Origin of the sequence: Alcaligenes sp. SJTW-7 (assembly GCF_047716895.1) — a bacterium.
In the GTDB taxonomy this organism is placed as follows: Bacteria; Pseudomonadota; Gammaproteobacteria; order Burkholderiales; family Burkholderiaceae_B; genus Alcaligenes; species Alcaligenes ammonioxydans.
The window spans coordinates 1,143,193-1,258,535 of sequence record NZ_CP136682.1; the positions used below are offsets into that span (position 1 = coordinate 1,143,193).

Consider the following 115,343-nt stretch of genomic DNA (forward strand, 5'->3'; position numbering starts at 1 on the left):
AACGGGGAGAATATTAATCATGCATGCTGGTTTTTCTGTTCTCCTGCTTTTGTTCCTGCTGGGCGTGGGAGTGCCGGTGGCCTGGTCTTTTGCCGGTACGCTTTTGCTGCTGACCTGGGTGTATGACGTCAATCTGAATACGTTGATGCTGCAGGGTTTTCGCTCTTTGAACTCCTTGGTTCTTCTGGCTTTGCCTTTATTTATCATGGCGGGGTATTTGATGCAGGCCGGCGGGATCGCCCACCGGCTGGTTGGCTTTGCCGAAATGCTGGTCAAGAACCGCCGCGGGGGGATGGGGGCCAGCATGGTCCTGGCTTCCGGGGTGTTCGGAGCCATTTCGGGTACGGCTTCTGCAGCGGTTGCCTCGATCGGAACGATTCTGGTCGACCCCATGGAGCAGCGTGGTTATCCGCGCCCCTATTCAGCGGCCTTGCTGGGAATTTCTTCTTTGCTGGGGATTCTGATCCCACCATCGATCACCATGATCTTGTTTGCGGTTGTCACCCAGCAGTCCGTGGTGGCCTGTTTTGCGGCAACAATTGGTCCCGGGCTGCTCCTGATGGTGGGTTTGATCCTGTTTAATTACGTGGTCGCAGGACGTTGGTTCAAAGAGCAGCCCACGCCACCAGCCTCCGATACAGGCCGTCGCTCTGCATTGGGAAGCCTGCTTTTGGCGATTCCCGCCTTATGCATCCCCGTGCTGATTCTGGGGGGGATTTACGGGGGCGTATTCACGCCAACCGAGGCAGCGGCGGTGGCGGTTGTGCTCGTGATTGGGATTGGCTGCTTTGTGTATCGTGAGCTGACTTTGCGCAAGTTATGCGACAGCTTTGTACGCACGGCCGAGACCACAGGCACGGTCATTCTGATCTTGCTGTTCTCTTTCCTGATCGGTCGTATCCTGGTGGCGCAGGGCGTGCCACAGGACCTGACTACTTTTGTGACAGGACTGGTCGATAGTCCCATCGGCATTTTGTTGATGGTCAATGTGTTTTTGATTCTGGTGGGGATGATTATCGACGACGTGTCGCTGACCGTTGTCGTCGCTCCCTTGCTTCTGCCTTTGGTAGGCGTGGCGGACGTCAATCCGATTCAGTTTGCCGCCATCGTGGCGTGTGCTGTGATTGTGGGTTCCAACAGCCCGCCCATGGCGCCGGTGCTGTACATGTCCTGTCGCATCAGTAAGGTGACAGTCCATCGCTCTTTTGGCCCGGCCATCGCCATGATCGTATTCGTCGCCATTCCGGTTCAATTGATCACTACCTTCGTGCCCGCTGTTTCCTTGGCGTTTCCACGAATGCTGGGTCTGTTATAAGAGGAGCGCCGGTATACTTTGGCGACTAAAGCGACTCTACAAGCAGGCGATATGAGTGATAAGGAACTGATTGAACGGGTGGCCCAGGCCGGGGCCCTGACCGAGCCCAACGTGCATCTGACACGGGCGGACTGGCTGGAAGCCGCTATCCGCCTGTTCATGCAGGAAGGGGTGGAGGCCGTGCGTATCACCCGGCTGGCGCAGCTTATGGCCGTCACGCGAGGCAGTTTTTACTGGCATTTCAAGGACAGGGACGACCTGCTGGACGGGCTGGTTGGTTTTTGGGAGCAAAAGAACATGCGTTCCACCATGCTGGCGCTGGAGAACGTGGACAATTTGCAAGATGGCATGTTGTCCCTGTTCTCCACCTGGCTGGACGTGTCCCGTTTTGAGCCGGGTTTGGATATGGCCATGCGGGATTGGGCAAGGCGCTCCGAGCGGGTGCGGCAAGCCGTCGCGCGGGCGGACAAGGCCTGCATGAACGCCTTGGCCAATTTCTTCCAGCGCATGGGTGTGGAAGAGATCGAAGCCCAGACCCGAGCCCGGACCACGTATTTTTGCCAGATAGGCTATTACCTGATTGGTCTGCAGGAGGATCTGGAGGACCGGATGGTGTATTTGAACGACACCATGAAAATCCTCGGAGGCCAAGCCTTAGACCCGGCCAAGGCCGAGGCTTTTGCCGAGCGCATGTATAGCGTGCAAAAGGACAATGCCAGGAAAGAGCGGTGATACTTAGGATGCTCTGGAGCCAGTGGGGGGATGGGCGGACTCGGATGGCCGCCAGGGCAAGGAGCTATCTGATGGATATTCTTATTGATAGTCCTTGCTCGGATGATTAGGACAACACAAGCTGGCAGGGAACATCAGTTTGAAGGTAGAAAAAAACTAAAAGGGCCGAATCCTGGATGGGATTTGGCCCTTTTTTGGGTTGCGTTCTGCGAGACGTTTTATTGTCGCCTCACAAAGGCAGCGCGTATTGTGCGCTGCTTTGCTTCAAGGCTTAGAACCAGTTGATCGGGTTCCAGTAATTCACCTTGGAATCCAGCCCTTCCTTGAAGTACTTCGAGTCAGGGAAGTTTTCGTCCATCACCCGCTTGGTGGTGTCGCGCAGTTCGGTCTGACCCAACTTGTCGTAGGACAGGTACATCAAGTACAGCGCACGTTCAGCAATGGGCACGCCTTTGAAGTCGGTAATGACGGTCTGCGCACGGTTTACGGCCGCCACGTACGCCCCACGCTTGTAGTAGTACTCAGCCACGTGTACTTCGTTCTGTGCGATGGTGCTGACCAGCCAGGTCAGCCGCTTGGCTGCATCGGGCGCGTAACGGCTGTTAGGGTAGCGTTGCAGCAGATCGTTAAAGGCTTCGTAGGACTCACGCAGACCTTTGGGGTCACGCTCGCTGGGGTCCTGCTGGGTGATATTGGACAGGGCCGCACTGGGAGGCGTAAAAGAAATCAGCCCTTTCAGGTACAACATGTAATCGGTGCCAGGGTGGCTGGGGTATTGCTTCTGAAAGCGGTCAATTGCCGCCAGGGCCTTGGCAGGCTCGTCGTCCTTCCAGTTGATGTAGGCTTGGTCGATCAGCGATTGCTGTGCATAGGTGCCAAAGGGATAGCGGGACTCGACGGCTTCCAGGCGGGTACGCGCGTCTTTCCAGTTGCCGGCCGCCATCTCTTCACGGGCGTCTTTATACAAGCGCTCGGCGGTCCAGCCCGAGGTAGGGTCAACTTCTTTTTTGGTAGTGCCGCAGCCAGCAAGCAATGTGGCAGCCAGCATTAATGCGGCTACGTGGGCCAGCTTGGTACCACGAATACGTGGCAAGTTCAGGTTCATGCGAGTCACAAAAGCGTCCTTGGTGTTAGCATTGCTGCTCAATTATATGATTTGTCGCCATGCCTGACACAGATACTGAAAAAGATAGTGTTGTTTCTTCCGACGCACTGCGTTTTATCCTTCCCATCTCCGCGTCTCCCGATCGTCTGGACAAGACTTTAGCGCGTTTGCTGCCGCAGCATTCGCGCAGCCGTCTGCAGTCCTGGGTCGAGAGCGGGCATGTGCTTGTCAACGGCCAGGTGGTCAAGGTCAAGCATACGGTTTATCCCGGTGACATCGTTCAGGTCTGGGAGCAACAGGCACCCGAAGACATGGCGTTCGAGCCCGATGACGTGGACTTTGAAATTGTGGCTCAAAGCGATTCCTGGCTGGTGGTTAACAAGCCGGTAGGTCTGGTCACGCACCCGGGCGCGGGTAACTGGCGCGGCACCTTGCTCAATGGTCTGCTGTTTCGCTTTCCCGCTTTGCGTCAGGTGCCCCGTGCCGGTGTCGTACACCGGCTGGACAAAGATACGTCCGGCTTGCTGGTTGTCGCTCGCACGGAAGTTGCTCAAACCCACTTTGTCCGACAATTGCAAGAGCGTAGCATGGGACGCCAGTATCTGGCCCTGGTTCATGGCGTATTGCCGGGTCAAGGTTCGGTCGAGGAGCCCATCGGGCGTGACTTGCGCGTTCCCGTACGCATGAGTACCGGGCCCTCTGTCGCTCCCAAGCCGGCAGTAACGCATTATCAGATGCTGCGTCAGGGCTATGCCGGTGACGAGGCGGTGACCGAGGTGGCGTGTCGCTTGGAGACAGGGCGTACCCATCAGATCCGGGTCCACCTGAGTTCGATCAAGCACCCCTTGCTGGCCGATACGCTTTATGGCGGTCGGGCCGTGGCGGGCGCGCAGCGTCAAATGTTGCACGCTCATGTGCTGGAGTTTGAGGACCCCGATACCGGCGAGCGTCGTCGCTTTTCGGCCGAGCCACCGGCTGATTATCAATCTGTTGCAGAGACGATTGAATGGCACACGCACAGCTGATTCCTACGGTTGGCGGCCCCGAACAAGCGGGACTGCTTTATTTCTGTACGACTCGTGCCGGTGGTGTCAGCCAGGGCGAGCGGGAAAGCCTGAACCTGGGGCTGAATACGGGTGATGATCCGCAGCGGGTGCAGGCCAATCGTCAGCGTATGGTGGACTTTTTGGGCGTAGAGCCGATCTGGCTGGCGCAAGTTCATGGCACGGATGTGCTGGATGCCGATCAGGATCTTTTACCCGCCGAGCCTCGGCAGTTTGACGCCGCCGTCACTACCCGTAGCGACCGCACGCTGGCTATCTTGACGGCCGACTGCCTGCCCGTCGTGATCTGGGACGAGCAAGCCCGGGTCGTGGGGGTTGCTCATGCCGGTTGGCGTGGCTTGCAGGCCGGGGTGCTGGAGCGAACCTGGCAGGCGATGGTAAGGCGCTGCCCGCAAGCGGGTTCCTGGCAGGCCTGGATTGGGCCGGCCATCAGCCAGAAGCACTTTGAGGTGGGGCAGGAGGTGTTTGATGCCTATGTCCGGGCGGAACCTGAATTGGCTACTTTTTTTAATGCGGGAAAGCATCCCGGCAAATGGCAGGCAGATTTGCCCGCCATTGCGCGCCATCGCTTGGAACAATTGAGTCCGGGCGCCATGAAGGTGCATCTAAGTGGCTTGTGCACGTTCGAGGATGATGAGCGGTTTTACTCCTATCGCCGTTCGCCGCAAACGGGCCGACAAGTCACCATTGCGCGTCTGGCCCATCGCTAGCCGTTTTTTGTTCCTACGCACTATGAAAAGCAGGCTTTGGTTTCAGTTGATGGTGTGTCAGCCTAATTAATTACCCCAATTGACTGGGTTTGCGACGAACGTCATGCTCTAAGCGTATTTGCAATTCGTTTACAGGTGGCAGATGTCGAGTAACAACCGTGCTTTTCAAGGTTTTGGCAAACCGATCGATGCCGCCCGCTGTGCTGAATTGCAAGCCCATTACCTGCAGCAGTGGCAGAATTTGTGGGAACAGGCCCAGCGTGGCGACTTGCCCCCGGCGAAAGACAGACGGTTTGCCGATGCCGCTTGGCAGAACAATCCTACCGCCCTGTTCAATGCCCATGTCTGGCAACTGAGTGTTCAGGCCATGAACGATATGCTCGGTCTGATGGAGCTGGATGAGGCCCAGCACGAGCGTCTGAGCTTTTCCACCATGCAGTGGGCCGAGGCCATGTCGCCCAGCAACTACCTGATGCTCAATCCCCAGGCCCTGCAGACCATGATGGATACTGGCGGCCAGTCGGTCCTGGAGGGCATGTCCAATTTTATGGAGGACTGGCAAAAAGGACGTTTGACGCAAACGGATGAAAGCCAGTTTCAGCTTGGGGTTAACGTGGGCACCACGCCTGGTGCTGTGGTGTTTCAGAACGATATCTTTCAGTTGATCCAGTACGCGCCCACCACCGCGATGGTGCATGCCGTGCCGTTGCTGATCGTGCCACCGTGCATCAACAAATTCTATATTCTGGATTTGCAGCCTGAGAATTCCTTTGTGCGTCACGCCCTGGATCAGGGCTTGACCGTATATCTGATGTCCTGGCGAAATCCTCAGCCTACCGATGAGCCCCATATTCATGCCCTGAGCTGGCAGGATTATCTGGAGCAAGGCGTGCTCGAGGCGGTTCGTGTCAGTCAGGAGCTATCGGGGCAGGACAAGATCAATACGCTGGGTTTTTGCATCGGAGGCACCTTGCTGGCCAGCGCGTTGGCGCTGGCGCGTGCCAAAGGGCAGGAGCCAGCCGCGTCCATGACCCTGCTGACCACCATGCTGGACTTTAGCGATGTCGGCATGCTCAACGTCTTTATCGACGAGGCGCAGGTTGCCTTTCGGGAGTGGCAGTTGGGGCAGGGGGGATTGCTCAATGCCCGTGAACTGGCCAGTACCTTTTCGTTTTTGCGTCCCGCCGAACTGGTTTGGAATTATGTGAGTAGTAATTATTTGCAGGGCAAGAAGCCGCCTGCGTTTGATTTGCTGTATTGGAACTCTGATGGCACGCATCTGCCCGGTCCTTTTTTTACCTGGTATCTGCGTAACACCTACTTGGAAAACCGTCTGATTCAGGATGGGGGAGTGCCGGTCGGTCAGTATCGTGCTGACCTGAGCAGCCTGGCTTTGCCGGTTTATGTGTACGGTTCCAAAGAAGACCATATTGTGCCGTGGCAATCGGCCTATGCTTCTTTGCGGGCGTTGCCTGCTGCCCAAGCTCGTTTTGTGCTGGGAGCATCGGGCCACATCGCTGGCGTCATTAATCCCCCTGCCAAACAGCGCCGTAACTACTGGGTGCTGCAGGAAGATGAACCCCTTGCCAGCCTGCAGGCTCAGCAGTACCTGGAGCGGGCCCAGTCTGTTCCCGGCAGTTGGTGGACGGATTGGATTGCCTGGCTTGCGCCCTTGTCGGGATCGCGGCGTCGCGCCAAACGTCGCTTGGGCAATGCGCGCTATCCCGTTCTGGAAGAGGCGCCTGGCAGTTATGTAAAAGTGCGTGCCAGTTAATTCTTCCGTTTTTCAGATTTTGGGAGCAGGGCCGCTGGCCTGCTTCCTTCATCCCGATGTCAGGCTTTCTCATTGCCCGGGCTGGCGCAGGGATATGAGCTTTGTCACCCCTTTCTGGAGATGTCTATGAGCAGCAAAGTAGCGTACGTAACTGGTGGTATGGGAGGGATAGGGACAGTCATTTGTCAGCGCCTGGCCAAGGACGGTTTCACCGTGATTGCAGGCTGCGGCCCCAATCGTGATTTTCAGAAATGGTTGGGCGAACAGGCCGAATTGGGTTACGCCTTTCATGCGTCGGTGGGCAACGTGGCAGACTGGGACTCCACTGTCGAGACGTTCAAGAAAGTGTTTGCCGAGTTTGGCCGTGTGGATGTGCTGGTCAACAATGCAGGGATCACGCGCGATGGCACCTTTCGTAAAATGAGTCAGGAAGACTGGCGTGCCGTGATCGACACCAATTTGAACAGCCTGTTCAACGTGACCAAGCAAGTGATCGATGGCATGGTGGAGCGTCAATGGGGGCGTATCATCAATATCAGTTCGGTCAATGGGCAAAAAGGTCAGTTTGGCCAGACCAACTACTCGACAGCCAAAGCCGGTATTCATGGCTTTACGATGGCCTTGGCTCAAGAAGTTGCCAATAAAGGGGTGACAGTCAATACTATTTCCCCCGGATATATTGGCACCGACATGGTCCGGGCGATTCGTCCTGACGTTCTGGAGAAAATCGTCGCTACCATTCCGGTGGGGCGCTTGGGCACCCCCGATGAAATCGGGTCCATGGTTGCCTGGCTGGCGTCGGGTGATTCGGGTTTTGCCACTGGCGCGGATTTCTCCCTGAATGGCGGTCTGCACATGAGCTAAGGCTTGCAGACGTACACAGTGCATGTTTTGTTTTATTGATTAGGAAGTAAGCACCAGCATGGGATCTCCTCGACTCATCAAGAAATACCCCAATCGTCGCTTGTACGACACACAGGCCAGCGCTTACATCACCATGGTTGATGTCAAGCAGCTGGTGCTGTCCGGGGAGGAGTTCGCGGTCGTCGATGCCAAAAGCGGCGAGGACCTGACGCGCAGCATTTTGCTGCAGATCATTCTTGAGGAGGAAAGCGGGGGTATCCCCATGTTCTCCACTCCAGTGCTGATGCAGATCATCCGCTTTTATGGCAATGCCATGCAAGGGGTGATGGGCTCGTATCTGGAAAAGAATATTCAGGCATTCATGGAGATTCAGGAACGCATGACCGAGCAGTCCAAGGGGATGTATGGTGGCCAGTTTGGCCCCGAGGCTTGGGCGCAGTTCATGAGTGTGCAGGCCCCGATCATGCAAACTGTCATGAACAGCTATATTGATCAAAGCAAGAATCTGTTTGTTCAAATGCAGGACCAGATGCAAGATCAGACCCGGCAAATGTTTTCGGTCTTTCCTTTTGCGCCACCGGGCAAAGACAAGAAAGACTGATTGTTTAGTCCACCCGTGTTTTAAACGGGGTGTGTTGGCTGAGCACTTCCTCATAGCGGGCCACATGGCCCGCTTCTTCGTGCAAAAACGCATCAATTGCTTGAGCAAAGCGAGGGTCTGCGATCCAGTGAGCGGAGCAGGTCGGTGTGGGCAACAGGCCGCGCGAGAGTTTGTGTTCCCCTTGTGCGCCGCCTTCAAAAAAGCGCAGTTGCTGCGCAATGCAAAACTGAATCGCCTGGGTATAGCAGGTCTCAAAATGCAGGCCGGGTACGTAGGCAGTACAGCCCCAATAACGTCCGTACAGGGTGTCCTTGTCGCGTAGCGACAGGGCGCAGGCAATATATGCTCCCTGTTGGCGTGCCAGAATCAGTACCAGGGACTCGGGGATCTGGTCGCGCAGGCGGGCAAAGAAGTCTCGGTTCAGATAGGGATGCTGACCACGCTCCTGGTAGGTATTGGCGTAGCAGCGGTAAAAAAAATCCAGATTCCGCTCGCTGATTTCCAGGCCCTGTTTGTGCTCAAACGATAGACCTTGCTCGTAAACCTTGCGGCTGTCTTGCCGCATTTTCTTGCGCTTCTGTTGGGTTAGCGAGGCCAGAAAGTCCTCGTAGCTGGCGTAATCGCGGTTCTGCCAGTGAAACTGCACATCCTGGCGCATCATGAAGCCCGCTTGTTCCAGAGCCCACCGGTCGTCTGCGTGAGGGAACAGCACATGGACAGAGGACAGTTGATTTCTGCGCGTCAGTTCAATGAGCTGCCGTGCCAGCAAGACGCGATCTTCTGGTGTACCGGCCAGCAGACGTGGGCCGCTGACAGGCGTAAACGGAACCGAACACAAGAGCTTGGGGTAGTAGTCCAGACCATGACGTTGATAGGCCTGAGCCCAGCCCTGATCAAACACGTATTCCCCCCGGGAGTGATGCTTCAGATATAGCGGTACGGCGCCGCACAGAGTCGCACCACGATGCATCAAGAGGTAATGCGGCGACCAGCCTGTCTGAGGGGTGACGCAACCGCTTTCATGCAAACTCGTTAAAAAAGCATGGCTGACCAGCAGATGATGGCCCGACAAGGTGTCCCAGCCTGCCGCATCGAGCTGGTTCAGTTGCGTGCAAAGGGAAAATTGGAGTGATTCTGTGCTGTCCATGGCAATCGGGGCGGTGGTGAGCCTATTGTGAAACAGAGCAGGGCATACGTCCTGAGGGCTTTGTATACTAGCCAGCGTTTTATGCAAAGGGAAGGCTTGTTTGGCATCGGTGCCCAAACGGGTTCAATTAGAGACATTCATGAAGAAAATTGCCGGTGCGTTGGGCCTTGCGATCATGCTGGCGACCTCAGCTCAAGCAGGCCCGGCCTGTGAGTATCTGCGTCATTACGTGGCTTTGGAGCCGCAGTCGGGTGCCGAGCTGCAGATGCAAGATGAGCAGGGAGCTTGTCGTGTTCACAATGCCCAATGGTCAACAGGGTATTCGTCGATGCTGCTGGCCTTTGATGAGCTGGTTTTGCAAGATAAGGGATTGGCCGATTTTTCGGGGCAGCAAGATATGCCTCAAGCCATAGAAATGGCGATCAGTGGTATTTATATTTTGACGGGGCGGCTGCCGGGGCAGGACTACATTATGCGCCTGCAAGCCAAGCCGATGGATTTTTCGCTTAAATACCACTGGGACCCAGCCTCGGCCCATCTGTATCTGGAGCAGCTTCGGTTGCGCAGCCAGTCCCTGCGAGAATTTCGGGTTCAGGCGCAGTTTGGCATTGAGTCCGCAGCGGGACGCGCCTTGAGCCAGAGCGAGCTTGAGCAGGCGCAACTGAAAAGCCTGAGGCTGTATCTGGACAATCAGAATCTGATTCAATCCATGGTCATGCCAGTTGTGGTGATGAGCATGAGCATGGATGAGGACCCGCGTCCCTCTATTGATAAGGCTTTGCTGGCGGCGCGCACCGCCGTGCGACTTATGCCTGACTCAGTGGCTGATCGGGACAGCCGCCATGCCTTGCTGGCATTTATTGGGCAGTTGCCCGCTCCGCAAGGGCGATTGTCCTTGGATGTCAAGATGGACCCGCCGTGGTCCATGGTGCATCTGGAGCCAGGAGTGTCTGTTGAGGGGGTGCGGCAAATGCTTTCTGGTCTGAGACTGCACGCGAAGTTCGAGACGGGGCAGACCCCGGCTGTGTATGCCTGGCTGCGCGATCATGTGCGGTCCGGTTTGCAGTGGTTGGCACAGCGCAAGACGGCGGTAGCGCCGTAGTGGTCGCTGAACGTGCTGGTTCGTCAAGGCTTTGGGGACGGCCAGGGGGCAGGCCATACGACAAGCCATACGCTTGTCAGGTGATAGGCAGCAGATGATTGCCGGAAAATAAGGACAAAAAAAAACCGCCGCATAAGCGACGGTTTTTTAAATTTGGTTGCGGGGGCAGGATTTGAACCTACGACCTTCGGGTTATGAGCCCGACGAGCTACCATGCTGCTCCACCCCGCGTCAGAGAAGTAACTATAACATAGTTTTTGATTATGTACATAGCATGGCGTGTTTATTTCATTTTTATGCCTGAGGCGCCCTGCACGGGGAGGTGTGGATAAAAGGGTCTTTCAATTTTCTTGCGTCTTGCCGGTCGCAATGGTGTAATACATAGTGTGCTTACAGGTTCAGTCGGTCTGGCATTTCTAAAAGCTCAAACGCGCAAGCGGCTTCCTGTATAGCGACCAGCTCTTGATAGCTGGCATCTGGCTGTGATAGCAGTCGGCTCCCCTACTAGGCGGGATGTACCGGCAAAACGAATTTCTCTGTTTCTGGCTTTGTTTCAGGTGTAGGCAATCGATAAGCCTTGTGGTGCTTGCTAGGTGTAGCGCTGCAGGTGTTTGATTGTGCCGACCTGAATTGTGCCCCGATCAGTTATTGCCCCAAACGTTGTTGTGCTGTTTTCGCGGTCCTGAATGTGGATCGCCAATTCAAATCCAGTCCGATAGGGCTTGCGGACGTACTCATCATCAGCATGTGTGCTTACACAAAATTGTTTATCGCTTGTAATGCGGCCGTGTCGGGTTTGAACCGGGGGCGTGTATGGGCGCGCGCGTCTTTAGCGGTATCCGCCTGTTTGGCAGCGATGGCGGTTGGTGGGACACGGCTGGCAAGCATGACAGTTCGCCTGCGTGTTGCAACAGGGATCGCGCCTGCTGCTTTGTGCCAGCGCGCGCAGGCTGCGGTGCATCACAAGGCGGACCCAAACGGCGGGCAACAAAAAAGCCAGCACAAATTGGCTGGCTTGATTGATTCTGCTAAGCAGTTCCGGGTGATGGTTGCGGGGGCAGGATTTGAACCTACGACCTTCGGGTTATGAGCCCGACGAGCTACCATGCTGCTCCACCCCGCGCCGGAAAAAATAGATATTAACATGGAATTTTTGCTTTATGCAAGTATCGCCAGAAAGTGAGGCTTCCCAGCAGTGACCGAAAGTGAAATAATCCGAGTCCTGGAGACGGCTTTGCTGTGTGCGCAGCAGCCCATGAACAGCGCCGAGTTGCGCAAGATGTTCGTCTCCCCGCCGCTGAGCGCAGATGATCTGCGTCGTTATCTGGCCATCTTGCAATTGGATTGGAAGGAGCGTGGCCTGGAACTGGTTCAGGTTGCCTCGGGTTGGCGCTTTCAAAGTCGCCCGGCCATGCAAGTGTTTTTGTCCCGCCTGAGTCTGGAGCGCGCGCCCAAGTATTCGCGGGCCGTGCTGGAAACCTTGGCGATCATTGCTTGGCGGCAACCCGTTACCCGCGGCGATATCGAGGATATACGTGGCGTTAGCGTATCGACTCAGATTGTGCGGACGCTGGAAGATCGGGGTTGGATTGAAGTGCTGGGCTATCGTGATGCGCCCGGTCGCCCTGCATTGCTGGGCACGACCCGTCAGTTTCTGAATGATTTGGGTTTGCGCTCTTTGGATGAGTTGCCCTCGGTTGAGACCTTGGATTCTCTGGATGCATTGGCCTCCTTGCCCAATGGTCAGCCGTTGGTGTCGGCTGACCCGCCACAGGAGCAGGGGGCGGATCAAGAGCAGAGCCAGCCCCTGGGTCCTCAGCAAGAGGCGGATCTTCGGGACCAAAGTCAGGAACAAGTGGCAGGGCAGGCGCCCGCACCCGCTGGGGTGCAGCCGGCTGGCTCCCAGGCAGAGCAGGGCATAGAACAAGAAGCAGAGCAGAGCGCTGCTTTGGAAGAGGGTACGGAGCCGCTACAGGTCTGTGCTGCTCAGCTTGAGCTGGAATCCGAACCGGGTTCCGAGTCAGGCAATCAGGACAATTGGCTTGGGGTGGCCTCAGAAGCGGGGTCGCCACAAACGGAACAAGCTGAAGTGAATATGACACCGGACTCCTTGGATGAGGCCCAGGCTGCGGCTGGCCTATCGGATACACAGGTACCGGACGAAATAAAAAACTCTGGAGTAAATGATTAAAAATGACTGATTCGCACGAGACGAACACAGCCTCCACGTCGGATACCGCTGGCGCGGCCGACCCCAAGAATCCCCGCGCGAAAGGCCAGGGGCGCAAATTGCGTACTCCGTTTCGTCGCCGTCGTGGTGACGCGACCCAAGAGTCTGCTCCACGCCAGAATGACGAGGCTCAGACGAGCGCTGCCGGTGAGGTCAAGGCGCGTCCGGCCCGCCCACAAAACAATCGCCGCAAACCTGCGCCTGCTGGCCGTCGTCAGGACGCGCGCGGCGGCCCCGGCAAGCGTTCTGGCACTGCCCAGCCGGCCCGTTACTCGAACCCGGCTGATGATGCGCCAGTCGTGATTCTGGACGGTGATGATGACATCGCATTCAGTCATCTGGATAAGCAAAATCGCCTCTCGCAGCGTCTGGGCAAGTACATGGGCAGCGAGCTGGTGCAACCAAAATTGCACAAAGTGCTGGCTGAAGCCGGTATTGGCTCACGCCGCGACATGGAGGAGTTGATCGTTGCGGGACGGGTTTCGGTAAACGGCGAGCCCGCTCATATCGGGCAGCGCGTGAGTGCAGATGACAAAGTGCGTATCAACGGTCAGTTGATCAATCGTGCCAATACCAAGCGCCCTCCGCGTGTGATTCTCTATCACAAGCCAGCGGGTGAAATTGTGACGCATGATGACCCCGAAGGCCGTGCCACGGTGTTCGGTCGCCTGCCTTCGCTGAAAGTGGGTAAGTGGCTGTCGGTCGGTCGTCTGGACTTGAACACGGAAGGTTTGCTGATCTTCACCACGTCCGGTGATATTGCCAACCGCATGATGCATCCTCGCTACGGCGCCGAGCGTGAGTATGCTGTCCGGGTCTTGGGTGAGCTGAGCGAAGAGCAGATGCAGTCCATGCGTGATGGTGTTCAGCTTGAGGATGGTCTGGCCAAGTTTGGCATGATCGAGTTTCTGGGTGGCGAGGGCAGCAATCGCTGGTATCGCGTCACCATTCACGAAGGGCGCAACCGCGAGGTGCGTCGCATGTTTGAGGCCATGGGCGTGACGGTGAGTCGTTTGATTCGGACCCGTTTCGGTGACGTGAGTCTGCCCAAGAGCCTGCGTCGCGGTCGCTGGGAAGAGCTGGATGCGGACGTTGTGATGGCATTCATGTTGCGCCTGGGTCTGATGAAAGAGTTGGATGAAGATGGCTCGCATCAGCGTCGTGAGCGTCAGCCGCTGTCGCATGACAGCGCTTTGCCCCCTGGTTTCGGTACGCTGGAACACAATGGGCTGAGCGGTGCGCGGATTGGGCGTGGCGGTCGACTGGCCAGCGGGCGTGGTCGTTCTTCCAACAATGTGCGCGTTAACGAGTCCGTCAGCGGTGCGCTGTTTATCAGTGGTGGTCTGGCTAACGGCCATCCTGATGGTGGGCGTCGTGAGCAAGGCGGCCGTGAGCGTACCGGAAACGGACGGGGCGCGCCCCGCGCCACCCAAGGTGGTCGCGGTCCGCAGCGTGGCCGTACGACAGAAGGACGTTCCCTGGAAGGTCGTGCCCCGGACAATCGTTCACAAGAGGGGGCGCGCGCTCATGCTGGCCGCCGTCCGGCGCGTGGCGAGCTGCCTCGCGGTGAATCTGCTCGTGGTGATCAGGCTCGTGGCGGTCATGCCCGCGGCGCACAGGAGGGGCGGGCGCCTTCGGCTCGTCGCGGCACTTCGGAACGTGCTGCTGCCGGGCAAACAGCCAAGGTTCATGTGAAGAAAACAACAGTCGTGCGCCGTGTCAGCCGTCGTGATGATGACTGGCAACCGGCCGGCTCGGCTGCTCACGAATCCCATCTGGGGCGCGGGCGCCGGTAAAGCCGGATCTCGCGGTCCTTGAGTTTGTGGCCCGAACCCTGCGGTTTGGGCCTGTAAGGCCGTGTGAATGCACGTATTTTCCGGTTTTCTGGTAGAATATGGAACTTGGCTCAGAGACATTTGTGTCGGCTGGGTCTTTTTTGATGCTGCGCGCCAGCGAATAGGGCGGCCTTTCAAGGCAAAGGCCGCATAAATCATCCGGTTCGGTTGCGCCTGCAACCATTCCGAGTTTGACGTTGGCAATGCGCAAGACCAGGGCCCGCTTGACCCTCAAGTGAGCATGGTTACCATGGGCTGGCGTACAGCCCATTTTTTTTGGATTTTATGGCAGACATTCTAGCTTTGGCACAAGAGACCCTAGCGGGTACTGAGTACGAACTGGTGGACGTTGAGCGTGCGCCGCTTGGCTTGTTACGCATCGTCATCGATCACCCTGAAGGGGTACGTATCGAGCACTGTGAATGGGTGTCTAAACAATTATCGCGCGTTTTCGAAGTGGAAAACGTGGACTACAAACGCATGGAAGTGACCTCTCCGGGGGTGGATCGTCCCCTGTTGCGGATTGGCGATTACGTGCGTTTTGCCGGCAGTCGGGTGCAGGTGCGCCTGCACGAGGCTATCGACAATCGGAAAGTGTTTGTGGGTACGCTCCACGCTCCCGAAGGGGCGCTACCGGCTAGTGTTCCGCTGGATACCGTTTTTAGGCTGGAACTGGACGAAGCATCGGGCAAGCTGACGCAGGTCGAATTCACCTATGACCAGGTGGATCGTGCCAAATTGGATCCCGTTCTTGATTTCAAGGGTAAGAAGCGATGAGTCGCGAAATTCTATTGCTGGTCGATGCGCTGGCGCGTGAAAAATCTGTAGCGCGTGAAGTCGTGTTCACCGCGCTTGAAAGCGCTTTGGCCTCGGCCATGAAAAAGCGCTTCAAAGAAGATGTTGATATCCGAGTGGAAATCGACAGGGAAACCGGCGCCCATGAAGGGTTCCGGCGCTGGCTGGTCGTGCCCGACGAGGCTGGCCTGCAAGAGCCCGACAAGCAGGAAATGCTGTCGGATGCCCAGGAAATCGACCCCGATCTGCAAGTGGACGATTACATCGAAGAGCCGCTCGAGCCTATCGAGTTTGGTCGTATCGGTGCCCAGGCGGCCAAACAGGCCATCTTGCAAAAAATCCGTGACGCCGAGCGCGAACAGGTCCTGAACGACTTTCTGGAGCGTGGTGAAACCATTGTCTCTGGCACGGTCAAACGTATGGACAAGGGCGACGCCATTATTGAAATGGGCAAGATCGAGGCGCGTTTGCCTCGCTCGGAAATGATCCCCAAGGAAAATATCCGTGTGGGCGATCGAGTTCGAGCCTGGGTGCAGAAAGTGGATTACGCCGCGCGTGGCCAACAGGTCATCTTGTCGCGTACCGCTCCTGAATTTATCAAGGAACTGTTCGAGAACGAGGTTCCCGAGATCGAACAGGGTCTGCTGGAGATCAAAGCAGCTGCCCGTGATGCGGGTGTGCGCGCCAAGATTGCCGTGATTGCTTACGACAAGCGTATCGATCCTATCGGTACGTGTGTGGGGATGCGTGGTTCGCGGGTGACCGCCGTGCGCAATGAGCTGGGCGGCGAGCAGGTCGATATCGTGTTGTGGGCGGATGATCCGGCCGAGTTTGTGATCGGCGCTCTGGCTCCGGCACACGTCGAGTCCATTCTGGTTGACGAAGACAAGCACGCCATGGACGTGGTGGTCGATGAGGAAAACCTGCCCAAGGCCATTGGTTCGCGAGGTCAGAACGTGCGTCTGGCATCGGAGCTGACCGGCTGGCAGATCAACATCATGACACCGGAAGAAAGTCGCAACCGTCAGGACGAAGAGCGCGAGGAACTGCGTGCCACCTTCATGTCCCGTCTGGATGTGGACGAAGCTGTGGCCGATATTCTGATCGACGAAGGATTTACTGGTCTGGAAGAAATCGCTTATGTGCCGTTGCAGGAGTTGCAGGAAATCGAAGCCTTTGACGAGGAAACCGTCAACGAGCTGCGTGCCCGCGCCCGTAATGCACTGCTGAGCGAGGCCATTGCCAAGGAAGAGCTGGTACAGACCGCGGTCAAGGAGCTGGCAGGAGTCGAGGGCATGACGCCCGAGCTGATCGCTGTCCTGGCCGAAAACGAGATTACAACGCTGGATGAACTGGCGGAACTGGCAACGGACGAATTGTCCGAGATGACCGGCCTGGCGCAAGATGCGGCCAGCGAGCTGATCATGCGTGCCCGTGCCCACTGGTTTGACGACGAGGCCTGATATGTCTAGCTAGGTCCCGCGCGTTGTATTCATTAAGAATAGTTGTAGTAAAGCAAGAGAGAGTCGAATGTCGAGTAACACTGTCGCCCAGTTCGCTCAAGAACTGAAAATGCCTGCGAATGTTCTGCTGGAGCAGTTGCGTAGCGCAGGTATTGAGCTCAAATCAGTGGATGATGCCATCACTGATTCGGATAAGGCGAAGCTGCTTGAATCGTTGCGCCGCTCGCACGGCAGTCAGGAAGGCAACAAGATCACCCTGACTCGCCGTCAAACATCGGAGATCCGTCAGGATGACGGGTCGGGTCGCTCCCGCACCATTCAAGTGGAAACACGCAAAAAACGTGTGTTTGTAAAGCGTGATCCGTCCGAGCTGGTGGCAGAGGCCAATGCGGCATTGGCGCAGGAAAATGCGAAAGAGCAGGCCGCCCAGGTGGCCAGCCAGGAAAAACCGGCTGTTCAAGCGGCGCCTGCCGCTCCTGCCAGTCAGCCTGCTGCGCCTGTCGCTGCGGCCCCCGAAGCGCCTGTGAAGGAGCCCGCCGCGCCTGTCGAGTCCAAGCCAGAGCCCAAGCCTGAGCCTGAACCCGAAGTGCGCACCGCGCCTGAACCGACTCCTGTTGCTGAGCCCGCGCCTGAACCGGCTGCTCCTGTGGAGCCCGTTGCGGCTGCCCCGGAAAGTCCAACCCAACCCGAGCCCAAGCCTCAGGAACCCGCGCCTGCCGCCAAGGCAACCGCCCCGGCGGCGGCCACCCCTGTTCAGCAAAAGACTGAATCGGCTCCCTCTCCTACGGCACAAGAAAAGCCGGTGGAACCTACTAAATCTGTAAACGACGCCCGTCAAGCTAACTCTGTGAATAAAACTCAGCACCCTCAAGGGACTAAAACGCCCACATCGACTGCAAAACCACGGGATGTGGCTGCCACCAGCCCGCGCCGTGCCGCGCGTGGCCCGGTGATTCCTCCTGTTGCCGCCGATGTGGAGCAAGACCAGGATCGTGATCGCGCCCGTAAGGCCGCAGAGGCAGAAGCCGCTGCCTTGCGCGATATGTTGAATCGTCCTCGTAAAGTCTTGCGCGCACCCGAGCCGGAAGCTGACACCAAGACAGCGGCCAAGGGCGCTCAAAAGAAAGACGTTAAAGGTTCCAAGGTCGAAAAAGTCCCGGGTAAACCCGTCAAGACGGACAGCACGCCAGGCTGGACCAGCGATGCCAGCCGCAAGAAGCAGCCTTCCAAGGCGGATGTGGCGTCGGCCGGTGCCGGTGGTGGTCGCGAAGGCTGGAAAGCCAATGCCAAGGCCGGTCGAGGCAAAGGTGGCCGTGGTGGCCGCAACGCTCAGGCCGAGCGTCGCGAACCACAAGTGGCAGAATTCATTGCCCGTGAAGTGCATGTGCCTGAAACCATTTCGGTCAGCGATCTGGCTCACCGTATGGCGGTGAAAGCTGCCGAGGTGATCAAACACCTGATGAAGCTCGGTCAGATGGTCACCATCAACCAGGTGCTGGATCAGGAAACGGCCATGATTCTGGTCGAAGAGCTGGGTCACAAGGCCATTGCTGCCAAGCTGGACGATCCAGAAGCCTTCCTGGTTGATACGGACGCGCAAAACGATGCTGAACTCAAGCCCCGTGCGCCTGTCGTAACGGTGATGGGTCACGTTGACCACGGTAAGACATCGTTGCTGGACTACATCCGTCGCGCCAAGATTGCCTCGGGCGAAGCCGGTGGTATTACGCAGCACATTGGTGCCTACAACGTCAAGACAGCACGTGGTACAGCCACATTCCTGGATACTCCCGGTCACGAGGCCTTTACAGCCATGCGTGCCCGCGGTACTAAAGCCACTGACGTGGTGATTCTGGTGGTGGCCGCCGATGACGGCGTGATGCCTCAGACGCGTGAAGCGATTCACCATGCTCGCGCCGCCGGCGTGCCGCTGGTGGTGGCGATCAACAAGATCGACAAGCCCGAAGCCAACCCAGAGCGCGTCAAGCAAGAGCTGGTGGCCGAGGAAGTGGTGCCCGAAGAATACGGTGGCGATGTGCCCTTTATTCCTGTGTCGGCCAAAACCGGCCAGGGTATCGACGAATTGCTGGAAAACGTGCTGCTGCAAGCTGAAATGCTGGAGCTCAAGGCACCCGTTGACGCTCCTGCCAAGGGAACGGTTATTGAAGCGCGCCTGGACAAGGGTCGCGGTCCTGTCGCCACCATTCTGGTGCAAAGCGGCACCCTGAACCGTGGCGACAGCGTGCTGGTTGGCGCGTCTTTCGGTCGCGTACGTGCCATGCTGAATGAAACGGGCAAATCGCTGACGTCGGCTGGTCCTTCGATTCCGGTGGAAATTCAAGGTTTGACCGAAGTGCCTGCCGCTGGTGATGAACTGGTGGTGATGGCTGACGAGCGCAAAGCCCGTGAGATCGCTCTGTTCCGCCAAGGCAAGTTCCGTGATGTGAAACTGTCGCGTCAACAGGCCGCCAAGCTGGAGTCCATGTTCGACAACCTGGGCGAGGGCATGCAGACCCTGTCGCTGATCATCAAGACCGACGTACAGGGCTCGCAAGAGGCGCTGGTGCAGTCGCTGGTCAAGCTCTCTACCGACGAAGTGCGTGTGGTGGTAGTACACGCTGCCGTGGGTGGCATCTCCGAGAGCGACGTCAACCTGGCGATTGCCTCCAACGCGGTGGTGATCGGCTTTAACGTCCGTGCCGAGCAAAGCGCCAAGAAGCTGGCCGAAGCCAACGGCATTGATCTGCGTTACTACAACATCATTTACGATGCGGTCGACGAGGTCAAAGCAGCCCTGTCTGGCATGCTGGCTCCTGAGCAGCGTGAAGAAATCATCGGCATGGTTGAAATCCGCGAAGTCTACAACGTGTCACGTATTGGTAACATCGCCGGGTGTATGGTTACCGAAGGCGTGGTACGTCGTGATTCGCAGGTTCGCCTGCTGCGCAACAACGTTGTGCATTGGACCGGCTACCTGGACTCCCTGCGCCGCTTCAAGGACGATGCCAAGGAAGTGCGTTCCGGCTTCGATTGCGGTATTACGCTGCGCGGCAACAACGACATCCAAGTGGGCGACCAGCTTGAGATCTTCGAGATCAAAGAGATCGCCCGGACACTGTAATTTATGGCACGACACAAGTCCAAACCAAACCCAGGGCGCAATCTGCGCCTGGCCGACCAGATCCAGAAGGATCTGGCGGTCTTGATCCAGCGCGAGATCGACATGAGCCGCGCTGGTCTGATTACTCTGACCGGCGTGGAGCTGTCTCCGGACTACGCGCACGCCAAAGTGTTTTACTCGGTGCTGGGCGCCGAGCCTGAGGTCGCCCAGGCGGCCCTGACCGAGAAAGCCGGTTGGTTGCATTCCCTGCTGTTCAAGCTGCTGCATATCCATACCGTTCCTACTCTGCATTTTCATCACGACCGGCAGTTGGAGCGGGGCATGGAGCTCTCCAAGCTTATCGACAGCGCCAACCAGGCCGATAGCGAATTGACTGGCTCTGCGCCCAAATCGGACGAGCCGGACGAGCAGCCCTGACGCGGCTGTTGTTTCTTCACGGATTGACACACAATGGCTACGCGAAAACGCGGGCAGTTGATTGATGGTGTGCTGCTGCTGGACAAGTCCGACGGGATGTCCAGCAACCACGCTTTGCAGCGTGCCCGCCGCACTCTGGATGCCCGCAAAGCTGGCCATACTGGAACCCTGGACCCGTTTGCAACGGGCCTGCTGGTTTGCTGTTTTGGCCGGGCTACCAAAATTTCCGCCACGATGCTGGAAGCAGACAAAGCCTATGAAGCTACCTTGCAGTTTGGACAAGAAACCGACTCAGGTGACTTGACCGGCAATGTGGTGTCCCAGGCTCCGGCAGAGTTTGCCGGCGTCACCCTCGAGGCGCTGGAGGCAGTATTGCCTGCCTTTCGAGGACCCATTACGCAGGTGCCACCCATGTATTCCGCGCTCAAGCGCGATGGCAAGCCCCTGTATGAATATGCCCGTCAGGGTATAGAGCTGGAACGTGAGGCACGACATCTCGTGATTCACGATTTGCAGGTGCAAGACTTTACGCCGCTGTCGGCACGTTTGTTTGTACGTTGCAGCAAGGGAACCTATATCCGGACCCTGGCGCAAGATATCGGACGTGCTCTGGGGTGTTTTGCCCATCTGACGGCCTTGCGCCGGACAGAATTAGGACCTTTTCATATCGACGATGCCTACACCCTGGACGGGTTGCAGGCGATGGAAGACCCGATGTCGGCCTTGCTGGCCATCGAGAGCTTGCCTACCGAGATTTTGCCCAAAAAACTTCAATCAGAAGGATGAGTTATGAGACGCGCATTGCGCAATGTGGCCATTATTGCCCACGTTGACCATGGTAAGACCACCTTGGTCGATCAATTGTTGAGACAGGCAGGTACGTTCCGTGACAACGAACATATCTCCGAACGTGTCATGGACTCGGGCGATATCGAGAAAGAACGCGGCATTACGATTCTGGCCAAGAACTGTGCCGTTGAGTACGAAGGCACTCACATCAACATTATTGACACCCCCGGTCACGCTGACTTTGGCGGCGAGGTCGAGCGTGTGTTGTCCATGGTCGATGGCGTGTTGCTGTTGGTGGACGCGGTCGAGGGCCCGATGCCCCAAACCCGTTTTGTGACCCGCAAGGCGCTGGAATTGGGTTTGCGTCCAATTGTGGTGGTCAACAAGGTGGATCGTCCTGGCGCTCGTCCAGACTACGCGATCAACGCGACTTTTGATTTGTTCGACAAACTGGGCGCGACTGACGAACAACTGGACTTTCCCATCATTTACGCATCGGGCCTGTCGGGCTACGCCGGTTTGACCGAAGATGTGCGCGAAGGCGATATGCGTCCTTTGTTCGATGCAATCTTGCAGCACGTTCCTCAGCGTGAAGATGATGTCAACGCTCCTTTGCAGTTGCAAATCTGTTCCCTGGACTACAGCTCCTACGTGGGCAAGATTGGTGTCGGCCGTGTAAACCGGGGTCGTGTCCGCGCTGCTCAGGATGTCGTTGTGAAATTTGGTCCTGATGGCGAAGTCATCAAGGGCCGTATCAACCAGGTTCTGAAGTTCAAGGGTCTGGAGCGTGTCTCGGTGGACGAGGCTGAAGCAGGCGACATCGTTCTGATCAACGGTATTGAAGAGCTGGGCATTGGTTGCACCGTCACGGACCCCGCCCATCCGGAAGCCTTGCCCTTGCTGCGCATTGACGAGCCTACACTGACCATGAACTTCATGGTGAATACCTCGCCCTTGGCCGGTCGTGAAGGCAAGTTTGTGACCAGCCGTCAATTGCGTGATCGTCTGGACCGAGAGCTGAAGTCCAACGTGGCTCTGCGCGTGAATGAAACCGACGACGATACCGTGTTTGAGGTATGCGGTCGTGGCGAGTTGCACCTGACCATTCTGATCGAGAACATGCGTCGTGAAGGCTATGAAATGGCCGTGTCACGTCCTCGCGTGCTGATCCGTGAAGAGAACGGTGTCAAGATGGAGCCCTACGAGCAACTGACGGTGGACGTCGAAGACGGCCACCAAGGCGGCGTGATGGAAGAGCTGGGTCGACGTCGTGGTGACTTGCAGGATATGGTTGCCGATGGCCGTGGCCGTACCCGTCTGGAATACCGGATTCCCGCTCGTGGCCTGATTGGCTTTCAGGGCGAGTTCATGACGCTGACACGCGGTACCGGTTTGATGAGCCATACCTTTGATGAGTTCCGTCCGATGCGTGAAGGTACGGTTGGCGAGCGCCGTAATGGTGTGCTCATCAGCCAGGATGATGGGGACGCCGTAGCCTACGCTTTGTGGAAGCTGCAAGATCGTGGTCGCATGTTTGTGTCGCCGGGTGATGCGCTCTACGAGGGCATGATCATCGGTATTCACAGCCGTGACAACGATTTGGTGGTCAACCCCATCAAGGAAAAGAAGCTGACCAACGTGCGAGCTTCCGGCAAGGACGAGCATATTGATCTGGTTCCACCTATTCGCCTGACCCTGGAGTATGCGGTGGACTTCCTGGATGATGATGAGCTGGTCGAAGTGACGCCTAAGTCGATTCGTCTGCGCAAACGTTACCTTAAGGAACACGAGCGCCGTCGCAGCCAACGCGAAAGTTAATCTTTCGGGTTTAGCGATACGAGAAAACGCCTGCTTGATGCAGGCGTTTTTTTTATCCTATCGTGCTTGAGTCCAAGCCTATTTCCAAAAGTATTAAGAAGCTGGAGTGCTCATTTAGACACTCCGGCTTGATTTTTTTAAACATGAATGGCTAAGGCGTTACCCATAGGAGTGAAGCAGTACCTACAAAAGGGGTAGTTTTTTTAATGCTCGCTTAATCTCTCTTTGATACGAATTGCTTGGGTGGATTACCAGGTTGGCGTTGCCCAGTCTCATTTATGACTGTGCAGCTACTTGTTTTCACTAGGTTTGTTGAGCACAGGCGGCAACGTTTGGCTTTACCTCTTTTTTTTAGGAGAAGACTGATGGTGCAGCATATCGTGATTGTCGGTGGTGGAATTGGCGGTACGATGACCGCCAATCATCTGGTGACCAAGCTCTATCCGGAAATTCGCACGGGCAAAGTTCGTATTACCCTCTTGTCCAATTCTCCCTGGCATTATTACAAGCCCGCTTTCATGTATGTGGCGTTTGATGCTTTTTTTCGGGATGAATTGCGACGACCGCAACTCTCCCTTTTACGTCCTGAAATTGATTTTCAGCTGGAAGAAGTCAGTGGTTTTGATTTTGCGGCCAGCCGTCTGCACTGCGCCAGCGGCAAGAAAGTAGATTACGACTATCTCGTGCTGTCGACGGGTTGCGTACCGGCTCCGGAAAAAATAGAAGGTTTGAAAGAGGGAGGAGACCACTTCTATCAGCATGCCCCCGCACGCCAACTGGCTGAGCGCCTGAGCAAGCTGGAAAAAGGCCGTGTGCTGGTCACAGTAACGTTCCCTAAAACTCATAACGTCCCCCATCAGTGCGGAATTGCACCGGTGGAAACCACGTTGATGCTGGACGACTACCTGCGCCGTCGCGGGGTGCGCGACAAGGTGGAGATTGCCTACACGTACCCCACCACCTCCCAGCTTCTGCGTAACTGCCTGTTCATGCAGAACGAGGTGTGTCAGGTCTTGCCGCCCATTTTTGAAGATAGGGATATCAAACATCAACGGGGCTTCACCTTGAGCCGGGTGGACCCTGAACGCAAGATTGCCTATTCCGAGGAAGGCGGGCAGGAGCCATTTGACCTCTTGATGGCCACGCCGCCGATTACCGCTGTGGCAGCCGTGCGGGATTCAGGGATCTCGCAAGCCGCTGATGATGAAGGCTGGGTGCCTACCGATCATCAAACCCTGAAGGTGCTGGGACTGGACAATGTCTATGTGCTGGGTGACACGGTGGACCTGCCTATCAGCAAAGCCGGCGGCTCTTGCCATAATCAGTCACCCGTGGTGGTCAACAATCTGGCCTCGGAGCTGCGTTTTGGGCGTACCAGTGACGAATACGACGGACGGGTGGTGGCGGTCGCTCAAATGGGGCTGGAGGGCGGCATGCCGCTCTGGTACGACTATAAGGAGGATGTGCATCCTACCCCGCCCACCAAGTTGGGGGGGCTGTTACGCAAGGGCTTTAATCGGGGTATTTACTGGGCTGTGGCCCGTGGCTTGGTTTAAGTCAGGAGAGACAGATGAATTCGGTATCGGATAAATCCTCGAACCCCGAAGATGCGGGTGCGGCTCAGAAAAAACCAACAGCCCTGGAAAGTTTGCTGGGAGAAGACCCTGGCATCAAGGGCCTGGACGAACTGATCGGCAAGATCGAGCCATTGCTGGCCGGTGGTCGCCTGAATCGGGTAGTGGATGCGGTGTCCCTGCTGGCCGATCTGGTGGATATGACGGACGACTACATGCTTGAAAAGCTCATGAAGGGCTTTGAAGAGGGCATAGGAGCCGCCTGGTCGGTTGGAAATGCGGCACGTATGGCTTCGGACCAGGTGCGGGCTACGGAGACCACACCGACCCTGATGGGGCTTATACGCCTGGCCAAGGAGCCGGAAGTGCGTCGTGGTCTGACTTTCTTTCTGATGATGGCCGGTGTGATGGGACGCCAGATGCGTTATCAGAATCTGGATCACACGGGGGACTGATGCGATAGCTGTATCGTTAAAGAAAAATGGGCCGCTTTTGCAAGCGGCCCATTTTTTTTGCTCAGCACGTCAGCACGTCAGCACGTCAGCACCTCAGCACCTCAGCGGTCAGTGATTCAAAAACGCCATTTGGCGCTTTTCCACAATCCGGAAAATACCGACCAGAATGAAGGACACGCACAGGTAAATCAGGGCGGCGATCCCATAGGAGGTAAAAGTCTGGTACGTGGCGGCATTGGCGTCGCGCGCGATCTTGAGCAGGTCAGGAACCGTGGCGGTAAAGGCCAGCGAGGTGGCGTGCAGCATCAAGACAACCTCGTTGCTGTAGGCAGGCAGAACGCGGCGCAAGGCTTGCGGCAAAATCACCCGGCGGTATAGTGTCCAGCCCGACATGCCATAGGCACGGGCGGACTCGATCTCACCGGGCGGCATGGAGCGGATGGCCCCCGCAAAAATCTCGGTGGTGTAGCCGACAGTATTGAGGGTCAGGGCCAGAATCATGCAATTGAAGCCGCTCATGAAAAAAGCTTCCAGTGCCGGCACGGATTTGACGATGGCCAGCTTGTACATGGCGGTATAGATCAGCAGGATCTGTACGTACAGCGGCGTACCCCGGAAAAAGTAGGTGAAGGCGCCGATGGGACGCGACAGCCAGGCTTTGCCCGACACCCGGCCAATGGCCATGAAGATCGACAGGAAAAAACCGATGGTGACCGAGATCACCAACAGCCACAGCGTCATGGCCAGGCCCGAGAGCTGCCCGTTGCTTTGATAAAGGTAGGCGCGCCAGAATTCGTTCAGGACATCCATTAGAACTGCGCTCCTTTTACGCCGATGTTATAGCGTCGCTCCAGGTAGCTCAGCCCGATGTTGCTGACTGCGGTCAGGCCCAGATAGATCAGGGCGGTCAGGCCCACAAACAAGAAAGAGTTGAACGTGGCGTTGCCGGCATTCTGGGCAATCTTGACCACGTCGCTCAGGCCGATCAGCGATACCAGGGCAGTGGATTTAAGCAGAATCTGCCAGTTGTTGCCCAGTCCGGGCAGAGCGTAGCGCATCATTTGAGGGATCTGGATGCGGTGCAATATTTGCCAGGCGCTCCAGCCACAGGCTTTGCCAGCTTCCATCTGGCCTTTGGGGATGGCCATCAGGGCGCCCCGGAAGGTCTCGGCAAAATAGGCACCATAAATAAAGCCCAGAGTGACCACACCAGCGCCGAAGGGATCGATCTCGATCATGTCCCATTCCAGCCAGTCGGTCAGCTCGTTCAGCCAGATTTGCAGGCTGAAAAAGAACAACATCAAAAGCACCAGATCCGGGACACCCCGGATCAGGGTGGTGTACAAACCGCCCAGCCCTCTTAGCAGCGAGGTGCGGGACAGTTTCATCAGGGCAGCCACCAGGCCAAGCAGCAGGGAAACCAGCAGCGAGAGTACCGCCAGCTTGATGGTTTCCCAGGTGCCCGCCAGCAACTGCGGCCCATAACCGTAAAGCAGCATGGTTCAGATATCCAGGTCAGGGCGCAATGCGAATGTTGTCTTTTTGGAAGTATTTGTCGGCAAAGGCCTGCATGGTGCCATCGGCTTTCATTTCGCGCAGAACTTCATCAACGGTTTTCTTGAGTTTTTTGTTGCCTTTGCGAATGCCCATGGCAATCGGTTCGTTCAAAATAGGGCTGTCATCGACGGTACTGCCGGTCAGTTCAAAGTCGGCGCCGGCCGGTTTGCTCAAAAAGCCTTCGATGGCGTTCTGGGCTTCCTGGAAGGTGGCGTCAACGCGGCCACCGGCCAGGTCATTGAAGGCGTCGGTGTAGCTGGGGTAGGCCACAATGGTGACGCCGTTATTGGCCCAGTTCTGGCGCGCATACGTTTCCATGGTGGTCCCTTGCTGCACGCCCACACGTTTACCTTTCAGTGATTCGGCGGTGGGCTCCAGGCCGCTGCCCTTGCGGGCGGCCAGGCGAACCGGCACGATGTACATGGGTTCGCTAAAGTCGATGACCTTGGCCCGCGCTTCGGTGGCCGTCATGGTGGAGTTGGCCAGATCGAATTTGCGGGCCTGCAGTCCGGGGATCAGGCTGTCAAAGGACTGATCGATCCACACGCACTTGGCTTGCAAGCGTTTACAGATCTCGTTGCCGATATCGATGTCAAACCCCTGCAATTGGCCGCTGGGATCCAGGTATTCGAAGGGGGGGTAGCCTGCTTCAGTGGCAAAACGGATTTCGGATGGCCCGTCAGCATGGGCAACGGGCGCCAAGGCGGTGCAAAAAGCCACCATCAAAAGGCGGGCAAGGATTTTGTTCATGTGAAGGACTCCGGCAAATATCGACTAGCTTGTGGCATTCAATACAAATTCGGCCCTGCTGATGGAGGGCCGAAGAAAGACTGCAAATTTAACCCGGACGCCTTACTGGGGCAATGCGGGTTCCGCCCTAGGCAGCACGCAGCACTGGTTGATGTAGCCCATAACCTCGTCCAGATCATCGGTCAGGACCAGCAAATTCAGGTCTTTGGGGCCAATCAGGCCCAACTCCATCAATTGGTCACCAATCCATTCGATCAGGCCGGACCAAAAGGAAGTGCCGATCAGTACAATGGGTGCAGGTGGGACTTTGCCGGTTTGGACCAGCGTCATGACTTCAAACAGCTCATCCAGTGTGCCGAAACCGCCGGGCAGGGCAATGTAGGCCCAGCTATGCATGAAAAAGGTGGCTTTGCGCGAGTAGAAATACTCGAATTGCAAACTGTGCGTCTGGTAGGGATTGTTGGTCGTTTCGTGAGGCAAGCGTATATTCAGGCCAACACTTTGCCCGCCTGCTTCGTACGCGCCTTTGTTGGCGGCTTCCATCAGCCCGGGGCCGCCGCCTGCAATCAGGGTGACGCCCGCTTCGGCCAGACGACGGCCCAGCTCCTGGGCCAGTTCGTAGTAAGGATGACCGGGTTTGATGCGTGCGCTGCCAAAAACACTGACGCCAGCACCCATTTCTTTTAATGTATCGACCGCAGTTTGCAGTTCCTTCATGATGGTAGGAATCTGCTCAGAGGCCGGTAAACGGACGATTTTATTGTTAGACATGAAAAAAACCTTGTTGCTCGTTGATGGTTCCAGCTATCTGTATCGAGCGTACCATGCGATGCCCGATCTGCGAAACGCGCAAGGCCAGCCTACAGGCGCTTTGTACGGGGTCATCAATATGCTTCGTCGCCTGCTGCAGGATTATCAGGCGGACTATATGGTATGCGTGTTTGATGCCAAGGGCCGCACCTTCCGGGACGATCTGTACGATCAATACAAGGCAAACCGGCCTTCCATGCCCGATGACATGGCGGTGCAAATAGAACCGCTTCACAGAGCCGTGCGGGCCATGGGCTGGCATCTGATTTGCCAGTCCGGCGTAGAGGCTGACGACATCATCGGCACGCTGTCTCGCCTGGCCGCTGAAAACGGCATTGAGACGGTGGTCTCGACCGGGGACAAGGACCTGGCCCAGTTGGTCAATGAGCATGTCCGGCTGGTCAACACCATGAGTAACGAGAAGCTGGATGTTGACGGGGTGATCAGCAAGTATGGGGTGCGTCCCGATCAGATCGTCGACTATTTGATGTTGATTGGCGACACCTCGGATAATGTCCCCGGTGTTCCCAAAGTAGGCCCCAAGACCGCCGCCAAATGGCTGGGGGAGTACGGCAGTCTGGACGAACTGTTGCGTCACGCCGACAAAATCAAAGGTGTGGCGGGGCAGAACCTGCGCGACTTCAGTGCCAACTTTGAAATGACGCGCCAACTGGTGACCGTCAAGCTCGATTGCGAGGTACCTGGTTTTACGGGGGATTTCGAAGCTCTGGAACCGGAACCGCGTGACAAGGCCACTTTGCAGGACATTTACGAGACTTATGGTTTTCGGACCTGGCTGCGCGAGTTGACCCAGGACCCGGATCGTGTGCCTGTACAGGACAGCCGCGTCGAAGCGCAAACGCCGCAGGCGCCGACGGAGCTGGATTACCAGACCGTCACCACCAAGGAGCAATTGAGTTCCTTGTTAAGCCTGCTTGAAAAGGCGCAACTGGTGGCACTGGATACCGAAACTACTTCCCTGGACCCCTTGATGGCGCGACTGGTGGGTCTGTCGGTCTCAGTCAAGGCAGGCCAGGCTTTCTATGTTCCCGTCGCACACCGGGGTTCGCTGGACCTGGAGCAACTGGACAAAGACTATGTATTGCAGACCTTGCGGCCCTGGCTGGAGAATGCGCAGGCGGCCAAGGTCTTGCACAACGCCAAATACGATACTCACGTCCTGCTCAATGAGAAGGTCCATTTGCGCGGTATTCAGGACGACACCATGTTGCAAGCCTATGTCCTGCAGTCGCACAAGCGCGTCAGCATGGACGAGCTGGCCCTCCAATGGTTGGGGCTGAAAGGCACCTCGTATGAGGACATTTGCGGCAAGGGCGCCAAGCAGATTGGCTTTGACGAAGTCGAGATCTCAGTGGCTTCCCACTATGCCTGCGAAGATGCAGATTACACCTTGCGACTGCATCAGTGTCTGCGTCCTCAGCTCGCCCAGGAGGCAGGGCTGGAGCGCATTTATCGGCTGGAGGTGCAGGCCTCGGAAGTGCTGACCATCGTGGAGCGCAACGGCGTCAAAATCGATGTGTCCACCCTGGCGCGTCAAAGTCACGAGCTGGGGCAGAAAATGCTGGAGCTGGAGAACAAGGCCTACGAGCTGGCTGATCAGCCCTTTAATATGAATTCACCCAAGCAAGTCGGTGAGATCCTGTTTGGCAAGCTGGGTATTCCCGTCGTGCGTAAAACGGCCAGCGGCGCGCCGTCCACCGATGAGGATGTATTGACCCGTCTGGCCCAGGACTACCCCTTGCCCCAGGTGTTGCTGGAGTACCGGGGCTTGGCCAAACTCAAGTCCACGTATACCGACAAATTGCCCAAAATGGTGAATCCGGACAGCGGGCGGGTGCATACGCGTTATTCACAGGCCGCTGTTATTACAGGGCGTCTGGCCTCCTCGGATCCGAATCTGCAAAATATTCCTGTACGTACGGCAGAGGGTCGTCGTGTCCGGGCTGCGTTTGTCTCCGAGTTGGGCAAGGTGGTGTCTGCTGACTATTCCCAGATTGAGTTGCGCGTGATGGCTCATGTTTCAGGGGACGCCAATTTGCAGCAGGTGTTCGAGCAGGGCGGTGATGTACACACTGCCACGGCCGCCGAGATTTTCGGTATTCAGACCCAGGACGTCAGTTCCGATCAGCGTCGTGCCGCCAAGGCCATCAATTTTGGCTTGATTTACGGCATGGGGGAATTTGGTCTGGCCAGCAATCTGGGCATCACCCGTGATGCCGCTCGCGCTTACATCGACCGCTACTTTGCGCGTTATCCGGGTGTGGCCAGCTACATGACTCGTATCAAGGCCCAGGCTCACGAGCAGGGTTATGTGGAAACTGTGTTTGGCCGACGCTTGTGGCTGCCCGAGTTAAAGGGAGCAAAAGGGCCTCGCATGGCGGGCGCAGAGCGTGCTGCCATTAACGCGCCCATGCAAGGCACCTCGGCTGATCTGATCAAGATGGCGATGGTCGCGGTGCAACGCTGGCTGGAAGACAATAAGCTGCGTACACAAATGGTGATGCAGGTGCACGACGAACTGGTGTTTGATGTGCCCGAAGACGAGTTGGACACCTTGCGTGAGCATCTGCCGGGGCTGATGTGCAATGTGGCCAAGCTGGATATTCCACTGGTGGCGGAGGTAGGGGTGGGCGACAACTGGGAGCAGGCCCACTAAACGCGCACGCCTTAAGGCCAGGGCAGGCGGGTTGGCGCGCCTGCCTGTGCAAGGTTGAGGCCAGTAAAAAGGGCGACCTGGAAACAGGTCGCCCTTTTGTGTGCTCACGAGGCTATTTTGCGCTTGTCTGGCACCTTGTTCCTGGTCACCGAAGGACTGGAGCGTTCAGTCGTCGTTGGAGCGCACCCGATTGGGAAGCAACTCATCGTGCTTGGCCAAAATGGGATAGGCGGCGGCACTGACCAGATACGAGTTGATTGTGCGCACGTCGCGCAAGATTTCCAGATACAGGGAGCCTTGCTCGGCCGAATCCAGTTGGCCGGCTTTGATCTTGCGAATATGGCGGTCGGCGGCGGCCACTTCCAGTTCGCGGAAAAAATCTTTCTCAAAAGCCAGGAAGCGGGCGGTTTTGACGTCTTCGGCCACAAACAGCGCGGCTGCCTGACGCTGATTGCGAATCAGCCTGTCCATGACCTTGCCAATTTCCGTCTGTTCTTCCGCTTGCAATATCCAGCCCTGTTTGCGCAACTTGGCGGTATGGCTGAGCAAGCCGTTCACGCTGATGGTGGCGGCATGCGAGATATTGGTCGAGAAAGTCAGAATATCGTTAAGGCGGCGGGTATCTTTCTTGTTCAGATTCTCCTGGTCCAGGCGGGCCAGATACGTGGTAATCAAAGGCTCCAGGCGATTGACGGCATTGCTGATATAGCGTGCGTGGTTAATGCTGTGGGTGCTGTTGTTAAGCATGTTCTGGCGTGCCGTATCCAGGATTTCCTGCAGCATGTCGGACAGGCGCAGGGCTTCCCTAGCTGCATTGCCCAGGGCCACGGCAGGGACTTCCAGCGCCGACTGATCGAGGTATAAGGGCAGGCCGGGATCGTCCGGGTCTGTGCGGCGGGGCAGATAGCGACTCAGCAAGCGCGAATAGGGTTTGAGCAAAGGCAGGAACAAGGCGGCCACTGCCAGATTGAAGAAGGTATGGAAGTTGGCAACGGCGCGGGCCGGGTCATGGGTGAACCAGCTCATCAGATCGGGAATCCAGGGCAGCAGAATCATGCCTATCAGACAGCCGAACAGCCGGGTGCCCAGGTTGCCAATCGGCAGACGTTTGTTGGCGGGGTCTTTGGTGCTGCCGGCGCCTTCCAGAATCGGGTTGATGGCAGTGCCCACATTGGCACCCAGGACCAGGGCGTAGGTCAGCTGCGGGTCCATATGCTGGTGGCTGGCCAGGGAAATGATCAACACCACGATGGCAACGCTGGAGTGAGCGGCCCAGGTCAGCAGGGCGGCCAGCAACATGCCGGTCATGGGGCTGCCGGCCAGGGCTTCCAGGATGGTCTGCAGCAAGGGAGCATCCTGAATGGGCGAGAAAAGTCCCACCAGTTCATGCAAAGACAGCAACAGCAGGCCCAGGCCGATAAAGACCCGTCCCAGATCACGGCGTCGTCCCGGCTCTTGCGAGCGGAACAGCCAAACACCCAGAAGAATCAGGGCAGGGGCCAGCGCGGTCATCTTGAAGGACAGCAATTGCACGATCAGCGTCGTGCCCACATTGGCGCCCAGCATGGCGGCCAGGGCTGGCACCAGGGCGACCATCCCGGTAGCGGCAAAGCTGGTAATCATCAAGCCAGTGGCGGTACTGCTCTGAATGGCTGCGGTAATCGCGGCGCCGGCAAAGAACGCGCGTCGTGGCCGTCCCAGTGCGTGGCCCATCCAGATGCCCAGCTCGGCACCGAATGCGCGCTGAACCCCGCTTTGCACCATGTGGATACCCCACAGGAGCAAAGCGATATAACCCCCGAAATCGAGAAGTGCGAAGATTTCTTTCATGGCTAAATAATAGCCCAGCGCCTCTTACAAGCGTGAGTCCCAGATTACGGACACACCGATTCGCTTGGTAGAGGGCTGGCGCGCAGGCGGATGACGACGGGCAGGCAGGCAGAAAGCCTGCAAAAAACGCTCCGAAAGCACCTAGGCTTGCGGAGCGTTTTGTCTGGCTTGAGTGCCGGGGTGCTTACACGGACTGGGCGCTTTGCAGTGCCTGGATGCGTGCGGCAATCGGCGGGTGCGAGGCGAAGATGGCGCTGATGGAGCGACCGCCCGAAATACCTGCAGCTTCAAAGTTCTTGGGCAGCTCGCCCGGCGCCATGCCACCCAGACGGGCCAGGGCGTGAATCATGGGCTGGCGCGAACCGAGCAGTTGGGCAGAGCCGGCATCGGCGCGGTATTCCCGTTGCCGTGAGAACCAGGCCACGATGATGGAGGCCAGTACGCCAAAAATCAGCTCAAACACAAAAACCGAGGCGTAGTAACCCATGCCCACATCGCGATCATTACGCAGCAGCACGCGGTCCACAAAGTAGCCGGCCAGACGGGCCAGGAAGATCACGAAGGTGTTCACCACACCCTGGATCAAGGTCAGGGTCACCATATCGCCATTGGCGATGTGAGCGACCTCGTGGCCCAGCACGGCCATGACTTCTTCTTCGGTCATGCCGCGCAGCAAACCGGTGGACACGGCGACCAGCGCATCATTCTTGAACGCACCGGTGGCAAAGGCATTGGGTTCGCCTTCGTAAATGGCTACTTCCGGGCGGCCAATACCGGCACGGTCAGCCAACTGATGCACGGTGTCGACCAGCCAGGCCTCTTCGGCGTTGGCAGGGGCGTTCGGGTCGATGACGCGGGCGTTCACGCTTTGCTTGGCCATCCACTTGCTCATCAGCAGGGAAATGATGGCGCCGGTAAAACCGACCAGGGCCGAGAAGATCAACAGTTGCGTCAGGTCCAGACCCTGCGCGTTCAGGTAACGTCCCACACCCAAAATATTCATGGAGGCGCTGAGCACCAGCATGACGGCCAAGTTGGTTATTAAGAAAAGGACAATTCGTTTCATGAATGCGGATTCCGGTGTGACAGAAAAAAGCGTGACCGTGAGTACACGATCTGCGCGAATTTTAGCCTTGATTCCAGGCGTGAAAATAAAATAGTCAGCTTTTAGTCAGCTTTTGGACAAGATAGTTTCGTTGGCTGTCTTGCCTGCTGTTGTGTAAGTGGTCTGGATATGGGGTTGGCGGACCACTTTTACAAGGTGGGGAGTATAGTAATGGCTTTCCCTTATCACTGAATCTGGTCTGATCACATGCAGTCATTGTGGATGCTGGTAGCCTGCGCCATGTTTGCCATTATGGGGGCCTGCGTCAAAGTGTCCGCCGATGCGGGGGCCTCGATGGCACAAATCGTTTTGTTCCGGGGTGTACCGTCGGTTCTGCTATTGGTGTTCTGGGCCAAGAGTCGCGGTTTGAGGCTGGCCCCGCAAAGCTGGAAGCTGCATATCCGACGTAATGTGTCGGGGGTCAGCTCCATGTGGCTGGGCTTTCTGGCCCTGGCCAATCTGCCTTTATCCACGGCGGTTAGCCTTAACTACACTGCTCCCCTGTTTATTGCCTGCTGGATGCTCGCCTGGGGCGGTACCCAGCGCGATCCTGTGCGTCTGATCGCGGTGCTGCTGGGTTTCATGGGGGTGATCGGCGTACTGCGCCCCAGTATTACTCCCGACCAGTGGTGGGCGGCCATGCTGGGCCTGTGTGCCGGCGCGCTAAGCGCCGTCGCCATGATGCAGGTGCGGGCTTTGGGGCGTTCTGGCGAACCCGAATGGCGCACGGTGCTTCTGTTTTCCTGTTTTGTCGTCTGTTCCAGCCTGCTTGGCCTGCTGTGGGAAGGTTGGCGGGAGCTGAGCTGGCGCGCCTGGCTGGCTTTGCTGGGCGTGGGCCTGTCGGGCTTGTTCGGGCAGTTGACCATGACACGGGCATTCGGGCTGGGCTCGGCCTTGTTGACCGCGGCCCTGCAATACACCACCATTATTTTTGCTGCCCTGATTGGCATAGCGTTCTGGGGCGATGTGCCCGACTGGCTGGCATGGGCGGGCATGGGATTGATTATTGGGTCTGGCCTGTTGTCGGCCTGGCGTACCTACAGCGAGGATCGTATCTTGCGAGGTCAGGCCGCGGCGCAGGAGCAGGCTTCTGTCAAGGAGGCATGAGGTGTTTGAATTTCTGGTTAGCGCCGAGCAGGTCCAGGCCGAGCTGAACAATCCGCTGTGGTTGATTCTGGACGTACGCCATGATCTGGCCGATCATCAGGCCGGGCGGCGCGCTTATGAGCAAGGACATATTCCCGGGGCAGTTTTTCTGGATCATGAATTGGATCTGGCCGCGCCCAAGACGGGTTTCAATGGCCGCCATCCTTTGCCCAGCCGTCAGGAGCTGGTCCAGCTTTTGCAGGGAAAAGGGTTGAGCGATGACACGCAGGTGGTGGTGTATGACGCCCAGGGGGCGCTGTTTGCCAGCCATATGTGGTGGATGCTGCGCTGGTTGGGGCACTCCCGGGTCGCTATTTTGAACGGCGGCTGGCAAGCCTGGCAACAGGTGGGGGGAGCCGAGCAGCAAGGGGCCGCCACGCCGGTTCAGTCCACTGGCACGGTAAGCCTGCCTGAGCACGCTGCCATGCCTACGGTCAGCACTCAGGAAGTGCTCAAAAACCTGACGACGCCTGTTTTCACGGTACTGGATGCGCGCGCTGCGGAGCGTTATCGGGGAGATGTGGAGCCGATGGACCCCGTGGCCGGCCATATCCCCGACGCCTTGAATCGTTCCCATCTGAATAATCTGGATGAACAGGGGCGTTTCAAGCCGGCAGCGCAGTTACGTCAGGAGTTTCAGGATTTGCTGGGTGCCACTCCTGCCCATCAGGTCGTACATCAGTGTGGTTCAGGTATTACCGCTTGTCACAATCTTTTTGCGATGGAGTTGGCAGGCCTGACGGGTTCCGGTCTTTATCCGGGCTCCTGGAGTGAATGGGTGAGTGATGCGAGCCGCCCCGTAGCGCGCAGTTAGGCTTGCCCTGCCACCCTGGCAGAATTGAAAAGGCCGCCCACGGGCGGCCTTTTTACCGCCGGGCCTCCTCAAGGTAAAAGAGTCCCCGTGGGGAGCTGCAAGCCGCTGGTGCAGTATGGAGTATGTTTTACTGCCAGGTCGCCCCACGGTAAAAGTTTCCCCTTTGGGGGCCGCAAGCCGCAGATGCAGCGTGGAGGCACGTTTTACCGCCGGGTCGCCCCAAGGTAAAAGTTTCCCCTCTGGTGGCCGCAAGCCGCAGATGCAGCGTGGAGGCATGTTTTACCGCCGGACCTCTCCAAGGTAAAAGAGTCCCCTTGGGGAGTTGCAAGCCGCAGGCGCGGCGTGGGGGGCATGTTTTTACCGCCGGGCCGCCCCAAGGTAAAAAGCGCCCCCCTTGGGGGGGCAGCAAGCCGCAGGCGCAGCGTGGGGGGCATTTTTCTTTTTTGTACCGGCTCTCTATCCGGATTGTAGACTTCCCTCCCGCGCCAGCTCCCGTACAATGCCACTTCCAATTGGGTGTCGGCTTGTCCGGACCGCCCTCATTGATCAGGAATAATTATGGTTAAATCTCGCGATGATAATCAAAGCGCCCAGGCGCCAGCCCAGCAGGATTTCGAGTCCGCTCTGGCGCAACTGGAGGCGCTGGTCGCTCGTATGGAAAGTGGGGCGTTGCCACTGGAGCAAGCCTTGCAGGCGTACGAGCAGGGCGTGGAGTTAGCCCAATTGTGTCAACGCAAGCTGGACCTTGCCCAAGAACAGGTCAGCGTATTGCAAGGCAATCTGTTGCGTCCCCTGTCCGGGGATGAGGCCGTTGGAGATAGTTAAGATGAGTTCTACCAGTTTTTCTGATTGGCTTCAGGCTCGGGTTGAGCAAACTGAACATGTACTGGATCAGTCCTTGCCCCCAGTCAGTCAGGAGCCTGCTCGTTTGCACGAGGCCATGCGTTATTCCGTGCTCGGGGGGGGCAAGCGTGTGCGTGCCGCCCTGGTGTATGCTGCCGGTGAGGCTGCCTTGCAAGGCAAGCCGATGGCCGCTGCGCAACAAAAAGCTCTGGAGTTGGCGGCTGCAGCCGTGGAGCTGATTCACGCCTACTCTTTGGTACACGATGATTTGCCTTGCATGGACGATGACAAGCTGCGTCGCGGCCGTCCGACCACGCATGTGCAGTTTGACGAAGCCTGCGCCATGCTGGCTGGCGATGCTTTGCAGCCCTTGGCCTTCGAGCTGTTGGCGCAAATGCCAATTGCGCCCGCTCTCATCGTGCAGGCGATCACCCAGTTGGCTCAGGCTGCGGGCAGTGCCGGTATGGCGGGCGGTCAGGCCATTGACTGCGATAGTGTGGGTATTGCCCTGGATCGCGATCAACTGCAGGAAATGCACAGCATGAAGACCGGTGCCATGCTGCAGGCCAGTGTATTGCTGGGCGGTATTGTGGCAGGCGCCTCGTCTACCGTGCGCAATGGCCTGGAGGAATATGCCCAGGCTGTGGGTCTGGCTTTTCAGGTTGTGGACGACATTTTGGATGTCACCGCGGATACGGAGACCTTGGGCAAGACGGCGGGCAAGGATGCCGCTGATAACAAGCCCACCTATGTGTCCATTCTGGGTATGGAAGGATCGCGAGAGTTGCTGGGGGCGCTCAATGAGCAGGCCCAACTGGCGTTGCGACCTTTGGGGCCTGCCGCGACACGCCTGACGCAACTGGCCGATTACATCGTGGGCCGCGATCATTAGACCGTTGCCGGTCTGTGTGACTTTGGCACAGGCCGCGAAGCGTTTTACAATAGCCGATTGGCGATTGTTCTTGGACAGTCGTTTCACTTATTTGCCCGGATAGACGTCTTTTAGTATGACAACCGTTTCCCTAGAGCAGATCCACTCTCCCGCCGACTTGCGCCAGCTTGATCAACGCGATCTTCCCGAGCTGGCCCGTCAGTTGCGCGAGTTTGTTCTGCAGTCTGTATCCAAAACCGGTGGGCACTTGTCGTCCAATCTGGGCACGGTTGAATTGACCACGGCCTTGCACTATGTGTTTGAGACGCCGCACGACCGTATCGTGTGGGATGTGGGTCATCAGTCCTATCCGCACAAGATTCTGACTGGCCGGCGCGAACAAATGGCCGGCTTGCGTCAGCAAGATGGTATTTCGGGCTTTCCCAAGCGCTCCGAGTCCGAATACGACGATTTTGGCACCGCGCATTCCTCCACCTCCATCTCGGCGGTGCTGGGTATGGCCGTGGCCTCGCGCAATGCCGGTATCGAACGTCAGCATATCGCCGTGATCGGCGATGGAGCCATGACGGCCGGTATGGCCTTCGAGGCCCTGAACAATGCAGGCGTGACTCCCGATGTGAATGTGCTGGTGATCCTGAACGACAACGACATGTCGATCTCGCCACCCGTGGGTGCCCTGAATCACTATTTGGCGCGCCTGATGTCGGGCCGTTTCTATGCCGCTGCCAAGAATGTAGGTCGTGCTGTTTTGCAGCATGTACCGCCCGTACTGGATCTGGCGCGCAAGTTTGAAGGCCATGCCAAGGGGATTCTGACGCCCGCTACCTTATTTGAAGAGCTGGGTTTCAATTATGTCGGTCCGATCGACGGCCATGATCTGGATGCCTTGGTCTCTACCCTGAGCAATCTGCGCGATCTGGGCGGCTTGCAGTTTTTGCACGTCGTCACCCGCAAAGGGCAGGGCTACAAGCTGGCAGAGGCTGACCCTGTGCTCTATCACGGCCCTGGCAAATTTGATCCCTCCGTGGGTTTGGTCAAACCTGCCACCAAGCCGCGTCCGACCTTTACCCAGATTTTTGGTCAGTGGCTGTGTGACATGGCCAGACACGACCAACGCTTGTACGGTATCACCCCCGCCATGCGTGAGGGCAGTGGGATGGTGGAGTTCGAGCAGCAGTTTCCACGCCGGTATTTCGATGTGGGCATTGCCGAGCAGCACGCTGTCACCTTTGCGGCCGGCTTGGCCTGTGAGGGGCAAAAACCCGTTGTGGCTATTTATTCGACCTTTCTGCAGCGTGGCTACGATCAGTTGATTCACGATGTGGCCTTGCAGAATCTGGACGTGACCTTTGCGTTGGATCGTGCCGGAATCGTGGGGGCCGACGGGGCGACCCACGCGGGCAATTACGACATCGCTTTTTTGCGTTGCATTCCGAACATGGTCGTTGCCACGCCGTCGGATGAAAATGAAACTCGCTTGCTGTTGACCTGTTGCTACCAGCATCCCGGGCCCAGCTCGGTGCGTTATCCGCGGGGTGCCGGCATTGGGGCGCCGGTCAGTCAGGAACTCAACACCGTGCCGCTGGGCAAGGCGAATTTGCGTCGTCAGGGCAAAAATCTGGCGATTCTGGCTTTTGGCCCAGTGTTGCACGAAGCCCTGAAAGCGGCCGAGGCACTGGATGCCACCGTGGTGGATATGCGTTTTGTCAAACCCATGGACGAGGCCCTGCTGCAAGAGCTGGCGCAAAGCCATCAGGCTTTTGTCACAGTGGAAGAGGGTTGTCTGATGGGTGGCGCAGGCAGTGCCGTGCTGGAATTTATCAGCCGTGAAGCGCTGGTCATGCCCGTTTTGCAGCTGGCTTACCCCGACGAGTTCATCGATCACGGCGACCAAAAGAAAATTGCTCAGGATTTGGGTCTGGATGCGGTTGGCATTGAACGCTCCATTCGTGCGCGTTTCTCAAGTCTGTTCGAGGAATGAGGCAATTTCTGCACAGTTTAGGGTTTAAATACCCCAATATGCGCGTTCTTGTTAAGGTTATCGAAGCTCGCTTGCGATAAGCGTAAGATAATCATCAATTATTCTTTTTATTTACAGTGGCGGCTCTGCCGTCGCTGAAGCTGATGGATATGAATACAGTGTCGGAATCGCCCTTGGCCATGCCAGATGTGCAAAGCAGCATGGATACACGCCGTGTTGCAATTCAGCGCGTGGGTGTGCGCGGGGTGCGGCATCCGATGATGCTGGATCTGCAGGGGCAGGCTGTGCCCACCGTGGCGCAATGGGAGTTGACGGTGGCTTTGCCGCCGGAAGAAAAAGGCACCCATATGTCGCGCTTTGTGGCCTTGCTGGAAGAGTATCGCCGTCAAGCCCTGACCCCAGCCGGTTTTGTACAGATGGCCCAGGCCATGCTGCCTTTGCTGAACGCCGGTCGTGGCGATATGACAGCGACTTTTCCCGTATTTCTTGAAAAAGTCGCGCCTGTCTCGGGAGTGGCCAGCCTGATGGATTACACCGTCAGCTGGACGGCACGTGTTGGCGTGGATGACCAGCCCGAGTTCGAGCTGTCCGTGCTGGTTCCCGTGACCAGTCTGTGCCCCTGCTCGAAAGCAATTTCCGAATACGGTGCGCATAATCAGCGCTCGCATGTGACCGTGCAAGCCGTTTTTTCCCATCCGGACGCTCTGGATCTGCCCGCCTTGATCCGGTCGGTGGAGGAGCAGGCTTCGTGTCAGCTTTGGGGCCTGTTAAAGCGCACTGATGAAAAATACGTGACCGAGTACGCCTACGACAATCCCAAATTTGTCGAAGATCTGGTTCGGGATGTGGCTGTCAGCGTGCGCAGTCTGCCCGGAGTGTTGCGTTATAGCATCGAAGCCGAGAATTTCGAGTCGATTCATAATCACTCTGCCTACGCAAGCGTGCAGGGCTAAGGCTTTTGGCTTGTCAGCCAGGCTTTTTTGGTGCTAGTATCTATGGTTTCTTGCTCGACCCGGATTGAATGGGCGGGCTGTCGCGCTTGGTGCCTGACTGTTTTAGCAGCGGGTAGTAGGCGATATCCACAAGGAGTTGTTCCATGCGTCACTACGAAGTAGTGTTCATTGTGCATCCCGATCAAAGCGAGCAAGTGCCCGCCATGATCGAGCGCTATTCGGCGATTGTTACTTCCGAAGGCGGTGCTATTCATCGTCTGGAAGACTGGGGCCGCCGTCAACTGGCTTACCCCATCCAGAAACTGGTCAAGGCTCACTACGTGTGCCTGAACATCGAATGCGGTCAGTCCACCTTGGACGAGCTGGAGCATTCCTTCCGCTACAACGACGCCATCTTGCGTTACCTCGTCGCTGGCACGAAGAAAGCCCCTGAAGGCGCTTCGGTCATGATGAAGTCCGTCGAACGCGAAGAAGCACGTAAAGCAAGCACCGAAGCCAGCGCTCCTGCAGCGGCTGACGCTGAAGCTCAAGCTGAAGAGTAATAGCTCCGACTGCGTGAACCAGTTCTCTCTTGCCGGCCAGCTTATCGACATCAAGCCTTTGCGTTATACGCCGGCTGGTGTCCCTGCTCTGGAATTGGTCCTGGAACACGAATCTTCCGTAATGGAAGCCGGTCACTCCCGGCAAATCGCATTGACGATGCAGGTAGTGGCATTAGGCAATAACGCCTTGGGTCTGGCAGACACTCCTTTGGGAGCCCATTTGCAGCTACAAGGTTTTATAGCCCCGGCCCGTAAAGGTTCGACGCGTCTGGTGCTGCATGTACAGCAGTATCAGCGTCACTTTCCGGGACAAGGCTCTGTTACGGTCTGACTGGTCTGGCTCGATCGTCGCGAAGTGTTCAACACCTCGCTTCACACTGAATTCTCCCGGGTATAGCCCGGTTACTAACGAGGCACAAAATGGCTTTCCGTAGAGGCAAAGACAAAAAACGCAAATTTGCACAACAGAACCCACTGTTCAAGCGCCGCAAATTCTGCCGCTTCACCGTCGCTGGCGTTGAAGAAATTGATTACAAAGATCTGGACACCCTGCGTGATTTCATCCAGGAAAATGGCAAGATCATCCCTGCACGTTTGACGGGCACCAAAGCTCACTACCAGCGTCAGCTGGACACCGCCGTCAAGCGCGCTCGTTTCCTGGCTCTGTTGCCGTACACCGACAACCACAAATAATCCAGAGGAACCTTAGTCATGCAAGTTATTTTGCTCGAAAAAGTCGCCAACCTGGGTAATCTGGGTGATGTCGTGCGCGTACGTGATGGTTACGCCCGTAACTTCCTGCTGCCACGTAAAGTTGCTCGCCGTGCAACGGCTGCTGCTTTGCAAGAGTTCGAAGCACGTCGTGCCGAACTGGAAAAGCTGCAGGCTGAAAAGCTGGCCGCTGCTCAGGCTCAGAACGAAAAGCTGAACGGTCAGACGTTCACGCTGGTTCAGAAAGCCGGTGTGGATGGTCGTCTGTTTGGTTCCGTGACCACCATGGACATCGCCAATGCACTGAAAGCAGCAGGCTTTGAAGATCTGGTCAAGACCCAGGTTCGTTTGATCGACGGTCACCTGAAAGCTGTGGGCGAGTACCCTGTCCAGGTTGCTCTGCACCCTGACGTGATCGCTGAAATCAACGTTGTGGTTCAAGGCGACGTCGCCTAAGACTAGTGCGTTGACGCATGGTACATTCTTCTTTGGAGTGTATCTGCCAAGCTAGAAAAAGCCGGTGCAAGCCGGCTTTTTTGTTTTCTCTCCAGCCTGCCCGGGCAATGCGATCGCGCCCGAGCCTGTTTGTACTGCCGCATCCGGTCCTGTTGGCTCAATGTCTTATTGAGTCTGACTGTTCTGACCCCAGATACACCTCCTGCTTAAGACCGCGCAACGCATTTTGCGGGCTGCGGCGTCGATTTTTTTCCTTGATTTGAAGGTATATGCATGGAAAGCAAGTCAGCCAAATCCGATTCAACGCTGGATTACCTTCGGGTCCCGCCTCATTCAATCGAGGCGGAGCAGTCGGTGCTCGGTGGCTTGTTGCTCGATAATGCCGCGTTTGACCGGGTGGCCGACATTGTCACCGACGAGGATTTTTATCGTTTTGATCATAAGCTGATCTGGCAACACATTACCCGTTTGATCGGACTGGCCCGGCCTGCCGACGTCGTCACCGTATTTGAGTCTCTGTCCGTGGCGGGCAAGCAGGAGGAGGTGGGGGGGCTGGCCTATTTGAATGCCCTGGCGCATAACACGCCTTCGGCGGCCAACATTCGTCGGTATGCCGAGATCGTGCGTGAACGCTCCACGCTGCGCAAGCTGGTGACCGTGGCCGACGAGATATCCTCTGCTGCCTTCAATCCACAAGGTAAAGAAGCCCGTCAGATTTTGGATGAGGCCGAAACGCGGGTGTTTCAGATCGCCCAGGAAGGAGCGCGTGGTTCGCAGGGTTTTCTGGAAATTCAGCCCTTGCTCAGTCAGGTGGTGGAGCGCATTGACGAGCTGTACCACCGTGAGGGCGACTCGGAAGTGACGGGCGTGCCGACGGGTTTTGTCGACCTGGACAAGATGACCTCCGGTTTGCAGCCAGGGGACCTGGTGATTGTGGCCGGACGTCCGTCCATGGGTAAAACCTCCTTTTCCATGAACATTGGCGAGCATGTGGCGATTGCTCAGGGCCTGCCCGTCGCCGTGTTCTCCATGGAAATGGGCGCGGTGCAGTTGGCCATGCGTATGGTGGGTTCGGTAGGGTTGCTGGACCAGCACCGCATGCGTACCGGCAAGTTGACGGCAGATGACTGGCCGCGCCTGACGCATGCTGTTCAGCAAGTGCAGGAAGCCCAGATCTATATTGATGAAACCCCCGGCTTGTCGTCCATGGAGGTGCGGGCACGCGCACGGCGGCTGGCTCGTCAGTGTGGGCAGCTCGGCCTGATTATTATCGACTACCTGCAACTGATGTCCTCTAGTGGTGGTGAGAACCGGGCGACGGAAATTTCCGAGATCAGTCGTTCCTTGAAGGGTCTGGCTAAAGAGCTTAACTGTCCCTTGATTGCTTTGTCGCAGTTGAACCGCAGTCTGGAGCAACGTCCTAACAAACGCCCGGTGATGAGTGACTTGCGAGAATCAGGCGCTATTGAGCAGGATGCTGACTTGATCTTGTTTATTTACCGTGACGAGGTCTACAACCCAGACTCGCCCGATAAAGGCACGGCTGAAATCATTATCGGTAAGCAGCGTAACGGCCCGATTGGTTCGGTGCGCCTGACCTTTGCGGGAGCCAGTACGCGCTTTCTGGATTACATGCCTACATGACGACGGGCGCCGCAGTGTGCAATGGGCTGCCCAGGTAGCGCTTTGTAGCGGATACGGAAGGAAAACAATAGGAGGGGCCTGTGCACATTGCCGGGCCCCTCTTTTTTATCGTCTTGCCCGCCTGATTCCCGGCTCAGTCAATCGTTCCCAAGGGCCCTCGTCTTTTTAGTCTCCGCGGCCGGCCGCCAGTCGCTTGGCCAACCACGCACAGACCAGAAGCTGCCACTGGTGAAACAGCATGATGGGCAAGATGACAGGCCCCACCATGACGCTGGGGAAAATCACGTTGGCAATCGGGATGCCGCTGCTCAGGCTTTTATTGGAACCGCACATCAGCAAGCTGACTCGGTCTTCAAAGGAAAAACCCAGCCAGCGTCCCAGATTCCAGGCCAGCACCTGCGCCAAGGTCAACAGAATGGCGTTGGACAGCACAATCAGTCCCAAGGCACTGAGCGGCGTAGAGGTCCAGAGTCCGCCTACTACAGCGCCTGAAAAAGCCGTATACACCACCAGCAGAATTGAGCCCTGATCCACGACTTTGAGCAGTTGCTGGCGTTTCATGACCCAGGCTCCGATCAAGGGGCGCAGCAGATGCCCGAAGACAAAGGGGAAAAACAGTTGCAGCATGATTTTTCCCACCGCCTCCAGGGATACCGTTGCCTGGGCACTGGTCGCTCCGGCCAACATGATGCCGACCAGCAGGGGAGTGATGAATACGCCAAGCAGCGTAGAGGCAGAGGCGCTGCAAATCGACACCGGCACATTCCCCCTAGCCATGGCGGTCAGAGCCACTGCAGATTGCACGGTGCTGGGCAGGCAAGCCAGAAACAGAATCCCCAAGTACAGATTGTCGGTTAGCCAGGGGCGCAGCACGGCTGCCACGCCACTGCCCAGAACCGGGAAGAGCAAAAAGGTAACGGACAGAATCAGCAGGTGCAAACGCCAGTGGGACAGGCCGCCCCAGATAGCCTCGCGTGACAGGCGGGCGCCATGCAGAAAGAACAACAGTGCAATGGCAATCTGCGTGATGTGTTGAAACAGTGGCACGCCCCAGCCTTGGGCGGGCAGCAGACTGGCCAGTGCAACGGTAGCAAACAGTTTCAGCAAGAACGGGTCAATCGGTAAACGCTTGATCATGCCTGGTAAGCGCTCATGGAAAGGGCCATACGGTAGGCATAGCGCAGTGATGAGGCATCGGCCTTGCCTTGTCCGGCGATGTCGTACGCGGTTCCATGGTCCACGCTGGTGCGGATAAAGGGCAGGCCCACCGTCACGTTCACCCCTTCGTCCAGGCCCAGCAGCTTGATGGGAATCAGTCCCTGATCATGATATTGGGCCACCACAATATCGAACTCCCCCTGACGGGCACGCATGAAAATCGTGTCACCGGGCCAGGGGCCGCTGGCTTGTATGCCTTCGGCACCGGCTTGTTCAATAGCCGGGGTGATCTGTTCTATGTCTTCCAGGCCGAACTTTCCGCCTTCACCGGCGTGGGGGTTCAAACCGGCCACCGCCACGCGTGGCTTGGCGATCCCCGCTTGGGTGCAGGCCAGTTGTGCCAATCGTATGGTTTGCAGCACGCGCTCTTTCGTAATCAGGGAAGGGACGCGTGCCAGCGGTTCGTGAATGGTGACCAGAATGGAGCGCAAGTGCTCGTTGGCCAGCATCATGGCGTAGTGCTCTGTGTGACTGCGTTCGGCCAGAATTTCAGTATGCCCAGGGGCATCAATACCGCCTTTTTGCATGGCCAGCTTGTTGAGTGGTGCGGTAACAATAGCGCGTATCAGTCCGGCCTGGGCATCATCAATAGCGTGACACAAATACTCATACGCGCCGCGTCCGGCTTGGGCGCTGACCTGCCCATAAGGGAGATCAGCGGGCAGAGCCTGCCAACGGTTGAGAACGGCAATGACGCCAGCAGGAGGGCAAATCGCTTGCGTCATTTCCTGGACACGCCAGTGCGGGTCAGCGCCGATCACGGACAAGGCGCGGCGCAGGGCACCAGCATCGCCATAGACGACTGCCGGGTGGGGCAGACCCTCAACAATCAGACGGGCGATGATTTCCGGGCCTATGCCGGCAGCATCGCCCATGGTGATCCCAATGGGTTGTTCGGTTCGGTTCATGATAATGGCTATAAAAAAACTTCTGCGCTACGCCTTTGGCTGGTTCCCCTGCGGGGAGCATTTTGCCGGGGGCTGGACTGACGGTAAAAACACTTCACGCCGCGCCTATGGCTTGCTGCCCCGAGGGAGCTGTTTACCTTAGGGCAGCCTGGCTAAAAAAAAACCGGGTTCATGACCCGGTTTGAGTGAGCAGGGATGCCGTTTAGAGCGCGTCGCTGGCGTAATCGGCCAAGCGGGAGCGTTCCCCACGCTGCAGGGTGATGTGACCGGCATGTGGCCAGCCTTTAAATCGGTCTACCACATAGGTCAGCCCTGAACTGCCCTCGGTCAGATAGGGTGTGTCGATCTGGGCAATATTGCCCAGACAGACGATTTTAGTGCCTGGGCCAGCGCGCGTCACCAGTGTTTTCATCTGTTTGGGCGTGAGGTTCTGTGCCTCGTCGATGATCAGAAACTTGTTCATGAACGTGCGGCCGCGCATAAAGCTCAGGGATTTGACCTTGATCTTGGAACGTACCAGCTCCATGGTGGAGTTGCGCGGCGCCTCCGAGCCTTGTGGGTTGCTCAGGTTACTGGACGATTTGCCGGTACCCAGATGCAGTACCTCCAGGTTGTCTTCCAGAGCGCCCATCCAGGGCTGCATTTTCTCTTCTTCAGTGCCGGGCAGAAAGCCGATGTCGTCTCCCACCGGCACGGTGGCACGGGTGATGATGATCTCGTTGTAGCGCTTGGTCTCCAGCGTCTGGGTGAGCGCGCTGGCCAGTGCCAGCAGCGTTTTACCCGTACCGGCATGGCCCAGCAGCGAGACGAAATCAAAATCGGGGTTCATCAACAGGTTCAGGGCAAAATTCTGCTCGCGGTTGCGAGCCGTAATGCCCCAGACATTGTTCTTGCCATGGCTGTAGTCGCGCAAGGTGGCCAGCACCGCGGTGTTGCCGGCGGTCTCGCGTACCTGGGCGTACAGGGGATCGTCGCCTTCGGTAAACACGAACTGGTTGACCATGAACTGGCTGCATAGCGGCCCGCTGATGCGGTAGAAGGTGGTGCCACCTTGTTGCCAGGATTCCATGTTCTTGCCGTGCTTGGTCCAGAAATTGTCCGGCAAAGGCATGACACCGTCATAGAGCAGGTCGGAGTCATCCAGCACGTGGTCGTGGCGGTAGTCCTCGGCCAGCAGGCCCAGGGCCTTGGCCTTCAGGCGCATATTGATGTCTTTGGACACCAGAACCACTTCGCGCTTGGGCATGCTTTTGGTCAGGGCGTTGACCACGGCCAAAATGGCGTTGTCCGCCTTGCCCAGCGGTAGCTGGATGGGCAGGCTGGTATCGAGCGCGCTGGTCTGGAAGGTGACGGCGCCACGCGCTTCGGTATTGCCGATGCCATCCAGATTGATGGGCTTGTCCAGGCCATGATCGCCTACCAAGCCTTCCAAGGAACGGCTGACCTGACGCGCATTGCGAGCCACTTCGGACAGGCCTTTTTTCTGGTGATCCAGCTCTTCGAGCACCATCATGGGCAGGAAGATGTCGTGTTCCTCAAACTTGAACAGCGAATTGGAGTCGTGTAGCAAGACGTTGGTATCGAGCACAAACAGTTTGCGCTGAGTGGGAGCCAGACGGGTGCGCTTGCTGGCCGTCCCGGCTGCAGGCCTGGGGGCCTGAGCCGGATTGGCTGCCGCACTTTTGGCGGGAGCGGTCTTGGCGGCGGTGGCAGGCGCGGGCACTGCTGTCGGGGCTGCGGGCGCTGTTTCTGCGGGCGCAGGTTTTTTGGCGCGGGGCGTGGCAGCTGCCTTGTTGCTGGCAGCGGCAGGACGGGCAGGGGGCGTGTCGGGTTCGTCTGGTTGTACGGGTGGATCGGCAAGGATGACACTGTCATCTTTTTCGCTAAGCAGGGTTCCCAGCTTGGTGGGCAACGTTGGTAGCGGCATATAACACGTACTCCTGGTTGTGTGTCGGCCCGCGGGCCGACACGGTAAGGTTTCAGGCGGTTTGCTGGACAGCCTGTAATACAGCCTGGACGTGGCCTGGCACTTTGATGCCACGCCATTCCTGAATCAAGACCCCGTGGGCGTCGATCAAGAAGGTGCTGCGCTCAATGCCACGTACCTGTTTACCGTACATGTTTTTCATTTTCATGACCCCAAACAGTTCGCACAAGCGCTCCTCGGTGTCGGCCAGCAAGGGGAAGGTCAGACCTTGCTTGTCGATAAAGCGCTCATGTGAACCTAGCGAGTCGCGCGAAACACCAATGATCTGCGCGCCTGCGGCCTCAAATTCGGCCTGGGCATCACGGAAATTCTGGGATTCGGTGGTGCAGCCCGGGGTGTTGTCTTTAGGGTAAAAGTACAACACTGTCATTTTTCCTTTAAGATCAGCCGCGCTGAACTCGCCCTGCGTGGAGGGCACGGAAAAGTCGGGAATGGGGGCACCTATTTTTACGGCTGTCATGCTTTTTCCTGTATGAGTAAGGCGGCAACGACTTTGCGGCCTTCGGACATGAGGATATTGTAGGTTCTGGCAGCGGCCTGGGTATCCATGATTTCCACCCCTATGCCCCACTGCAGCATTTCCTGGGTGACGGCAGGGTGCAAAAAATGCTGACGCTGTCCGGTCCCAATCAAAATCAGTTCCGGCGCATTGTCCGGGCGTGCGGGCGGGGCGTCATCCAGAAAGGCCATGGGGTCTTGCTTGAGCGATTCCAGTCCCGCAATTTGTCGCAGCAAGGCAGCAGTCAGCTCGGAAGCGCTTTGAATAGCCAGGGTCTGCACCGGTCCTTCAGGGCTAAAGAAGATGGAATGATCGTGGTTTTGAAAGTTGATCGCCACGTAGTCCTCACCGTAGGCGGTGATGGCATTTAGGGCGGGGTTATGTTCGCGTTGCAGTTGCACGATGAGTCTCTCCGGTTTTCAGCTATCGATGATAGCGCAAAGCGTCAGCGACGATGCGGCAGCTGATCTGTTTGCAGTGATTCTCAGTCAGTCAATCATGGATTAAACTCTTTGATTTACTTCGCGCCTTCTGGTTGGGGTCTTCGCTTTTCTCTCATCAAGGAATGTCATGATTCGCTTTCCGCGCATCGAGCGTTTGCCGCCTTACGTGTTTAACATTACAGGCGAGCTGAAAATGGCTGCCCGCCGTCGTGGCGAGGACATCATTGATATGTCCATGGGAAACCCGGACGGTGCGACACCAGCGCATATTGTGGAAAAGCTGGTCGAGGCCGCTACCCGTCCGGACACACATGGCTATTCTGTCTCAAAAGGTATCCCGCGTTTGCGTCGAGCCGTGACCAATTGGTACGAGCGCCGCTACAATGTGCTTCTGGACCCGGATCGCGAGGCGATTGTTACCATCGGCTCCAAGGAAGGTCTGGCCCATTTGATGCTGGCGACCCTGGATAAAGGCGACACCGTACTGGTGCCCAACCCCAGCTACCCCATTCATATTTATGGTGCCGTCATTGCCGGTGCCAATATCCGTTCGGTACCGATGGTTCCCGGAGTGGACTTTTTTGATGAGATCGAAAAAGCCGTTCGCGAGTCCATTCCCAAACCCAAAATGATGATTCTGGGTTTCCCCAGCAATCCGACGGCCCAGTGCGTGGACCTGTCCTTTTTTGAGCGTATTGTGGCGCTGGCTCGTGAGCACGGTATTTTGGTGGTACACGATCTGGCCTATGCCGACATTACCTTTGACGGCTACGTGGCCCCCTCCATCATGCAGGTGGAAGGCGCGCGTGAGGTAGCCGTCGAGTTTTTTACCATGAGCAAAAGCTACAATATGGCCGGTTGGCGTATTGGTTTCATGGTGGGTAACGAGTCCCTGGTCAATGCGCTGGCACGGATCAAGAGCTATCACGACTACGGCACCTTCACACCGATTCAGGTGGCTGCCATTGCGGCGCTGGAAGGGCCACAAGATTGTGTCAAGGAGGTGGTGGAGCAATACCGCCGCCGTCGCGACGTACTGGCCAAGGGCCTGCATGAGGCAGGCTGGATGGTCGATGTTCCCAAGGCATCAATGTATATCTGGGCCAAGATTCCCGAGTTCTACAAGGACATCGGTTCGCTGGAGTTTGCCAAGCGCTTACTGAGCGATGCCAAAGTAGCCGTATCCCCCGGCATCGGCTTTGGTGAGTATGGCGACAACTATGTGCGCTTTGCGCTGATCGAAAACGAGCAACGTACCCGTCAGGCGGTACGCGGCATCAAAGAAATGTTCCGTAAGGACGGATTTGTTCAATGAGTCCTATCAAAGTAGGTTTGCTGGGTTTGGGTGTGGTTGGCAGCGGCACCTGGAACGTATTGAAACGCAACGCAGATGAAATCGCTCGCCGCGCCGGTCGCCGTATCGAGGTGGTCGCCATTGCTGTGCGGGACCTGGAAAAGGCACGCGCGCTGGTGGGGGACGAAGTCACCCTGACCACGGACGGCATGGACGTGGTGCGCAACCCCGAGATCGACATTGTGGTCGAGCTGGTGGGGGGCGACACCGTGGCACGCGAATGGGTGATGGAAGCGATTGCCCAGGGCAAGCACGTGGTTACCGCCAACAAGGCGCTGCTGGCCAAGCATGGCAACAAGATTTTTGCTGCTGCTCACGAGCGCAGTGTCATGGTGGCGTTTGAAGCCGCTGTGGCCGGTGGTATTCCGATCATCAAGGCGATTCGCGAAGGCCTGACGGCCAACCGTATTCAGTGGCTGGCCGGCATTATCAACGGCACCACTAACTACATCCTGTCCGAAATGCGCAATCGTGGCGTCAGCTTTGCTGAAGCCCTGGCCGATGCCCAGCGTTTGGGTTACGCCGAAGCGGATCCTACTTTCGATATTGAAGGTGTGGACGCGGCGCACAAGCTGAGCCTATTGGCCTCTCTGGCCTTCGGTATTCCGGTGCAGTTCAGCAAGGCCCACGTGGAAGGTATTACCAGCCTGGCACTGGAAGACCTGCAACACGCACAACGCCTGGGCTACAACATCAAGCTGCTGGGTATTACCCGCGCTCGTGAAGAAGGCATTGAGCTGCGCGTCCACCCCACACTGGTTCCGCTGCAAAGCATGCTGGCCAATGTGCAAGGTGCCATGAATGCGGTGCTGGTGCACGGCGACGCCGTGGGCCAGACCGTGTACTACGGCGCCGGTGCCGGCGCCTTGCCCACGGCCTCGGCCGTGGTGGCCGACCTGGTGGACGTCACCCGTCTGCAAACGGCAGAACCCGAGCACCGTGTCCCTTATCTGGCCTTCCAGCATAACGCCATGTCCGATACGCCCATCCTGCCTATGGATGAAGTGGTGTCCTCGTACTACCTGCGTTTGCGTGTGGACGACCGTCCAGGTGTGCTGGCGGATGTGGCCCGTATTCTGGCTCAAGCCTCGATCTCGATTGGTTCCATGTTCCAGGAACCGGCCGGCGAGCAGGCCGACATCATTTTCCTGACGCACGAAGCGCGTGAAGGTGCCATCAATGGCGCAATCAGCCAGATTCAGAATCTGCCCTTTGTGCAGTCTGCCGTGACCCGTTTGCGCGTGGAGAACCTGTAATGAATTACATATCCACGCGTGGCGGCATGAAGGCCCAACCATTTTCGGACATCTTGCTGGAAGGTCTGGCTCCCGATGGTGGTCTGGCCATGCCGGAAAGCTACCCTCAGGTCAGCGCCCAGATGCTGGAATCCTGGCGCGCGCTGAGTTATCCCGAACTGGCCGCCAAGGTGTTGGGGCTGTTTGTCACGGACATTCCCGCTGACGAACTGGCTACCTTGACTGCCCGCGCTTACGCACCCGGTGTGTTCGACAGCGAGCAGGTGGTGCCTGTCAAGGAGCTGGAGCCCGGTTTTGCTTTGCTGGGTTTGTCCCAAGGTCCGACCCTGGCTTTTAAAGACATGGCCATGCAGTTCCTGGGCCAGGTTTTTGAATACGTACTCACAAAGCGCAGCAGCACGTTGAACATTCTGGGCGCCACATCCGGTGATACGGGTTCGGCGGCTGAATATGCCTTGCGCGGCAAGCGTGGCGTCAGCGTGTTCATGCTCTCGCCTTACGGTCGCATGAGTGCGTTCCAGCGCGCCCAGATGTACTCCCTGCAGGATGAAAACATCCACAATCTGTCGGTGAAGGGGGTGTTCGATGATTGCCAGGACATCGTCAAGGCCCTGGCAGGCGACCTGGAGTTCAAGTCCCAATGGCATTTGGGTGCCGTGAACTCCATTAACTGGGCGCGTATTTCTGCTCAGGTGGTGTACTACTTCTGGGGCTGGCTGCGCAGCACCACAGCGGCCGGTCAGAAAGTTTCTTTTGCTGTTCCTTCGGGCAACTTTGGCAATATTCTGTCGGGTCACATTGCCCGCCAGATGGGTCTGCCGATCGCCAAGCTGGTTCTGGCCACCAACGAAAACAATGTGCTGGAAGAGTTCTTCCGCACCGGTATTTATCGTCCCCGTGGTTCCGAGCAGACATACGCCACGTCCAGCCCGTCCATGGACATCTCCCGCGCTTCCAACTTCGAACGCTTTGTGTTTGATCTGCTGGGCCGCGATGGCAGCAAGGTCAAGGCATTGTGGGAACAATTGGCCAAAGAAGGCCAGTTCGATCTGAGCGAGCATCTGCCACGCTTCCAGGAAGAGTTCGGCTTTGTGGCTGGTGCCAGCTCGCACCAGGACCGGTTGAACACGATCGCCCAGGTGAACGAGCAGTATCAGACGCTGATCGATCCGCACACGGCCGATGGCGTCAAAGTGGCCCAGGCCTACCGTGAAGATGGCATTCCCATGCTGGTATTGGAAACCGCCTTGCCCGCTAAGTTCTCCGAGACCATTGAAGAGGCCATTGGTCAGCCCGCTCCCGTGCCAGCGCACCTGGCCGGTCTGGCTGATTTGCCACAGAAAGTGGTGGTGATGGATGCGGACGTGGCCCAAGTGCGTCGCTATATCGAGGCACATGCCCCGCGCTGATACTCGTCACTGCGCTTGTGATGAGCAGGCGCCGGTCTAAGACTGGTTTAAAACCCCGATTTTGCTGTTCCCGCTGCTCTGATCCTTGTTCAGTCGGCGAATCAGGAAAGCATCAATCGGGGTTTTTTGCCTCTTGTCTGTGCCTGGCGTTCAGACAGACAAGGCGAGCTTTGCGAGGCGCGCTGAACCTTTGCTATCTTCTCTTCATCAAAAGAACACGATATGCAGGCATGATGACGATGGCCTGTGATATCGGCAGATAGGCGGTTCGTCTATTGAACATAGAAGAAAGGATAGAAAAATCATGAGTAAAACGACTCACGTGAAATTACGTCCCCTCGAGCGCGAGGACTTGCGCTTTGTGCACCTGCTGGACAATAACGCCAGCGTGATGCGTTACTGGTTTGAAGAGCCTTACGAAACCTACGGGGAGCTGGCAGCGCTGTACGATGAGCACATTCATGATCAGCGTGAACGTCGTTTTGTGGTGGAGTGGGAGGGGCAGCCCTCCGGTGTGGTGGAACTGGTGGAAATTGATTATGTGCACCGCCGGGCAGAGTTCCAGATCATTATTGCGCCCGAGTTTCAGGGCAAGGGCATTGCCTCACGGGCAACCAAACTGGCTATCGAGTACGGATTTGGGGTGTTGAATCTGTACAAGATCGTGCTGATTGTGGATAAGGAAAACCACAAAGCGATTCACATCTATCAGAAGTTTGGCTTTCAGGTGGAAGGCGAACTCAAACACGAGTTTTTCATCAACGGCCAATATCGGGATGTGGTGCGTATGCGTTTGTTCCAGGCCGATTTTCTGGCCGCTCACAAACCGGCGCAGACTTTGCTGACACCGTCGGCGCAATAGTGTCTTGCCCCAATGGCCCCTGTTTGAAGAGCGTCTTACGCGGGGTCTTGGTTGATGGCTGGGTTTCTTGGCATGACTTCGTGTGACTACCTGGATGCGTAGGGTGCATGTGCCAGTTTATGCAGGGTCGTTTTCAAAGAGCGGATGCCGTCATGCTCAGAGCAGCAGGAAAGACAGGGGTTCGGCACCCTCGTTTCGGCTGTGCTCTGCTTGAATCCAGGACTTACAGATGCGCCGCTGTCAGACCGCTGCGTACCGCGCCTTCCAGCACACCGGGATAGCCGGTATCAGTCCAGTCGCCTGCCAAACGAATGGCAGTCCAAGGTGTCGTCACGGAAGGTCGACGCAAGCCGGGCACGGCCGCAAAAGTGGCCCGTTTTTCGATAATCAGCTCGCTGGCCCGCACCGCAGGCATGGTTTTCAGGTGCCGGGTTTGGCTGCGTACCTGGGCGATAATCGTGGCAATCGCTTGCTCCCGGTCCAGCGCCTGCAGGCGTACCGCATCGCTGATGACAATCCCCACCAGCGTTTCGCCGCTACCCGGTTTCAAGGCGCTGTGATCAAACAGCCATTGCCCGCCGCTGCCACTGCTATCGTCCAGCATCAACATGGAGTGGGGCAGATTCCAGGGCTGTTCCAGTTCCAGATAGAGGGTGGCGATAGGGATATAGCTGAACGCCTCCAGATCTGCCAGCAATTGTTCGCTGGCCGGGCTGCCAGGTAGGTTGTGGAGTAAACGTGCTGCCTGAACCGGCGGGCAAGCCACAATGGCGGCATCAAAGTGCAGCCCATCAATCTGAACTCCGGCTGCGTTCAGTTCCAGTCGCTGCACCCGGTGTCCCAATTGAAGTTGAATGTCGCGCAGCGCTGGCTCACACCAAAGCTGGCTTAAGTCGGTTAGCGGGATCAGGGTTTGGCTGGCTTGACGGGGACCGCCCAGGCTGTCGCGCAGGACATGGGCAAAGAGTTGGGCGCAGGCCTGCTCAATGGGCGTATTCATGGCGGCCACACACAGCGGTTGCCAGAATAGACGAATGACATGGCTGTCTTGCTGGTGTTGCTCCAGCAACTGCAATACCGTCAGGCCTTCAGGAGTGCGCCAGTGCTGTTTCATCAGCCAACGGCAAAAACGGGCCAGCTTGATTTTTTGTGACCAGCTCAAGCCTTGAGCACCCAGCAGGCCCGTCAATAGATGCAAGGGGGCGGGCAGGGGACGGTTGCGCAGACGAAAGTGGCCGTCAGCAGCAAGGACATCCAGATCCCGGCGTTGCAAACGGGCAGATTCATCCAGGCCCACTTCCCTCATCAAGCCCAGTGTGACGGAGTAGGCCCCCAGCAGGATGTGCTGGCCATTGTCGGTGTCGCGCCCCAGATTGGGGCTGTGGATGCGGCGTGCGCGTCCGCCTATGTGACGTGAGGCCTCAAAGACACTGACCTGATGGCCCTGCGTCTTTAAGCGCCAGGCAGCGGCACAGCCTGCCCAGCCCGCCCCGATCACCGCGACTTTCATCGGCCCAGTTTGCGTTGCAGGCTACGCCCGCCCGACACCCAGGTTTTCCAGGCCAGCCAGAACTTGCGGATGGGGGTCAGGGAGATGCGTTGTTCCAGTACATGCCAGCGTTCGTCAACAATTTCGAGCAGCAAGGCATGGTAGATGGCGGCCATCAACAGGCCTGGGCGTTGTGCCCGGCGATCTGCATCGGGCAGGGCGCGCATGGCCTGGCGGTACAAGTCCTGGGCGCGTTCAGTTTGAAAGGCCATCAAGGCCTCGAAGCGTTCCGAGTGCTGCTGATCCAGAATTTCATGGGGGGCTACGCCAAACCTATCCAGATCGTCCTGAGGCAGGTAGATACGACCACGTCGAGCATCATCGCCCACGTCACGGATGATGTTGGTCAGTTGAAAAGCCAGTCCCAGTTTTTGTGCGTAATCGCTGGTCTGTTCCTGGGTCTGACCGAAAATACGTGCCGACAGCAGGCCGACCACACCGGCCGCGTGCCAGCAGTAGCGCTCCAGCTCGTTCCAGCTTTGGTAGCGTACCTGATCCAGGTCCATTTCCATCCCGTCGATCACGGCCAGCAACTCGTCCTGTGGCAGCTCAAAGGCGTGGATATGCGGAGCCAGAGCCTGCATGACCGGATGCTGGGTGCGGCCTTCATACAGGTCGGCGACCTGCGTGCGCCACCATACCAGCTTCATGCGGGCAACCGACTCCTCGTGAACCTCGTCCACTACATCGTCGACTTCGCGACAAAAGGCATACAGGGCCGTGATGGCGCGTCGACGTTCGGGCGGCAGAAACAAAAAGGCGTAGTAAAAACTGGAGCCGCTTTGGGCCGCCTTGTTTTGACAATACTCGTCTGGGCTCATGGACGTTCAGGGTCGGTAAGAGGTACGGCTCAAGCCGCGGGTGATCAGGCGCAGCCAGTCAAGGCGGGACAGGGTGGGGCGGTGACTGAAGACATCAAACTCTACCGCTTCCAGTCGTTCCAGAATGCGCAGTCCGCCCAGGACCATCATTTTCAATTCCAGGCTGATTCGTCCGGACAGATGTGCGGACAAGATCAGGCCCGCTTGCAGGCGCTGACGGGCATCGGTGACCAGCAACTGCATCATGTCCTGCCAGCGTGCATCGGCCTGGGGTTGCCGCAGCAGTTGAGTGCGAGCCTGGATGTAGTCGTCATCCAGATCATGCTGCGCCAGTAGATCCTGCGGAATATAGACACGGTTTTTGTGCCAGTCCACCGCCACGTCCTGCCAGAAGTTGACCAGTTGCAAGCCTGTACAGGTGGAGTCGGCCATCTCGACCCATTCTGGCTGGTGGGCCTGATACAAATGCAGCATCAGCCGACCGACCGGGTTGGCCGAGCGCGTACAGTAATCCAGTACCTGCGCCATATCGCTGTAGCGATGCGTGGTGACGTCCTGGCGGAAGGCGGACAACAGATCCAGAAAGGGCTTGAGCGGCAATTGAAAATTGCGGATGCTGGCCGCCAATGGGACAAAAATCTCGCTGTGGGGCGAATCGGGTAGAACGGGCTGATGGTACTGCAGTTGCTCGATACTGGCTTCAAACTGCGCAAGCAGCTCCAGACGTTGGGCAGCGCTTAAGTCGCCTTCATCGGCAATGTCGTCGGCGCTGCGGGCAAAACGATAAATATCGGTGACGGGTCGGCGCAGGCGACGCGGCAGCAGCACAGAGGCGACAGGGAAGTTTTCATAGTGCTCGATAGACATAGTCCGCCAGTATACGGCTTTCGTTTCCACTAGGGCTGGTTTAGACTTTCGTATTGCTTCGGGGAGAACCATGCCACGTCCAATCTCGGCCACCATTCATATTGCGTCACTGCGTCACAATCTCGATATGGTTATTCAGAGCCTGAATAATGCCACGGCTCCATCTGGTGTAAAACGGCCCCATATCTGGGCCGTCATGAAGGCCAATGCTTACGGCCATGACATCGAAAATGCCGTGCGGGCATTCAGTGCCGCCGAAGGTATGGCGATGCTGGACCTGAAAGAAGCCATACGCTGTCGGGCTGCCGGCTGGACCGGTCCCATCATGTTGCTGGAAGGTTTTTTCCAGCCTGAAGATCTGGATGTGCTGGCTGAGTTTGGCCTGACCACCGTGATTCATTGCCACGAGCAACTCAAGATGCTGGAGCAGTGGAAAGGCGGAGCGGCCCTGAACGCCATGGTCAAGCTCAACAGTGGCATGAACCGCCTGGGTTTCAGTGTGGATGATTACCCTGCTGCCTTTGAGCGCGCCCAACGGCTGCAAAAAGCGGGCAAGTTGGGTGCGGTGGGGCGCATGACGCACTTTGCGCGCGCGGACGACAATATTGATGCCACGTTGGAGCAGATTCGCTGCTTTAACCGGATTACCGATGGTTTGCCAGGCCCGGTCAGTGTTTGCAATTCGGCCGCTACCCTCAGCCCCGATCTGGGGGTTTACATGCCCTCTGGCCCGGATCATTGGGTGCGCCCCGGAATCTGTCTGTATGGCAGCTCGCCGTTTGCATCAATCAGCGCTGAAGATTTCGGTTTGCAGCCGGGCATGACCTTGGCTGCTGAAATCATCAGCGTGCGCGGCGTCAAGCAAGGAGAGGGTATCGGCTACGGCCATACCTATGTGGCAGAGCAGGCGATGCGAATTGGCGTGGTGGCCTGTGGTTACGCCGATGGTTATCCGCGTCATGCAGGAACCGGTACTCCGGTCACCGTCAACGGTGTCCGTACCCGTTTGCTCGGTCGTGTCTCCATGGATATGCTGGCCGTAGACCTCACCCCGGTGCCCGCCGCCGGTGTAGGCAGTCAGGTGGTGTTGTTCGGTCAGGGCGGGCCCAGTGTGGACGAGGTTGCAGCGGCTGCCGGAACCCTGGGCTACGAATTGATTTGTGCGGTGGCGCCCCGCGTGCCGCGCGTCGTCCAGAATTAACACCAACAAGGCATAGCCATGAAAAATAAATGCGTACTCGTTACCGGCGCTACCAAAGGAATCGGTTGGGCCATCAGCCAAAGACTGGCTGATGCCGGCGCTCATGTGGTGGGACTGGCCCGCCACACGGAAAATATTGATTTCCCCGGCTATTTGTATTCCTGCGATTTGAGCAATGCAGGAGAAACCGAGGAAATGCTGCGCGTCATCCGCGAAAAATACCCGGTGGATGCGGTAGTGAACAATGTAGGAATGGTCGCGCCTGAGCCTATTGGTCAGGTGGATCTGGGCAATCTCTATCAGGTGTTTGACCTGAATGTGCGCGTGGCGGTGCAGGTGGCCCAGGCTTTCATCCCGTCGATGAAGGCGCGCAAGGAAGGCCGTATCGTCAATATCTGCAGTCGTGTCGTGCACGGCGGTTTCGACCGTACCAGCTATGCCGCCGCCAAAAGTGCCTTGCTGGGATGTACCCGCACCTGGGCGCTGGAACTGGCTCCTTATGGCATTACCGTCAACGCGGTGTCTCCTGGTCCGATCGAAACCGAATTGTTCCGTGCCAACCATCCTGTCGGCAGTGAAGCCGAGCAACGCAGTCTGTCCTCCATTCCTTTGGGGCGTTTTGGACAGGCCGCGGAAGTGGCCGCGGCTGTCACCTTCCTGCTCAGCGATGAAGCGGCCTATATCACCGGCCAAAATCTGGGCGTGGATGGCGGCGGCAGCCTGGCCGGACGTTAAGGAATTATTATGGCCACCAGTACTCGTGCGGCCCGCAAGGCCAAAGTGGTATTTGTTTGCACAGAGTGCGGGGCAGATACACCCAAGTGGGCGGGAAAATGCCCTGCCTGTGGAGCCTGGAACAGTCTGCAGGAAACCGTGGAGAGTCCGGCCGCCGCCAGCGCCCACCGTTTTGCCTCTTTGGCAGGCTCCAGTCCGGTTCAAAGTCTTTCCGATGTGCAGGCGCGAGAGCTCCCGCGGGTGCCAACCGGCATTGGCGAGTTTGATCGCGTTCTGGGCGGCGGGCTGGTGGAAGGGGGCGTGATTCTGATCGGGGGTGATCCCGGTGTGGGCAAGTCCACGTTATTGTTGCAGGCCATGGCCGCTTTGGCCCAGCAAACCAAGGTTCTGTACGTCACTGGTGAGGAGTCCGCCGAGCAAGTTGCCTTGCGTGCCCGTCGTTTGGGCGTGCCAACGGAAGGGGTAGACCTGCTGGCCGAAATTCGCTTGGAATCCATCAGTCAGGCCTTGCAGTCTCATCAACCCAGCGTGGTGGTGATCGATTCGATCCAGACCCTGTATTCGGATCAGCTCAGCGCCGCTCCCGGCTCGGTCTCGCAGGTGCGAGAATGTGCGGCTCAACTGACGCGTCTGGCCAAGCAAAGCGGCACCTCCATGATTTTCATCGGTCACGTCACCAAGGACGGGACCTTGGCCGGTCCCCGTGTGCTGGAGCACATTGTGGACACGGTACTGTATTTCGAAGGCGATACCCATTCGTCTTTCCGCATGGTGCGCGCGTTCAAGAACCGCTTTGGGGCGGTCAATGAATTAGGCGTGTTTGCCATGACGGAAAAAGGCCTGAAGGGAGTCAGTAATCCCTCGGCCCTGTTTTTGTCGCAGCATTCCCAAACCGTGGCCGGTTCCTGCGTCATGGCCACTCAGGAAGGCACACGGCCCTTGCTGGTCGAGATTCAGGCCTTGGTGGATTCGGCGCATGTGCCAAACCCGCGTCGCCTGTCGGTGGGGCTGGAAAGCTCGCGTCTGGCCATGTTGCTGGCGGTGATGCATCGCCATGCAGGCGTGGTTACTTACGATCAGGACGTGTTCGTCAATGCCGTAGGGGGTGTCAAGATTACCGAGCCGGCGGCTGACTTGGCCGTACTTCTGGCCATATTGTCCTCGCTGAATAATCGTCCCTTGCCGCGTGGCCTGGTGGTGTTCGGGGAAATCGGCCTGGCCGGCGAAATCCGTCCTGCTCCTCGCGGCCAGGAGCGTTTGCGTGAAGCGGCCAAGCTCGGGTTCAGCATTGCCCTGATTCCCAAGAGCAATGCGCCGCGTCAGCCGGTTGAAGGCCTTGAAATCTGGGCGGTAGATCGGGTCGAGGACGCTGTCGATCGACTGCGCAACCTGTAATAGCCATGATAAGCCTTGAATTGATCCTGGCCTGCTTGCTGGGAGGCGCGCTTATTGGCTACACGGGTGGTGTTCTGGGCATTGGGGGCGGTTTGCTGGCTATCCCCTTGCTTGGCCTGGTGTTGGGCATGGACCAGCAAACAGCTCAAGGTACGGCGCTGATTATGGTGGTGCCCGCCGTGCTCATGACCGTGCGTCAGTACCATCGTCACAATCATATCGATTTTCGACGGGCCGCCTTGGGGGCCATGTCTTCCATGCTCTTTACCTGGCTGGGCGCACGTCTGGCGCTGGGCATGGATGCCATCTTGCTGCGCCGTATCTACTCGTTATTTGTGATGGCGATCGCCTTGTATTATTTTGATCAGAGTTTGGGCTTTTCGCGGCGGCGCCGTCGCACTGGGACACCGCGGCCAGACCCGCAATCTTTTGGTCAAGCCTGGTATGTTGCCGTTGGCATGATGGCCGGTTTGGCGGGGGGAGTATTCGGGGTGGGGGGCGCAGTCCTGGTGGTGCCGTTTCTGACCAGTCGCATGGGCTACAGCCAGACCGGCGCACAAGGGTTGGCGCTGTCCATGATTATTCCGGGCACCCTGGTTGCATTGGCAACCTACGCATTTCATGGTCAGGCCGCCTGGCAGGTCGGTATTCCCCTGGCGGTGGGCAGTTTGATGCTGGTACCTTTCGGTGTACGGCTGGCCCACCGGCTGCCCGAGAACCGCCTGAAGTTTATTTTTGCCTGCATGTTGGTACTGATCATGGCCTTGTTGCTGGTCCGAGCCTGAGGAGCCGTTGTGAGCGCCCAATCCGAAATTGTCTATTCTTTGCCGGGGGGCGGTGCCCTGCTGGCACCGGAGCTGGCCAAGCAGCTGGATCTGGAACCCCAGGCCTTGCAGCGCTGGTTCGAGGCCGCCTCCTACGGTGATCAGGCCAGCAAAGTGGGCCAGGGTGGCCGACAGGCCGCCTGGTTTGTGAACGGGCCCTTTGGCCAGGCTGTGCTGCGTCACTATCGCCGTGGTGGTCTGGTGGCCCGCTTCAATGAATCGGCCTACCTGTGGCAAGGGGCCTCGCGCACTCGCAGTTGGCGAGAATTTCAGGTGATGTCTTATTTGCACAACAAGGGTTTGGCCGTTCCCAAAGTGCTGGCCGGGGCATGGTGGCAACACGGTTTTTGCTACCGTGCGGCCTTGATAAGCCAGCGGGTGCCCGATGTGCAGCCTTTGAGTATGTGCCTGGACCGAGCCCGCCCCGAAGCGGTGGCGCACGAGATTGTCCGCATGCATCAATTCGAGGTTTGGCACGCTGACCTTAACGCCTACAATATTTTGCTGGATGCGAATGACAAAGTCTGGCTGATCGATTTTGACCGAGCACGACAGGGGCCTGTCAGCCCCGCCCAGGCGCTGGGCAATGTGCAACGTCTCAGGCGATCCTTGCTCAAAGTGTGTGGGTCGCAGGGCGACAGGTGGTGGCAGCAGATGTTTTCAGCTTACCGTCACGAAACGCAGCGTTAATTACGACTACGGGCTTTAAAAAAGCTTTATCATCTCGCCTTTTGGGTTTTTCGCTTTCGATAGGAAGGGGACTCGCGATGTCTTTTGGGATGAACACACCACAGGTGCTCGCTGGCCTGCTGGCCGCTGCCGCCATCATGCCTGTTGCACAGGCGCAGAATCAGGTTGTTAACGTTTATAACTGGGCTGAATATACAGCTCCCGACACCTTGTCCGGCTTTCAGAAAGCCACTGGGATTACCGTGCGGTATGACGTTTATGACAATAACGACACCTTGCAGGCCAAGCTGTTGACGGGTAAGTCGGGCTATGACGTCGTGGTCCCGTCCACCCATTACGCAGCCCGTCAGATCGAAGGTGGTTTGTTCCAGAAGCTGGATAAAAGTCAGATCCCCAACTGGTCTCACCTGGACCCGGACATCATGGCCCTGCTCTCGGATGTGGACCCGGGAAATGAGTATCTGATTCCCTGGGGTTACGGCACCAATGGCCTAGGCTACAACGTTACCAAGGTCAAGGAAATCATGGGCGAGCAAGTCGACCTGGGGAACTGGGACATGCTGTTCAAGCCTGAAAATGCCGAAAAACTGAAAGGCTGTGGCATTTCCATTCTGGATGAAGCCGCGCAGGTTTTTCCGGCCGTCCTGCACTACATCGGCAAAGACCCCAACAGCAGCAACGAGGCCGATTATCGTGAGGCTCTGGATCTGCTCAAACAGATTCGTCCATACGTGCGTCAGTTCAGCTCTTCGGGTTATATCGATGAGCTGGCCGCGGGCGATCTGTGCATGGTCTACGGTTTTTCCGGCGATGTCATGATCTCTGCCGACCGTGCGCGTCAGGCCAACAAACCCTACGCCATTGACTACTACATACCCAAAGGCGGGGCGCCGGTCTGGTTTGACACCATGGCCATTCCCAAGAGCGCGACCAATGTGAAAGAGGCGCATGCCTTTATCAACTACATTGAAACGCCGGAAGTACACGCCGCCATTACCAACACCATGTTTTACCCGAACGCCAATAAAGATGCGCGCGAGTTCGTGGTCAAGGAAGTGGCCGACAACCCCATGATTTACCCATCGCCCGAAGTCTCCAAGACTTTGTTCGTAATCAAACCGCAGCCATTGAAGGTGCAGCGTTTGCAAACGCGCCTGTGGGCTGAACTCAAGTCTGGACGTTAGGCATCATGCAAGATATCCGTACCGGAACCTCGCCCTGGATGGATGGCGAGGACGCTTTCGTGCGTGTGGACGAAGTCGTCAAGATTTTTGGCGACACCGTGGCTGTCCAGTCCGTGAGTCTGGACGTGGCCCGTCACGAGATTTTTGCCCTGCTGGGCAGTTCGGGCAGTGGCAAGTCGACCTTGTTGCGTATGCTGGCTGGATTCGAGGAGCCGACTTCCGGTCGGATTTATCTGGATAATGAGGACATTACCGACCTGCCGCCCTACCGGCGGCCGGTCAATATGATGTTCCAGTCCTATGCGCTGTTCCCGCATATGTCGGTCGAGGCCAATGTGGCCTTTGGCCTGAAGCAGGAAGGCGTGCCCCGCAACGAAATCCATGAGCGTGTCTTTGAGGCGCTGGATCTGGTGCAGATGGCTGGCTTTTCACGCCGCAAACCCAACCAGTTGTCAGGCGGGCAGCAACAGCGTGTCGCTCTGGCGCGTAGCCTGGTCAAGCGTCCCAAGCTGCTTTTGCTGGACGAACCCATGTCCGCCCTGGACAAGCAGATTCGTCAGAAGACGCAGATTGAACTGGTCAAAATCCTGGAACGCGTGGGCGTGACCTGCATTATGGTGACCCACGATCAGGAAGAGGCCATGACCATGGCCAGTCGTCTGGCAGTCATGTCGGATGGCCAGATCATCCAGTCGGGTACGCCGTACGATGTGTATTCCTTTCCGAACTCGCGCTTTGTGGCGGGCTTTATCGGTTCCACCAATCTGTTTACCGGTGTGGTGACGGTGGACGAGCCCGATCATGTGCATATCGAGTGCGAGGAGTTAAGCCGTCCGCTGTACGTTAGCCACGGGATCAGCGAGCCGCTGGGCATGGACGTGTACGTGTCCATCCGCCCTGAGCAGATCAAGGTCAGCCGCGAGCTGCCCTCCGAAGATACCAACTGGGGCCACGGCATCGTGACCCACGTGTCCTGGATGGGCAGCTACACCCGCTACCAGATCCGTCTGGATGCCGGCATGCTGATCGAAGCGCAAATGCCCAGTGGCACTTTGGCTCAACCCGACGCACCTGGCGTGGACGAAGAGGTCTACGTGTCTTGGTCTGATGACAGCGTAGCGGTGCTGAGCACATGAAAAATCTGTCCTGGCGCAAACTGCTGCCCACCAGTCGTACGCTGGTGGTGGCGCCCACGTTTTTGTGGATGATCCTGTTTCTGCTGGTGCCCTTTTTACTCGTGCTCAAGATCAGCTTTGCCGATCTTGATTTTGGGGTGCCGCCTTACACACCGTTGGCCCAGATTGCCGATGAAAGCATTTCCTTCGTGCTGAACCTGCGCGGGTATATTTTGCTGTTCAGCGACAATCTGTATCTGGCTACCTATTTCAGCTCCCTGAAGATGGCTGCGGTTACCACGATCTTCTGTGTGCTGATCGGCTATCCGGTGGCCTACTATATCGCCCGCTCGTCGCCGGCCGTTCGCAGCCTGCTGTTGCTGGCTGTGATTTTGCCCTTCTGGACATCCATGCTCTTGCGCGTGTATGCCTGGGTGGGCATTTTGCGTGGTGATGGTTTGCTTAATCAGGCATTGATGGGACTGGGGCTGATTGATGCTCCCTTGGAAATCTACCGTACCGATCTGGCGGTGTATATCGGTCTGATCTACGCGTATCTGCCGTTTTTTATCCTGCCCTTGTATGCCAATCTGGTCAAACTGGATATGCGCCTGCTTGAGGCGGCCTACGACTTGGGTGCCCGACCCTGGTCGGCTTTCTGGAACGTCACCTTGCCCATGTCCATGTCGGGTGTGGTGGCCGGTGCCATGCTGGTGTTTATCCCGGCGGTTGGCGAGTACGTGATTCCGGAAATGCTGGGGGGGGCCGATACCTTGATGATGGGCCGGGTCATGTGGACGGAGTTTTTCAATAATGCCGATTGGCCGATGGCTGCGGCGGTAACCTGCGTGATGGTCTTGCTGCTCATCATTCCCTTGATCCTGTTCCAGTACAGCCAGATGCGACAAATGGAAGCACAGCGGGGAGGCCGTCGATGACCAAACCCAATCCCTGGTTGCGTGCCCTGGTCCTGACATTGGGCTTTGGCTTTCTCTACATTCCGATTCTGTTCCTGATCGTCTTTTCATTTAATGATTCGGCCATCATGACCTCCTGGTCGGGTTTTTCTTTTCGCTGGTACGAGTCCCTGTTTCAGGACAGGGCTTTGCTCAGTGCTGCCAAGCTGTCTTTTCTGATTGCGGTACTGACAGCGAGCATGGCCACGATTCTGGGTACCTGGGCTGCCTATGTGCTCGCGCGCATGGGGCGTTTTAAGGGCTTTGCCCTGTACATTGGCCTTGTCAGTGCTCCGCTGGTCATTCCGGAGGTGGTGCTGGGCATATCCCTGCTGCTGATGTTTGTGGAGCTGAACGCTTTGTTTGGCTGGCCGGAGCAAAACGGTATCTTCACCATCTGGATCGGGCACGTGGTGCTGTGTACCGCGTATGCCACGGTGATTTTGCAGTCGCGTATGCGTGAGCTGGATCGCTCGCAGGAAGAGGCGGCGCTGGACTTGGGCGCCACGCCCTTGAAAGCATTTTTCCAGGTTGTTCTGCCCTCGATTGTGCCGGCCTTGATGGCCGCCTGGTTGCTGGCCTTTACCCTGTCGCTCGACGATGTGGTGATTGCCTCTTTCCTGTCTGGCCCGGGCTTTACTACCTTGCCTGTGGAGGTGTTTTCGCGCGTACGTCTGGGCCTCAAGCCCGAGATTAACGCCCTGGCAACGTTGCTGATTTTGGTCATTGGTATTTTTGTCGTGTTCGCCAATCGCCTGCAGGCACGCCGCGAGCGCCGCGCTTGATTGATAAGGAGTTCTGCCATGTTCACCATGTACGGTTTGAAAAATTGCAGTACCTGCCAAAAGGCCATCGCCTGGTTTGAGCAAAACGGCCTGTCGCTCAGTTTTGTGGATTACCGCGAGCATCCTTTGGAAGCGGCTCGTTTGCAGCAATGGGCGCACGAGCTGGGTGGCTGGCCCAAGCTGGTCAACCGGGCTTCCATGACCTGGCGCAATCTGCCTGCGCAACGCAAAGAGCCGCAGGACGATGCCCAATGGCTGGCTTTGATTGCCGAGTTTCCCGCCTTGGTACGCCGCCCCTTGCTGATTACACCTGACGGTGAGGTCAGCGTGGGTTTCAATGAAGGCAAGTTTGCCGCTCGTTTTCTTAAATAAACCATGGGGGGCCCAGCCCCCCGATTTTTATATCTGCCATGTACACACAGTCCGAACTCAAACAACAGGTGGCGCAGGCCGCAGTTGAATACGTCCTTCCTTTCCTGACGCCTGATTCCATCTTGGGTGTGGGTACCGGTTCCACGGTCGATTTGTTTATTGATGCGTTGGCGACCCACAAGCATGCCTTCAAAGCCGCAGCGTCCAGCTCGGAGCGCTCGACGGCTCGTCTGCAAAGCCTGGGTATTGCGGTGCAAGACCTCAACACCATCGAACGCATGGACTGGTATGTGGATGGTGCAGACGAAATCGATGCGGCGCTGAACATGACCAAGGGAGGCGGCGGCGCCTTGACCCGCGAAAAAATCGTGGCTTCGGTGTCGGACAAGTTCCTGTGCATCGTGGACGAGAGCAAGCTGGTGGAGCGCCTGGGCGCGTTTCCCTTGCCGGTGGAAGTCATCCCCATGGCTAAAAATGCTGTCGCCCGTCAGCTGCGTGCCTTGGGTGGCACTCCTGTCGAGCGTGCGGGCTTTGTCACCGATAACGGTGGCCTGATTCTGGACGTGTCCGGTCTGTCCATTGAGGACCCGGCAGCCTTGGAGGCACGCATCAATAATATGCCTGGGGTGGTTTGTTGCGGCCTGTTCGCGATTGCGCCTGCCAGCGTGGCCTTGATTGCCGGTCAGCAAGGGGTGCGTACGCTCTTGGCTGACGGTTTCTGAATTTTAATGTCTCTGTCATAATCGGTGCTTAATCTATGAATGGATTAAGCGCTGGCGCGAGCCATTTTGCTGTTACAGAAGGCCACTATGAACGAACATACCAATAAGCAGTTTCACTCCGATCTGGAGGCTACCCGTTCACTGTTTTTGCAGATGGGCGGCATCGTTGAATCGATGGTCCGGAGTGCGACCGAAGCCTTGCAGACAGGGGATATGTCGCTGGTCGATCAGGTTCGCGAGCGTGAGAAAGAAATCAATCGCCTCGAGGTGGAGATTGACGAGCGCATCACCAACCTGATTGCCCGCAATCAGCCAACTGCCATTGACCTGCGCATGTTGCTGTCCATCTCCAAGATGCTGACCGATATGGAACGCTGCGGGGACGAAGCCGAGCGCATCGCCAAGATGGCGCGCCGTCTGCACGAAGGCACGGCAGGCTACGAGCCCGTTGTGGAGCTGCGCCACATGAGCGCCTCGGTCGCTGGCATGATCAACGATGTCCTCGATGCCTTTGCGCGTCAGGATGCGGTGCATGCGGCACAGATTGTGCGCAGTGACAAGGAAGTGGATCGTGAGTGGAAAGGTTCGTTGCGCCACATCATTACCTACATGATCGAGGACCCGCGCACGATCTCGCACTCCATCGACCTGATCTTTATTGCCCGTGCGCTGGAGCGCATTGGCGATCACGCCAAGAACATGGCGGAACGGGTGATCTACATGGTTCGCGGCGATGATGTGCGTCACACGGGTGTGAAAAACACCGAACGTACAGCGCGTGGTGAGCCGTTGCCAGAGCCGGAATCTGAAGACAAAGTCTGATTCTGATGTGGTGGGCCTGTGTGTTTCAAGCCTTGCATGCATCCATGCAAGGCTTGATTGCTTTCAGCACGTAGGGCGGCATCTGACTGCCGTGCCAGGACGGTAGGTTAAAAGCCCAGGCGATGGCCCAATGGTGCGCAGCCTGGGTAGAACCGGGTTCGAACGAGTACCGCGTCTTGCACGGTAATGAATGAGGGGTGCTCCCACCAGGTAGGGGTCAGGGTAGGACGTGCCAGCAGGTAGCCTTGTGCCCCCTGTGCACCGGAATGGCGCACAAGGTTCAGATCCGCCTCATTCTCCACGCCCTCAATGATGACATAGGGGCTGTAGTCGGCGCAGACATTGACCAAATTGCGCAGCAAGTGCGTGGGTTGGCCGGGGCGTCGTGCTCGAAGCAAAATCGAGCGATCAATTTTCACAATATCCGCGTGGGTCTGTACCAGAAAGGCCAGGGTGCTGTTGCCTGAGCCGGTATCGTCCAGAGCAATGCGCGCCCCCAGGTTTTGCAGTTGGGCGATAAGACGCAAGGCTGTGGGTTTGTGGGCAATGGAGCCTGTCTCTGTTATCTCCAGAATAAGGCGTTGAGCGACATCCGGCCGGCTGTCCAGGTAGCTGAAGAAATCCTGCCACCATAAATCATCCTGCAAAGAGCCGGCAGACAGGTTGGCCCCCAGACACAGGGCAGGGTCGGCATTGAGCAGCCCCACCACACTTCCGAGCACGCTGCGATCCAGGCGTGAAATCAGCCCCAGCCGCTCCATGGCAGCTATTGCGTCGGGTAAGGAATAGTCCGCGCCGCGCGAGTGACGAATCAGGGCTTCCTCATAGAAGGCGGCACCCTGATGTTTTGCGTCCAGGTGATAAATGGGTTGAAAGGCCAACGCTAACAAGCCGTCTTGCAGGTCGTCCAGCATCCGGACCGCCAGGTTCATATCGTCCCGATAGGTTCTGGCCCAGACCTTGTGCCAGACAGCCAGTGTGGCGGGGTGATGGTGAGAGCTGGGGTTAGGAACCGGTGGATGGAGCAGGTCCGTATCGTACTGGCGACTGTCGTAGTGATAGGCCACTTGAGTATGCAGATAAATGCGCTTGTCGCCCTGGCTGATGGGGTCGCACTCCAGAGCAGCGCCCAGCAACTGGGCCAGGGCATTGGGGTGGGCACGTTGAAAGCGCGCCTGACTGCTCAGGCGGTGCAAGGTGATCAGAACATAGTCTCCCTGGATAAGCACCTCTCCAGCGTTCAGACCGCAGTCCAGTAGTCGCTGCTGCACCGTATCCAGCACAAAGCGATGAAACTCAGAACCATACAAGGCCTGCAGATAACTGAGATTGACCAGCCATAAACGCAAGTGGGTGGAGTAGGGGGCAATCTCGGGTAAGTCTAGGCGGCACATGAACTTCTTTTCCTGTGGGTAAAGCAGTAAGCGGCTGTGCGGTTCAGTGGCTCGGCGTTTGGCGCGTGCTTGACTGCGCAGACATGAACACGTGAGGGGCCTGTTTGGCTTGAGGGTCGGCAAACCGGTTATGGCTTGGCGTAGAAGTGGACCAAGGTAGGGGGCGGCTCTGGACAGGGTGTTCCTTAGCCCGTTATTCCTGTGTTTGTACTGCGTCCGCTACCTGGCTTGGACTCCCTGAGCGTGTATCAAGGCCAGCCGTGATTTTGTGCCTTGGGGCCCTGAGTAGCTTTTAAAAATGCTTTTTTCTTTTGATTTTTGACCAGTCTGAAACGTAATTGTGGCGGAGGGTTTCATTTATTTACGTTCCTCTCGGGGGGGAAGTGCTGGGCGGAGGCGTGCGCAAAGAGGGAGGGCGGTGAGTGGAGGGCAATAAATAACCCCCGGAGCACGATGAACATGCTCCGGGGGCGAGTGTGTGGCCTGCTGGTACGTTTAGGCCTGGGGGGCGGTAAAGCCGTCGGCTTCCACGTCCTTGTCTTCAAACAGATATTGTTCCATCTGCTCTTTCAGGTAGCTGCGGGCACGGGCGTCAGCCAGATTCAGGCGGTTTTCATTGACCAGCCGGGTTTGCACTTCCATCCAGTTGGCCCAGGCCTGTTTGGAGATCGAGCGCCAGATTTTGGTGCCCAACTCGCCCGGATAAGGGGGGAACTCCAGGCCCTCGGCTTCCTGCTTGAGCTTCACACAGTGAATCATGCGTGCCATACGTATTCCTTTTTAATCAAATGCTTGAATGCGCGTATTGTACTGAGGGCATGGAGGCCGTCAAACCGGCCTGGAGTCGCTCAGCACGCCAGCTTATAGCTTCTTGATGAAAACCATGCTGTTGCGCGAACGGTTGTAATGCGATTGCTTGCCTTTGGGCAGATCCGACACACCGCCTTGGACAAACCCCCGTTTGATAAACCAGTGAGAGGTGCGGGTAGTGAGTACAAACAGGCGCTTGAAGCCCGCTGCACGAGCCTTGGCCTCGGTGTGACGCAAGAGGATTTCGCCTTCGCCCGAGCCCTGCCATTCCGGGTGGACGATCAGGCAGGCCATCTCGGCCATGCGTTCTTCTTCGTAGGGAATCAGGGCGACACAGCCATAGATAATGCCGTCATGCTCCAGAACGGTGAAGCGTTCCACTTCACGCTCAATGACCGAACGGCCCCGAGGCACCAGGGTGCCGTCAATTTCCAGGGGTTCGATCAACTGCACAATCGCGCCCACATCGTCCAGATTGGCCGGGCGCAAATCGTCCAGCGTGTCTTCCACCACCATGGTTCCCACCCCGTCGTGGGTGAAGATCTCCAGCAAGATGCTGCCGTCTTGCTTGTAGGGCACCAGATGCGCACGGGCGATGCCGCGTTTGACGGCCTGAGAGGCATAGCGCAGGAACGTGGAGCAGTCCTGGTCAAGTTTGCCTGACGCCAGCAGGGCATCGGCATCGGCGCGGGCCAGTTCCGAATCAATATCCAGATTGTTGGAATGACCGATATGCTCGGGTGTCAGGAAAATCAGTTTTTCCGCACGCAGCGCAATAGCTGTGCTGGTAGCCAGATCTTCCATGTCCAGGGTGAAGGCCTCGCCGGTTGGAGAAAAACCTAGTGGGGAGAGTAGAATAAGCGCTCCTTGATTCAGGATGACGCGCATGGCGTCCACATCAAGTTTGCGCACCGCACCCGAATGCTTGAAATCCAGGCCGTCAATCACACCGACAGGACGTGCGGTTACAAAGTTGCCCGAAATAATGCGGATCTGGGCATGGGACATGGGGGTGTTGGGCAAACCCTGGCTGAAAGCAGCTTCAATATCCAGGCGAATTTCACCCGCAGCTTCTTTGGCACACTCCAGAGCGACGGCGCTGGTCGGTTCCGTTCCTCGTCCAAACTGGGTGGTCTCGCCTTTCAGGCGTAGTTGTTCATTGACCTGGGGGCGTGAGCCGTGCACCAGTACCAGCTTGATGCCCAGGGCCGACAGCAGCGACAAGTCCGGAATCAGGGTGTAGAGCAGTCCATCATTGATGAGCTCGCCCCCAAAGGCCACCACGAACGTCTTGCCACGAAAGTCGTGCACATAAGGCGCCACCTCTCTGAACCAGCGCACAAATTGTGCTTGGGATTCATCAGGTGTGTCGATGGCGTTGTACGAGTCGGGGATGTCTGTGTTCATTGCGGGGGATCTTTGCGTCCAAATGGTTTCAAGCCAAAATTATAATGATGTCTGTACCAGAAACTACCTTTCATGCACGAGTCCGACGAATTGACTGAAAACCCACACTCTTTACCAACAATTTCTTATCCTGATGACCTGCCCGTCAGCGCCCGTCGGGCCGAAATTGCCCAGGCAATCAAAGACCATCAGGTGGTCATTGTGTGTGGTGAAACCGGCTCGGGTAAAACCACCCAGTTACCCAAAATCTGCCTGGAGCTGGGCCGCGGCCTGCAAGGCAAGATGATTGGCCACACCCAGCCGCGTCGTCTGGCCGCCACCTCGGTGGCCAAGCGTATTGCCCAGGAGCTGCAATCCGAGATTGGTGACTGGGTAGGGTATCAGATCCGCTTTAACGACAAGACTGGACCGCGTTCTGCCATCAAATTGATGACAGATGGGATCTTGCTGGCTGAGTCCCAGCGCGATCCCTTGTTAAGCCGTTACGACACCATCATTATTGACGAGGCCCATGAACGCAGTCTGAACATCGACTTTCTGCTGGGTTTTTTAAAGCAGTTGCTGCCACGGCGTCCGGATCTGAAACTGATCATTACCTCGGCCACGATTGATGCCGAGCGCTTTGCACAGCATTTTGGTCACAAGGGCAAGAATGCGCCTGTGATCGAAGTATCAGGCCGCCTGTATCCCGTCGATATTGTGTATCGCCCGATTCTGGACCCGTCTTTAGTCGATGCCGAGGAACGTCGTTCTGCCTCCGAGGAAGAACGGGATCTGATGCAAGGCATCGTGGATGCGGTGCAGGAATGCGCCCGACACGGTACTGGCGATATTCTGGTGTTCCTGCCCGGCGAGCGCGAAATCCGTGAAGCCACCGAGGCGCTGGAAAAAGACAAACCCAGCAACACCGTGATCCTGCCCCTGTTTGCGCGTCTGTCTCAGGCCGATCAGGAGCGTATTTTCCGCCCCAAAGGCAATGCCCGCCGGGTGGTGCTGGCGACCAACGTGGCAGAAACCTCGCTGACTGTGCCCGGCATTCGCTTTGTGGTCGATAGTGGTCTGGCTCGCATCAAGCGCTACTCCTGGCGCAACAAGGTCGAGCAATTGCGTATCGAGGCGATCAGTCAGGCCTCGGCCAGTCAGCGGGCGGGGCGTTGCGGCCGTATTGGCCCCGGTATCTGTATTCGCCTCTACGACGAGCAGGATTTCAACAGTCGTCCTCCTTTTACCGATCCCGAGATTTTGCGTTCCTCGCTGGCGTCGGTAATTTTGCGCATGAAGGCCCTGCATCTGGACGATGTGGAAACCTTCCCCTTTGTAGAGCCGCCCACTGGCCGCGCGATTGCCGATGGGTATCAAATTTTGCAAGAGCTGGGCGCACTGGACGAGCAACAGCGCCTGACCAAGGTAGGCCGGTCGCTGGCCAAACTGCCCGTGGATCCGCGTGTGGCCCGCATGATTCTGGCCGGACACGAGCATCATTGTTTGACGGAAATGCTGATTGTGGCTTCGGCCATGTCCGTTCAAGATCCGCGTGATCGTCCTGTTCATGAGCGTGAAGCAGCCAACCAGGCTCACGCCCGTTTCAATGACGACAAGTCCGAGTTTCTGTCCTATGTGAAGCTGTGGAACTGGCTGGAAGAACTGTCGCAGGAACAAAGCTCGCAGCGCAAGTTTGCCAATAGCGTCAAACAGGCCTTGCTGTCGCCGCTGCGCATTCGAGAGTGGCGGGATGTCCACACCCAATTGCGCAGTCTGGTGCAGGAACAGCGCTGGGTCGCCAATCCCTCGCCGGCGACCTATGAGCAGGTGCATCTGGCCTTGTTGACCGGCTTGATCGGCAATATTGGCTACAAGAGCGAAGAAACCGGCGTCTATCAAGGCACGCGTGAATTGCGCTTTGTGATTCACCCCGGTTCCAAGCTGGTCAAAAAAGCGGGCCGCTGGATTCTGGCGGGCGAGCTGATGGAGACCACACGGCTGTTTGCTCGCTGTGTGGCCCGGATCGAGCCGCAATGGATTGAAAAAGTCGGTGCCCATTTGCTGCGCAAAACCTGGAGTGATCCGCGCTGGGAGAAGAAAGCCGGCCAGGTGGTTGCGAACGAGCGGGCGACCTTATATGGCTTATTGATTTACAGTGGCCGTCGCATTCACTTTGGCCGGATTGATCCGGTGCAGGCCCGCGAACTGTTTTTGCGCCAGGCCCTGGTACCGGGCGAAATAGATTCCAACCTGCCTTTCCTGCGCCATAACCGTCAGCAGATTCAAGCAGTGGAACGCCTGGAGCATCAATCGCGTCGTCCTGATATTTTGGTGGACGAGGAACTGATCTACGCTTTTTACGACCAGCGTATTCCCAAGGACGTGTATCAGACAGCCACGCTGGAAAAGTGGTTCAAGGGCCTGACCAAAGAACAGGCCAAGGGCCTGGAGTTAAACCGCGACGAGCTGATGCAGCATGACGCTGCCGGTATTACGACGGAAGTGTTTCCGCGTTCGGTCCAGTGGCAGGGCGTGAAAATGGCGCTCGACTACCACTTCGAGCCTGGTTCAGTGCGCGATGGAGTAACGCTCAGTGTGCCTTTGTTCGCCTTGAACCAGATCGATGCGGCCCGCTGCGAGTGGCTGGTGCCGGGCATGCTCAAGGAGAAGGTGTTGGCCTTGTTGAAGTCCTTGCCACAGCGTATCCGTCGTCACTGCGTGCCGCTGCCCGAATATGCGGCTGCTTTTCACCAACGCTGGTTCGACAAGGCATCCGATCCGGGCATGAGTTTGCTGGATGCGATATCCCAGGATATGTGGGAGCAGGTCAAGCAGCGGCCACAACGCAGTGACTTCAAGCCCGAGACGCTGGCCACCCACCTGTTCATGAACTTTCGGGTGATCGACGAGCATGGACGCATGTTGTCGGGCGGTCGGAATCTGGATCAGCTCAAAGCTGAGCACGGACGTCAGGCCCAGGCCTCGTTCCAGCAACTGGCGGCCAGTGATGAGCAGGTGGCGCAGGTGTTGGAGCATGAGCAACTGAGCAGCTGGAGTTTTGGTGAACTACCCGAGCTCATGGAAATCAAGCGCAAGGGACGCAGCTTCATCGGGTACCCGGCCTTGATCGACAAAAAGACCCATTGCGATTTGGACGTATTTGACGATCCGGCCCAGGCCCAGCGTCATCATCGCCAGGGATTGCGACGCTTGTTCCGCTTGGCCTTGCGTGAGCAGGTGCGCTTTCTGGAGAAGAACATAACAGACCTGACGCGGATCAGCATGCTCTATATCAATCTGGGTACGCAGGAGCAGTTACGTGATCAGATTATTAATGTGGCCCTGGAACAGTCCTGCATGATGGAGCCCTGGCCTAAGAATCAGGCCGAGTTTGAAGCGCGTGTGCAAGAGGGGCGCAGCCGTCTGGGGCTGGTAGCCCAGGAGGTGGCGCGTCTGGCGGGCCAGATCCTGAATGAGTGGAGTGCGGCGCAAAAAAAACTGGCGCAGATTAAAGCACATCCCGAGGCATTGAAAGACATTCAACAGCAATTGAATGTCCTGATGCCCACCTTGTTTCTGGAAAGTAATGAGTATGCCCAGTTGGCACATATGCCGCGTTATTTGAAAGCCATCCAGACGCGGGTGGACAAGCTGCGCGCCGACCCGGCCCGCGATCAGCGTCTGATGCAGGACATGGCGCCCTTGCTGATGAAGTATCAACGTGCTGTTGCCGCTCTTAAAGGGGCCTCTGACCGCGGACTGCGCGATTTTCGCTGGATGCTGGAGGAGCTGCGCGTATCGTTGTTTGCCCAGGAGCTGCGCACACCCATGCCGGTGTCGGTCAAGCGTCTGGAGAAAGCCTGGGCTGCGCTGCAGCGTTAGGCCCTTGGCGCTTCGGTGTTCCCACCAGGCCCGCCTTCGGGCTGGCGACGCCCGGGCCGCTAGCCCCTCTCTGCATCGATGAGCCTGCTTTTTAAGGCAGGCTCATCGGCTGCAGTCTTATTTCAGAGCCACCAATGTCGATCGGCTTAAGTACAATTCCATCATGAGCGAAATCACCCCTTCCTTTGTCCATTTGCGATCCCACTCGGAATTTTCCGTGGTGGACGGCATCGCCCGTATCCCCGAAATGATTAAAAAAGCGCAGGCCTATGGTCAGCCCGCGCTGGCCTTGACGGACCTGTCCAATTTGTTCGGGCAGATCAAGTTCTATACCTCGGCACGCAAAGCCGGGCTGAAAGCCATCATGGGATGTGATATCTGGCTGCAGAACGAGGAAGACCGTGAAAAACCGGCGCGCTTGCTGCTGCTGGTGCAAAACGAGGCGGGTTATTTAAGTCTGTGTGATATTTTGACTCGAGCCTGGCTGGGCAACCAGTACAAGGGGCGCGCCGAAGTGCAGCGTGCCTGGCTTAAGGAGTGCAGCGGTTTGATTGCGCTGTCCGGTGGCCGCATGGGGGATGTCGGCCAGGCCCTGGCCGATGGCAATCTGGAGTTGGCTCGTGAGTGTGCCCATCACTGGGAGTCCTTGTTCCCCGGCGCTTTTTATATCGAATTGCAGCGCAGTGGCGCGGACGGTGATGAGCTATACGTGCAGGCCGCCATGCGTCTGGCTGCGGAGCTGGACTTGCCGGTCGTGGCCACGCACCCGATTCAGTTCATTGCGCCAGAGGACTTTCGGGCTCACGAAGTGCGGGTGTGTATCGCCGAAGGCGAGCAGTTGGCCAATCCCAAGCGGGTCAAGCGTTTTACGCCGGAGCAGTACTTTCTGAGTACGGATGAAATGCAGCAGCGTTTTGCCGATGTTCCCGCTGCACTGGAGAACACGCTGGAGATTGCCAAGCGTTGCAATCTGGAACTGGAATTGGGCAAGCCTTATCTGCCCGATTTCCCAACGCCTGAGGGTATGTCGCTGGGCGACTTTCTGATTCAACAGGCCCAGCAAGGGCTGGAAAAGCGTTTGCTGCAGCTCTATCCCGATCCGGCCGAACGCGAAAAACAGCGTCCCACTTACGAGGAGCGCCTCTCTTGGGAATGCAACACCATCATTTCCATGGGTTTTCCGGGCTACTTCCTGATCGTGGCGGACTTTATCAACTGGGGCAAGCACAATGGCGTGCCCGTGGGGCCGGGTCGGGGATCGGGGGCGGGCTCCCTGGTAGCGTACAGCATGGGGATTACCGATCTGGACCCCTTGCGCTATGACTTGCTGTTCGAACGTTTCCTGAACCCTGAACGGGTCTCCATGCCTGACTTTGACGTGGACTTTTGTCAGGACAATCGCGAGCGCGTCATTGATTACGTCAAACAAAAATACGGTCGGCAGGCCGTCAGCCAGATCGCGACTTTTGGCACCTTGGGTGCGAAAGCGGTGGTGCGTGACGTGGGCCGGGTGCTGGAGCTGCCCTACAGCCTGTGCGATGGCTTGTCCAAGCTGATCCCGTTCAACCCTGCCGATCCGTGGACGCTGGAGCGGGCGCTGGCCGACGAGCCCGCCTTTCGCGAGCGTTACGAAAATGACGAGGAAGTCAAAGCGCTGATCGATCTGGCCCGTCCGCTGGAGGGGCTGACGCGCAGTGTGGGGATGCACGCCGGGGGCGTTTTGATTGCGCCGGGCAAGTTGATCGACTTTTGCCCCCTGTACGCGCAGCCAGGCCCGGACGCCAACGCCGTATCGCAATATGACAAGGACGATGTGGAGGCTGCCGGTCTGGTCAAGTTCGACTTTTTGGGCTTGCGCAACCTGACCATTCTGGATTGGGCGGTGCGCTATGTGCGCCAGTTCAACGCAGACAAGCGCGACTTTGACATCATGGCGCTGCCATTGGATGACGAGGCTTCCTACAAGCTCTTGTGCGAAGGAAATACCACGGCGGTGTTCCAGCTGGAATCGCGGGGCATGAAAGAGCTGCTGCGCAGTTTGCGGCCCTCCACCTTTGAAGACATCATCGCCATGCTGGCTTTGTATCGCCCGGGTCCACTGGAGTCGGGCATGGTGGTGGATTTCGTGAACCGTAAACACGGTCGCGCCGAGGTCGATTATTTCCACCCTGATCTGGAAAGCACCCTGAGCAGCACTTACGGGGTCATTGTTTACCAGGAACAGGTGATGCTGATCTCGCAGATCATCGGTGGCTACTCATTGGGGGGCGCCGACTTGCTGCGCCGTGCCATGGGCAAGAAAAAGCCCGAGGAGATGGCCAAGCATCGTGTGCTGTTCCAGGAAGGGGCCGTCAAAAAAGGACACGACCCGGAACTGGCGGTCAAGCTGTTTGACCTGATGGAAAAGTTTGCAGGCTACGGCTTTAACAAGAGTCACTCTGCCGCCTATGCGCTGATCGCCTATCAGACGGCGTGGCTCAAGGCCCACCATCCCGCCGAGTTTCTGGCCGCCACCTTGCTGTCCGATATGGACGATACGGACAAGGTACAGATTTTCTGGAAAGACGCCCTGGCCAATGGCGTGGAAGTGCTGCCACCCGATATCAATGCCTCCAATTACCGGTTTGAGCCGGTCAAGGATAGTTATACCGAAAAAGGCCTGCCGCCCCGCACCATGCGCTATGGTCTGGGGGCGGTTAAAGGAACCGGCCAGGCGGCAGTTGAGGCCATTGTGGAGGCTCGCAAACAAGGCGGTCCTTTTACCAGCCTGTTTGATTTCTGTCGTCGGGTGGATCGTCATCAGGTCAACAAGCGCACGATTGAGGCGCTGGTGCGGGCAGGCGCCTTTGACTCGATCGACGACAATCGGGCCGCCTTGCTGGCCAGTATTGGTGCCGCCACCGAGGCCGCGGAGCAGGCTGAACGCAGTGCCAATCAGTCCTCATTGTTTGACGACGATTCCAACGATATTGTGGAAGGCGAGGTGGCCAAAGTGGCCCCGTGGAGTCTGCAGGATCGCTTGCGTCAGGAAAAGACGGCGCTGGGCTTTTACTTCAGCGGTCACTTGTTTGATGCCTGGCGCGATGAAGTGCGCCGTTTTGCGCCCACACCACTGGCCCGTCTGGAGGCATCACGCAGTGCGCAGTGGTTTGCAGGAGTGCTCTCGGCCGTGCGTGTGCGCATGACCCGTCGTGGCAAGATGCTGTATGCCATGCTCGATGATGGCTCGGCCCAGTTGGAAGTCGCCATTTTCAATGAGCTGTTTGAAGAGCATCGTCAGCGTTTGAAAGAGGATCAGTTGGTCATCATTCAAGGCAAGGTCAGCAATGACGACTATACCGGCGGCCTGCGTATCAATGCGGATGCCATTTTTGATTTGCAACTGGCTCGCGAAGCGCGCGCCAGTTGTTTGAGCATCGGGTTGAATCATCATGCTGACGCGCAGCGTCTGCACAGTCTTCTGGCCCCGCACCGTGCTCAGGAGCAGGGCGGCGTGCCGGTTGAAGTGCAGTTACAGCGCCCCGATTATGAGTGTGTGGTTCAGTTGGGAGCCCAATGGCGCGTACGTCTGGCCGACTCCCTGCTGGAGCAACTGGAAGCATGGGACGCGACCACGGATGTGGAGATCAGCTACCGATGAAGCCGTTGCGCATTCTGCATTCGGAAGCCGCCACCAGCTTTGGCGGTCAGGAAAACTACATCCTGCATGCCATGCGCATTCTGCGAGAACGCGGGCATCAGGTAGAGGCGGCGTGTCAGCCGCATGCACAATTGACCGAACGGTTGCGTGATGAGGGCTTTGTTGTTCATACCTTGCTGATGGATGGTACGGCCAATTATCTGCGTGGCGTACGCCACTTGCGCCGCGTGTTGCGCCAGGGGCGGTTTGATGTCTTGAACAGTCACAGCCGTCGCGACACCATGTTGGCCGGCGTGGCAGCTCGTCTTGCGGGCACTCCCTTGATCGTGCGCACGCGCCATCTGGCCAAGAAGGTGGGCTCTTTGATGTCTTACACCATCGTGCCCAAGCGAGTGATTGCACCCAGCGCCTACGTGCGAGATCACCTGATCGAGCGGGGGGTGAAACCCGGGCAGGTGCAAGTGGTCTACCCCAGTGTCGACCCGGCGCGCATAGACCGTGCACCTGTGCTCGATTTGCGTGCGCAATTGGGGCTGGCCTCCGATACCTTGCTGGTGGGCTGTGTTGCCGTGTTGCGGCGCGATAAAGGGCATCATGAGTTGATTGTTGCCATGCAGACCTTGTTTGCCCGTTATCCCAAACTGCATCTGGTGCTGGTGGGAGGGGGGTCGCCGGGCTATGAGCAATTGCAAGCCCTGATTGCCAGTCTGGGCTTGCAGAGCCGTGTGCATTTGTTGGGAGCCCGTACCGACGTGCCGTCGATTCTTCCCAATCTGGATGTGTTCGCCCTGGCTACCCACATGGAAGCCTCGGGGACGGTCTTTGCGGAGGCAGGGTGTGCAGGCATTCCTGTTGTGGGAAGCCGCGTGGGCGGTGTGCCGGAAATGATGCAGGAGGGCCGTAGCGGTTTTCTGGTGGACCTGCATGATCAGCAGGCGTGGGGGGAGGCGTTGGAGCAATTGATTCAGAACCCCGGATTGCGGCAGGAGATGGGCGCCGCTGGCCGCCTGTTCTGTCGTAGTGACGAGCGTTTTACGCCAGTTGCCATGGGCGATCGGCTGGAGGGCGCTTATTATCGCTGGCTAAAGGAGCTTCAGGGATGAAAGTGGCCCATACCGTGCCCGTGATGATGTATCACCATGTCACCCCGCAAGGGGGCATGATCAATGCCAGTCCCGAGCATTTCGAGCAGCATTTGCAATGGTTGAAGAAAAACGGCTGGACCAGCCTGACAAGCGCGCAGTTTGCTGGCCATTTGCAAGGTCAGGGCGTACCACCCAAATCGGTGTTGATTACCTTTGATGATGGTTACCTGGATAACTGGGTCTACGCCTATCCCTTGCTGAAAAAGTATGGCTTTAATGCCGTGATCTTCCTGGTGACAAGCTGGATCAACGAGGGGCCTGTGCGTCCTTGTCTGGGCCAGGGCCAGGAGTTGCCTGTATGCCCGGACCATCGGGAATGCGAAGCACGGATTGCCCAAGGCCGGAGCGATGAAGTGATTTTGCGCTGGAGTGAAATTCACGCTATGCAGGCCGATGGGGTGTTTGAGTTCCATAGCCATACCCATACCCATACTCGCTGGGATCTGAGTGAGCAGCGCGATCAAAAGAATGACAAGATGCGCTGGGAGCTGGAGCAGTCCCGCAAAACTCTGATCGCCAACATGGGAATGGTCTCAGACCAGTTGTGCTGGCCTCAAGGTTATTTTGATCCGGACTATGTGCAGCTCGCCCAGCAGGCGGGCTTTCGCTATTTGTACACAACGCGAGCCTTTGGCTCCAACCAGCCCGGCAGTGATCCTTTGCATATTTATCGTTTTGCCGTGCGCGATACCACGGGCGTGTCCGTCGGGCGCAGGCTGAACGTGGCGGTCCATCCCGTGATCGGGCCGATTTTCAACAGGTGGAAAGCATGGCGCCGTCGTCAACGACAGAAGTAACAGCAGTCGCCCCCTTGGGCAGCGGGGCGCGCCTGTCCGTTATCGTGATCACCAAAAATGAACAGACACACATTCGTGCCTGTCTGGAGTCGGTCGCGTTTGCGCACGAGATCATCGTGGTGGACTCCGGCAGCACGGATGAGACGGTGGAGATTGCTCGCGCCATGGGGGCGAAGGTTACGGTCACTTCAGACTGGCCTGGGTTTGGACCGCAGAAAAACCGGGCATTGGATCAGGCTACGGGCGACTGGGTGTTGTCCATTGATGCGGATGAGCGCGTCACCCCTGAGCTGGCGCAGTTGATTCAGCAGGAAATCGCCCAGCCTCAAGGCACGGCGTACCGGATCGCACGCCTGTCCGAGTTTGCCGGGCGCTGGATGCGTCATAGTGGTTGGTGGCCGGATCGGGTCTTGCGCTTATTCAAGCGCGGTACGGCTCGTTTTAATGAGGCCAAAGTCCATGAAAGCGTACAGACTACCGCGCCCGTGCTCACTTTAGAAGGCCATTTTCTGCATTACCCCTACGCCAGTCTGGAAGTGTTTATTGACAAGATCAACCGCTATTCCTCGGATGCGGCGCGCCAGATGCAGGCCAAGGGCAAGACGACCAGCCTGCCCGCTATTGCAGGCCACGCCAGTTGGACGTTTGTGCGTCACTATGTCGTTCGGCGGGGTTTTCTGGACGGACCGCAGGGCTTTATCCTGGCCTGCATGGCCGCTTCGGGCAGTTTGTTTCGATATAGTAAGCTCTGGTATTACACCCGCCAGAAGTCTGATTAGCCCCTTATAATGCCGCCTATGATTCCGATACTTATGTACCATCAGGTCGGCGTGCCCGCGCCCAAAGGCTCGCCGTATCGTGGTTTGACCGTGCATCCCACCGACTTCCGGCGCCAGATGACCTGGCTCAAGCGCTTGGGTTACCGGGGCCTTTCCATGGCCCAGTTGATGCCGTACCTGCGCGGTGAAAAGCAGGGCAAGGTGGTGGGGATCAGCTTTGATGATGGCTATCGAAACGTCTTTCAGAACGCCATGCCGGTGCTGGACGAGTTGGGTTTTACCGCGACCAATTACATTGTTGCCCGTCATCTGGATGGCTCCAATTTCTGGGATCAGCCCAAAGGCGTACCGCATTCCGGTCTGATGTCCTTGCCCGAATTGCGGGCCTGGGTGAATGCCGGGCACGAAGCGGGTTCGCATACGCTCGATCATGTACATTTGACTGATGTCTCTTCGGAAATTGCGCATTACCAGATTGCGCAATCCAAGGCAGAGCTGCAAGAGGCGTTGCAAGTAGAGGTCAGCGCCTTTTGTTATCCCTATGGGGATCAGAATCAGGGGATTCGCGAGCAGGTGCGTCAAGCGGGCTACCTGAATGCCACCACCACCAACCGGGGGCTGGCCCGTCTCGATGATGATCTGTTTGACCTGCCACGTGTCACTGTCTCGCGTTCCACGAATATTTTGCGTTTCCTCCAAAAATGCGTGACGCGGCTGGAAGACAAGCGCCGGACGGTATCCCGCTCATGAGCTCAGGGCAAGCCCAGGATACTGACGTGGCGATTCCCGAGCGCCTGCGCATTGCGTTTGTGGTCGACCGCTTTGGCAACCGCTTCGGGGGCGCCGAGGCCTATGGCGTTGAACTGATGCGCGAGTTGGCGCAGCACCATGAAATCACTGTCTTTGCACGCGAATATGACAGCCGCTGCGACCTGAAGCTGGCCTATGTCCCTATCCGTCATTGGGCACGCTGGCCGGGCTGGATACGCGGTATTCTCTTTGCGCGCCAGACGGCCAAGGCCACTGCCCAGGGCTTTGATATTGTTCATTCGCATATGAATGGTTGGTGTGGTGATGTGGAGGTCGTTCATGTGACCCCCGTTCGTTTTAACTGGCGGGTGCGGCCTTTGCCCTGGCTGAAAAAGCTGGGCTCGTATTTCAGCCCTCGGGTCTGGGGTTATCTGGGTTTGGAAAAGCGTCGTTTGCGTCCTGGGCCGCATGCTGTTGTTGCGGTATCGGGATTGATTGCCGAGCAATTGCAGCAATCGTATGGCAATGTGCATGATTATCCGGTGATTGCTCCCGGTGTGCTTATGCCCAAAGCGGACCCTCAGGGAGTCGAGCGTGCCCGTGTTCGCGAGTCCCTGGGTTTTAACAAGGAACAGGTGGTGTGCCTGCTGGTGGCACGCAATCCGCTGCGCAAGGGCTTAAATACCGTCTTGCACGCCCTGGCGACACTACCCGATCATTACCGTCTGCTGGTTGTAGGAGGGAAACCAGGGCTGCGGGATCAAATACGACAGCAGTTGCAGGCCTTGAACATGCAGGATCGCGTGATCTTGCAGGGGGAAACGTCCAACGTCGAACCGTTTTATCGTGCTGCCGATATTTACGTACACCCCACCCTGAATGACAGCTTTGGCATGGCGCCTTTAGAGGCTATGTCTTATGGCTTGCCCGTGGTCTTGAGTCCGGCCCCCTGGTGTGGCTTTGCCCAGTATGTGCAGGGTGGCTATCATGCGCTGTTGCTCAGCCATCCCGAAGATGCCCGGGAATTGGCCCAAGGTATCGAGGCAATCAGCAAAAATCCGGTGATGGCACGCAATCTGGTCGAAAATTCTCGTGAACTGCTTGTCCAGTTCAGTTGGCCGGCCGTGGCAGCGCGGTATCAAGACCTGTATCAAAAAGTGTTGCGTCGCCGCCAAGCATAAGGCTGCCCAAGACCCGTTTTTCTCTTTTACTGATATAAAAACGCCCGAGCTGGCGTTCAGTCATTGTTCAGCTTGTGAAATAGCGAATACACTTTGTGGCCGGTAGATGCTTGACCTGAGCATTTACTTGTCATCCACAGCCGCTGATGGAGCGAGTTTTGAAGGTCCTGATCACGGATATACACCACGGTAATGGCGGCGGCCATGTCACCTATATTTTGGGGTTGTTGCGCGGACTGTCGCATCGGTGTGACTTTACGCTGGCGGCGCCGACAACGGGTCGTTTATATCGCGAAGCCTCCCAGATCCCGGGGGTCAGGGTGCTGCCGGGCTTTTACACAGCCCGAGTAGGGGCCGCTTTGTCTGAAATGTGGCGTCTGCGCCATTTTTTGCGGCGCGAGAGCTTTGATATCGTGCATTGCAACGGCAGTACCGATCATCGTCATGTCATGATCGCCAGCAAGATGCTGCCCAAGCCCCCCGTCATTATCTGGACCAAACACAATACCAATCGCGTTCATAGTCTTGGCAATCGCTTGCGAGCACGCTTTGGAACCGATCTGTGTATTGCTGTTAGCGATTATGTGGCACAACAACTGGCCCATTCGGATTATCGACGTTGCACGGTTGAGCGGATTTACCATGGTTTGGACCTGGAACACTATCGTCCGGTCAGTCGGCAGGAAAAACAGGCGGCCCGTTTGGCGCTGTTTGGTCCGGGCGTGACAGAGGACTGTCTTGTTCTGGGCTCGGTAGGGGGAACGGATCTGGAAAAGGGCTGGCTGCTACTGGTGCAGGCCGTGGCCCGTCTGGAGCCCGCGCTGAAACAGCGCGTGCGGATTCTGGTGGCTGGCGATCCGCCTGCCCCTGCGGTCTGCGAACAGGTACAGGCCTTGGGGTGTGCGCAACAAGTGGTGTTTCCCGGATTGGTCAAAGACGTTCGTTCGGTATTGGCAGCGTGTGATGTCGGTTTTGTCTTGTCGTATAAAGAGTCGGCATCTTATGCGTGCTACGAGTCGTTGGCATTGGGGCTGCCGGTGCTTATCTCCAACGCGGGCGGTTTGCCAGAGAGCATAGAGCATCAGCATGAGGGCTGGGTGGTGCCATGTGGTGACGTGGCGGCCATTGAAACTCACGTACGGGACATGTTGTGTCAGAAATACTGTCTGCATACGGTGGGTAAACGGGCCAGAGTCAGAGCAGAAAAACGGTTTGATGCACAGCGTTTTTCATTAGATACCTATCAGGCCTATCTGAAAGCGAAAACCGGCAGCTAAGCGTCCCTGGTAAAAAAAGAGACATTCTGGACTTGAGCCTGAATGTCTCTTTGTTTAAGACTTCAAGCCAGGAGCGGTCAGCGTTTCCAAGGTGCTTAACCAGATCAACGCATCCTGCCGCTTTTCCCCGCACATTTCCCGACTAGCTTGCAAGCCAGAGCAACAGGCCGGCCGCTCTGGCTGACCAAAAATTCGGCATCGCTGTTGTTCATCAAGCTGGATACAGGGCACACCAGCGGGTTTGCCGTCGGGCATACCGGGGATGGGGCTGGAGATCGAGGGGGCGATACAGCAGGCCCCGCAGTCGGAACGACAGATCATGCGGCCCATCCTCGGGACCAGTACACCAGAATTCCAACGTATTCCTTGATGATGGAACGGCTCGATTGCAAGGCCATCAGACTGGGCTTCCACAGGGAAAAGCCGGGACTGTTCGGTACCGTCAGCTGTGGAGCGGCGCCTGCCGCAATCACATTGACTCCTTGCTTGCGAAAAATGGCCATGGCTCGAGGCATGTGCAGGGCAGAGGTGACCAGCAGAACCCGTCTGGCTTGCTTTTCCTGCAGCAACTGGGCCGTGTACTCGCCGTTTTGCTGGGTGGTCAGACTATTGTTTTCCATCAGTGTGGCGGAAGCGGGAACATCCAGATTGATCAGGGTGTTAGCCATGACCTGGGCTTCACTCACCCCGCCGTCCAGGGCCGCGCCGGACAGGACGATATAGGGGGCCCGGCCCGCCTTATAGAGTTCTGCAGCCCGCTCTACCCGTGCCGAGGTTCTTTGCGCCGTCTGTGGCAAAAACCAGTTGCTGCGGTTTTGGGCTGTATGCCCTCCCAACACCACGATGGCATCGGCTTGTTCCACCTGGGCGGCAGGCTGGTAAGGATACATCTTCTCCAGATAGCCACCGGCATACAGGCTGGTGGCGGGCAAGGACCAGGCGCCTGTCCAGAGTAAGCCGGCCAAGGCCAGCGCAGCGGCAGTTTTTCGCAGACGCACGATAAACAGCAGGACCGCCACTAGCAGCAGGGCGGCAAACAAATTCAGTGGAATGACCAGGCTGGTCAGAATGCTCGATAGGCTCATGGATGTTCCCGCTTGGACTCCAGGACATGTACCACCTCGTCCAACGTCGGCCATTGACCATCCCTACCCAGGCAGATCGCCCGTGGAGACCAGGGGCCGGTATCTTCGGGGTTGGTGACGCCACAGAGGGTCAGTTGCTGGGCCTTGATGGCGGCGGCGACGTGAGACACGCCGGAGTCATTGCAAATAACCCACTGCGCCTGCTGGCAAAGTCGTGCAAACGCGCCCAGGGGCAAAGGCGGCAAACAGCGTGCGCTAGGCGCATTTTGCAGGGCGGCCTCATACTCGTTGGGCGGGGGGCACATAATGACGGTTTTGCCTTGGGCTTGCAGATGGCGGGTCAGTTGGTCGAAATAAGGCCAGACTTTGACACGGCCTTTATGCAGTCCCGTTGCCGTCGGGGCGATCAGAATATAGTCACCGGGGCGCAGGGCGGCTTGGCGCAGACTGTTGTCGCCTTCTTGCCGTTGCAGGGGGCTGAGCGTCAAGTCCAGGGTGGCTGGGGCTTGTTCAGGAACCGGGCCTAGATGCCACAGTGCCAAAGCCTGCTGAACAATATAGAACCAGGATTGCACTGCATGCAACTGCTTTTGCGGTTTATTGATCGGCCAACGTAATAAAAGGCTACGACCATCGTCCCGGTAGCCGCAGGCTGGCAGGCCGGCCAGTTTGAAACTGAGAGCGCTGCTTAGCGAGTCTGGCAGCAGCAGGCCGTACGCATTGTGATGGCCATGCTGGCGGCGATAGCGACGTATGGCTTTGGCGTCCTGATGCCAGTGGCTGGTCATGGGAATGAAACCGTGCAAGGGGTAAGCCGAAAGCAGTTCGCGGGCCCAGGGACGGGCGCACACGACAACCGGCAAACCGGTATCCAGCAGAGCCTGTAGACACGGCAGGCTCATGCATACATCGCCTAGCCAATTAGGCAATCGCAGGTAAAGGGCAGAGGGATCAGACATGAACAGGACAACGAGACAGAGCGTACAAGAGCCGGGACGCTCGATTCAGGCAATGAGCGTTAGAATAAACACAATTAGATAGTATATAGGGTGTCCTCGTTGTCCAACGCCATACAATCCAAAATCAAGCCTGCTGGGCACGATCCCGTCAAATCCGATCTCTGGAAGCGCATTTACAGCCGTTTGCTTCCGTATTGGAAGGTTGTCGTGGTCGCGCTGATCTTGGTCAGCATTTCCTCGGCCACCCAGCCGGTCCTGGCGGTCATTATGAAGCCTTTGCTGGACGGGGGCTTTACCGGCGCCAATCCCGACTATATGTGGACCATCCCCTTGTCGGTGATCGGGTTGATGTTTGTACGGGGAATCACCACCTACGGCAGCTCTTATTTGTTTGCCTGGATCGCCAACAAAATGTTGCTGACGTTACGGGCAGACATGTTCTCGCGCCTGCTGGGATTGTCCGATTCGGAGTTCAAACAAGGCGACACGGGTCGCTTGCTGAACCGTTTCACGATTGATGCGGGCACCATGACAGGGGTGGCCACAGAAGTGGTCACGGTTGTGGTGCGTGAAACCCTGACGGTCATCGCCTTGCTGGGCGTGCTGCTTTACATGTCGTGGCAACTGACCGTCATCGTGTTTCTGGTCATGCCTGCCTCGGTCTTCGTGGCCAAAATGGTGTCGCGCCGACTGCGACGCATCAACCGCGATACCGTCAACATGAATGCCGAATTGACCCGGGTCGTCAGCGAAGCCATTGATGCCCAGCGCGTCATTAAGCTGTTTGATGGTTATGAGCGTGAAAACACCCGTTTCAGGTATGTGAACGCCCGCTTGCGTCGTTTTGCCATGCGTGCAGCCTCGGCTGATGCCGCCTTGTCGCCCATTACTCAGTTGTTTGTGTCCATTGCAGTGGCCGGGGTCATTTTTGTAGCCCTGTATCAGGCCAATACCGGCACATTGACCATAGGCAGCTTTGCGGCATTCATGGCTGCTCTGGGGCAGATCTTTGACCCGATCAAGCGCCTGACCAATATCACGGGCACCATGCAACGCATGTTGGTGGCCGCAGAAAGCGTGTTCAAGCTGGTCGATCAGGAGCCAGAGCCGGACACGGGCACCCGCGAACTCAAGCAGCCTGTGTACGGCCATATTGAATTCGATGCCGTGTCGCATCGTTTCCCCAATGCCCATCGCAACACCTTGTCAGAGGTCAGCTTTGCCGTCCAGCCGGGACAGACCATTGCGCTGGTGGGGCGCTCGGGCAGTGGGAAGACGACACTGGCCAATATGGTCCCACGCTTTCTGCTTCCGACTAGCGGACAAGTTCGAATCGATGGTATTGCGTCGGAAGAGCTGACCTTGCGCAGCTTGCGTAGCCACATTTCTCTGGTCAGCCAGGATGTCGTGCTGTTTGAGGCGACGATTGGCCAGAACGTGGCGTACGGCGCCGGCGTCGATGCCGATGTTTCTGTACAGCGTATCTGGGAAGCGCTGGAAGCGGCCAATCTGCGTGAGTTCGTGGAAAGTCTGCCGCAGGGGCTCGATACGATGGTGGGCGAAAATGCCAATTCCTTGTCTGGCGGTCAGCGCCAGCGTCTGGCTATTGCTCGTGCCCTGATCAAAAATGCGCCGATCCTGATTCTGGATGAGGCCACCTCGGCGCTGGATAATGAGTCCGAACGCCAGGTTCAGATGTCGCTTGAGACCCTGATGAAGGGGCGCAGCACCTTGGTGATCGCACATCGCTTGTCCACGGTTCAAAATGCCGATCAAATTCTGGTGCTGGATGAGGGGCGGATTATTGAGCAGGGTCGTCACGATGAACTGTTGGCCCGCAACGGTGTATACGCCGGTTTTTACCAAATGCAATTTCAGTTCAACGAGTAAGCAGCCGGGGGCTGCACCATAAGGAACATCATGAAGAAAATCATTCTTGCGCTGGCTGGTTTGGCTGTGTTGGCAGGGTGCGCCAAGCAGAATGCAGAATTGCGGGAGCAGGATTTGCGTCGCTCCAGCTATTTCAAGACCGAGCGGCGCATCAATATGGATTTTGTAGCCATTCAGCGCGCCTTGTTCAAACATCAGGCAGAGTGCGGTAAAGCGGCCGTATTCAAGATGGACGAGCGTCAAGCCAGCTATGGGACCTTGCGTTACGAACTGGAGCCGGGGACGGGTTGGGAAAAAAGTATTCTGGTGGACCTGACCCTGATGCAAAAAGGCTGGGTAGATGCCAAGGTTTATAGCTACTCGGGCAACGTCAAAAAGGAAATCAATGAAATATTTACCTCTTTGCGTGCTCCCGGCGTATGTAACCCCGAGGATGCGCCTAAAGAGGTGGTGCCCGAGGATGACTTTGTGCCCGTTACGCCGCTTTAAGCATCACGGTTTTCTGGGCGTGAAGAGCACCGCGTCCGGCTCTGCTCAGACGCCACGCAGATGACAGGTAACCCCCCTGAGTCACTCTTGACCCGCCTTTTTGGCAGGTTGATCGTTTTTGCAAGGGCTTTTCTTGACAAGGGTGAACCCGTGTTTTGTCCCGGAGCCCAAGACCGAGTCCCCGCCTGCTCAAGTTCTGGCGTGTGGGGCAGGGCGAGCCAGAGCGTTGCCCACAGTGTCCGCGCTGCTCGTCCCGGGCACCGTGGATTTACAGCAAAATAATGTCGTACTGTTCCTGGGAGTAATGGGGGTCTACCTCCAAAGAAATAGGCTTGCCAATAAAGTCTCCCGCCACCGCCAGATGCTGGCTTTCTTCTTCCAGAAACAGATCCACCACTTCCTGCGATGCCAGGATGCGGAACTCTTTGGGATTGAACTGCTTGGCCTCGCGCAGCACCTCACGCAAAATTTCATAGCAGACGGTGCGAGCCGTCCGTACTGAGCCGCGCGACTGGCAGGTTGGGCAGGGCTCGCAAAGTTGATGTGCCAGAGAGTCGCGCGTGCGTTTGCGCGTCATTTCCACTAAGCCTAACTGACTAAAACCGTTAATCGTCACACGCGTGCGGTCTTTGGCCAGTGCTTTTTGCAGCTCCTGCAATACCGACTCCCGGTGAGCGGGGTCGTCCATGTCAATGAAGTCCAAAATAATGATGCCGCCAAGATTGCGCAAGCGCAGCTGGCGAGCCAGGGCAATGGCCGCTTCCAGATTGGTCTTGAAAATGGTGTCGTCAAAGTTGCGCCCGCCCACAAAGCCGCCGGTATTCACATCTACGGTTGTCAGGGCTTCGGTCTGATCGATAATCAAATAACCGCCAGATTTCAAATCCACCCGGCGCGACAAGGCGCGGTTGATTTCCTCATCGACGTGGGCCGTGTCAAACAAGGCGCGGCTGCCTTTGTGATGGCTGATGCGCTCCAGTACGGACGGCGTGTAAATCTGGGCCCATTCCTTCATTTCTTGTACAACCGTACGCGAATCCACGATGATGGATTGAGTGTTGGGGGTGACCATATCGCGCAACACACGTTGCGCCAGGCTCAGGTCTGTATATAACACCGAGGGGGCGCCTTGTTCGCGGATGCGTTGCTGAATGCGCGTCCAGAGTGTACGCAGATACTGTTGGTCGGCGCTGATTTCTTCGTCTGTGGCACATTCAGCCTGAGTGCGGACGATAAACCCCCCCTTTTCATCCTTGGGCATCAGACGGCTGACACGTTCTCGCAGCTCGATTCGGTCCGCATCCGAGCCAATGCGTTGTGATACCCCGATATGAGGGTCAAAAGGCAGATACACCAACATGCGACCTGCGATGCTGATTTGCGTGGAAACACGGGCACCTTTGGTGCCCAAGGGGTCTTTGATGACCTGTACTAAGAGTGACTGGCCTTCGAACAGGAGCTTTTCAATGGGTGTAGTCGCACTACCTTGATTGCGTTCGGTACGGTTCTGGCGCAAGTCCGCAACATGGATAAATGCCGCGCGCTCCAGGCCAATATCAATAAAGGCACTTTGCATGCCGGGCAGAACCCGCGCCACCTTTCCTAGATAGACGTTCCCTACATAGCCGCGTTGGATGCTGCGCTCGATATGAATTTCCTGGACAGCACCTTGCTCGACCAGGGCAACACGGGTTTCGAAAGGAGTTACGTTAATCAGGATGTCTTCATGCATGGTTAGTTTCGCTAAAGGAATATCTGTTCCGGGCTAGTGTAGGGCCAAGTCAGTGAGGCTGCTATGCCTTTATGACTATATAGAGTGTTTAGGGAGGATGAATGCCTCGCTTGCCTTTGTTCTGGGGACTGCTTGTGGGCGCTTGTGGTTCAAGCCGCTCTATATAGGACGCCGCTCGGGGGCCCGGGACAGGGGGGGGGGCGGACTACTTGCCGGTGCCCCGCGCCTGTCCCCTTGTCCGAGCCACCATCGGGGCGCAGTCTGAACTCGCCTAGTGATTGGTCCCCCGGACCAAGCACAAACCTTGGGCTCAAACAGCAGACTGCTTGCATCCCCGATGGTGACTACACCTGCGGTAAGTCGTCTGACTCGCCCCAACCCCTGTCCCGGGGCCCCGAGCGGCTGATAGCACTGCATAATGCTTGATCTGGGTGGCTACTCAAACACCTCCTATCTATATAGAGACACTCTTGATTTGGGGCGAGGACCTGATGATGTGTGTTCTCCGTCGCCATCTGGTTTGCCAACCAACCCACAGGACGGTCAGTTAGTTAGTTAGTTAGTTAGTTAGTTAGTTAGTTAGTTAGTTAGTTAGTTAGTTAGGTAGGTAGGTAGGTAGGTAGCCCATCGACTGGCGACTGTTTTTTGGCGCGTGTTTTTCCCTCTTATCTATATAGTGGGGTGAACAGGCAGAGGACGGAGGGAGGTTTTTGCGATTCTTGTGTGCAGAAAACAGTGCTTAGCTCGTGTTTTGCTCTATAGATCGCTGAGTCCTCCTGCCAGCAGGCAAAAACCGGAACTTAATCTAAAAATATTTTTAGGGTGATTCTTCATAGTTATCAATTAGCTACCTCGTTTTGCAGGGTTTGCTCTCTTCAAATATCCAGAAAAATGCCAAAGAAAGCTTGCAAAGCCAAATTTCATCGTGCTATAGTTCTTTTCTCGCTGCAGCACACACAGGGTTTTCCCTCAAAGCGCCGCAGAGAGCAGTTAGACAAGATTCACTGCCTTGGCCAAGAGGCCCGCAACGAAACTTGCATGACTGAGTCAGGTAACTGACACGGTGTAAAACCCGGAGCTTGACAAATCAGAAAATTCTGTGTTAAAGTTCTAGGTTCTGCTCCAGAGAACGCAACGTTAAGTTTTTAGCTGGTTGGTAACAGCGCTGAAAATTTACCCTTGTTTGTGAAGTTGAATGGTTAGCCTTACGGTTGATTGTTCGCCAGGTAGTTCGGAACGAAAGTTCTGGTTTAAGCGGGACGAGTTAGACGGTTTTAAAGCTTTCTAACTTCTTCAAAAAAACGCTTGACACACTGCCTGATCTGCTTCATAATCTCGTTTCTCTGCTGCTAACACAGCAAGGCACGAAGCGCCAAGCGCGACGAGCCAGCCGGGTTAGTCAGTGGAACGACAGGCAACTGTCACTGCTCTTTAACAATTAACAGCCGATAAGTGTGGGCGCTTGGAATGAGCGAGTCGAACCCTTCGGGGATCGCCACAAGTTTGTATCAAGTGCTCACAAACGAAAGATGAAGAATTACCTTGTGTAACTCTGAATTTTTCTTTGAGACACAATCGGTCTCGTCGCAAGACGGGACAACCACAGAGATTAAACTGAAGAGTTTGATCCTGGCTCAGATTGAACGCTAGCGGGATGCTTTACACATGCAAGTCGAACGGCAGCACGAGAGAGCTTGCTCTCTTGGTGGCGAGTGGCGGACGGGTGAGTAATATATCGGAACGTGCCCAGTAGCGGGGGATAACTACTCGAAAGAGTGGCTAATACCGCATACGCCCTACGGGGGAAAGGGGGGGATCGCAAGACCTCTCACTATTGGAGCGGCCGATATCGGATTAGCTAGTTGGTGGGGTAAAGGCTCACCAAGGCAACGATCCGTAGCTGGTTTGAGAGGACGACCAGCCACACTGGGACTGAGACACGGCCCAGACTCCTACGGGAGGCAGCAGTGGGGAATTTTGGACAATGGGGGAAACCCTGATCCAGCCATCCCGCGTGTATGATGAAGGCCTTCGGGTTGTAAAGTACTTTTGGCAGAGAAGAAAAGGCATCCCCTAATACGGGATGCTGCTGACGGTATCTGCAGAATAAGCACCGGCTAACTACGTGCCAGCAGCCGCGGTAATACGTAGGGTGCAAGCGTTAATCGGAATTACTGGGCGTAAAGCGTGTGTAGGCGGTTCGGAAAGAAAGATGTGAAATCCCAGGGCTCAACCTTGGAACTGCATTTTTAACTGCCGAGCTAGAGTATGTCAGAGGGGGGTAGAATTCCACGTGTAGCAGTGAAATGCGTAGATATGTGGAGGAATACCGATGGCGAAGGCAGCCCCCTGGGATAATACTGACGCTCAGACACGAAAGCGTGGGGAGCAAACAGGATTAGATACCCTGGTAGTCCACGCCCTAAACGATGTCAACTAGCTGTTGGGGCCGTTAGGCCTTAGTAGCGCAGCTAACGCGTGAAGTTGACCGCCTGGGGAGTACGGTCGCAAGATTAAAACTCAAAGGAATTGACGGGGACCCGCACAAGCGGTGGATGATGTGGATTAATTCGATGCAACGCGAAAAACCTTACCTACCCTTGACATGTCTGGAATGCCGAAGAGATTTGGCAGTGCTCGCAAGAGAACCGGAACACAGGTGCTGCATGGCTGTCGTCAGCTCGTGTCGTGAGATGTTGGGTTAAGTCCCGCAACGAGCGCAACCCTTGTCATTAGTTGCTACGCAAGAGCACTCTAATGAGACTGCCGGTGACAAACCGGAGGAAGGTGGGGATGACGTCAAGTCCTCATGGCCCTTATGGGTAGGGCTTCACACGTCATACAATGGTCGGGACAGAGGGTCGCCAACCCGCGAGGGGGAGCCAATCTCAGAAACCCGATCGTAGTCCGGATCGCAGTCTGCAACTCGACTGCGTGAAGTCGGAATCGCTAGTAATCGCGGATCAGAATGTCGCGGTGAATACGTTCCCGGGTCTTGTACACACCGCCCGTCACACCATGGGAGTGGGTTTCACCAGAAGTAGGTAGCCTAACCGCAAGGAGGGCGCTTACCACGGTGGGATTCATGACTGGGGTGAAGTCGTAACAAGGTAGCCGTATCGGAAGGTGCGGCTGGATCACCTCCTTTTAGAGCGAATGGCTCGCAAAGCGAAAGCGTCCACACTTATTGGCTGTTAGTTTATGTCATGACCATTGAAGGTATCGCCCACTGGTGATAGATGGGTCAGTAGCTCAGTCGGTTAGAGCACCGTCTTGATAAGGCGGGGGTCGTTGGTTCGATTCCAACTTGACCCACCAACGATTACCTCGGGGGATTAGCTCAGCTGGGAGAGCACCTGCTTTGCAAGCAGGGGGTCGTCGGTTCGATCCCGTCATCCTCCACCACCGCTTTTGTGGTTGGTTGTCGATACAGCAAGGTTCATGACAGAGTATAGGGCACAGACAAACAACGGTTTGCCTGGCGCTAGATTCAACGAAGAGTGTTCTTTTTAAAGAATACTGCTCGTTGGGTTATGCAACCCACGAATTGCTCTTTAACAATTAGGAAGAAGCACAACGAAGGTGTGTTGTCTAATAAACGCAAGACGATTAGTCGACTTGTGATGACAATACACGGGTTGTGATTGCAACAGAACAAATTATGTTCAACGAAAGTTCTCAAAAATATAGACGTTGTCTGATCTTAGGATTGGATAACAGCTAAGGATTGATGAACGGCAACAACGTATACTCATATTCCTATAACAGCACCAAGCGTTATAGGATCAAGCGAATAAGTGCATATGATGGATGCCTTGGCGATCACAGGCGATGAAGGACGCGGTAGCCTGCGAAAAGCTACGGGGAGCTGGCAAACAAGCTTTGATCCGTAGATGTCCGAATGGGGAAACCCACCGTAGCAATACGGTATCCCATGCTGAATACATAGGCATGTGGAGGCGAACCGAGTGAACTGAACCATCTCAGTAACTCGAGGAAAAGAAATCAACCGAGATTCCGGAAGTAGTGGCGAGCGAAACCGGACCAGCCTGGATGTTTTAGCGTAGTGAATAGTCGAATGGAATGGAAAGTCCAGCCGTAGCAGGTGATAGCCCTGTAGGCGAAATTCAGTACGTGGAACTAAGCATCGAACAAGTAGGGCGGGACACGTGAAATCCTGTCTGAATATGGGGGGACCATCCTCCAAGGCTAAATACTCGTGATCGACCGATAGTGAACCAGTACCGTGAGGGAAAGGCGAAAAGAACCCCGGAAGGGGAGTGAAATAGATCCTGAAATCGTATGCATACAAACAGTAGGAGCACCTTCGTGGTGTGACTGCGTACCTTTTGTATAATGGGTCAGCGACTTACATTCAGTGGCAAGCTTAACCGAATAGGGGAGGCGTAGCGAAAGCGAGTCCGAATAGGGCGATTCAGTCGCTGGGTGTAGACCCGAAACCAGGCGATCTATCCATGGCCAGGTTGAAGGCACGGTAACACGTGCTGGAGGACCGAACCCACTAATGTTGAAAAATTAGGGGATGAGCTGTGGATCGGAGTGAAAGGCTAAACAAGCCTGGAGATAGCTGGTTCTCTCCGAAAACTATTTAGGTAGTGCCTCGTATATTACTGCCGGGGGTAGAGCACTGTTATGGCTAGGGGGTCACAGCGACTTACCAACCCATGGCAAACTCCGAATACCGGCAAGTACAGTACGGGAGACAGAGCACCGGGTGCTAACGTCCGGACTCAAGAGGGAAACAACCCAGACCGCCAGCTAAGGTCCCTAACTATGGCTAAGTGGGAAACGAAGTGGGAAGGCATAGACAGTCAGGAGGTTGGCTTAGAAGCAGCCATCCTTTAAAGAAAGCGTAATAGCTCACTGATCGAGTCGTCCTGCGCGGAAGATGTAACGGGGCTAAGCCATAGACCGAAGCTGCGGATGTGTACTTTTAGTACACATGGTAGGAGAGCGTTCCGTAAGCCTGTGAAGGTGTTCCGTGAGGAATGCTGGAGGTATCGGAAGTGAGAATGCTGACATGAGTAGCGATAAAGGGGGTGAAAAGCCCCCTCGCCGTAAGTCCAAGGTTTCCTGCGCAACGTTCATCGGCGCAGGGTGAGTCGGCCCCTAAGGCGAGGCAGAGATGCGTAGCTGATGGGAAGCGGGTTAATATTCCCGCACCGTCGTAGAGTGCGATGGGGGGACGGATTGCAGAATGTTATCGGGGTGTTGGATGTCCCCGTTGGCGCATCATAGAAGGCACTTAGGCAAATCCGGGTGCGTAATTCAAGGGTGTGACTGGATAGAGCTTCGGCTCTAAACTAACTGGAAGCAGTTCCAAGAAAAGCCTCTAAGCTTCAGCTCTACGAGACCGTACCGCAAACCGACACAGGTGGACGGGATGAATATTCCAAGGCGCTTGAGAGAACTCAGGAGAAGGAACTCGGCAAATTAATACCGTAACTTCGGGAGAAGGTATGCCTCATTAGTGTGATGTGCCTGCGCACAAAGCATGAAGAGGCCGCAGTGAATCGGTGGCTGCGACTGTTTACTAAAAACACAGCACTCTGCAAACACGAAAGTGGACGTATAGGGTGTGACGCCTGCCCGGTGCCGGAAGGTTAAGTGATGGGGTGCAAGCTCTTGATCGAAGCCCCGGTAAACGGCGGCCGTAACTATAACGGTCCTAAGGTAGCGAAATTCCTTGTCGGGTAAGTTCCGACCTGCACGAATGGCGTAACGATGGCCACACTGTCTCCTCCTGAGACTCAGCGAAGTTGACATGGTTGTGATGATGCAATCTCCCCGCGGCTAGACGGAAAGACCCCATGAACCTTTACTGTAGCTTTGCATTGGATTGTGAACCGGCCTGTGTAGGATAGGTGGGAGACGTTGAAGCGTGGTCGCCAGATCGCGTGGAGTCATCCTTGAAATACCACCCTGGTCTGTTTGCGGTTCTAACCTAGGTCCCTTATCGGGATCGGGGACCGTGCATGGTGGGCAGTTTGACTGGGGCGGTCTCCTCCTAAAGTGTAACGGAGGAGTTCGAAGGTACGCTAGAGACGGTCGGAAATCGTCTTGATAGTGCAATGGCATAAGCGTGCTTGACTGTGAGACTGACAAGTCGAACAGGTACGAAAGTAGGACATAGTGATCCGGTGGTTCTGTATGGAAGGGCCATCGCTCAACGGATAAAAGGTACTCTGGGGATAACAGGCTGATACCGCCCAAGAGTTCATATCGACGGCGGTGTTTGGCACCTCGATGTCGGCTCATCTCATCCTGGGGCTGTAGCCGGTCCCAAGGGTATGGCTGTTCGCCATTTAAAGAGGTACGTGAGCTGGGTTTAAAACGTCGTGAGACAGTTTGGTCCCTATCTGCCGTGGGCGTTGGATACTTGACGGAGCCTGCTCCTAGTACGAGAGGACCGGAGTGGACGTACCACTGGTGTATCGGTTGTCATGCCAATGGCATTGCCGAGTAGCTACGTACGGAAGAGATAACCGCTGAAGGCATCTAAGCGGGAAACTCGTCTGAAGATTAGGTATCCCGGGGGCTTGACCCCCCTGTAGGGTCGTCCGAGACCAGGACGTTGATAGGCTGGGTGTGGAAGTGCAGTAATGCATGTAGCTAACCAGTACTAATTGCCCGTGTGGCTTGATCCTATAACCCTTGAGGTTGTAGTGAGTTAAGTTGTTGACCACAGAACGTAATATTGAAGTGCAGCGCAACCCGCGCTTGACACCTTCGTAACCGCTGCTAGCTGATCCGTACTGATCGCTAGCGGTGTGCTTCTTCCAATTGGCTGGGACGTCCCCTAAAGACGGCCTGGCAACCAGTTACGCTTGACGACCATAGCAAGGTGGTCCCACACCTTCCCATCCCGAACAGGACTGTGAAACGCCTTTGCGCCGATGATAGTGGACGGACGTCTGTGAAAGTAGGTCATCGTCAAGCTCTTATTGCTCAAAACCCCCGCAAGCATCCCTTGCGGGGGTTTTGTTTTATGGGTCGCCACCGCATCGGCGACGGATACACCGGAACGATGCTGATCGTCTGGCCCCTGGGTTACGACTTCAGACGGTACCACACCCCCTCCCCAAGCCCGTTCTGGGCACCGCTTATCCCTTCTTGTTGCAGACTACGTCTCTTGGCCCAAGCCGAGGGGGTTGGTCATTGCGTATGCTTCCTGTGCTTGAGGGTTGATGTTGAGTCCTCTGCGGCTGCTACCAGCACGATGGCAGCCCGACGAGGGGCGGGTTCAGCCTTAGCGGCTTGCTGAACCTCAGCCTCTCGCATCAAGCCGTTGTCTATCTGCCGGGTGATCGCGCTACGCTTAGTGCTTTTTCCTCTTAGCGTGCGTTGCGAGTAACTGGTGTTCCCCTTTTGTGCGGCTGTTGTCTTCTTCTTCTTCTTCTGCTGCTGCTGCCCACCTCGGGTAGTGACGATGTTTGGCGTTCGGTGGTCCAAACACGCCTTGAGCCGCTGGCTTCATCGAGTTGTTGACTGCTAGCAGCTTATTCACAATTCCGTAGTCGTTCTATCTATCTATCTATCTATCTATCTATCTATCTATCTGTCTGTCTGTCTGTCTGGCTGGCTATTGACCACAAGCTACTGCTCCGGCGCTCCGTGAGGCTTAGTCTCAGCCTCAGCCTCAGTCTTAGTTGCTGAGCTGCTTACCAGCGTCAGCTCAGATCAAGGCAGCGCCTCCCAGCTGCAGGCTCTGGTGCCCGTCTGTCTGTAGAAGGTGCCCAGACCACTGTCTAAGTTCGTTCTGCCGATCCACCCTTGATGCGCTCTGAAATTCCTACTCAGTTTCCCCGTTGCACCGTAGAATACGGATAAATACTTTAGAGCTAAAGGAGTTGCCCGTGGGTGGAGAGACAGCAGTAGACGCGATCATAATTGGCGCGGGGCATAATGGATTGGCGGCTGCCGTGGAGTTGGCCAGCAAAGGCTGGAAGGTTCTGGTCGTGGAGGCCAAAAGCTCGGCAGGTGGTGCGGTTAGCACCCAGGAACTGACTTTGCCAGGCTTCAAGCATGATGTGTGCGCCATGAACCTGTCCTCCTTTGCTGGTTCTGCATTTTTTCAACGTCATAAGGATGCGTTGGTCCGCCATGGCTTGGCGTTCGTCCCCGCAGAACACTGCTTTGCCAGTGTGTTCCGGGATCAACGCTATTTGGGCGTCAGCACGGATCTGGAAACGACTTTACAGCGGATTCGAGCCGTCTCTGAAAAAGACGCGCAGGCCTGGCAGAGCATGCTGGAGGACTTTCAGCGCAAAGCTCCTCATCTGTTTGCGGTCTTGGGTAGTCCTATGCCTTCCTTGGCGTTGTTCAAAAGCGCGTGGAAAAGCTGGCGTGAGCTGGGTAAGGATGGCGTTGCGGAGCTGATGCAATTGCTGCTGGCGACACCCCGTGACTTTTTGGACCGCCATTTCGAGAGCGACTCATTAAAAGCCATGATGGCAGCTTGGGGGCTGCATGTGGATTTCACCCCAGACACCGCCGGCGGTGCCTTGTTCCCTTATCTGGAATCCATGGCTAATCAAGCCTTCGGTATGGTAATCGGGCAGGGCGGTGCTGATACGATAATCCGCGCCATGACGAGCTTGTTGCAGGAGCTGGGTGGGGAGTTGCTGTTGAATGCCCCTGTGCAAACAATTGAGCAAGAGAATGGTCGTGCTAGGGCCGTTGTTCTGGCCGATGGGCGTCATCTGAAAGCAGACAAGGCAGTGATCGCGAATCTGAATCCTCAGCTGGTCTTTGGTCGCCTGGTGCAATCTGCTGCTGTTCCCAAGGAATATCAGAAGAAAGTGGATGCGTTCCGGCCGGGGCTGGGGACCATGATGATCCATTTGGCACTGGATGGCCTGCCCGACTGGAAAGCTGGTGCCGAGTTGCAGCGTTTCTCCTACGTGCATCTGGCACCCGATCTGGCCATGATGAGTCGTGTCTATGCCGAAGCAGCCGCCGGTTTGTTGCCTGCCGAGCCTGTGTTGGTGGTTGGACAAGGTACGGCTCTTGATCCTTCTCGTGCTCCAGAGGGTAAACACACCTTGTGGATTCAAGTGCGAGTGCTGCCTGCTCAGGTCAAGGGCGACGCTGCCGGCAAGATGGCTGCAGGTGACTGGGCACAGCTGAAAGACGCATACGCCGAACGGGTTCTGGATCTGCTTGAAAGCTATGCGCCTGGTTTGCGTAGCCAGATTCTGGCCCGCCATGTCATGTCCCCCCAGGATCTGGAGCAGTTCAATGCGAATCTGATTGGGGGTGATAATCTCTCGGGTAGCCATCACCTGGATCAGAACTTCTTCTTCCGCCCGGTCGCCGGTTACTCCAAATACAAAACGCCGATCAAGGATCTGTATTTGTGCGGAGCTTCGACCTGGCCCGGTGCGGGGACTGGGGCTGGATCGGGCTATATGCTGGCCAATCTATTGGCGAAATAAACCTAGAGGCCATTCAGACGTTGCCGGGCATGCTCCAGGCGCACCTGTTTGGCTTCCATCTCCTGTAGTTGCCGCCGTATCCCATCTATATGTTCTTTAGCCGCTCGCCGGGCCAAGTCCGCTTGACCTTGCGTGACGGCATTGCATAACCGGGCATGCTGTCTGTCCAGCCTGCGTTTGGAGTCATGATCAGGATAGAGGTGCTGCACGGATACGCGTACCGTGGACAGCATCAGTTCATTGAACAGGCTGATCATGTGTACCAGCACCGGGTTGTGTGACGCCTCACAGATCGCTGAATGAAAAGCATGGTCAGCCCGAGCAATTTGTTCCGGCGCAGCATCCTGCATTTGCAGATCTTCCAGTTCCTGAAAGCGCCTCCGAATCATGATGTGATCGGCTTCCGTACCTCGGGCAGCAGCCAGTTGCGCTGCTTCGCTCTCCAGTAGTTCGCGTACTTCCAGTAGATCGTACAGCGTGCGTCCCTGTGCTTGCAGCAGGTGTTCCAACGGCGTGCTGACGCTGGAGTCGATCAGATTGGCGACGAAAGAGCCTTTGCCATGCTGCGTTTCAATCAGCCCCCGTGCTCGTAGTACTTGCAGCCCTTCACGCAGGGCAGAGCGAGATACCGTGAGTCTCTGCGTCAGTTGTCGCTCGGAAGGCAGTGCTTGCCCCGGTTTGAGGACGCCGTCCATGATCAAGGTTTCAATACGTTGGGCAACCAGTTCCGCGGTTGCCTCCAGATGTCGGGATTCCTGCATTTTCATACGTGGTCAGACCAGTTGTGTACCTGAGTCAATGATAGCAAGCTGATTATCTATCTGTCTGATTTTTAAGTGTAAAGATAAACCCTGGGAGCTGCTTAGGGTAAAAACTGGTCGGACCAGTAGGCAAGTGGCTGGACAAGCTCGTCGTCATCAAAGACCATCGGCTTTAGGAGACTTTAAAGACAGGAGGCGTCATGAGTTTGCGCTACGACGAAAAACTGGACGGCGTGCTGCCCCGCGTGGACAAGATGCAGCTGCTTAGCCGTTTACGTGATGATATTCCCGGCCTGGAGGTACTGCATACCGACGAGCAACTGCACCCTTACGAATGTGACGGCTTGAGCGTCTATCGCAGTAAACCCTTGCTGGTGGTGCTGCCCCGTAATGTGGAGCAGGTGCAGGCGGTGATGCGTCTGGCCCATGAGGTTGGCGTGCCCGTAGTGGCTCGCGGTGCGGGTACGGGCTTGTCCGGTGGTGCCATGCCGCTGGAGCAGGGTATTTTGCTGGTGATGGCCCGGCTGAACCAGATTCTGGACCTGGACCCGGTGGCCGGAATTGCCCGTGTACAGCCCGGCGTGCGCAATATCGCGATTTCTCAGGCCGCGCAGCCTTTTGGACTGTATTATGCGCCGGACCCCTCTTCGCAGATTGCCTGTTCAATTGGCGGCAATGTGGCGGAGAATGCCGGCGGCGTTCACTGCCTGAAATACGGCCTGACTGTACACAATATCTTGCGGCTGGAAGTCATTACCGTTACGGGCGAACGACTGATTCTGGGCTCGGAAGCCTTGGATAGCCCCGGCTTTGACTTGATGGCCCTGTTCACCGGCTCTGAAGGCATGCTGGGTATTGTGACGGAAATCACGGTCAAGCTGCTGGCGCGCCCACCGTGTACGGTGGTGCTGCTGGCCAGTTTCGACGATGTGGAAAAAGCCGCTGACGCGGTGGCACAGATCATCGCTCAAGGCATTGTGCCAGCAGGACTGGAAATGATGGATCAAATGTCCATTCGCGCTGCCGAAGACTTTATCCACGCTGGCTACCCTGTCGATGCCCAGGCGATTTTGCTGTGTGAAATCGATGGTGCAGTCGAGGATGTGCAGGACGATGTGACCCGGGTTGAACAGGTGTTGTTCAAAGCCGGTGCGCAAGAAGTGCGGGTAGCACGCGATGAGCAGGAACGACAGCGTTTCTGGGCCGGACGCAAGAATGCCTTTCCCGCCGTGGGGCGCATCTCACCGGACTATTACTGCATGGACGGCACGATTCCGCGTCGCCAGCTAGCGTATGTGCTGAAAAAAACGGCCGAGTTGTCCGAGGAATATGGCTTGCGCGTCGCCAACGTTTTTCATGCGGGCGATGGCAATATGCACCCGCTGATCCTGTTTGATGCCAACCAGCCAGGCGAGCTGGAGCGGGCTGAAGCTTTGGGCGGCAAGATTCTTGAACTATGCGTGGAAGTGGGCGGCACCATTACCGGCGAGCATGGCGTGGGTCGAGAAAAAATCAATCAGATGTGCGTGCAGTTCAATGAGGATGAGCTGCAATTCTTTCATGCCATTAAAGCGGCATTTGATCCCAAGACCATGCTCAATCCCGGTAAGAACATCCCCACCTTGCATCGCTGCGCGGAAATGGGCGGCATGCATATTCACCACGGACAAGTGCCCTTTCCTGAGCTGGAGCGTTTCTGATGAATACCGTAGAACAGAACAATCAGGATCGCAGTGCCGAGCTGCTCGATCAGGTCAAGCAGGCGCTGGCAGATCGCACGGCCTTGCGTATCGTGGGCGGAGATTCCAAAGCCTTTTTGGGCAAAGCAGTACAGGGTCAAGCCTTGAGCCTGGCTGGCCATGAGGGCGTGGTCGATTACGACCCGGCCGAGCTGGTCGTGACGGTGCGTGCGGGAACGTCCTTGAAGACTCTGGAGGCCGTCCTGAATGAACAGGGGCAGTGTCTGCCCTTTGAGCCCCCCGTGTTTGACGGTCGTGCGACAGTGGGAGGAGCAACGGCTTGCGGCTTGTCAGGACCGCGCCGTCCCTGGGTGGGAGCCTTGCGTGATTATGTGCTGGGCTGTCGTCTGATTAGTGGAATGGGCACTCACATGCGCTTTGGCGGTCAGGTGATGAAGAACGTGGCTGGCTACGACGTGTCACGTTTGATGGTGGGCGCTCAGGGTTGTCTGGGAGTGATTACGGAAGTTTCCTTCAAGGTGTTGCCACGTCCACGACGCCGAGCGGCACGGGTCTTGGAGGTGGCACAGCAGGATGTGGCGGGTTTGCTGCGTCAATGGCGCGATCAAAGCCGTCCTGTCACGGGAGCGGCCTGGCAGGATGGCCGTCTGCATCTGCGCCTGGAAGGCGGAGACAGTTCCGTACAGTTGGCCCAGGAGCAAATAGGGGGCGAGGAACTCGACCTGACGTACTGGGATGATTTATGTGAACAGCGCCTGGATTTCTTTAAGCAGGCAGGGAATTTGTGGCGTATTGCCGTACCGGTGGATGCGCCCGTGCAAAGCTGGCCGGGTGAGGTACTGCTCGATTGGGGTGGAACTCAGCTCTGGCTCAAGTCTGAGGCTCCAGCCGAGCTGATTCACGAACAGGCGCGGGCCCTGCAGGGGTACGCGCGATGCTGGAGCGGGCCTGATGCCGGGAATGATGAGCTGCCCGCTGCGTTGTTGCAGTGGCATCAGCGCTTAAAACAGCAACTAGATCCCGCTCATATATTCAATCCAGGCCGTTTATTTCGCTCTGCGGAGTCCACATGCAAACACAACTGACACCATGGGCTCAGCAACTGCCGCAAGCCGAGCAGGCTGAAGCCATTTTGCGCTCCTGCGTGCATTGCGGGTTTTGCAATGCCACTTGTCCGACCTACTTGGATCAAGGCAACGAGCTCGATGGTCCGCGAGGCCGCATTTATCTGATCAAAATGTTCCTGGAAGGCAATGCCACCTCGGAACTGACCCAGCACCATCTGGACCGTTGCCTGAGTTGTCGCAACTGTGAAACCACCTGTCCGTCGGGTGTGAAATATCACAACCTGCTGGACATAGGGCGAGCGGCATTGGAACCCAAAGTAAAGCGTTCTTTAAAAGCACGTGCCATGCGTGTGGCCCTGACGCAAATTCTGCCAGAGCCGGGCCGGGTGGGGGCCCTGCTCGGGGTGGCGCGAGCCATGCGCCCCTTGCTGCCCTCATCCTTGCAGGAAAAAATTCCACCCAAGCAAACGGCGGATCTGACGCGCCCCGCACCCCGGCATAGCCAACGTGTTCTGATGCTGGAGGGCTGTGTGCAGCCAGCCATGGCTCCTTCCATTAATGCGGCGACCGCCCGGGTGCTGGATCGCTTGGGCATCAGTGTGACACCGATTGCTCAGGCAGGCTGTTGCGGTGCTTCCTCCTTTCATCTGGGTGCGCAAGAGCAGGGTTTGCAGCAGGCACGTCGCAATATCGACGCCTGGTGGCCCCAGATCCAGCAGGGGGCTTTGGCAATCGTGCAGACCTCCAGCGGCTGCGGTGCTTTTGTGAAAGAGTACGTAGACCTCTTCAAGCATGATCCGGTCTATGCGGAACGGGCCCGCCGCGTCAGTGAGCTGGCCAAGGATCTGGTTGAAGTGCTCGACGAGTTGCCCCTGGAGCAGTGCTTGAATACGCAAACCCGTCCGCGTCTGGCCTTTCATTGTCCGTGTACCTTGCAGCATGCGCAGAAACTGGGCGGGCGAGTCGAAGCGGTGTTGACCCGCTTGGGCTTTGATCTGGGGGCAGTGCCCGATAGCCACTTATGTTGTGGTTCGGCAGGCACGTATTCCCTGACGCAGCCCGAGATTGCGGGACGCCTGCGTGAGCGCAAAATGGATGCCTTGGAGAGCAGCAAACCAGATCTGATCGTTACGGCCAATATGGCCTGTGGGAATCATTTGAATGGAGCAGGGCGCACGCCGGTCAAGCATTGGATAGAACTGGTGGATCAGTATCTGTGTGCGTAACCGCAGGACCGGGGGCCGTAGTAGCCCTCGGTCCTGCGCTGGTATCGGTTCAAAGTCAAGGGCCAGCCAAGCGTCGTAGCGCGCTCAGGGGGAGGCGCGAGCCTGCGGGGCCAGACTTACAGCGGGTATTGGCGAGGTGTGGTCTGGACGGTAATCCAGCGCAGTTCGGTGAACTCATTGATGGCGGATTTACTGCCAAAACGGCCATAGCCGCTGGCTTTCATACCCCCAAAGGGAGCCTGGGCCTCATCATGGACGGTGGGGCCATTGATATGACAGATGCCGCTTTGGATCTGTCTGGCGATGGCCAGACCCCGGTTCACGTCCTGCGTAAATACGGCAGCAGCCAAGCCGTATTCATTGTCGTTGGCCAATCGGATGGCCTCGCTGTCCTCGCGGTAGCGGGTCATGGTGACGACCGGGCCAAATGACTCCGTGGCATAGAGCTGCATCTCGGGGGTAACGTCATTGACGATCAGCGGATGCATCAGAGCACCCTCGATTTTCAGGGGCAAGGGCAGGGTGGCCCCCTTGGCAAGCGCGTCCTCTACCAAGGACTTGATGCGCTGTGCTGACTCGGCACTTTCCAGATAGGCAAAGCGTGTGTCTGTCTGGTCGGGCGAGCCCACGGCGATGGTCTTGATTTTGGCCACCAGTTTGTCCAGAAAAGAAGAAGCAATCGCTTCATGCACAATAAGGCGTTCGGTGGACATGCAAATCTGCCCTTGGTTGAAGTAAGCGCCAAAGGCGACGCCGGCGACGGCCTGCTCCAGATCGGCGTCTTCGCACACAATGACCGGTGCTTTGCCTCCCAGCTCCAGCAGGACGGGTTTGAGGTAGTGGGCGGCGGTGGCGGCGATGATCCTGCCAACTTTGGTGGAGCCGGTGAAGTTGATGCGTTTGACGGCCGGGTGGGCGATGAGCTGCTCGACCACCGCCGCCGCATCGTCGGGAGCGTGAGTAATGACGTTGATCACGCCCGCTCCCACACCGGCGTCATTGAGCACTTGTCCCAGCAAGACATGCGTGGCCGGGCATCGTTCGGAGGCTTTGAGAATGACGGTGTTTCCGCAAGCCAGGGGCATGGCTATGGCCCGGGTGGCCAGGATCACGGGTGCATTCCACGGGGCGATACTCACCACCACGCCGCAGGGGACGCGATAGCCCATCGACAGGCTGCCGGGCAGATCCGAGGGGATGACGGCCCCGTCAATCTGCGTGGTCATGGCCGCAGCCTCACGCAAGATGTTGGCCGACAACTGCACGTTGAAACCATACCAAGAGTCTGTAGAACCTGTTTCCTGGCGTACGGTGGCGATGAATTCGGCGGCACGTTCGTCCAGCAGCTCCGCTGCTTTGAGCAGGCGCAAGCGGCGCTCGGTCGGACCCAGGGCTGACCAATGCACAAAGGCCTGTTCGGCCGCTTGCAGGGCAGCCTGCACATCCTCAGGCTGAGCGGCTGCGGCCACCGTTGCGGTCTGCCCAGTAACGGGGTTCTGACGTGTAAAAGTCTGGTGACCGCTGGCGTCACGAAGCTGGCCATTGATCAGTAGTTGACAGGTGTTCATCATGTCTCCTGCAATGCTGCGGATAAATAGAAAAAGTTCAAACGGGATTGTTCAAGTCCATACGGTTTCGAGCCCAGATTGGCCCCAGCTGCAAACCGGCTGGATTCTTTCTGTTCTTCGCCACCCGAGTTCGGATTTTTCTCCACCAATATAGTGCGGTATGAGATTGCCCCGGTACTAGCAGCCATGCATTTTCATGCAAAATGCAATGTAGCCGCCTGACCGTGCCGTTTTAAGGTATTTTGTAGGCTCGCTTCCAAAGGGGCCGTGTCTCCCTTTGCCCTTCCTCTACAGATTGCTCTCCAGGACAACTGAACTTCGTTTATGGCATTGCTGCGCCCTTTAAACTCCCGATTTGCGATTCGCGCTCTGCTTGTCTGGGGCTTGTTAGTGGTGCTCGCGGCGGGTGCCCTGGCGAGCTGGCGCTATCAATCCTTGCTCAGTACCCTGGAGACCGAAAGCAATGTTCTCTACAGGCTGGCTTCACAACGGGCAGATCAGCATGATGCCCATTTAACTGCTTTATCCGCTGTTGCCAACGCCACGGATGATCCGGGGCACACCTTGTTCCTGGATGTTGCCGCAACGATTGCGCATTTTTACCCGCGTATCGTCGACATACAGCTGATCCCGTTGGCAGTGGGCAAGAAGCCCGTCGGGCTTGGCGCTTTGTCGCCCGAGACGACGGCCTTGTTGCGTGAGTCGGTGTTGAGGTCACAGGGACAGATGGTGCTGATGGCGGACCCTGAGCGTCACGGCTTTTATATATTGGGCAAACGAAGCCCGAACACTGCTGATGCGCGCTATGGCCTGATGCTGGTGATTGACGCTAGACAACTGCTGGCCGATGCCAGTCATTTCTGGTCGGAGCCGGGCGTGTTTCTACGCCTGTCACTGCCCAAGGGCCCTTTGCTTGTGGGCCAGTCAGGATCAGACGCTGAGCTGTACTTTTCCAAGGCGCTGGCCAGTCCCTCCCAGCCCTTGATTCTTGCGACGGGGATGGCACTGGGTCCCGCTGATCTTTTTCCTATGGCGGAAACGACACTGGTGTTGTTGCTGCTAAGTGCGGCATATCTTGTTGTCTTGGCCGCCTGGCGTCAGCGCGTGCGCACCCGGCTGGCGCTTGAGCAGGCGCGATTAAGCGCCCTGGAGTCTCGTCTGGCCCACGCATCACGAGTCAATGCACTGGGAGAGATGGCCAGTGGCCTGGCCCATGAACTGACCCAGCCCCTGACAGCTATTTTGGCGCAGACTCAAGCCAGTCGACGGATTGTTGCTCAGTCAAGCAGCACGCCCTTGTTGCCGGTGCTCGATGAGACGGTTGCACAAGCGAAGCGAGCATCGGCCATTCTGGAGCGGTTTCGCAACTGGTCGCGTCCCCAGGCGCTGAGTGTAGGCTGCTTTGATATTCGCGACGCCTTGCATAATGTACGCGCCTTACTGGCATCTCAGGCAGCCCTGAGCAAGACACGGCTGATGTTTGAGTTGCCCTCCTATCCGGTGCTGGTTGAGGCGGACCCTGTGGAAATGGAACAAGTCATTTTCAATCTTGTACGTAATGGTCTGGACGCCGTGACCGGGCAAGAAGCAGGCCAGGTGACCGTAAGCCTTAATCAAACAGATACGCAGCTGATTATTGATGTTGCTGATAACGGCCCCGGTGTTCTGCCGGCACTCAGGGACAGCCTGTTTACGCCCTTTACGACCAGTCGGCCCGATGGGACTGGGCTTGGTTTGGCATTGAGCCAGCGGCTGATAGAGCGTGCTCATGGTGAGGTGTTTTTGCTCGAGGATGCGCCCGAGACGACATTCCGGATTATCCTGCCGGTAAAACATGAGCCTATGGAGTCTGCTGGATGAGGTATCCCGTTTATTTGCTTGACGATGATGAGGCCGTGCGTCGCGCCTTGAGCCTGCTTTTGTCTACCGTCGATATTCACGTTACGGAGTTTGCAGACCCCCAGGGATTTCTGGCGCAGGTAGCCAAACTGGCCCCCGGATGTTTGATTCTTGACATCCGTATGCCGGTCATCTCGGGCTTGAAACTGCAGGAGCAATTGCGTGACAGGGGTATCGATTGGCCAACGATTGTCATCTCGGGCCATGGCGATATCGACGCCTGTCGTCGTGCTTTTCGAAATGGGGCCGTCGATTTTTTATCCAAGCCTATTGATGAGCAGGATCTGATCGACGCCATACAAAAAGGGCATGATGTGCTCGATCGCCATTTGCGAGAACAGGCACAGCAAGCGGAAACATTGCAGTTGTTGGCTTCACTTACTCCGCGCGAGCGCCAAATACTGGAGTTGGTGGCCCAAGGCTTTACGACCCGGCAGATTGCAGAGGCCTTGTGCCTTTCACCGCGTACGATCGATACCCACCGTGTTTCTATTGGCGCCAAACTGGGCACCACATCACAGGCGGAGCTCACTCGTCTATGGTTGGAAGGAAGCGCTAAAGGATAAGGGCGAAAAAAACCACTCGGTATAACTACGTAGAGGAGTGTGAGGTCTACGAATAGGTTTCTTCTTTTTTGAGCGGTAAGCTTTGCTTGTTCGTTCTAACCAGGAAAGGAAATCACATGATTCGTACATTCTCTGTCGCCGCTCTGTTGTTTGCTCCTATCATGGCCTCTGCCGCCCCAGCGCTGCCCAGCGCGCCATACCTGCCACTGGAACTGGCCACCCAGGCCGCGCAGGCCGCCTTGAAGACCTGCGCAGCACAAGGTCATCAGGTCAGCGTGGCGGTTGTCGCCCGAGACGGGGCGACCAAAGTGTTGTTGAAAGCCGATAACTCGGGCCCACACACGGTCAGCAGCGCGCAAGGTAAAGCATTTACCTCTGCGGCTATGGGCCGCAGCACAGCGGGTCTGGCCGAGTTTATCGCCAGCAAACCGGCCAACGATGGTTTGCGGGATATGGACTCGCGTATGGTTATTCAGGGTGGCGGGTTGCCCATCAAGGTGGATCAGGTGCTGGTGGGTGGTATCGGTGTAGGCGGAGCGCCTTCTGGTGATATTGATGCTGCCTGCGCAGCCGAAGGCCTCAAAGCCATTGGCGCTACCGAATAAGCCGGCCAGCGTATTGCTCGCGTCAGCAAGGTGGCCTTGACAAGCTCAGGGCAGCATTCAGGGCGCGGGTGAAGCAGTCTCTTCTCAAAGCCAGGTGCCGTTCCCTCCGTTAAGGGGGCGAACGGCAAACTGCATGTTGCCGTAGGCACTGCTGTGTAAGACCCTTGTGCTGCAGATCTGCAGCACGCACAAGGTGGACTGCTCGTTTAGGTGGCGGGCGTGGCATTTCACCATCGCTGCAAGGTCGTTGCCGGTGAGCAAGACATAGAACGTTGTTGGAGCGGTCATCTCCACAGGCGGATCGTGGCGTGGTCCACGGCGTTTTAGGGGCTGAAATCGTGCTGATGCCGACGAATTGCACAACACGGTGCCTCCGTTTCGGATGCGTAAAAAAGACTTCCATTTGGCGTTTCCGATTGCAAGATGTTGTTTTTTTACCCCTAAGAGTAGACCGACTTAATGGTGCCATTAACGCCTGAGACAGTACACGAATTAGCGTGGTGACATTTGGGCTCTCCCCGCTTATTGCCCCCGCGATAGTTTTCTGCCTCTGGCTACTAACCTGTGAGTTTTAGTGCACTTTTAATACGAGGCTCCTGTGTACGTTTGAGGTTTTGACAACAAGCCTCAACTCAAAAGGTTCTTGGGATGAAAATCACGCGTGCACCTTGCTCACCGGTTCCATCACACTCTTTTTATTCATTTTTATATGTTTTGTGCCGACCCTTGCACAACGCCCGTTAATAGGCGCGTTTTCGGGGGCTAAGGCACTTGTTTTGCCTATCTGGGTCTGGCATGCCGACTTCAGCGTATCGGTTCAGGCACCTCAACGAATGCAAGCCGGATTTCAGTATCAGACTGGAATGGTTCTCATTGTTCAGATTCGGTAGTGGCGGATAATGGTTTTCACCTAAATAATTGATTTTTTGTTTTGTATTTATAAATTTTTTTGGCTCTCAGCTATAGTGATCACACTCCTTTAACAACCGGGTTTTTTAATAAGAATCTGACAATAGTATTCAAGCGTCTTTGGTCACATTTATCTCATCTACCTGCTAGTAACCACGGCACAGGAGCCAACACATGAAGTTAGATGTCACACCAGCCCCATCCTCGATTGACCAGATTTTTTCCTTGGGTACTGTGCGCTCCGATCTATGGCGTGAACTCTTGTTTGCTACTAAAAGATGGTCGCGTAAGGAAGTCGACGGACAAGAAGTTCGTGAAAAGTTTCTTCATTTGCGAAATCTGGAAGTGCTGCATGCTTATCCGGGGCGTCATCTTATGGACACCCTGTCCGGCCATCTTGAATTCGAACGTTTGGATGCTTTTCTGGAGTTGGCGACCCGAATCTCATTCGCCATCCTGGCGCGCTATTACAAAGATGATGCGCGCGAGTGGGAGGCCACGCCTGATGGGGACCACTTTAGGGATATTCGTCAGGACGTAGACGGTTTGGGCGGTGGGCGTCCTTACTTTGAAGTGTTGATTGTGGCACCAGCCAATAGTGCTCGCGTCGAGCGCAATGTTCAGCTGTTGCGTGCGCAGCGTCGTAAAGAAGACGACTTTGTGTATGAGCCTGTGGTCGTCGACAATTTCCAGGACGCATTTTGTGCTATTGCGGTAAACAGTAATATTTGTGCGGTTGCCATTTTTGAAGGCATTGGCTTTAAGAGCAAACAGCCAGTTCCTATCCTGGATCAAGCCATGAAAGAGCTTGATGTTCATTTCGACGATAGCCGTTTGGCCTTGCAACTGGCGGTCACCTTGGCGGGCTACCGGCCGGAGCTCGATATTTATCTGCTCTCCGATTTGCGTCCCGAGGAGGTGGCAAGTGATGAGCGTGCCAAGTGTCTGCGCCGCGTACTCTATGCGGTCGAGGAGCCCATGGAGCTGCATTTGTCAATTTTAGAGGGGGTTCGTGATCGGTACGAAACCCCTTTTTTTGACAATCTCAAGCGCTATGCCAGCAAGCCTGTCAGCACTTTTCATGCCTTGCCCATTGCCCGCGGTAAATCCGTCTTCAAATCGGACTGGATACGCGATATGGGCGAATTCTATGGCCTGAATCTGTTCTTGGCCGAGTCCTCTGCCACGACTGGCGGCCTGGACAGTCTTCTGGAACCTACGGGCAATATCAAAAAAGCCCAGGAGCGCGCTGCCAAGGCGTTTGGCGCTGAGCATTGTTTTTTCGTTACCAATGGAACCAGCACGTCCAACAAGATGGTATTGATGGCGATTGCGCGGCCCGGCGACATCATTATCGTTGATCGAAACTGCCACAAATCGCACCACTACGGCATGGTTCTGGGCGGGTTGTTGCCCTACTATGTCGAAGCGTTCCCGATGCGGGAGTACTCCATGTATGGTGCGGTTCCGCTCAAGAACATCAAGCGCGCCTTACTGAGGCTGAAACAAGAGGGCAAGCTGGACAGGGTGCGTGCTGTTGATCTGACCAACTGCACCTTTGATGGTCATGTGTACAACACCCGGCGCGTCATGATGGAATGTTTGGCGATCAAGCCTGATCTTGTCTTTCTTTGGGACGAGGCCTGGTTTGGATTTGCGTACTGGTCGCCGTTCCTGCGTCCCAGAACGGCCATGGGGGCGGCGGCTTACATTGAAAATTGGTTGGAAGATCCGGCGTCGCTGCAGCACTACGAGCGTCAGCAGCAAGAGCTGGGCGAGACTCCAAGCGATGATGAGCTGATGCAGGCCAATCTGGTTCCGGATCCTCGACTGGTTCGTCTGCGGGTATATCAAACTAATTCCACACACAAGTCGATGTCGGCCATTCGCCAAGGTTCCATGGTGCTGGTCAAGGATGTGGACTTTTATCGCATTGAGCCGCAACTGCACGAGGCGATATTCACGCACGCTACAACAAGCCCCAATCAGCAACTTATCGCCTCTATTGATGTCGCTCGCCGCCAGATGGAGCTGGAAGGCTATGGCTTGGTGAACAATGCCATTCAAATTGCCTTGGACATTCGCAGCCAGGTGAACAAGCACCCGATGATTTCGCGTTATTTTCGAGTGCTGGGCGCAGACGACATGATTCCGCCCGAGTACCGCCAGAGCAATTTCAAGGACTTTTTAGCGCCGGGCACGAACTGGGACGATGCCGTCACCAGTATCCGGGACGATGAGTTTTTCCTTGACCCCACCCGCATCACCTTGGTGTGTGGAACGGCGGGTTTTGATGGCACTCAACTGAAGCAGTTATTGGCGGATCGTTTTGATATCCAGCTGAACAAGACATCCCGCAATTCGGTCTTGCTGCAGTCCAACATCAACAATACGCGCAGTGACGTCGCGCATTTAATTCGTGTTTTGTTGGAAATTACCTGCGAAGTGGATCATCAATTACACAAAACCGGAGACGTGGGGCGTCAGCACTTTCAAGAGCGTGTCGATAGCCTCATGAACGATGTTCCTGACCTGCCAAACTTCAGTCACTTTCATGAAAGTTTTCGTCAAGACAGCAATGGCGATGTAGCCGTTGAAGGCAGGATTCGTGATGCATTCTTCCTGAGCTGGGAAGAGAGCAATTGCGAGTACGTGGGTTTGAATAGTCCGGAGTGCGATCGTCGGCTGCGCGAGGGGCCTCCTATGGTGTCAGCCAAGATGGTGATTCCTTATCCTCCCGGTTTTCCTATTCTGGTGCCTGGGCAAGTCATCAGTGCCGAAACCATTGAGTTCATGCGTAAGCTCGATGTGAAGGAAGTGCACGGCTATGAAGCGAGTCGTGGCCTGCAGTTATTGAAAGTTTAACGACTTAAACCGGGCAGAAGGTCAGCACCGGCTATGGCCGGTCTGACCTGAATTCGTGCACTTAAGGGGCTCAATATGTTGATTTGGAACTGGGTAGAGCAAACCTTGCGTAGCTACCCTGAGTTGGCCATTTTTTTGGCATTGGCAGCTGGGTATTGGGTAGGCGGAAGAAAACTAGGCAGTTTTAGTCTGGGCTCGGTTACTGGAACCTTGCTGGCGGGCGTGCTGATTGGACAGCTCGACATCGAGATCTCATCGCAGATCAAATCCGTCTTTTTCATTATGTTTTTGTTTTCGGTGGGCTTTGGCGTCGGGCCGCAGTTTGTGCGGGGGGTGGCCAACGATGGTCTGCCTCAGGCAGTGTTTGCCGTTGTCGTGTCGTGCTTGTGTTTATTGTTCGTCTATCTGGCCGCGGTGCTGTCGGGCTATGGCCCCGGCCTGGCAGCCGGTTTACTGGCCGGCTCACAAACGATCTCCGCTTCCATCGGTTTGGCCACCAACGCGATCAATCGACTGGAGTTGTCGCCAACGGAGATACAGGCCCAACTGGATGCCATCCCAGTAGCCTATGCGGTCACCTACTTGTTCGGCACCTTGGGCACCGGCTGGGTCATTGCTTACCTTGGGCCCAAGTTGCTTGGCATTGACCTGCAAAAAGAGTGTGCTCGTTATGAGAAAGAAATGTCGGCCGGAGCCCCCGAGGGCGGCATTCAATCGGCATGGCATCAGCACATTGTTCGTGCTTACGAGTTGAGCACACCGAACTTTATTGCTGGCAAGACCGTTAAACAAGCTGAAGCCCTGTCTGGTGAGCGACTTTTTTTAGAGAATCTTCGTCGCGATGGAAAGATTATTCCGTTTGACGACAATACCTTATTGCAAGTGGGCGATATCGTTGCGGTTTCAGGGCGTCATGAGGCCTTGGTTGACTGGTCCAACCGCGCCGAGGAAGTGGCCGATAGGGAGTTGCTGCAAATTCCTATTGAGTCGATTGATATGGTCGTCACGAGCAAGGCGGCAAACAATCAAACATTACTGGAGCTCTCCAAACGAGCCGAGGCACGGGGTGTGTATGTGACGCGTATTCGTCGAGGCTCTATGGGCGTTGATATTCCCGTACAGGCGCAAACCAAGCTGCACCGGGGCGATATTGTCAGCATCAGTGGTAGCCGCAAGCACGTGGAGGCGGTTATTGACGCTTTTGGCTTTGCGGATCGCCCGACCAGTGTCACTGACATGGTGTTTGTTGGCTTTGGCATCGTCATTGGTGGTCTTGTAGGGGCCATTGTGGTGCCGGTGGCAGGGGTGCCCATCACATTGTCCACCTCGGGCGGCGCACTTATTGCCGGTTTGGTGTTCGGTTGGCTGCGTAGCTTTAAGCCCAAATTAGGCAGCGTCCCCAGTGCCACGCTCTGGTTCATGAACTCGGTAGGGCTGAATGTATTTATCGCCGTCGTGGGGATCACGGCTGGTCCGACATTTATTCACGGTGTAAAGCAGGTGGGTATAGAGCTGTTCTTCTGGGGCATATTCGCGACAGCAACCCCGATGATTCTTGCTCCTTTTATCGGTAAATATATTTTTCGCTTTGATCCTGCGATTAATTTGGGGTGTTGCGGCGGTGCGCGCACAAGCACTGCCTCGGTGGCGATGGTTGCCGATGTCGCAAAAAGCAATGTGCCGATGCTCGGTTATACGGTGCCGTATGCGATCAGCAATACCTTACTGACCCTTTGGGGCATGGTGATCGTGCTGTTGATGAAATAAGACCCTTGTACTTATCGATCGCCATGCGGCTTTGACAGATCAGTGCGGCATGTGATGAATGCGCTGGCCGGTGACCGGGACTCAGGTCATTGGCCAGCCGTGCGAATGTCATGCCGGTAGTGTTCGCGACCGTTGCTGTATCTATTTTTTATAAATA

At 56.7% G+C, this 115,343-nt stretch carries 92 protein-coding genes, 4 tRNA genes and 3 rRNA genes (1 of these 99 running past the window's edge); 71 read left to right on the forward strand and 28 right to left on the reverse strand.

The window, feature by feature from the left end:
* The 3 genes in view from RSQ48_RS05050 to RSQ48_RS05060 are tightly spaced (at most 51 nt apart) and all read left to right on the forward strand, a layout consistent with a single transcriptional unit that may run on beyond the window.
* Positions 1-17, forward strand: partial view of a TRAP transporter small permease gene (locus tag RSQ48_RS05050; protein ID WP_003802492.1) — the 3' end only. The gene continues 490 nt to the left of window position 1, outside the view; the window shows 17 of its 507 coding nt (coding positions 491-507); its start codon lies off the left edge, out of view; the stop codon is at positions 15-17.
* Positions 18-19: 2 nt separating this feature from the next.
* Positions 20-1,315 carry a TRAP transporter large permease gene (locus RSQ48_RS05055; RefSeq protein WP_003802490.1) on the forward strand — a complete coding sequence of 432 codons (1,296 nt, stop codon included), beginning with the start codon at positions 20-22 and terminating at the stop codon, positions 1,313-1,315.
* Positions 1,316-1,366: 51 nt separating this feature from the next.
* Positions 1,367-2,047 carry a TetR/AcrR family transcriptional regulator gene (locus RSQ48_RS05060; protein WP_003802488.1) on the forward strand — a complete coding sequence of 227 codons (681 nt, stop codon included), beginning with the start codon at positions 1,367-1,369 and terminating at the stop codon, positions 2,045-2,047.
* Between the two features lie 271 nt (positions 2,048-2,318).
* Here the strand turns inward: RSQ48_RS05060 and RSQ48_RS05065 are convergent, their stop codons facing one another.
* Complete coding sequence (locus RSQ48_RS05065; protein ID WP_080584985.1) at positions 2,319-3,152, reverse strand: outer membrane protein assembly factor BamD; 834 nt, start codon at positions 3,150-3,152, stop codon at positions 2,319-2,321.
* A 59-nt stretch (positions 3,153-3,211) separates the two neighbouring features.
* Here RSQ48_RS05065 and RSQ48_RS05070 point away from each other — a divergent pair, with 59 nt between their 5' ends.
* The 5 genes from RSQ48_RS05070 to phaR all read left to right on the forward strand — a co-directional run bounded on the left by RSQ48_RS05070 (position 3,212) and on the right by phaR (position 8,165).
* Positions 3,212-4,177: an RluA family pseudouridine synthase gene (locus RSQ48_RS05070; protein WP_003802484.1), complete on the forward strand. Its 966-nt coding sequence runs from the start codon at positions 3,212-3,214 to the stop codon at positions 4,175-4,177.
* Positions 4,159-4,926, forward strand: a complete 768-nt coding sequence (gene pgeF / locus RSQ48_RS05075; RefSeq protein WP_415302192.1) for a peptidoglycan editing factor PgeF — start codon at positions 4,159-4,161, stop codon at positions 4,924-4,926. Before RSQ48_RS05070 ends, pgeF begins: the two co-directional genes overlap by 19 nt.
* Positions 4,927-5,068: 142 nt before the next feature.
* Positions 5,069-6,700 (forward strand): PHA/PHB synthase family protein, encoded by a 1,632-nt coding sequence (locus tag RSQ48_RS05080; RefSeq protein WP_059318787.1) that lies wholly within the window; start codon positions 5,069-5,071, stop codon positions 6,698-6,700.
* Positions 6,701-6,826: 126 nt separating this feature from the next.
* Entirely contained in the window at positions 6,827-7,564 is a 738-nt protein-coding gene (gene phbB, locus RSQ48_RS05085; protein WP_003802477.1) for an acetoacetyl-CoA reductase, read from the forward strand.
* Between the two features lie 58 nt (positions 7,565-7,622).
* Positions 7,623-8,165, forward strand: coding sequence for a polyhydroxyalkanoate synthesis repressor PhaR (gene phaR, locus RSQ48_RS05090; protein WP_003802475.1), 543 nt, complete (start codon positions 7,623-7,625; stop codon positions 8,163-8,165).
* A gap of 4 nt (positions 8,166-8,169) precedes the next feature.
* On the opposite strand, the gene RSQ48_RS05095 is transcribed toward phaR, so the two are convergent.
* Entirely contained in the window at positions 8,170-9,312 is a 1,143-nt protein-coding gene (locus RSQ48_RS05095) for a GNAT family N-acetyltransferase (RefSeq protein ID WP_415302193.1), read from the reverse strand.
* 139 nt (positions 9,313-9,451) lie between these two features.
* On the opposite strand from RSQ48_RS05095, the gene RSQ48_RS05100 reads away from it, so the two are divergent.
* Positions 9,452-10,414, forward strand: coding sequence for a hypothetical protein (locus tag RSQ48_RS05100; RefSeq protein ID WP_415302194.1), 963 nt, complete (start codon positions 9,452-9,454; stop codon positions 10,412-10,414).
* A gap of 154 nt (positions 10,415-10,568) precedes the next feature.
* Here the strand turns inward: RSQ48_RS05100 and RSQ48_RS05105 are convergent.
* Both RSQ48_RS05105 and RSQ48_RS05110 read right to left on the reverse strand, forming a co-directional pair.
* A tRNA-Met gene (locus tag RSQ48_RS05105) sits at positions 10,569-10,645 on the reverse strand.
* Between the two features lie 815 nt (positions 10,646-11,460).
* Positions 11,461-11,537, reverse strand: a tRNA-Met gene (locus RSQ48_RS05110).
* A 132-nt stretch (positions 11,538-11,669) separates the two neighbouring features.
* Here RSQ48_RS05110 and scpB point away from each other — a divergent pair.
* The 10 genes from scpB to RSQ48_RS05160 all read left to right on the forward strand — a co-directional run bounded on the left by scpB (position 11,670) and on the right by RSQ48_RS05160 (position 24,911).
* Positions 11,670-12,605, forward strand: coding sequence for an SMC-Scp complex subunit ScpB (scpB, locus tag RSQ48_RS05115; RefSeq protein ID WP_230406270.1), 936 nt, complete (start codon positions 11,670-11,672; stop codon positions 12,603-12,605).
* A 2-nt stretch (positions 12,606-12,607) separates the two neighbouring features.
* Positions 12,608-14,440: a 23S rRNA pseudouridine(2605) synthase RluB gene (gene rluB / locus RSQ48_RS05120; protein WP_003802470.1), complete on the forward strand. Its 1,833-nt coding sequence runs from the start codon at positions 12,608-12,610 to the stop codon at positions 14,438-14,440.
* A gap of 324 nt (positions 14,441-14,764) precedes the next feature.
* Complete coding sequence (rimP, locus tag RSQ48_RS05125) at positions 14,765-15,256, forward strand: ribosome maturation factor RimP (RefSeq protein ID WP_003802469.1); 492 nt, start codon at positions 14,765-14,767, stop codon at positions 15,254-15,256.
* Complete coding sequence (nusA, locus tag RSQ48_RS05130; protein WP_003802468.1) at positions 15,253-16,737, forward strand: transcription termination factor NusA; 1,485 nt, start codon at positions 15,253-15,255, stop codon at positions 16,735-16,737. Before rimP ends, nusA begins: the two co-directional genes overlap by 4 nt.
* Before the next feature lie 67 nt (positions 16,738-16,804).
* Positions 16,805-19,858 carry a translation initiation factor IF-2 gene (infB, locus tag RSQ48_RS05135; protein ID WP_003802467.1) on the forward strand — a complete coding sequence of 1,018 codons (3,054 nt, stop codon included), beginning with the start codon at positions 16,805-16,807 and terminating at the stop codon, positions 19,856-19,858.
* A gap of 3 nt (positions 19,859-19,861) precedes the next feature.
* Positions 19,862-20,275 carry a 30S ribosome-binding factor RbfA gene (gene rbfA / locus RSQ48_RS05140; RefSeq protein ID WP_415302195.1) on the forward strand — a complete coding sequence of 138 codons (414 nt, stop codon included), beginning with the start codon at positions 19,862-19,864 and terminating at the stop codon, positions 20,273-20,275.
* Positions 20,276-20,308: 33 nt separating this feature from the next.
* A complete protein-coding gene (gene truB / locus RSQ48_RS05145) occupies positions 20,309-21,061 on the forward strand; it encodes a tRNA pseudouridine(55) synthase TruB (protein WP_003802465.1) in 753 nt (250 codons plus the stop codon).
* Positions 21,062-21,064: 3 nt separating this feature from the next.
* Positions 21,065-22,882, forward strand: a complete 1,818-nt coding sequence (gene typA / locus RSQ48_RS05150) for a translational GTPase TypA (RefSeq protein WP_003802464.1) — start codon at positions 21,065-21,067, stop codon at positions 22,880-22,882.
* A gap of 365 nt (positions 22,883-23,247) precedes the next feature.
* Positions 23,248-24,438, forward strand: a complete 1,191-nt coding sequence (locus tag RSQ48_RS05155) for an FAD/NAD(P)-binding oxidoreductase (RefSeq protein WP_415302196.1) — start codon at positions 23,248-23,250, stop codon at positions 24,436-24,438.
* A 14-nt stretch (positions 24,439-24,452) separates the two neighbouring features.
* Positions 24,453-24,911 carry a DUF1641 domain-containing protein gene (locus tag RSQ48_RS05160; RefSeq protein WP_003802462.1) on the forward strand — a complete coding sequence of 153 codons (459 nt, stop codon included), beginning with the start codon at positions 24,453-24,455 and terminating at the stop codon, positions 24,909-24,911.
* A 108-nt stretch (positions 24,912-25,019) separates the two neighbouring features.
* On the opposite strand, the gene hisM is transcribed toward RSQ48_RS05160, so the two are convergent.
* The 4 genes from hisM to RSQ48_RS05180 all read right to left on the reverse strand — a co-directional run bounded on the left by hisM (position 25,020) and on the right by RSQ48_RS05180 (position 27,989).
* Entirely contained in the window at positions 25,020-25,721 is a 702-nt protein-coding gene (gene hisM / locus RSQ48_RS05165) for a histidine ABC transporter permease HisM (protein ID WP_003802461.1), read from the reverse strand.
* Complete coding sequence (locus RSQ48_RS05170; RefSeq protein ID WP_003802460.1) at positions 25,721-26,410, reverse strand: ABC transporter permease; 690 nt, start codon at positions 26,408-26,410, stop codon at positions 25,721-25,723. Before RSQ48_RS05170 ends, hisM begins: the two co-directional genes overlap by 1 nt.
* Before the next feature lie 16 nt (positions 26,411-26,426).
* The gene (locus RSQ48_RS05175) at positions 26,427-27,218 is read right to left on the reverse strand and encodes an ABC transporter substrate-binding protein (protein WP_240209067.1); all 792 of its coding nucleotides are present in this window, start codon (positions 27,216-27,218) and stop codon (positions 26,427-26,429) included.
* Between the two features lie 102 nt (positions 27,219-27,320).
* Positions 27,321-27,989, reverse strand: coding sequence for a TIGR00730 family Rossman fold protein (locus tag RSQ48_RS05180; protein ID WP_003802458.1), 669 nt, complete (start codon positions 27,987-27,989; stop codon positions 27,321-27,323).
* On the opposite strand from RSQ48_RS05180, the gene polA reads away from it, so the two are divergent.
* Positions 27,988-30,705, forward strand: a complete 2,718-nt coding sequence (gene polA / locus RSQ48_RS05185) for a DNA polymerase I (protein ID WP_415302197.1) — start codon at positions 27,988-27,990, stop codon at positions 30,703-30,705. The genes RSQ48_RS05180 and polA overlap by 2 nt on opposite strands.
* A gap of 165 nt (positions 30,706-30,870) precedes the next feature.
* Here polA and RSQ48_RS05190 read toward each other — a convergent pair whose 3' ends face one another.
* Positions 30,871-32,535, reverse strand: coding sequence for a Na/Pi cotransporter family protein (locus RSQ48_RS05190; protein ID WP_059318791.1), 1,665 nt, complete (start codon positions 32,533-32,535; stop codon positions 30,871-30,873).
* 184 nt (positions 32,536-32,719) lie between these two features.
* Complete coding sequence (gene htpX / locus RSQ48_RS05195) at positions 32,720-33,601, reverse strand: protease HtpX (RefSeq protein ID WP_131071405.1); 882 nt, start codon at positions 33,599-33,601, stop codon at positions 32,720-32,722.
* A 246-nt stretch (positions 33,602-33,847) separates the two neighbouring features.
* Between htpX and RSQ48_RS05200 the strand changes: the two genes are divergently transcribed.
* The 11 genes from RSQ48_RS05200 to RSQ48_RS05250 all read left to right on the forward strand — a co-directional run bounded on the left by RSQ48_RS05200 (position 33,848) and on the right by RSQ48_RS05250 (position 43,622).
* On the forward strand, positions 33,848-34,747 hold the full coding sequence (locus tag RSQ48_RS05200; protein ID WP_051010444.1) for a DMT family transporter: 900 nt from the start codon (positions 33,848-33,850) through the stop codon (positions 34,745-34,747).
* A gap of 1 nt (position 34,748) precedes the next feature.
* On the forward strand, positions 34,749-35,600 hold the full coding sequence (locus RSQ48_RS05205; RefSeq protein WP_415302198.1) for a sulfurtransferase: 852 nt from the start codon (positions 34,749-34,751) through the stop codon (positions 35,598-35,600).
* A 558-nt stretch (positions 35,601-36,158) separates the two neighbouring features.
* Positions 36,159-36,425 (forward strand): exodeoxyribonuclease VII small subunit, encoded by a 267-nt coding sequence (locus RSQ48_RS05210; RefSeq protein WP_003802451.1) that lies wholly within the window; start codon positions 36,159-36,161, stop codon positions 36,423-36,425.
* Position 36,426: 1 nt separating this feature from the next.
* On the forward strand, positions 36,427-37,335 hold the full coding sequence (locus RSQ48_RS05215) for a polyprenyl synthetase family protein (protein ID WP_003802450.1): 909 nt from the start codon (positions 36,427-36,429) through the stop codon (positions 37,333-37,335).
* Between the two features lie 115 nt (positions 37,336-37,450).
* A complete protein-coding gene (dxs, locus tag RSQ48_RS05220) occupies positions 37,451-39,316 on the forward strand; it encodes a 1-deoxy-D-xylulose-5-phosphate synthase (protein ID WP_003802449.1) in 1,866 nt (621 codons plus the stop codon).
* Positions 39,317-39,465: 149 nt separating this feature from the next.
* On the forward strand, positions 39,466-40,269 hold the full coding sequence (gene folE2, locus RSQ48_RS05225; RefSeq protein ID WP_003802447.1) for a GTP cyclohydrolase FolE2: 804 nt from the start codon (positions 39,466-39,468) through the stop codon (positions 40,267-40,269).
* Positions 40,270-40,412: 143 nt separating this feature from the next.
* Entirely contained in the window at positions 40,413-40,811 is a 399-nt protein-coding gene (gene rpsF / locus RSQ48_RS05230) for a 30S ribosomal protein S6 (protein ID WP_003802446.1), read from the forward strand.
* 13 nt (positions 40,812-40,824) lie between these two features.
* Positions 40,825-41,142 carry a primosomal replication protein N gene (gene priB / locus RSQ48_RS05235; protein ID WP_003802445.1) on the forward strand — a complete coding sequence of 106 codons (318 nt, stop codon included), beginning with the start codon at positions 40,825-40,827 and terminating at the stop codon, positions 41,140-41,142.
* 89 nt (positions 41,143-41,231) lie between these two features.
* Positions 41,232-41,504 (forward strand): 30S ribosomal protein S18, encoded by a 273-nt coding sequence (gene rpsR, locus RSQ48_RS05240; protein ID WP_003802444.1) that lies wholly within the window; start codon positions 41,232-41,234, stop codon positions 41,502-41,504.
* Between the two features lie 18 nt (positions 41,505-41,522).
* A complete protein-coding gene (gene rplI, locus RSQ48_RS05245) occupies positions 41,523-41,978 on the forward strand; it encodes a 50S ribosomal protein L9 (RefSeq protein ID WP_003802443.1) in 456 nt (151 codons plus the stop codon).
* A 273-nt stretch (positions 41,979-42,251) separates the two neighbouring features.
* The gene (locus tag RSQ48_RS05250) at positions 42,252-43,622 is read left to right on the forward strand and encodes a replicative DNA helicase (RefSeq protein ID WP_003802442.1); all 1,371 of its coding nucleotides are present in this window, start codon (positions 42,252-42,254) and stop codon (positions 43,620-43,622) included.
* A gap of 165 nt (positions 43,623-43,787) precedes the next feature.
* Here the strand turns inward: RSQ48_RS05250 and RSQ48_RS05255 are convergent, their stop codons facing one another.
* The 5 genes from RSQ48_RS05255 to RSQ48_RS05275 form a co-directional block, all read right to left on the reverse strand.
* Positions 43,788-44,759 (reverse strand): bile acid:sodium symporter family protein, encoded by a 972-nt coding sequence (locus RSQ48_RS05255; protein WP_219235839.1) that lies wholly within the window; start codon positions 44,757-44,759, stop codon positions 43,788-43,790.
* Positions 44,756-45,748, reverse strand: a complete 993-nt coding sequence (pdxA, locus tag RSQ48_RS05260; protein WP_415302199.1) for a 4-hydroxythreonine-4-phosphate dehydrogenase PdxA — start codon at positions 45,746-45,748, stop codon at positions 44,756-44,758. The genes RSQ48_RS05255 and pdxA overlap by 4 nt, the downstream gene beginning before the upstream one ends.
* 202 nt (positions 45,749-45,950) lie before the next feature.
* Positions 45,951-47,675, reverse strand: a complete 1,725-nt coding sequence (locus tag RSQ48_RS05265; protein ID WP_415302200.1) for a PhoH family protein — start codon at positions 47,673-47,675, stop codon at positions 45,951-45,953.
* A gap of 52 nt (positions 47,676-47,727) precedes the next feature.
* Positions 47,728-48,195 carry a peroxiredoxin gene (locus tag RSQ48_RS05270; RefSeq protein WP_003802437.1) on the reverse strand — a complete coding sequence of 156 codons (468 nt, stop codon included), beginning with the start codon at positions 48,193-48,195 and terminating at the stop codon, positions 47,728-47,730.
* Positions 48,192-48,635, reverse strand: coding sequence for an Mth938-like domain-containing protein (locus RSQ48_RS05275; RefSeq protein WP_059318555.1), 444 nt, complete (start codon positions 48,633-48,635; stop codon positions 48,192-48,194). Before RSQ48_RS05275 ends, RSQ48_RS05270 begins: the two co-directional genes overlap by 4 nt.
* Positions 48,636-48,804: 169 nt before the next feature.
* On the opposite strand from RSQ48_RS05275, the gene alaC reads away from it, so the two are divergent.
* The 4 genes from alaC to speG all read left to right on the forward strand — a co-directional run bounded on the left by alaC (position 48,805) and on the right by speG (position 53,558).
* Positions 48,805-49,992: an alanine transaminase gene (gene alaC, locus RSQ48_RS05280; protein WP_415302201.1), complete on the forward strand. Its 1,188-nt coding sequence runs from the start codon at positions 48,805-48,807 to the stop codon at positions 49,990-49,992.
* Positions 49,989-51,287, forward strand: coding sequence for a homoserine dehydrogenase (locus RSQ48_RS05285; RefSeq protein WP_003802434.1), 1,299 nt, complete (start codon positions 49,989-49,991; stop codon positions 51,285-51,287). The genes alaC and RSQ48_RS05285 overlap by 4 nt, the downstream gene beginning before the upstream one ends.
* Positions 51,287-52,696 carry a threonine synthase gene (gene thrC / locus RSQ48_RS05290; RefSeq protein ID WP_003802433.1) on the forward strand — a complete coding sequence of 470 codons (1,410 nt, stop codon included), beginning with the start codon at positions 51,287-51,289 and terminating at the stop codon, positions 52,694-52,696. The genes RSQ48_RS05285 and thrC overlap by 1 nt, the downstream gene beginning before the upstream one ends.
* 304 nt (positions 52,697-53,000) lie before the next feature.
* Positions 53,001-53,558 (forward strand): spermidine N1-acetyltransferase, encoded by a 558-nt coding sequence (gene speG / locus RSQ48_RS05295; RefSeq protein WP_219235844.1) that lies wholly within the window; start codon positions 53,001-53,003, stop codon positions 53,556-53,558.
* A 223-nt stretch (positions 53,559-53,781) separates the two neighbouring features.
* On the opposite strand, the gene hpnE is transcribed toward speG, so the two are convergent.
* From hpnE to hpnC, 3 genes are read right to left on the reverse strand one after another with little or no spacing between them, the layout of a single operon-like run.
* Positions 53,782-55,068 carry a hydroxysqualene dehydroxylase HpnE gene (gene hpnE / locus RSQ48_RS05300; RefSeq protein WP_415302202.1) on the reverse strand — a complete coding sequence of 429 codons (1,287 nt, stop codon included), beginning with the start codon at positions 55,066-55,068 and terminating at the stop codon, positions 53,782-53,784.
* Positions 55,065-55,928, reverse strand: a complete 864-nt coding sequence (gene hpnD / locus RSQ48_RS05305; protein ID WP_003802429.1) for a presqualene diphosphate synthase HpnD — start codon at positions 55,926-55,928, stop codon at positions 55,065-55,067. Before hpnD ends, hpnE begins: the two co-directional genes overlap by 4 nt.
* A gap of 6 nt (positions 55,929-55,934) precedes the next feature.
* Positions 55,935-56,795: a squalene synthase HpnC gene (hpnC, locus tag RSQ48_RS05310; RefSeq protein ID WP_131071412.1), complete on the reverse strand. Its 861-nt coding sequence runs from the start codon at positions 56,793-56,795 to the stop codon at positions 55,935-55,937.
* Between the two features lie 70 nt (positions 56,796-56,865).
* Between hpnC and alr the strand changes: the two genes are divergently transcribed.
* The 12 genes from alr to phoU all read left to right on the forward strand — a co-directional run bounded on the left by alr (position 56,866) and on the right by phoU (position 67,596).
* Positions 56,866-57,996 carry an alanine racemase gene (gene alr, locus RSQ48_RS05315; protein WP_415302203.1) on the forward strand — a complete coding sequence of 377 codons (1,131 nt, stop codon included), beginning with the start codon at positions 56,866-56,868 and terminating at the stop codon, positions 57,994-57,996.
* Between the two features lie 18 nt (positions 57,997-58,014).
* A complete protein-coding gene (locus RSQ48_RS05320) occupies positions 58,015-58,731 on the forward strand; it encodes an SDR family oxidoreductase (RefSeq protein WP_003802425.1) in 717 nt (238 codons plus the stop codon).
* A gap of 9 nt (positions 58,732-58,740) precedes the next feature.
* Positions 58,741-60,126, forward strand: a complete 1,386-nt coding sequence (gene radA, locus RSQ48_RS05325; protein ID WP_059318558.1) for a DNA repair protein RadA — start codon at positions 58,741-58,743, stop codon at positions 60,124-60,126.
* Between the two features lie 5 nt (positions 60,127-60,131).
* Complete coding sequence (locus RSQ48_RS05330) at positions 60,132-60,911, forward strand: sulfite exporter TauE/SafE family protein (protein WP_003802423.1); 780 nt, start codon at positions 60,132-60,134, stop codon at positions 60,909-60,911.
* Positions 60,912-60,920: 9 nt separating this feature from the next.
* Positions 60,921-61,640 (forward strand): 3-deoxy-D-manno-octulosonic acid kinase, encoded by a 720-nt coding sequence (locus RSQ48_RS05335; protein WP_003802422.1) that lies wholly within the window; start codon positions 60,921-60,923, stop codon positions 61,638-61,640.
* A 77-nt stretch (positions 61,641-61,717) separates the two neighbouring features.
* Entirely contained in the window at positions 61,718-62,824 is a 1,107-nt protein-coding gene (locus RSQ48_RS05340) for a polyamine ABC transporter substrate-binding protein (RefSeq protein WP_003802421.1), read from the forward strand.
* 5 nt (positions 62,825-62,829) lie between these two features.
* Positions 62,830-63,960 (forward strand): ABC transporter ATP-binding protein, encoded by a 1,131-nt coding sequence (locus RSQ48_RS05345; protein ID WP_059318559.1) that lies wholly within the window; start codon positions 62,830-62,832, stop codon positions 63,958-63,960.
* Positions 63,957-64,877: an ABC transporter permease subunit gene (locus tag RSQ48_RS05350; RefSeq protein ID WP_003802419.1), complete on the forward strand. Its 921-nt coding sequence runs from the start codon at positions 63,957-63,959 to the stop codon at positions 64,875-64,877. Before RSQ48_RS05345 ends, RSQ48_RS05350 begins: the two co-directional genes overlap by 4 nt.
* Positions 64,874-65,680 (forward strand): ABC transporter permease subunit, encoded by an 807-nt coding sequence (locus RSQ48_RS05355; RefSeq protein WP_003802418.1) that lies wholly within the window; start codon positions 64,874-64,876, stop codon positions 65,678-65,680. The genes RSQ48_RS05350 and RSQ48_RS05355 overlap by 4 nt, the downstream gene beginning before the upstream one ends.
* Positions 65,681-65,698: 18 nt before the next feature.
* The gene (locus tag RSQ48_RS05360) at positions 65,699-66,052 is read left to right on the forward strand and encodes a Spx/MgsR family RNA polymerase-binding regulatory protein (RefSeq protein WP_003802417.1); all 354 of its coding nucleotides are present in this window, start codon (positions 65,699-65,701) and stop codon (positions 66,050-66,052) included.
* A 38-nt stretch (positions 66,053-66,090) separates the two neighbouring features.
* Complete coding sequence (gene rpiA / locus RSQ48_RS05365) at positions 66,091-66,774, forward strand: ribose-5-phosphate isomerase RpiA (RefSeq protein WP_415302204.1); 684 nt, start codon at positions 66,091-66,093, stop codon at positions 66,772-66,774.
* A gap of 87 nt (positions 66,775-66,861) precedes the next feature.
* On the forward strand, positions 66,862-67,596 hold the full coding sequence (gene phoU / locus RSQ48_RS05370; protein WP_003802415.1) for a phosphate signaling complex protein PhoU: 735 nt from the start codon (positions 66,862-66,864) through the stop codon (positions 67,594-67,596).
* 107 nt (positions 67,597-67,703) lie between these two features.
* Here phoU and RSQ48_RS05375 read toward each other — a convergent pair whose 3' ends face one another.
* The 3 genes from RSQ48_RS05375 to argA all read right to left on the reverse strand — a co-directional run bounded on the left by RSQ48_RS05375 (position 67,704) and on the right by argA (position 71,207).
* Positions 67,704-68,990 carry an EAL domain-containing protein gene (locus RSQ48_RS05375; RefSeq protein WP_415302205.1) on the reverse strand — a complete coding sequence of 429 codons (1,287 nt, stop codon included), beginning with the start codon at positions 68,988-68,990 and terminating at the stop codon, positions 67,704-67,706.
* A 495-nt stretch (positions 68,991-69,485) separates the two neighbouring features.
* Positions 69,486-69,758: an oxidative damage protection protein gene (locus RSQ48_RS05380; protein ID WP_003802413.1), complete on the reverse strand. Its 273-nt coding sequence runs from the start codon at positions 69,756-69,758 to the stop codon at positions 69,486-69,488.
* Positions 69,759-69,851: 93 nt separating this feature from the next.
* Positions 69,852-71,207, reverse strand: coding sequence for an amino-acid N-acetyltransferase (argA, locus tag RSQ48_RS05385; protein WP_003802412.1), 1,356 nt, complete (start codon positions 71,205-71,207; stop codon positions 69,852-69,854).
* A gap of 72 nt (positions 71,208-71,279) precedes the next feature.
* On the opposite strand from argA, the gene hrpA reads away from it, so the two are divergent.
* The 8 genes from hrpA (at position 71,280) to RSQ48_RS05425 (ending at position 84,640) form a co-directional block, all read left to right on the forward strand.
* Positions 71,280-75,071, forward strand: a complete 3,792-nt coding sequence (gene hrpA, locus RSQ48_RS05390; protein WP_336579712.1) for an ATP-dependent RNA helicase HrpA — start codon at positions 71,280-71,282, stop codon at positions 75,069-75,071.
* A 163-nt stretch (positions 75,072-75,234) separates the two neighbouring features.
* The gene (gene dnaE / locus RSQ48_RS05395) at positions 75,235-78,711 is read left to right on the forward strand and encodes a DNA polymerase III subunit alpha (protein WP_003802410.1); all 3,477 of its coding nucleotides are present in this window, start codon (positions 75,235-75,237) and stop codon (positions 78,709-78,711) included.
* Entirely contained in the window at positions 78,708-79,814 is a 1,107-nt protein-coding gene (locus tag RSQ48_RS05400) for a glycosyltransferase family 4 protein (protein ID WP_415302206.1), read from the forward strand. Before dnaE ends, RSQ48_RS05400 begins: the two co-directional genes overlap by 4 nt.
* Positions 79,811-80,653, forward strand: coding sequence for a polysaccharide deacetylase family protein (locus tag RSQ48_RS05405; RefSeq protein WP_003802408.1), 843 nt, complete (start codon positions 79,811-79,813; stop codon positions 80,651-80,653). The genes RSQ48_RS05400 and RSQ48_RS05405 overlap by 4 nt, the downstream gene beginning before the upstream one ends.
* The gene (locus tag RSQ48_RS05410; RefSeq protein ID WP_051010442.1) at positions 80,626-81,432 is read left to right on the forward strand and encodes a glycosyltransferase family 2 protein; all 807 of its coding nucleotides are present in this window, start codon (positions 80,626-80,628) and stop codon (positions 81,430-81,432) included. The genes RSQ48_RS05405 and RSQ48_RS05410 overlap by 28 nt, the downstream gene beginning before the upstream one ends.
* A 33-nt stretch (positions 81,433-81,465) precedes the next feature.
* Positions 81,466-82,182 carry a polysaccharide deacetylase family protein gene (locus RSQ48_RS05415; protein ID WP_003802406.1) on the forward strand — a complete coding sequence of 239 codons (717 nt, stop codon included), beginning with the start codon at positions 81,466-81,468 and terminating at the stop codon, positions 82,180-82,182.
* Positions 82,179-83,363 (forward strand): glycosyltransferase family 4 protein, encoded by a 1,185-nt coding sequence (locus tag RSQ48_RS05420; protein WP_081050088.1) that lies wholly within the window; start codon positions 82,179-82,181, stop codon positions 83,361-83,363. The genes RSQ48_RS05415 and RSQ48_RS05420 overlap by 4 nt, the downstream gene beginning before the upstream one ends.
* Before the next feature lie 158 nt (positions 83,364-83,521).
* On the forward strand, positions 83,522-84,640 hold the full coding sequence (locus RSQ48_RS05425) for a glycosyltransferase (protein WP_003802404.1): 1,119 nt from the start codon (positions 83,522-83,524) through the stop codon (positions 84,638-84,640).
* Positions 84,641-84,694: 54 nt separating this feature from the next.
* Here RSQ48_RS05425 and RSQ48_RS05430 read toward each other — a convergent pair whose 3' ends face one another.
* The 3 genes from RSQ48_RS05430 to RSQ48_RS05440 are packed head-to-tail and all read right to left on the reverse strand — an operon-like array spanning position 84,695 to position 86,627.
* Positions 84,695-84,961, reverse strand: a complete 267-nt coding sequence (locus RSQ48_RS05430; RefSeq protein WP_003802403.1) for a YkgJ family cysteine cluster protein — start codon at positions 84,959-84,961, stop codon at positions 84,695-84,697.
* The gene (locus RSQ48_RS05435; protein WP_003802402.1) at positions 84,958-85,725 is read right to left on the reverse strand and encodes a YdcF family protein; all 768 of its coding nucleotides are present in this window, start codon (positions 85,723-85,725) and stop codon (positions 84,958-84,960) included. The genes RSQ48_RS05430 and RSQ48_RS05435 overlap by 4 nt, the downstream gene beginning before the upstream one ends.
* Positions 85,722-86,627: a glycosyltransferase family 9 protein gene (locus tag RSQ48_RS05440; protein ID WP_059318570.1), complete on the reverse strand. Its 906-nt coding sequence runs from the start codon at positions 86,625-86,627 to the stop codon at positions 85,722-85,724. The genes RSQ48_RS05435 and RSQ48_RS05440 overlap by 4 nt, the downstream gene beginning before the upstream one ends.
* Before the next feature lie 147 nt (positions 86,628-86,774).
* On the opposite strand from RSQ48_RS05440, the gene msbA reads away from it, so the two are divergent.
* Entirely contained in the window at positions 86,775-88,574 is a 1,800-nt protein-coding gene (gene msbA / locus RSQ48_RS05445) for a lipid A export permease/ATP-binding protein MsbA (protein WP_415302207.1), read from the forward strand.
* A 30-nt stretch (positions 88,575-88,604) separates the two neighbouring features.
* Entirely contained in the window at positions 88,605-89,063 is a 459-nt protein-coding gene (locus RSQ48_RS05450; protein WP_415302208.1) for a hypothetical protein, read from the forward strand.
* Positions 89,064-89,331: 268 nt separating this feature from the next.
* Here the strand turns inward: RSQ48_RS05450 and rng are convergent, their stop codons facing one another.
* Entirely contained in the window at positions 89,332-90,795 is a 1,464-nt protein-coding gene (rng, locus tag RSQ48_RS05455) for a ribonuclease G (RefSeq protein ID WP_003802398.1), read from the reverse strand.
* 1,611 nt (positions 90,796-92,406) lie between these two features.
* Here rng and RSQ48_RS05460 point away from each other — a divergent pair.
* The 6 genes from RSQ48_RS05460 (at position 92,407) to RSQ48_RS05485 (ending at position 100,253) form a co-directional block, all read left to right on the forward strand.
* A 16S ribosomal RNA gene (locus tag RSQ48_RS05460) occupies positions 92,407-93,943 on the forward strand.
* 93 nt (positions 93,944-94,036) lie between these two features.
* Positions 94,037-94,113, forward strand: a tRNA-Ile gene (locus RSQ48_RS05465).
* An 11-nt stretch (positions 94,114-94,124) separates the two neighbouring features.
* Positions 94,125-94,200 (forward strand) — tRNA-Ala (locus tag RSQ48_RS05470).
* Positions 94,201-94,578: 378 nt separating this feature from the next.
* A 23S ribosomal RNA gene (locus RSQ48_RS05475) occupies positions 94,579-97,463 on the forward strand.
* 179 nt (positions 97,464-97,642) lie between these two features.
* Positions 97,643-97,755: ribosomal RNA gene (gene rrf / locus RSQ48_RS05480) — 5S ribosomal RNA — on the forward strand.
* Together the 16S, 23S and 5S rRNA genes with 2 tRNA genes alongside form the textbook arrangement of a ribosomal RNA operon.
* A 917-nt stretch (positions 97,756-98,672) precedes the next feature.
* Complete coding sequence (locus RSQ48_RS05485) at positions 98,673-100,253, forward strand: phytoene desaturase family protein (RefSeq protein WP_131071423.1); 1,581 nt, start codon at positions 98,673-98,675, stop codon at positions 100,251-100,253.
* A gap of 2 nt (positions 100,254-100,255) precedes the next feature.
* Here RSQ48_RS05485 and glcC read toward each other — a convergent pair whose 3' ends face one another.
* Entirely contained in the window at positions 100,256-101,020 is a 765-nt protein-coding gene (glcC, locus tag RSQ48_RS05490) for a transcriptional regulator GlcC (protein WP_415302209.1), read from the reverse strand.
* Positions 101,021-101,214: 194 nt separating this feature from the next.
* Between glcC and glcD the strand changes: the two genes are divergently transcribed.
* Genes glcD through glcF form a run of 3 tightly spaced genes read left to right on the forward strand, consistent with a single transcriptional unit; the run spans position 101,215 to position 105,007 of the window.
* Entirely contained in the window at positions 101,215-102,714 is a 1,500-nt protein-coding gene (gene glcD, locus RSQ48_RS05495) for a glycolate oxidase subunit GlcD (protein WP_059317924.1), read from the forward strand.
* Complete coding sequence (gene glcE / locus RSQ48_RS05500; RefSeq protein ID WP_003804751.1) at positions 102,714-103,799, forward strand: glycolate oxidase subunit GlcE; 1,086 nt, start codon at positions 102,714-102,716, stop codon at positions 103,797-103,799. The genes glcD and glcE overlap by 1 nt, the downstream gene beginning before the upstream one ends.
* On the forward strand, positions 103,784-105,007 hold the full coding sequence (glcF, locus tag RSQ48_RS05505; protein WP_003804749.1) for a glycolate oxidase subunit GlcF: 1,224 nt from the start codon (positions 103,784-103,786) through the stop codon (positions 105,005-105,007). The genes glcE and glcF overlap by 16 nt, the downstream gene beginning before the upstream one ends.
* Before the next feature lie 116 nt (positions 105,008-105,123).
* Here the strand turns inward: glcF and RSQ48_RS05510 are convergent, their stop codons facing one another.
* Entirely contained in the window at positions 105,124-106,575 is a 1,452-nt protein-coding gene (locus RSQ48_RS05510) for an aldehyde dehydrogenase (RefSeq protein ID WP_059317922.1), read from the reverse strand.
* Complete coding sequence (locus RSQ48_RS05515) at positions 106,575-106,763, reverse strand: hypothetical protein (RefSeq protein ID WP_131071425.1); 189 nt, start codon at positions 106,761-106,763, stop codon at positions 106,575-106,577. The genes RSQ48_RS05510 and RSQ48_RS05515 overlap by 1 nt, the downstream gene beginning before the upstream one ends.
* Positions 106,764-106,899: 136 nt before the next feature.
* Here RSQ48_RS05515 and RSQ48_RS05520 point away from each other — a divergent pair, with 136 nt between their 5' ends.
* The 5 genes from RSQ48_RS05520 to aspT all read left to right on the forward strand — a co-directional run bounded on the left by RSQ48_RS05520 (position 106,900) and on the right by aspT (position 115,186).
* Entirely contained in the window at positions 106,900-108,435 is a 1,536-nt protein-coding gene (locus RSQ48_RS05520; RefSeq protein WP_301607024.1) for an ATP-binding protein, read from the forward strand.
* Positions 108,432-109,040: a response regulator transcription factor gene (locus RSQ48_RS05525; protein WP_059317920.1), complete on the forward strand. Its 609-nt coding sequence runs from the start codon at positions 108,432-108,434 to the stop codon at positions 109,038-109,040. Before RSQ48_RS05520 ends, RSQ48_RS05525 begins: the two co-directional genes overlap by 4 nt.
* 116 nt (positions 109,041-109,156) lie before the next feature.
* A complete protein-coding gene (locus RSQ48_RS05530) occupies positions 109,157-109,645 on the forward strand; it encodes a GlcG/HbpS family heme-binding protein (protein ID WP_003804742.1) in 489 nt (162 codons plus the stop codon).
* Positions 109,646-110,728: 1,083 nt separating this feature from the next.
* The gene (locus RSQ48_RS05535; RefSeq protein ID WP_415302210.1) at positions 110,729-113,419 is read left to right on the forward strand and encodes a decarboxylase; all 2,691 of its coding nucleotides are present in this window, start codon (positions 110,729-110,731) and stop codon (positions 113,417-113,419) included.
* 75 nt (positions 113,420-113,494) lie between these two features.
* Positions 113,495-115,186, forward strand: a complete 1,692-nt coding sequence (gene aspT, locus RSQ48_RS05540) for an aspartate-alanine antiporter (protein ID WP_003804740.1) — start codon at positions 113,495-113,497, stop codon at positions 115,184-115,186.
* Positions 115,187-115,343 lie beyond the last annotated feature (157 nt).

Excerpts from the sequence above, each read along its gene's own strand:
- folE2 (WP_003802447.1), top strand. The coding sequence starts at position 39,466 with ATGAATACAGTGTCGGAATCGCCCTTGGCCATGCCAGATGTGCAAAGC.
- RSQ48_RS05520 (WP_301607024.1), top strand. The coding sequence starts at position 106,900 with ATGGCATTGCTGCGCCCTTTAAACTCCCGATTTGCGATTCGCGCTCTG.
- scpB (WP_230406270.1), top strand. The coding sequence starts at position 11,670 with ATGAACAGCGCCGAGTTGCGCAAGATGTTCGTCTCCCCGCCGCTGAGC.
- RSQ48_RS05250 (WP_003802442.1), top strand. The coding sequence starts at position 42,252 with ATGGAAAGCAAGTCAGCCAAATCCGATTCAACGCTGGATTACCTTCGG.
- RSQ48_RS05265 (WP_415302200.1), bottom strand. The coding sequence starts at position 47,675 with ATGCCGCTACCAACGTTGCCCACCAAGCTGGGAACCCTGCTTAGCGAA.
- RSQ48_RS05415 (WP_003802406.1), top strand. The coding sequence starts at position 81,466 with ATGTACCATCAGGTCGGCGTGCCCGCGCCCAAAGGCTCGCCGTATCGT.
- RSQ48_RS05525 (WP_059317920.1), top strand. The coding sequence starts at position 108,432 with ATGAGGTATCCCGTTTATTTGCTTGACGATGATGAGGCCGTGCGTCGC.
- hpnC (WP_131071412.1), bottom strand. The coding sequence starts at position 56,795 with ATGTCTATCGAGCACTATGAAAACTTCCCTGTCGCCTCTGTGCTGCTG.
- radA (WP_059318558.1), top strand. The coding sequence starts at position 58,741 with ATGGCCACCAGTACTCGTGCGGCCCGCAAGGCCAAAGTGGTATTTGTT.
- thrC (WP_003802433.1), top strand. The coding sequence starts at position 51,287 with ATGAATTACATATCCACGCGTGGCGGCATGAAGGCCCAACCATTTTCG.
- RSQ48_RS05340 (WP_003802421.1), top strand. The coding sequence starts at position 61,718 with ATGTCTTTTGGGATGAACACACCACAGGTGCTCGCTGGCCTGCTGGCC.
- polA (WP_415302197.1), top strand. The coding sequence starts at position 27,988 with ATGAAAAAAACCTTGTTGCTCGTTGATGGTTCCAGCTATCTGTATCGA.
- RSQ48_RS05360 (WP_003802417.1), top strand. The coding sequence starts at position 65,699 with ATGTTCACCATGTACGGTTTGAAAAATTGCAGTACCTGCCAAAAGGCC.
- RSQ48_RS05440 (WP_059318570.1), bottom strand. The coding sequence starts at position 86,627 with ATGAGCCTGCCGTGTCTACAGGCTCTGCTGGATACCGGTTTGCCGGTT.
- RSQ48_RS05320 (WP_003802425.1), top strand. The coding sequence starts at position 58,015 with ATGAAAAATAAATGCGTACTCGTTACCGGCGCTACCAAAGGAATCGGT.
- RSQ48_RS05435 (WP_003802402.1), bottom strand. The coding sequence starts at position 85,725 with ATGAGCCTATCGAGCATTCTGACCAGCCTGGTCATTCCACTGAATTTG.
- RSQ48_RS05420 (WP_081050088.1), top strand. The coding sequence starts at position 82,179 with ATGAGCTCAGGGCAAGCCCAGGATACTGACGTGGCGATTCCCGAGCGC.
- rbfA (WP_415302195.1), top strand. The coding sequence starts at position 19,862 with ATGGCACGACACAAGTCCAAACCAAACCCAGGGCGCAATCTGCGCCTG.
- RSQ48_RS05095 (WP_415302193.1), bottom strand. The coding sequence starts at position 9,312 with ATGGACAGCACAGAATCACTCCAATTTTCCCTTTGCACGCAACTGAAC.
- rng (WP_003802398.1), bottom strand. The coding sequence starts at position 90,795 with ATGCATGAAGACATCCTGATTAACGTAACTCCTTTCGAAACCCGTGTT.
- RSQ48_RS05210 (WP_003802451.1), top strand. The coding sequence starts at position 36,159 with ATGGTTAAATCTCGCGATGATAATCAAAGCGCCCAGGCGCCAGCCCAG.
- RSQ48_RS05065 (WP_080584985.1), bottom strand. The coding sequence starts at position 3,152 with ATGAACCTGAACTTGCCACGTATTCGTGGTACCAAGCTGGCCCACGTA.
- hisM (WP_003802461.1), bottom strand. The coding sequence starts at position 25,721 with ATGGATGTCCTGAACGAATTCTGGCGCGCCTACCTTTATCAAAGCAAC.
- RSQ48_RS05330 (WP_003802423.1), top strand. The coding sequence starts at position 60,132 with ATGATAAGCCTTGAATTGATCCTGGCCTGCTTGCTGGGAGGCGCGCTT.
- rpsF (WP_003802446.1), top strand. The coding sequence starts at position 40,413 with ATGCGTCACTACGAAGTAGTGTTCATTGTGCATCCCGATCAAAGCGAG.
- rpsR (WP_003802444.1), top strand. The coding sequence starts at position 41,232 with ATGGCTTTCCGTAGAGGCAAAGACAAAAAACGCAAATTTGCACAACAG.
- RSQ48_RS05060 (WP_003802488.1), top strand. The coding sequence starts at position 1,367 with ATGAGTGATAAGGAACTGATTGAACGGGTGGCCCAGGCCGGGGCCCTG.
- RSQ48_RS05535 (WP_415302210.1), top strand. The coding sequence starts at position 110,729 with ATGAAGTTAGATGTCACACCAGCCCCATCCTCGATTGACCAGATTTTT.
- dnaE (WP_003802410.1), top strand. The coding sequence starts at position 75,235 with ATGAGCGAAATCACCCCTTCCTTTGTCCATTTGCGATCCCACTCGGAA.
- RSQ48_RS05180 (WP_003802458.1), bottom strand. The coding sequence starts at position 27,989 with ATGTCTAACAATAAAATCGTCCGTTTACCGGCCTCTGAGCAGATTCCT.
- alr (WP_415302203.1), top strand. The coding sequence starts at position 56,866 with ATGCCACGTCCAATCTCGGCCACCATTCATATTGCGTCACTGCGTCAC.
- RSQ48_RS05405 (WP_003802408.1), top strand. The coding sequence starts at position 79,811 with ATGAAAGTGGCCCATACCGTGCCCGTGATGATGTATCACCATGTCACC.
- RSQ48_RS05170 (WP_003802460.1), bottom strand. The coding sequence starts at position 26,410 with ATGCTGCTTTACGGTTATGGGCCGCAGTTGCTGGCGGGCACCTGGGAA.
- truB (WP_003802465.1), top strand. The coding sequence starts at position 20,309 with ATGGCTACGCGAAAACGCGGGCAGTTGATTGATGGTGTGCTGCTGCTG.
- RSQ48_RS05350 (WP_003802419.1), top strand. The coding sequence starts at position 63,957 with ATGAAAAATCTGTCCTGGCGCAAACTGCTGCCCACCAGTCGTACGCTG.
- RSQ48_RS05190 (WP_059318791.1), bottom strand. The coding sequence starts at position 32,535 with ATGAAAGAAATCTTCGCACTTCTCGATTTCGGGGGTTATATCGCTTTG.
- RSQ48_RS05410 (WP_051010442.1), top strand. The coding sequence starts at position 80,626 with ATGGCGCCGTCGTCAACGACAGAAGTAACAGCAGTCGCCCCCTTGGGC.
- RSQ48_RS05400 (WP_415302206.1), top strand. The coding sequence starts at position 78,708 with ATGAAGCCGTTGCGCATTCTGCATTCGGAAGCCGCCACCAGCTTTGGC.
- typA (WP_003802464.1), top strand. The coding sequence starts at position 21,065 with ATGAGACGCGCATTGCGCAATGTGGCCATTATTGCCCACGTTGACCAT.
- pgeF (WP_415302192.1), top strand. The coding sequence starts at position 4,159 with ATGGCACACGCACAGCTGATTCCTACGGTTGGCGGCCCCGAACAAGCG.
- RSQ48_RS05515 (WP_131071425.1), bottom strand. The coding sequence starts at position 106,763 with ATGGCTGCTAGTACCGGGGCAATCTCATACCGCACTATATTGGTGGAG.
- RSQ48_RS05345 (WP_059318559.1), top strand. The coding sequence starts at position 62,830 with ATGCAAGATATCCGTACCGGAACCTCGCCCTGGATGGATGGCGAGGAC.
- argA (WP_003802412.1), bottom strand. The coding sequence starts at position 71,207 with ATGAACACAGACATCCCCGACTCGTACAACGCCATCGACACACCTGAT.
- hpnD (WP_003802429.1), bottom strand. The coding sequence starts at position 55,928 with ATGAGCCCAGACGAGTATTGTCAAAACAAGGCGGCCCAAAGCGGCTCC.
- glcF (WP_003804749.1), top strand. The coding sequence starts at position 103,784 with ATGCAAACACAACTGACACCATGGGCTCAGCAACTGCCGCAAGCCGAG.
- hpnE (WP_415302202.1), bottom strand. The coding sequence starts at position 55,068 with ATGAAAGTCGCGGTGATCGGGGCGGGCTGGGCAGGCTGTGCCGCTGCC.
- phbB (WP_003802477.1), top strand. The coding sequence starts at position 6,827 with ATGAGCAGCAAAGTAGCGTACGTAACTGGTGGTATGGGAGGGATAGGG.
- RSQ48_RS05080 (WP_059318787.1), top strand. The coding sequence starts at position 5,069 with ATGTCGAGTAACAACCGTGCTTTTCAAGGTTTTGGCAAACCGATCGAT.
- dxs (WP_003802449.1), top strand. The coding sequence starts at position 37,451 with ATGACAACCGTTTCCCTAGAGCAGATCCACTCTCCCGCCGACTTGCGC.
- RSQ48_RS05100 (WP_415302194.1), top strand. The coding sequence starts at position 9,452 with ATGAAGAAAATTGCCGGTGCGTTGGGCCTTGCGATCATGCTGGCGACC.
- RSQ48_RS05155 (WP_415302196.1), top strand. The coding sequence starts at position 23,248 with ATGGTGCAGCATATCGTGATTGTCGGTGGTGGAATTGGCGGTACGATG.
- RSQ48_RS05255 (WP_219235839.1), bottom strand. The coding sequence starts at position 44,759 with ATGATCAAGCGTTTACCGATTGACCCGTTCTTGCTGAAACTGTTTGCT.
- RSQ48_RS05380 (WP_003802413.1), bottom strand. The coding sequence starts at position 69,758 with ATGGCACGCATGATTCACTGTGTGAAGCTCAAGCAGGAAGCCGAGGGC.
- RSQ48_RS05175 (WP_240209067.1), bottom strand. The coding sequence starts at position 27,218 with ATGAACAAAATCCTTGCCCGCCTTTTGATGGTGGCTTTTTGCACCGCC.
- phaR (WP_003802475.1), top strand. The coding sequence starts at position 7,623 with ATGGGATCTCCTCGACTCATCAAGAAATACCCCAATCGTCGCTTGTAC.
- RSQ48_RS05450 (WP_415302208.1), top strand. The coding sequence starts at position 88,605 with ATGAAGAAAATCATTCTTGCGCTGGCTGGTTTGGCTGTGTTGGCAGGG.
- RSQ48_RS05055 (WP_003802490.1), top strand. The coding sequence starts at position 20 with ATGCATGCTGGTTTTTCTGTTCTCCTGCTTTTGTTCCTGCTGGGCGTG.
- nusA (WP_003802468.1), top strand. The coding sequence starts at position 15,253 with ATGAGTCGCGAAATTCTATTGCTGGTCGATGCGCTGGCGCGTGAAAAA.
- RSQ48_RS05510 (WP_059317922.1), bottom strand. The coding sequence starts at position 106,575 with ATGAACACCTGTCAACTACTGATCAATGGCCAGCTTCGTGACGCCAGC.
- RSQ48_RS05215 (WP_003802450.1), top strand. The coding sequence starts at position 36,427 with ATGAGTTCTACCAGTTTTTCTGATTGGCTTCAGGCTCGGGTTGAGCAA.
- hrpA (WP_336579712.1), top strand. The coding sequence starts at position 71,280 with ATGCACGAGTCCGACGAATTGACTGAAAACCCACACTCTTTACCAACA.
- phoU (WP_003802415.1), top strand. The coding sequence starts at position 66,862 with ATGAACGAACATACCAATAAGCAGTTTCACTCCGATCTGGAGGCTACC.
- alaC (WP_415302201.1), top strand. The coding sequence starts at position 48,805 with ATGATTCGCTTTCCGCGCATCGAGCGTTTGCCGCCTTACGTGTTTAAC.
- htpX (WP_131071405.1), bottom strand. The coding sequence starts at position 33,601 with ATGAAACGAATTGTCCTTTTCTTAATAACCAACTTGGCCGTCATGCTG.
- rplI (WP_003802443.1), top strand. The coding sequence starts at position 41,523 with ATGCAAGTTATTTTGCTCGAAAAAGTCGCCAACCTGGGTAATCTGGGT.
- rpiA (WP_415302204.1), top strand. The coding sequence starts at position 66,091 with ATGTACACACAGTCCGAACTCAAACAACAGGTGGCGCAGGCCGCAGTT.
- speG (WP_219235844.1), top strand. The coding sequence starts at position 53,001 with ATGAGTAAAACGACTCACGTGAAATTACGTCCCCTCGAGCGCGAGGAC.
- RSQ48_RS05355 (WP_003802418.1), top strand. The coding sequence starts at position 64,874 with ATGACCAAACCCAATCCCTGGTTGCGTGCCCTGGTCCTGACATTGGGC.
- RSQ48_RS05160 (WP_003802462.1), top strand. The coding sequence starts at position 24,453 with ATGAATTCGGTATCGGATAAATCCTCGAACCCCGAAGATGCGGGTGCG.
- pdxA (WP_415302199.1), bottom strand. The coding sequence starts at position 45,748 with ATGAACCGAACCGAACAACCCATTGGGATCACCATGGGCGATGCTGCC.
- aspT (WP_003804740.1), top strand. The coding sequence starts at position 113,495 with ATGTTGATTTGGAACTGGGTAGAGCAAACCTTGCGTAGCTACCCTGAG.
- RSQ48_RS05375 (WP_415302205.1), bottom strand. The coding sequence starts at position 68,990 with ATGTGCCGCCTAGACTTACCCGAGATTGCCCCCTACTCCACCCACTTG.
- glcE (WP_003804751.1), top strand. The coding sequence starts at position 102,714 with ATGAATACCGTAGAACAGAACAATCAGGATCGCAGTGCCGAGCTGCTC.
- RSQ48_RS05430 (WP_003802403.1), bottom strand. The coding sequence starts at position 84,961 with ATGATCTGTCGTTCCGACTGCGGGGCCTGCTGTATCGCCCCCTCGATC.
- RSQ48_RS05270 (WP_003802437.1), bottom strand. The coding sequence starts at position 48,195 with ATGACAGCCGTAAAAATAGGTGCCCCCATTCCCGACTTTTCCGTGCCC.
- infB (WP_003802467.1), top strand. The coding sequence starts at position 16,805 with ATGTCGAGTAACACTGTCGCCCAGTTCGCTCAAGAACTGAAAATGCCT.
- glcC (WP_415302209.1), bottom strand. The coding sequence starts at position 101,020 with ATGAAAATGCAGGAATCCCGACATCTGGAGGCAACCGCGGAACTGGTT.
- glcD (WP_059317924.1), top strand. The coding sequence starts at position 101,215 with ATGAGTTTGCGCTACGACGAAAAACTGGACGGCGTGCTGCCCCGCGTG.
- rimP (WP_003802469.1), top strand. The coding sequence starts at position 14,765 with ATGGCAGACATTCTAGCTTTGGCACAAGAGACCCTAGCGGGTACTGAG.
- RSQ48_RS05530 (WP_003804742.1), top strand. The coding sequence starts at position 109,157 with ATGATTCGTACATTCTCTGTCGCCGCTCTGTTGTTTGCTCCTATCATG.
- rluB (WP_003802470.1), top strand. The coding sequence starts at position 12,608 with ATGACTGATTCGCACGAGACGAACACAGCCTCCACGTCGGATACCGCT.
- RSQ48_RS05070 (WP_003802484.1), top strand. The coding sequence starts at position 3,212 with ATGCCTGACACAGATACTGAAAAAGATAGTGTTGTTTCTTCCGACGCA.
- RSQ48_RS05285 (WP_003802434.1), top strand. The coding sequence starts at position 49,989 with ATGAGTCCTATCAAAGTAGGTTTGCTGGGTTTGGGTGTGGTTGGCAGC.
- RSQ48_RS05200 (WP_051010444.1), top strand. The coding sequence starts at position 33,848 with ATGCAGTCATTGTGGATGCTGGTAGCCTGCGCCATGTTTGCCATTATG.